The sequence below is a fragment of the Brevundimonas sp. genome (assembly GCF_036676055.1).
Lineage (GTDB): Bacteria > Pseudomonadota > Alphaproteobacteria > Caulobacterales > Caulobacteraceae > Brevundimonas.
Window position 1 is genome coordinate 1 of record NZ_JAKFDS010000017.1, and the last position, 90,787, is coordinate 90,787.

Here is a 90,787-nt window from a genome sequence, read left to right on the forward strand (position 1 = left end):
CGCGGCGCCGGATCGCCTTCGGAAACTGGCCGCACACGCGCTTCAGATCGGCGAAGACGCGGTAGCGCCCCTCGCTCTTGACCTGCTCGACGGCGGTCTGGAAGGCGGCCTTGTAGTCGTACATCAGGAGGAACCCCGGGGTGATCGGTCCTTCTCCTCCCACTGCGGTCCGCCCGCGTCACCTCCGGAAAACCCCTGACCGGAGGCGCCCTGACTCTTCCGGGGGCTGGTCTACCGGGCCAGAATGGTCATCCGGACCAGTTCCGAAAGGCTGCGAGCCTGCATCTTGGTCATGACGTTGGCGCGGTAGACCTCGACCGTGCGGGGACTGATTTCGAGATCGTAGGCGATCACCTTGTTGGCGCGGCCGGCGACCAGACCCTCGAGCACCTGCCGCTCGCGGGCCGACAGGGAGGCGAGACGCTCGACCACCTCGGCGTCCGGCCCTTCCCGCGCGGCGCTGCCGGCCTGGTCGGCGAGGGCCGAGCGGATCGAGGCGAGCAGGGCTTCGTCGTCGAACGGCTTTTCGATGAAGTCCTTGACCCCGGCCCGGACGGCCTCGATCGCCAGCGGCACGTCGGCGTGGCCGGTCATGACGATGACGGGATGGCGCACGCCCATTTCGGCCAGCCGCCGGACCATCTCCAGCCCGTTCATGTCGGGCATGCGCACGTCGGTGACGATACAGCCCGGGGCCAGGTTGTCGGCATGGGCCAGCAAGGCCGCGGCGGACTCATAGGTCCTCGAGACCAGATCCGCGGTGTCCAGAAGGAAGGCCAGTGAATCCCGGATCGCGGGATCGTCGTCGACCACGTGGACGATCGGCTCATTCGTCATCGTAGAGTTCCTCCTCGCCTACAGAACGCAGCGTAAAACAGAATCGGGTGCCGCCGCCGGGATTCGGCTCGACCCAGATGCGGCCGCCATGGGCCTCGATGATGGTGCGCGAGATCGACAGGCCGACGCCCATGCCCGTCCGTTTGGTGGTGACGAACGGCTGGAACAACTGGTCGGCGATGTCCGGGCTGATGCCGGAGCCGGTGTCCGCGACGGTGATCTGGGCATGGTCGTCGGCGACCGGGTCGAGGCGGACCTCGAGAATCTTGCGTTTGGATTCCTCCATCGCCTCGATCGCGTTGCGGATCAGGTTCAGCACGACCTGCTGGATCTGGACCTTGTCGGCCAGCACCAGGTCCACCTCGGGCGAGAACCGGAACAGCACCCGAACGCCGTGTTCCTTGGCCCCGACGAGCGCGAGGGCGCTCGCTTCCTCGATCAGCTTGGGCAGGCTTTCGACCCGCCGCTCCGCCTCGCCGCGGGCGACGAAATCGCGCAGGCGGCGGATGATGTCGCCAGCCCGCAGGGCCTGGTCGCCGGCCTTCTGAATCGCATCCTTCAGACGATCCCGGGCGATGGTCTCGGCGTCCAGCAGACGCAGCGAGCCCTTCAGGTAGTTGGCCATGGCCGACAGCGGCTGGTTCAGCTCGTGCGCCAGGGCGGAGGCCATCTCCCCCATGGCCGTCAGGCGCGAGATATGGACCAGTTCCGACTGCAGCTCCTGGAGCCGCTGTTCGGTCTGCTGCCGCTCGCTGAGGTCACGGACGAAGCCGGTGAAGAAGCGCTGGTCGCCGGAGATCATCTCGCCCACCGCCAGCTCCATCGGGAAGGTCGACCCGTCCTTGCGCTCGCCGACCACGACCCGGCCGACGCCGATGATGCGCCGCTCGCCGGTGGTCAGATAACGGTCGAGGTAGCCGTCATGCTGCTCACGGTAGGGTTCGGGCATCAGGACCCGCACGTTCTGGCCGATCACCTCTTCTGCGGCCCAGCCGAACAGGCGTTCGGCGGTGGGGCTGAAGGACTGGATGGTTCCCCGCTCGGCGATGACGACCATGGCGTCGGGCACGGTGGCGAGGATGGACTGCAGGTGCGCTTCGCGGGCCAGCAGGTCGCGGTGCACCGCCACCGAACGGGACCGCATGTTCTGGAAGGCTTCGCCCCCCGCCGTGATCACCCCGCCCAGCAGAAGGAAAACTCCCGCGCCGACCAGATCGCCGACCGCAAGAACGCCGGTCCACCAGGTGACATAAAGTCCGCAGGCGAGGCCCAGAACCGTCGCCAGGGCGCCGGGCGCTGCGCCCCCCAGGGCTGCGGCGGCGACGACGCCCGGCACGAAGAACAGCAGGGCCAGCCGGTCTTCCAGCAAGGGCGTCATCGCCAGCCGCGCGGCCAGCCCCGCCGCCGCGCCCAGCACCGCGACCGCAAGACCGTAGCCGGTATGGCGCGTGGCCAGCAGCCAGTCCCACGGCGTCCGGGTCTCGAGAGTCGTCCTGGGAATGATCGTCATCGCGCCTCCGCAACACCCCGTAGGTGAAACCCCCGAATTTCGCCAGTGGCGAGAGGTCGCTACTTCGTCGCCATCGGGCCGCTGGCCCCCCAGTTCAGTGTTTCAAGGACCCCGCCATGACCACCCCGCTCGTTGATCTGTCCGTCCACCACGCCCCGAAGGGCCTGTCCGACCGGACCGCCTGGGGCTTCGTCAAGGCGCTGCGTTTCTTCGCCGACACGTTTTTCGCGAAACGCTACGGCCACCGCGCCATCGTGCTGGAAACGGTCGCGGCGGTGCCCGGCATGGTCGGCGCGACGCTCAACCACCTAAAGGCGCTGCGCCGCATGAAGGACGACAACGGCTGGATCCGCACCCTGATGGACGAGGCCGAGAACGAGCGGATGCACCTGATGACCTTCATCGAGATCAGCCATCCGACCCTGTTCGAACGCTTCGTCGTGATCGCGGTGCAGTGGGTCTTCTACCTGTTCTTCTTCGGCCTCTACCTGATCTCGCCGAAGACGGCGCACCGGGTGGTCGGCTATTTCGAAGAAGAGGCGGTCGTCAGCTACACCCACTATCTGGCCGAGATCGACGAGGGCCGCAGCCCGAACGTCGCCGCCCCCGAGATCGCCAAACGCTACTGGAACCTGCCGGCCGACGCGACGCTGCGTGACGTGGTGCTGGTGGTGCGAGCGGACGAGGCCCACCACCGCGACGTCAACCACGGCTTCGCCAACGAACTGTGCGGCGCCGCGCCGATCGCCATCGCGCCGTGCCCGGAACACGTCGAACTGCAGCCCAACTGGAAGGCGGCGGCGTAACGACGAACACCAGACCGGATACCCGAATGTCGTCCCGCGCCCTCCCTGCCGCCTGGCGGACCCACGCCGAGCGCAACCTGCCTCGCTACACCAGCTATCCGACGGCGGTCGCCTTCGAGACCGCCGGGGGCGAGGCGGAGGCGCGGGCGTGGCTGGGGGCCACCCGCGCGGACCAGACCATCTCGGCCTATGTCCATGTGCCGTTCTGCAAGCGCCTGTGCTGGTATTGCGGCTGCCACACCAGCGTCTTCCACGAGTACGACCGGGTCCGGGCCTTCTTCCAGACCCTGATGCTTGAGGTCGATCTGTGGGCCGACGCGATCGGCCCGCACGCCGGCGCCGCCCATCTGCATTTCGGGGGCGGCAGTCCGAACGCCCTGTCGCCCGACGACTTTCGGGTCCTGGTGCGGCACATGGCCGACCGGTTCGCCCTGCGACCCGGCGCCGAGGTCGCGGCCGAGCTTGACCCCGGCATGCTGACCGAGGCCTTCATCGACGCCTGCGGCGAGGCCGGGGTGACCCGCGTCAGCCTCGGCGTCCAGACCTTCGACCCGGAGGTCCAGGCGAAGGTCAACCGCATCCAGCCCTTCGACATGGTCGCCGCCGCCAACGAGCGGCTGCGGAAGACCGGCGTGTCGGCGATCAATTTCGACCTGATGTACGGCCTGCCGGGCCAGACTCCGGAGAATGTGGCGGCGTCGACGGAGGCGGCCGTCACCCTGCGACCGGACCGGGTGGCGGTCTTCGGCTACGCCCACGTGCCGTGGATGAAGAAACACCAGGTGATGATCAAGGAGGCCGACCTCGCGGACGGGGACGGCCGCTGGGCCCAGGCCGAGGCGGCCGACGAAGCCCTCCGCGCGGCGGGCTACGTCCGTATCGGCCTGGATCACTACGCCCTGCCGGATGATCCATTGGCGGTCGCCGCGGCGTCCGGGACGCTGCGCCGCAACTTCCAGGGATACACCGACGATCCGGCGCCGGTGCTGGTCCCGATCGGCCCGTCGTCGATCGGGCGATTCGCCGAGGGTTTCGTTCAGAATGCGGGCGCGACCGATGTCTGGGGCCGCGAGGTCGAGGCGGGCCGGTTGCCGGTCGCACGCCGGCTGGCGGTCGACGCAGAGGACGAGCTGCGCGCGGCGGTGATCGAGCGGCTGATGTGCGACCTCACGGTCGATGTGGCCGAGGTCTGCCGGGCCCACGGCTTCGCCGATGCGACGCTGGACGCCTCGATTGTGGCCGCCGGGCGACTGCAGGCGGACGGGCTGTGCCGCGTCGAGGCCCGCCGCGTGACCATTCCGGCCGAGGCCCACCGCGTCATGCGCGTGGTCGCGGCCTGTTTCGACGCCCGCCTTCCCGTGGCCGCGAGCCGGCACGCCCGGGCTGTGTGACCCCCGGGACATCCCGCACTGGGGGAATCCCCGAGTTTGTCGGCGCACAACGTCCGGTCACCCTGAACCACGGATGGAAGCTTCAATTGGCCTGACCGGGGACACCCCGCGCGGCCGCAAGGATGACGCGAGATGACAACCAAGAGACTTTGGATCGTCCTCGCCCTGATCATGGCGACGTCGTTCGCCGTGTTGGGGATGATGGGACGGGAGATAAACCGGCAGGCGCCGCCCATACCGGCGCAGGTCGTGGACACCACCGGGGCGGTGCTGCTGACCCGGGAAGACATCCAGACCGGACAGCTGGCCTGGCAGTCGATGGGCGGCCAGCAGGTCGGCTCGATCTGGGGCCACGGCGGCTACGTCGCCCCGGACTGGTCCGCCGACCAGCTGCACCGCGAAACCATGGCCCTGCTGGAACTGTGGTCGCAGCGCGACTTCGGCCAGTCCTGGGCCAGCCTCGACGTCGAACGTCAGGCGGCGCTGAAGGCCCGGGTCAAGCGCGAGATGCGCACCAACACCTATGACCCGGCGACCGACACCATCACGGTCTCGACCGACCGGGCGGCCGCCATGCGCGAGGTGAAGGCGCACTATGTCGCCCTGCTGAGCGACGATCCCGCGCTGGAATCGCTGCGCGAGCAGTACGCCATCGCCAACAACGCCGTGCCGGACATCAGCCGCCGCAACCAGATCTCGGCCTTCTACTGGTGGGCCAGCTGGGGCGCGGGGACCGAACGTCCGAACGACGTCATCACCTACACCTCGAACTGGCCGCACGAGCCGCTGATCGACAACGTCCCGACCCCGGCCAATATCGTCTGGTCGGTGGCCAGCGTTCTGCTGCTGATCTTCGGCGTCGCCGCCCTGGTCTTCTGGCACGCGCGCCAGCCGAAGGAAGAGCACCTGGAGCCGCCCTCGGGCGATCCCCTGTTCGGCATGAAGCCGACGCCTTCGATGAAGGCCGCCGGCAAGTATTTCCTGACCGTGATCGCCCTGTTCCTGCTGCAGGTCGGGCTCGGCGCCGTCACCGCCCACTATTCGGTGGAGGGCCATGACTTCTACGGCATTCCGATCTCGGAATGGATTCCCTACGCCGTGACCCGCACCTGGCACACCCAGCTGGCGGTGTTCTGGATCGCCACGGCCTGGCTGGGCACGGGCCTCTACATCGCCCCGATCGTCTCCGGGAAGGAACCGCGGTTCCAGGCCCTCGGCGTCAACGTCCTGTGGGTCGCTCTCGTCGTCGTCGTGCTGGGCTCGATGGCCGGCGAATGGTTCGGCGTGCAGCAGATCTTCGACCTCGACACCAACTGGTGGTTTGGTCATCAGGGCTGGGAATACATCGACCTCGGCCGCTTCTGGCAGAGCCTGCTGTTCGTGGGCCTGATCCTGTGGCTGGTGCTGGTGACCCGCGCCCTGTGGCCGGCCCTGAGGGAGAAGTCCCAGGCCAAGCCGGTGCTGGTGATCCTGTTCCTGTCCACCGTCGCTATCGCCCTGTTCTATGCGGCCGGCTTCATGTGGGGCAAACACACCCACATCAGCATGGTCGAGTACTGGCGCTGGTGGGTGGTCCATCTGTGGGTCGAGGGCTTCTTCGAAGTGTTCGCCACCGCGGTGATCAGCCTGCTGTTCGTCCGCCTCGGACTGGTCCGGGCCCAGATCGCCAACGTCGCGGTCGTGTTCGGCACCATCGTCTTCATGACCGGCGGGGTGCTGGGCACGGCGCACCACTGGTATTTCGCCGGCACGCCCACCTCGGTGATGGCCATCGGCTCGGTGTTCTCGGCCCTTGAGGTCGTGCCGCTGGCCCTGGTCGGCTTCGAGGCCTTCGAGAACTGGCGGCATACGAAGGCCGCCCCGTGGGTCAAGGCCTACAAGTGGCCGATCCTGTTCTTCGTCTCGGTCGGCTTCTGGAACCTGCTCGGCGCCGGCGTCTTCGGCTTCATGATCAACCCGCCGCTGGCCCTCTATTACATCCAGGGCCTGAACACGACGGCGACCCACGCCCACGCGGCCCTGTTCGGGGTCTACGGGATGCTGGGGATCGGCCTGCTGCTGTTCTGCTTCCGCAGCCTGGCCCGCCGTGAGGCCTGGAGCGACAAGCTGCTGGCCTGGACGTTCTGGCTGCTGAACATCGGCCTGGCGATGATGCTGTTCCTGTCGCTGCTGCCGATCGGCGTGGTGCAGGCCTTCGCCAGCATCGAGCACGGCATGTGGTTCGCGCGGTCTCCGGCGGTGCTGCACTCGCCGCTGGTCCAGACCCTGGTGTGGATGCGTGTCCCGGGCGACGTGGTGTTCGGGGCGGGGGCCGTCACCTTGGCGATCTTCGCTGCGCGGCTGGTGATCGGGGGGCTCAAGCCGAGGCCCGTCGGGGAACCTGCGGCCGAGCCGGCGGTGCTGCCGGCGGAGTAGCCGGCCGCCAGCGTCGGGGGCGGGGAGGGGTTCGCCTCTCCCCGCCCTTTCTTTTTTCCAGAGGATAGTTCTTCCGTGGCCACGACCGCCCAGTCCATCCGGCAGTACGCCGGTCCGCCCCTGTTCAGCTTCGGCTTCAGGCCTTTCTTCCTGTTCTCGGCCGTGTGGGCCGCCGTCGCCGTGCCGGTCTGGGTGGCGTCCATGACGCTGGGCGACGGGACCGTCGGGAGCATGGACGGCCGGTTGTGGCACATCCACGAGATGCTGTTCGGCTACCTGGCGGGGGTTATCGCCGGCTTCCTGCTGACGGCCGTGCCCAACTGGACCGGCCGCCTGCCGGTGACGGGCGGCAAGCTGGTCGGCCTGTTCGCCCTTTGGCTCGCGGGCCGGGCGGCGGGCTTCCTGCCGGCGTCGATGGCCGTTCCCGCCGCGGTGATCGACAGCGCCTTTCTGGTGGTGTTCGCCGCCCTGGTCTGGCGCGAGGTGCTGGCGGCGAAGAACCGGCGCAACCTGCCGGTCTGCCTGATGGTGTCGGTGCTGGCGGCGGCCAACATCGCCTTCCATCTGCGGAACCAGATCCCGCTGTTCGGCCCGGGCGCCGAGCGGGCCGCGGTGGCGGTCATCACCGGCCTGATCGCCCTGATCGGCGGGCGGGTGACGCCCAGCTTCACCCAGAACTGGACCCAGGCCCACGGGATCGCCAGGGGACCGACCGCCTTCAATCGTTTCGACGCCGGGGTGCTCGCGCTCACCGCCGTGGCGCTGGTCGCCTGGGTGGCGGCGCCCTGGGCGTCGCTGACCGGCGCGGTCATGGTCCTCGCCGGGGCGGCCAATCTGCTCCGGCTGGCGCGCTGGCGCGGCTGGCTGGCGCGGCGGGAGGCGCTGGTCTGGATTCTCCACGCCGGCTACGCCTGGCTGGGCGTGGGGGTGGTCCTGCTCGGACTGGCCGCGCTGGCTCCCGACGCCGTACCGTTTACGGCCGGCGTCCACGCCCTGACCACCGGAGCCATGGGGGTCGAGACCCTCGCCATGATGACGCGGGCCACCCGGGGGCATACCGGGCGACCACGTGTCGCTGACCGTGCGACGACCGCCATCTATCTGCTGATCCTGTCGGCGGCGGTGGTCCGGGTGTCGGCGCCGTTCCTGACGGAATGGACTATCGCCCTGCTGACGGTGTCGGCGACGCTCTGGGCGCTGGCCTTCGCGGGCTTCGTGACTGTCTACGGGCCCATGCTGTGGAGGCGGTCGCTGTGACTTTGCGCGCGCGCAAGGCGGCCGTCGCGGGTTCATGGGACGACTCCGGCATGATCCATCCAGCGCTCCATGGCTGCGACGACCGGCCGTGTCCGACGGACCTCTGCTGCTACGGGGAGTGCCAATGCTCGCCCTCGCAGCCGGGCGACCGGCGGGGGGCGCTTCGGGCGCTGGGCCTCGCCGCGACGGCGCTGGGCATGGCGGGCGTGGTTTTGCCCATCGTGCCGGCCACTCCCTTCCTGCTGATCGCGGTCTGGGCCTTCGCCCGGTCTTCGCCGCGGCTTGAGACCTGGCTGCGCGCCCATCCCCGGCTCGGGCCGCCTCTGAGGGCTTGGGAGGAGCGTCGCGCCATCCCGCGCGGGGCCAAGGCGGTCGCCCTCGGCTCCCTGCCGCTCAGCGGCCTGATGATCCACGCCGCCGGGGCCGGTCTGGCCGTCACCGCCGCCGCCGGACTGGCGCTGGCCTGTGTGGGCGGCTGGATCCTGACCCGCCCGTCCTGAGCGCGCCCCGTCGATACTCCCCAGGAGATTCCATGAGCCTGTCCCCCGCCGCCGTGGTCGCCGGCGCCTATTTTCCCGGTCCCCGCTCGGAGAACGAGACCTGGGTTCGGGGCGAGTTCCAGGCGGTGCTGGATCAGTGGTTCGACTGGCGCAAACACCTGTTCGCCGACGACCCCTGCCTGGTCGGGCCCGCCGATCGGCTGTCGCCCGGACGGCTGGAGCGGAGGGAGATCCTGTCCCGCGAACTGGCCGAGCTATGCGAGGCCCTGACCGCCGAGACCCCGACCTATACGCCCCGCTACATCGGCCATATGAAGGCGGAGGTGTCGCTGCCGGCGCTGCTGGGCTGGCTGGCGGCGATGCTGCACAATCCGAACAACACCTCGCGTGAAGCCAGCAAGGTCGGCACGGTGATCGAGGCCGAGGCCATCGCCATGCTGGCGACCATGGTCGGCTACGACCCGGCGAAGGCCGAGGGGCATTTCACTTCCGGCGGCACGGTGGCCAATTTCGAGGCGGTGTGGCGCGCCCGCTATCGGCTCGACCACTGGCTCAGCCTCGGCCTGCACATCGCCGAGACGACCGGCGAACCCCTCGACGTCTTCGCCTCGGCCCATATGGGCTGGGACCGGTTCCGTGCGCTGTGGGCCGAACACGGTCTGACCGACGCGGTCCTGCGCCGCTGCAGCGCCGCGGTCGGCGTGCCCGCCGATGTCTGGCGCCGGATCAGCCGCGCCGCCGGACGGGACTATATGGGGCCGGTGATGCTGGTTCCCGGCAACAAGCATTATTCCTGGTCCAAGGCAGCCAACCTGTTCGGGCTGGGCGAGGAGTCGCTGTGGGCCGTGGGGCTGGACGCCGACGGGCGTCTCGACGTCGACGATCTTGAGCGACTGATGCAGCGGGCCGAGGCCGAGGGGCGGCCGGTGCTGATGGCGGTCGGCGTGGCCGGCACCACCGAGACGGGCGAGATCGACCCGATCGACGTCCTGCATGACCGTCTGGAACGTTGGGAAAGCGAACGGGGCCTGCATGTCTGGCGGCACGTCGACGCGGCCTATGGCGGCTTCCTGTGCGCGATTCTCGGCGGGCCGGACGAGGCTGTGCTGACACCCGCCAGCGCCGCGGCGCTGCGGGCGATCGGCCGGGCGGACTCGGTGACCATCGACCCGCACAAGCTGGGCTATGTGCCGTACGCTTGCGGGGCCTTCCTGACGCGGGACACGGCCCGCTATGCGGTTTCGGCTTTCGACGCCCCCTATCTGGACCGGCCCGAGCTGGGCGACGGCAAATGGTCGTCGACGCTGGAAGGGTCGCGATCGGCGGCCGGGGCGGCGGCGGTCTGGCTGAGCGGACGGACCATCGGTTTTGGCCCGGACGGCATGGGGGCGCTGCTGGCCGAGACGGTGCGGGCCCGCCAGGCGTTCGAGGCCGCGCTCGGCGAGGCCGTTCCGGAGGTTCGCTTCCTCGAACCTGCCGACGCCAACATCGTCTGCTTCTCCCTCGCCGCGCCGGGCGAGAGCCTGTCCAGCGCCAACAGGCGCACCGCGGCCCTGTTCGAGCGCATCCACCAGTCGCCGGAGTTCTCGGTCTCCAAGACCACCCTGGGAGCGGACTACGCCTCGGTCATCGCGCGCCACGTCAGTGGCTTCGGGGGCGCCATCGACGCCCCGGGCATGGTGCTGGTCCGCTGCGTCTTCATGAACCCCTACTGGGCCGCGCCCGAGTACCGGGCCGCCCTGATCCCGTCGTTCATCGCCCTGGTCCGTGAAGGTCTCGGCCGGGACCTCGAGGCGGCCTGAGGCCGCGCGGCGCGGGCCTCCGAGACCGAAACGACCGCCGGAGCCGGTCTTTCGGCCTACGTAGGAACCCTATGCGGGAATGCCCGGAGGCCGCGAGGTGAAGCCATGGAGGCGACTTATATAATTGAAATTGCACAAGATTGTTTCCCAGCTCGGTGGTCCGCCTGCGGCATGTCGGCCCGGGGTCCCGGAAGGTTGTGCCCGCGCAATGTCTCGCGCCAGGCGGGCTCCTAGACCCTTCCCATCGGGGCCGAGCAAGCGCCCACGGGGACTGAACATGAAACTGATCGCTCTTCTCACCAGCGCCGCCGTCCTGGCTATGGCCGCTACGGCTCCAGGAGTCGTTTTCGCCCAAGAGGCCGAAGCCGCCGCGCCGGCCGCGGCCGTCAACATCATCCGCAGCGCCACCGACCTGCCTGCCCCGCTGACCGCCAACAGCCCGCGCCACCATGTGGTCGGTCTGGAGACCACCGAGGTGATCGGCCAGCTGGAGGACGGCACCAGCTACACCTACTGGACCTACAACAATAAGGTCCCCGGGCCCTTCGTCCGGGTCCGTGTCGGCGACACGGTCGAGGTCAACATGACCAACGCCGCCAGCAGCGTGATGATGCACAACGTCGACTTCCACGCCGTGACCGGCCCCGGCGGAGGGGCGGCGGCGACCAACGCCAACCCTGGCGAATCCAAGTCCTTCACCTTCAGGGCGCTGCAACCCGGTCTGTACGTCTACCACTGCGCCACGCCGATGGTGGCCCAGCACATCGCCAACGGCATGTACGGCCTGATCCTGGTCGAGCCGGAGGGCGGACTGCCGGCGGTGGATCACGAATTCTATGTGATGCAGGGCGAACTCTACACCGAGGAAGAGCAGGGCACGCCGGGCCTGCTGACCGAGAGCGTCGAAAAGCTGCTCAATGAACAGCCGACCTATTACGTCATGAACGGCGCCTTCAAGGCCCTGACCGGGGACAACGCCCTCAAGGCCGAGGTCGGCGATACGGCCCGCATCTACTTCGGCGTCGGCGGCCCGAACAAGATCTCCAGCTTCCACGTCATCGGCGAGATTTTCGACAAGGTGTATCGCGACGCTTCGTTGACCAGCCCTCCGATCACCGATGTGCAGACGGTGCTGGTGCCTCCGGGCGGCGCGACGGTGGTGGACCTGAAGTTCGAGGTGCCCGGCAGCTACATCATGGTCGATCACGCCCTGAGCCGGGTCGACCGCGGCGCCGCCGGCATCATCGAGGTCACCGGACCGCAGAACCCGGACATCTTCCGCGGCGCTCCGGAAGCCCACAACCACATGGAACACTAGCCGCCAGTCTGGTGTGCGAACTGCGGCCGTCGGGGAGATCTCCGGCGGCCGCCTTTTTTTGAGCTGGAGAGATCCCATGCCCATCAAGCCCTCAGCGGCGCTGGCCCTGATGCTGGTTGCGACGCCGACCGCCGCCGCCGCGCAGACGGCCGAGGCCGACGCCCGCGTGCTGGTCGAGACCCGACTGCGCAGCGAGACGGTCGAACAGGCGGGCTTCATGGAGCGGGCTCACGCCCTGACCCTGAGGACGCGACTGGGCTGGCGTTCGCCCACGGCGCGTGGGCTGCAGCTGCTGGTCGAAGGGGAGGGCGTGGCGGTGCTGGATGACCGCTACTCCGCGCCGGTCGACCCGGTTCCCGGCCGTCCGGCTGTGGCGGACGGCGAGACCCTGGAGCTGAATCGCGCGCAGGTCCGCTGGACCGGCGCGCCGGGCACGGAGGTCACCGTCGGGCGGCAGCGGCTGATCGTAGGCAACGGCCGGTTCGTCGGAAATTCCGCATGGCGCCAGAACGAACAGACTTTCGACGCCGTTCGGGTCGTCAGCACGGCGCTGAAACCGGTGACCCTGACCTGGGTCTTCGCGGACCGGGTCCAGCGCCCGCTCGGCCACGAACACGTCCAGGGGGTCTGGCGGGGCGACATCCACCTGCTGCAGGTCGAGACGGATACGCCCGTCGGCCGGCTGAGCGGTTTCGGCCTCGCCATCGATCTGGACAATGCGCCCGCCGGGTCCTCGACCACGGTCGGGGCGCGGCTGGCCGGGTCGCGTCCGATAGCCGGCGACCTGTCGCTGACCTGGGCCGGCGAATATGCGGTGCAGTCCGACAATGGCGCCAACCCGGCAGATTATTCGCTGGATTTCCAGGCGATGGCCGTCGGGGTGCAGACGCCGCGCTGGTCCGCCGGTCTGGGCTATGAGCGGTTCGACGGGGACGGGGTCTCGGGCTTCCAGACGCCGCTGGGCACGGGTCACGGCTTCCTCGGCTGGTCAGACGTCATCACGACGACGCCGGCGTTCGGCGTCCGCGACCTGTTCCTGCGCGGCCATGTCGGGGTCCCGGCGTGGGGTCGCACGCTTCGCCTGACCGCCGAGGCGCATGCCTTCCACGACGCCGACGGCGCCTTCGACCTGGGCCGGGAGCTGGACCTGTCGGCCGCCCTGCCCATCGACGCCCATTGGTCGGTGGAACTAAAGGCGGCGCATTTTGACGGCGACCATCCCGCGTTCGGGGACGCCGACAAGGGCTGGCTGATCCTCGAATATCGCTACTGACGGAGGGGACGTGGCCGTCCCCTCCGGTTCAGCCTAGCCGCATTTCGAATAGCCGCACTCGAAACAGGTGTCGCAGCCTTCCTTGCGCACCAGGCCGGGCGTCCCGCAGCGCGGGCAGCAGGCTTTGGACCCCGCCGTGGCTGTCGCCGCGGGGGGCGGAGCGGCGCCCTCGGGCTCATGCTCAGCGCAGGCGGCTGCGTCCCGGGCCAGGTGGCGCTCGATCACCCCGCCGATCGCCGCCAGCAGGGACGGCACATAGCGGCCGTTCAGCCAGCCGCCGCCGCGCGGGTCGAATACCGCTTTCAACTCGTCCGCGACGAAGGAGACGTCGCCGCCGCGCCGGAACACGGCCGAGATCATCCGCGTCAGGCCCAGGGTCCAGGCGTAGTGCTCCATGTTCTTGGAGTTGACGAAGATTTCGAACGGGCGCGGGCCGTCCGGACCGTCGACGTCATTGAGGGTGACGTAGACGGCGTGCGGGCTGTCCGGCCATTTGATCTTGTAGGTCGAGCCGGTCAGGGCCTCGGGCCGCGGGCTCAGGCGGATTTCGGTGGGAGGCGGTGGGGCGGGCGTGGCGGCCGGCGTGGCCGACAGCACCGAGCCGGTGACCGCGTTGGGCCGATAGGTCGTCAGACCCTTGCAGCCCAGCCGCCAGCCCTCGACGTAGACGTCTGCGAAATCGTCGAAAGCGATGTCCTCGGGGCAGTTGACGGTCTTGGAGATCGAGCTGTCGACCATCTGCTGCGCCGCGGCCTGCATGCGCAGGTGCTGGGCCGGGGTCAGGGTCTGGGCGGTGACGAAGGAATCCGCGGGGGGCGGAGCGTCGCCATGCAGCCGCTTCCAGACGGTCAGGGCGTAGTCCTCGACCGCCTCCTCGCGCTTCGAGCCGTCGGGCTGCAGCACCTTGCGGGTGTAGGCGAAAGCGAACACCGGCTCGACGCCCGACGAGACGTTGCCGGCCATCAGCGAGGTGGTGCCGGTCGGGGCGATCGAGGTCAGGCAGCCGTTGCGCAGGCCGTGCCGGGCGATCAGGGCCCGGGTCTCCTCGTCGAGCTCCAGCAGGTTGGGCCGGTCCAGCACCGAGGGATCGTAGAGCGGGTAGGGGCCCTTCTCGCCCGCCAGTTCGGCCGAGGCGCGATAGGCCTCGCGCTTGATGACGCCCAGCCAGCGCCGGGTCAGGTCCGCCGCCTCCTCCTCGCCATAGGGGACGCCGCAGAACACAAGGGCGTCGGCGAGGCCGGTGACGCCGAGGCCCAGCCGTCGCTTGGCCCGCGCCTCCCCGGCCTGGGCCTCCAGCGGGAAGCGCGAGACGTCGATGACGTTGTCGAGGAAGCGGATGGCGACGCGCGTCAGCTCGCCCAGCCGCTCCTCGTCGAGGCTCGCCCCGGGCTCGAACGGATTGTTGACCAGCCGCGCCAGATTGATCGACCCCAGCAGGCAGGCGCCGTAGGGCGGCAGCATCTGTTCGCCGCACGGGTTGCTGGCGGAAATGGTCTCGACGCCGGCGAGGTTGTTTCGCTCGTTGACCCGGTCGATGAAGATCACGCCCGGTTCGGCGACGTCATAGGTGGCCTGCATCAGCCGGGCCCACAGGTCGCGCGCCGGCACGGTCCGGTACGTCTCGCCGGCAAACGTCAGCGGCCAGTCAGTCCCGGCTTCAAGGGCCCGCATGAAGGCGTCGGGGACCAGCACCGAGACATTGAAATTCCGCAGCCGGGCCGGGTCGCGCTTCGCGTCGATGAAGGCCTCGATGTCCGGGTGGTCGATGCGCAGACAGCCCATCATGGCGCCGCGACGCTGGCCGGCCGACAGGATGGTGCGGCACATGGAATCCCACACGTCCATGAAGCTGAGCGGGCCGGAGGCGTCGGCGCCGACGCCTTTCACCGGCGCGCCCGACGGACGGATGGTCGAGAAGTCCATGCCGACGCCGCCGCCCTGCTGCATGGTCACGGCGGCCTCGCGCACGGCCTCGAAGATGCCGTTCAGGTCGTCGGGCACCGTGCCCATGACAAAGCAGTTGAACAGGGTCACGGCGCGGCCGGTGCCGGCCCCGGCCATGATCCGCCCGGCGGGCAGGAACTGGAAGTCGGACAGGGTTTCGGCGAACCGCTCGCGCCAGTGACGCCTCAGCTTCGGCGTCTCGGCCTCGGCGATGGCCGCCGCCACCCGGGCCCAGGTCTGTTCGACCGTATCGTCGCCGACGCCCTCCGCCGGGCTGAAGCGATATTTGCTGGACCAGATGTCGGCCGCGAGCGGGTTGTCGAACGCCATGAGCAGTCTCCTTCCCGCCGGAGAGTCGCCGATTCCGCCGGCGCGCGGATTGTCCCGGCGCAACGACGGGAGGGAAGAGGCCGCTCATTCGGTGCGCGTCACGGAGAGATGAGTCCATGCGACCGCAGCCCGAGCGCCTCGATCTGATTCCCGCCGCCGATCCGGGCGCCCTGCGGCGCTGGGGCGTGTCGGATTGCGAGCGGATCGACCGTCGCGCCCTGTACGACAGTCTCGCGCGCCTGCAGCACGACGAAGCCGCACCGCCCTCCGACGCCACCCGGCTGGTTCGCCATATCCGGGACCGGTATCACCATGCCCTGGTGGACGTGATCGGGGATGCGATCGCCCTGGCGACGGCTTGCGAGACGGCGCACAGCGGCGACGACCTCTGGCCGCACGGCCTGTCCGATCACCTGATCGAGATTCTGGAGGCGGTCGAGCACCACCAGCAGCGCGAGGACGCCGTGGTCTTTCCGATGCTGCTGGCCGGCGGGCCGGGGGCGGCGGAGGCTGTGAGGATGATGGAAGCCGAGCACGCCGGGATTCATGCGAACCTCGACCGCGTGCTCGCCCTGACCCAGGGTTTTCAGGCTCCGCCCGAGGCCTGCGCCAGCTGGCGGGTGCTGTATGTCCTGTGCTGCAAGATCGACGTCGATATCCGGGAGCAGACGAGGCTGGAAGAACGCGAGCTCTTTTCGCGCAGCATCCGGGAATCTACGGAGGGTTGTGTTTGTTCGACCGCAACGTTCGCCTGAAGGCGAAGACTAGAACGAGGCCATGTCGCGAACCTCTCGCGCATCAACCTTGAAAGTCCAGGTCATGTTCCGGAAACTTCTCCCCATCGTCTGCGCCAGTGCGGCGCTGATCGCCGCAGGTCAGGCCGCGGCGGCCGAACATACGGTGCAGATGCTCAACCGCGGTCCCGGCGGGGCCATGGTCTTCTCTCCCGCCGTCGTGCAGGCCCGTCCCGGCGACACCATCCGCTTCGTGCCCACCGACCCGGGCCACAACGCCGAAACGATCGCCGGGATGATCCCCGCCGGTGCGACGGTCCAGCGGGGCCCGATGGGCCGTGAGTTCGTCCTGCGCGTGACCCAGCCGGGGGTCTATGGCGTGAAGTGCGCGCCGCACTACAGCATGGGCATGGTCGGACTGATCCAGGTCGGGCCCGCCGGATCGAACGTGGACGCTGTGCGCACCGCTGTCGCGCGGACCCCGCCGGTCGCCCGCCGGCGCTTCACCGAGATGCTGACGCGGATTCGCTGATCGGGTCCGATGAGGATGGGGGCCGGCCGTCACGGGCCGGCCTTCATGCGATGGATACAGGCCGCCGACGATCAGCCGACGCCGGTTTCCGCCAGTTGCGAGAGGGCGCGCGGGTCCCGCACGACGATCCGGCGGCGGGCGCTTCCCGTCACGCCGCGCTGGTCCAGCGCCGCCAGGGTGCGGCTGACCGTATGCAGGGTCGACCCGGCCATCTCGGCGAGATCCTGACGGGTGATGGGGAAGTCGATTTCGACGCCTGCACTGGTGGGGCGTCCGGCCTTCTCCATCAGCCGCAGCAGGGTGCGCGCGATGCGCTGCTCCACCCGCTCGCCCGTCAGTTCGCCCATCCGGCTCTGGAGATCCATCAGGCGCGCGCCGGCGGCCGCGGTCGAGCGCAGTCCGATCTCGGGGTGTTGCCGGATCAGCTGGCGCAGGGCGGGGATGGTCCACCAGATCTCCACGCTGTCGACGACGGCGACCGCGTCGGCGGGAAAGGCCTGGTTCATCAGGGCGGCGACGGTGCCGTACATCTCGCCCGGCCCGATGAAGCGCAGAACCGCCTGGGCGCCATCGGCCTTGGTCTGGACGATCTTGACCCGTCCCTCCAGCAGGCTGTGGCCGCTGACGCCGGGGTCGCCCTGGGCGAAGACGCGGGTCCCCGCCGACAGGCGCCGAACCGAGCCGGCGGCGACGACGGCCTGAAGCGCGTCGGGAGCCAGACCGGCGAACATCTCCGAACGCCTCAGGATCTCGATGTCAAAGGCGATGGGCATGGGGCGTGTCTTCGCGCCGACGGCAGCGACGGCCATCGAAGCAGAGACGCCCGCGCCGCCGCCGTCGACTCCGGAAAACCCCCTAGGGGGCACTCCCGAATATCGGCGGGGAGGGGGCGGGCTCTAGTGTGCCGGCTCAAGTTGACCGGACCCCTTTTCAATGCCCGCCCTCCGCATCTGCGAAATCACGGAACAGCCGATCGCCATCCCTCGTGCGGAGTCGGCGGACTGCCATTTGTGCGCCGTCTTCGCCAACGCGTCGGCGGCCCCCCGGTCGCCCTTCGCGCCGGGCGAGCAGCTGTTTCGCCAGGGGGATGCGGTTCGCCTGGTCTATCGCGTGCTGAAGGGGGCGGTGGTCAGCTACCGGCTTCTCAGCGACGGCCGTCGTCAGGTCACCGGCTTCCATCTGCCCGGGGATTTTGTCGGACTGGAAGCGGGCGTCGAGCATTCGAACACGGCGGAGGCCCTGAGCACGGTCCACGCCACGGCGATAGAGCGCGCGGAGCTTGCGGAGCGCGCCGCCACCGACATCGGTCTGGCGCGGGCCCTGTGGCAGGTCACGGTCCGGGCCGTCCAGCGGAGCGAGGATCACGCCCTGATCCTGGCCCGTCAGGCCGCCACCGAACGCGTCGTCGCCTTTCTGCTGGACTTCGCCGAACGGCTGGGACACCCGGAGTTCATCGATCTTCCGATGACGCGGCAGGACATCGCCGACCATGTCGGCCTCACCATACACACCGTTTCCAGGACCCTGTCCCAACTGCAGACCGACGGGCTGATCGAGGCCCGCTCAACCCGGCACGTGCGCCTGCTGCAGCGCGGCCGTCTGGAATCCATCTGCGCGTGACTCCGATGTCTGCCTCACCTGAATCGCGTCCGGCCGTTCTCCTTGTGGATGACGACCCCGCAGTCGCGCACGCGGTGCAGTTCTCCTTCGATCTCGAGGGCCTGGATGTGCGCAGCTACAGCGACGCCGAAAGCCTGCTGGCGTCCGACGACCTGCCGCAGAAAGGCTGCCTGATTCTGGACTACAACCTGCCCGGTGCGGACGGGCTGGAGTTGCTCGACCGGTTGCGGGCGAGGGGCGTGCGCATGCCGGCGGTCCTGATCACGACCAATCCCCGCACCCTTCTCAGGGCCCGCGCAGCGACGGCCGGGGTTCCGATCATCGAAAAACCCTTGCTGACGGACGCCCTGCTGACCGCAGTGCGAAGCGCGCTCGCCAACGAGGCCTGACTCCAGCAGCGAGGCATTTCCGCCCGGATTCAGCCGCGTGCGGCGACGGACGGGTCCAGTCGGACGCTGCGGCGCAGCATCACGCCGGCGCCGACCACGCCCAGGGACGCCAGCAGGCTCGCGGCGGAAACGACGCACAGAATGCAATGACTGGTTTCGGGCCCGCACAGGGCAGCCGCGCCTTCCATGTGGCTGATGGCGGCCAGGCCGCCGACGATCGCCGCCGCCGCCAGCATGGCGCCAGCCGTGATCAGGGCAGTGCCGAGCGCCATGGTTTGCCGGGTGTCGCTGTCGTGCATCAGAACTCTCCTGATGGGTTTTGGACACCACTTTTCAATCGCAGGCTTTGCGTTGGCGCAAAGCGGCGGACGGCGAGTCCGGGCACGCAGGGACCACTGTCACAGGGGCCCAGCCGAATGCCGACCATCGTTTCACGGGATACCGATACGCCAGGCGATGTCGTCGCCCTGTACCTGTTCGTGGGCGTCGCGGCGGTGGTTGCGCTGCTTGCGACCGCCTTCACCGATGACGCGTCCTTCCGCTTCCACGGCTATTTCCTGATGGCCGCTTCGGTCCTGGCGCTGGCCGCCATGACCATCGGCGTCGCTCACGGGCGCTTCCGCTCCGATCCGAATCGTTACGAGGACGGGGTCATCCGGGCCGGGGTCATCGCCACCATGTTCTGGGGCGTCGTCGGCATGACCGTCGGGGTGTTCATCGCCTCCCAGCTGGCCTGGCCGAACCTGTTCTATTTCCCCGAACACGGCTGGCTGAATTTCGGACGCCTGCGGCCGTTGCATACCTCGGGCGTGATCTTCGCCTTCGGCGGCAACGCCCTGATCGCGACCTCCTTCTGGGTCGTGCAGCGCACCTGCAAGGCGCGGCTGGCGGGCGGAATCTGGCCGTGGTTCGTGTTCTGGGGCTACCAGCTGTTCATCGTCCTGGCGGCCACCGGCTACGTCGCCGGCATCACCCAGTCGCGGGAATACGCCGAGCCGGAGTGGTACGTCGACCTGTGGCTGACCATCGTCTGGGTCGCCTATCTGCTGGTCTTCCTGGGCACGATCTGGAAGCGCAAGGAGCCGCATATCTATGTGGCCAACTGGTTCTACCTGGCCTTCATCGTCACCATCGCCCTGCTGCATCTGGTCAACAACGCGGCCGTGCCGGTGGGCCTGCTCGAGGCGCGCAGCTATTCGGCCTTCGGCGGCGTCCAGGACGCCCTGGTCCAGTGGTGGTACGGCCACAACGCCGTCGGCTTCTTCCTGACCGCCGGCTTCCTGGCGATGATGTATTATTTCGTGCCCAAGCGGGTCGAGCGGCCGGTCTATTCCTACCGCCTGTCGATCGTCCACTTCTGGTCGCTGATCTTCATCTACATCTGGGCCGGCCCGCACCACCTGCACTACACGGCCCTGCCGCAGTGGGCGCAAACGCTGGGCATGACCTTCTCGATCATGCTGTGGATGCCCTCCTGGGGCGGCATGATCAACGGCCTGATGACCCTGTCGGGGGCGTGGGACAAGCTGCGCACCGACCCGGTGGTCCGGATGATGGTCGTGGCCATCGCCTTCTACGGCATGGCGACCTTCGAGGGTCCGCTGATGTCGATCCGGACGGTCAACGCCCTGTCGCACTACACCGACTGGACCATCGGCCACGTCCACTCGGGCGCCCTGGGCTGGGTCGGCTTCATCAGCTTCGGCGCGATCTACTGCATGGTGCCGTGGCTGTGGAAGAAGGAGCGTCTGTACTCCAACGCCCTGGTCGAGTGGCACTTCTGGATCGCGACGACCGGCATCGTTCTCTACATCACCGCGATGTGGGTCTCCGGCATCATGGAAGGCCTGATGTGGCGCGAGTACACGCCCGACGGTTTCCTGGCCAACAGCTTCATCGAGACTGTCGCCGCCAAGCATATCGAGAACGTCATCCGCACCGTCGGCGGCCTGATGTTCCTGGCTGGCACGGTCATCATGTCCTACAACCTGTGGCGAACGATCCGCATGCCGTCAGCAGCCGCCAGCGCGGCGGTCCCGGCGACGACGATCGAGCCGCAACTCCTGCCGGCCGAGTGAGGATCGCCCCATGTGGAAGAAGCACGCAAAATTCGAGCGTCACTCGCTCTGGCTGGTGATCGGAATCACCATCGTGGTGTCGATCGGGGGCATCGTGGAGATCGCCCCGCTGTTCTGGGTCGAGAGCACGATCGAGGAGGTCGACGGCGTCCGCCCCTACACGCCGCTCGAGCTGGCCGGCCGTGATATCTACATCGGCGAAGGCTGCTACAGCTGCCACTCGCAGATGATCCGCCCCCTGCGCGACGAGGTCGAACGCTACGGCCACTACAGCCTCGCCGCGGAGAGCATGTATGACCACCCGTTCCAGTGGGGCTCCAAGCGCACCGGTCCGGATCTGGCGCGGGTCGGCGGCAAGTATTCGAACGAGTGGCATCGCGAACACCTGGGCGACCCGCGCGCCGTGGTGCCTGAGTCCAACATGCCTCCCTACGCCTTCCTGGCCGACCAGGACCTGGACCAGCATGCCATCCGCGCCAAGCTGCGGGCCATGGTGGCGGTCGGGGTGCCCTATACGGCCGAGCAGATCGAAAACGCCGAGGCGGATCTCCGGGCCCAGGTCGATCCCTTCGCCAGCGAGACCTCGGCCCTGCGCAGCCGCTACGGGCCGAAGGTGGTCCAGGGCGATTTCGATGGCGACCCGGCGCGCCTGACCAAGATGGACGCCCTGATCGCCTATCTGCAGCAACTCGGCACGATGGTGGATTTCCGCACCTACCAGGCCGAAGACCCGGACAACATGCGATGAGCAGCCTCGATTACGAAACCGTGGCGCGGTTCGCCCAGCAGGGCGGCACCCTCTATTTCGGCGCCATTTTCATCGCCGGGCTGATCTACGCCCTGTGGCCCAAGCATCGCGAGACCTTCCGCCGTCTCTCCCACCTGCCGCTCGAAAAGGACGAGGATGACCATGTCTGAACGCGAGCGCGACGAACACTCCGGCGTCGAGACGACCGGTCATGAATGGGACGGGATCCGCGAGCTGGACAATCCGCTGCCGCGCTGGTGGCTGTGGGTCTTCTACGGCTCGATCGTGGTGGCCATCGTCTACTGGGTGCTGATGCCGGCGTGGCCGGGGCTCAAGGGCTACACGCCCGGCCTGATGAAACAGTCCGACCGCGTCGACGTGGTCGAACAGCTGAACGCGCTGCAAGTCCAGCGGGGGCGGGGCGAAGCCCTGCTGATGACCGCCACCCTGGAGCAGATCGAGGCCGACCCGGACCTGCAGGCTCATGCCCTTGCGGTCGGTCAGTCGGTGTTCGGCGACAACTGCGCCACCTGCCACGGGGCGGGCGGAGGCGGAGCCAAGGGTTATCCGAACCTGCGCGACGATGTCTGGCTGTGGGGCGGCACCCTGCCCGAGATCGAGCATACGATCCGGGTCGGCGTCCGTTCGGCCCACCCGGACACGCGGATATCGCAAATGCCCGCATTCGGACGCGACGGCATGCTGAACAACGGGCAGGTCTCCGACCTCGCGGAATACGTCATGGCCCTGTCCGGACGTCAGGCGGACGCCGCGGCCGTGGGGCGCGCCCGGCAACTCTATGCCGACAACTGCGTGGCTTGCCACACCTCCACCGGCAAGGGCGACCAGACACTCGGCGCGCCGAATCTGACGGACCGCGAGTGGCTGTACGGGTCGGACCGCGAATCCATCCGCGCCCAGATCCACAACGGCCGCAACGGGGTCATGCCGACCTGGGAGGGCCGCTTCTCGCCCGCCGTGATCAAGGCCCTGGCCGTCTATGTCCACGTCAACGCCGGCGGCGGCGAGACCCCCACCACAGCCGCCGCCCCGACGGCCCCCGCCCCGACGGCCCCTGCCGCGAGTGAAGCCGCCGCGCCATGACCATCATCATCGACCGTACCCGCGAGCGGCCGGCGACGGCGGGTCCGGTCTCGGTCGCCGAGCGCCAGCGGGAGAAGGCGCGGCCCAAGGGCCTCTACAAGGCCCGCGTGCCGATCTATCCGAAGCTGGTCCACGGCCAGTGGCGCTGGATCAAATGGGCGCTGCTGATCGTCATGCTGGCGATCTACTACATCACGCCGTGGATCCGGTGGGACCGCCCGGGCGCCCTGCCGGATCAGGCGGTACTGGTCGATTTCGACGGCGGCCGGTTCTACTTCTTCATGATCCAGCTGTGGCCGCAGGAGGTGTATTTCATCACCGGCCTGCTGGTGATTTCGGCGCTGGCCCTGTTCCTCGTCACCGCTCTGTTCGGGCGGCTATGGTGCGGCTACGCCTGTCCGCAGACGGTCTGGACCGACCTCTACATCTACATCGAGCGGATGTTCGAGGGCGACCGCAACGCTCGCATGCGGCTGGACGCGGCCCCGATGTCGTTCAACAAGCTGTGGCGCAAGACCGGCAAGCACCTGGTCTGGATCGGCGTCGCCTTCGGCACCGGCGGGGCGTGGATCTTCTACTTCCATGACGCGCCCCAGCTGATCCGGACCTTCTGGGTCGGAACCGCGCCGATGACGGCCTATGTCTCGTGCGCCATCCTGACCTTCACCACCTATGTCTTCGCCGGCCACATGCGCGAGCAGGTCTGCACCTATATGTGCCCCTGGCCGCGGATCCAGGGGGCGATGCTGGACGACCAGTCGTTCCAGGTCACCTATCGCTATGACCGCGGCGAGCCGCGTGGACCGCACAAGAAGACGGAGTCCTGGGAAGGGCGCGGCGACTGCATCGACTGCAACCAGTGCGTCGTGGTCTGTCCGATGGGAATCGACATTCGCGACGGGGCGCAGCTGGAGTGCATCAACTGCGGTCTCTGCATCGACGCCTGCAACGAGGTCATGGACAAGGTCGGCCGCCCGCGGGGCCTGATCGCCTATGACACGGACGCGGCGGTGGCGGCGCGCAACGTCGGCCAGAAGCCCCAGCACCGGCTGATCCGGCCCCGCACCCTCTACTACGGCCTCGCCCTGGCGCTGGTTGGCGGGCTGATGATCTGGGGCTTCAGCAACCGCCAGCAGCTGGGGGTTCACGCGCTGCGGGACCGCAATCCGGCCTATGTGCGGCTCCACGACGGGGCCGTCCGCAACGGCTACACCCTGAAGATCGCCAACCATGGCTTCGAGACCGCGAGCGTCGAGATCCGGTACGCCGGCGTGCCCGGCGCGGTGCTGAGGATCCCCGGCCAGGCGCCGTCGGATCCCCTGCGGGTGGAGGTCGAGCCCAACCGGGTGACGTCGCTGCGCCTGTTCGTCACCGCCCCGGCCGATCAGGTCGCGACCGGCAGCCAGGACGCGGCTTTCGAAATCCGCTCCGGCGAGGAGACCCAGACCGTCCCCACCGCCTTTGACTATGGGAGCAAGGACCGATGACCCGGCCCGCTTCATCCGCCCGACCGCCCTTCACGATCAAGGGCTGGCATGTCGGCGCCGCCGTCGTCGCTTTCTTCGTGCTGGTGATCGGCGTGGACGCGGGCTTCCTGGTGATGGCCTACCGTTCGCACCCGGGCCAGGTCGCGGCGCGGCCCTATGAAGCCGGGTTGATCTACAACGCCGAATTGGAGCGGCTTCGCGCCCAGGAGGCGCTGGGCTGGCGCGCGGGCGCAGAAGCGCGTCCCGGGAAGCTGGAGGTCCTGTTCCAGGACCGGGACGCCCAGCCGCTGACGGGCCTGAAGGTGTCGGCGACGATGCAGCGGCCGGCGACCGAACAGGGGCGCACCGAACTGGTCCTGAGGGAGACGGCGCCGGGGGTCTACGTCGCCGACCACGGCCTGTCGGGGGCCTGGGACGCCCGTATCGAGGCCGCCGGCGCGGCGGGCGAGCAGTTCGTCGCCGAGCGGAGGCTGACATGGCCGTGACCTTCGACGCCGCGAGCCGGCCGGACATGTCCGCCTTCCTGCGCAAGCGGGACGACGGGCGGGCCAGCCTGGACCTGCTGGTGACGGGGGCGCGCTGCGCCGGCTGCATCTCCAAGATCGAACGCGAGGTGGCCGGCCTTGCCGGGGTCGAGACCGCGCGGCTCAATCTGTCGACCGGGCGGCTGTCGATCGGCCTCGCGAACGGCGGCGTTGATCCGGGCCGGATCATCTCGGCGCTCGACCGCCTTGGCTATCCGGCGACGCCGTTCGACCCGGGCGCGGCCTTGGTCCAGCGGGATCGCGAGGGACGGCGGCTGATCCTCGCCCTTGCCGTGGCCGGCTTCGGCGCGATGAACGCCATGATGTTCTCGGTGCCGATCTGGGCCGGGCTGTTCGATCAGGAACTGGGACCGGCCACCCGCACCATGATGATGTGGATGTCGGCGGCGGTGGGCGCGCCCTGCGCCGTCTTCGCCGGCATGCCCTTCTTCGAGTCGGCCTGGCGGTCCCTGCGCGCGGGCCGGGCGAACATGGATGTGCCCATCTCGCTGGGCGTCATTCTCACCCTGGCGATCAGTTTTTCCGAGACCATCCTGCACGGCCGCGACGCCTATTTCGACGCCGCCGTCTCCCTGCTGTTCCTGCTGCTGATCGGCCGGTGGCTGGACCATGTGCTCCGGGCCCGGGCGCGCAGTGCGGCGGGCGATCTGCTGGCGCTGCAGGCGCCGACGGCGTGCGTGGTTGATGGCCAGGGTCGCGAGCGGTCGATCCCGCTCGGCGACATCCGGCCGGGCGACGTGCTGCGGGTGCGGCCGGGCGACCGCATCCCGGTGGATGCGATCCTCGAGACCGGCGAGGCGGTGATCGACAACAGCCTGCTGACCGGCGAGAGCATCCCGGAACGGGTCGGTCCGGGACAGCTATGCCGCGCCGGCGCCCTGAACACCGCCGGCCTGCTGACCCTTCGCGCCAGCGCCCGGTCCGAGGACTCGGCCCTGGCCGCCATCGCCCGTCTCGTCGACGCAGGGGCCCAGTCGCGCTCGCGCTATGTCCGGCTCGCCGACCGCGCCGCCTCCCTCTATGTCCCGGTGGTGCACACGGCGGCGGCCGTGACCTTCGTCGGCGGCTGGGCGCTCGGCCTCGAGCCGCGGGAAGCCCTGATCCGGGCGGTGGCGGTCCTGATCGTCACCTGTCCCTGCGCGCTCGGCCTGGCCGTTCCGGCGGTTCAGGTGGTCGCCTCGGCGCGGCTGTTCCGCAAGGGCGTTCTGGTCAAGTCGGGCGCCGCACTGGAGCGGCTGGCCGAGGTCGATCACGTCGTCTTCGACAAGACCGGGGTGCTGACCGAGGGGCGGCCGGCCTTGGTCGACGCCTCGCCGGCGATCATCGCCATGGCGGCCCCGCTGGCCCGGGCCTCCGGTCATCCGATGGCTCGCGCCGTCGCACGCGCGGCAGGGGAGGGGCCCGTCGCGATCGACGTCGTCGAACACGCCGGGCTCGGGGTCGAGGGATGGGTCGACGGGCGACTGGCCCGCCTCGGCCGGGCGACGTTCGTGGGCGTCGCGGGCTCCCGATCCGCCGAGACGGAGCTGTGGTTCGCCTATGACGGCGAGGCCGGGGTGCGGCTCCAGTTCTCCGACGTTCCGCGGGCCGACGCCGGCCGCGCGATCGAGGCCCTGAAGGCGCGCGGGATCACCTGCGAGATTCTGTCCGGCGACCAGGACGCCGCGGTTCGGTCGGTCGCCGGGGCCGTCGGCGTTTCAGGGTGGCGCGCGGGGCTCCTGCCCCAGGAGAAGTCGGACGCCATCGACACCCTCGCGGCGGCAGGCCGCAAGGTGCTGATGGTCGGCGACGGGCTCAACGACGCCGCGGCCCTGGCGCGGGCCCATGCCGCTATGGCCCCCGGATCGGCTCTGGGGGCCAGCCAGAACGCCGCCGATCTGGTGTTCACCCGCGACACCCTGATGTCGGTGGTCGACGCGATCGACGTGGCGCGCTCGGCCCGCCTGCGGGCGCTCGAGAATTTCGGCTTCGCGGCGCTCTACAACCTGGTGGCGGCCCCGGCCGCAATGCTCGGCTTCGTCAATCCCTTCGTGGCCGCCCTGGCGATGTCCGGCTCCTCCCTGGTCGTCACGCTGAACGCGCTTCGGGCGAGGGGGCGGGGATGAACATCATCCTGCTGCTGGCGCCCTTCTCTGTGCTCCTCGGCCTGATGGCTGTCGGGGCTTTCCTCTGGACCCTGCGCTCGGGCCAGTACGACGACATTGAGGGTTCTGCGGCGCGCATCCTGATCGACGATGACGATGCGCCCGAGGAGGACGCGCCCGACGAGAGCACGCCCGGGGCCGCTGACCGGGAACCCTTCCGGGAGTGACGTCGGTCAGCCGGTCGACGGCGCGCGACAGGCCGCGACCTCGCTGGCGACGTTGGCCGGTTGGTCCAGGGCGCCGGGCCGATCGTGCTCCAGCGCCTGCGCCGGATGGCCTTCCATAGCGCGCTTCGACTCCCGCAGGCGCTTGTGAGCGCGGTCGGCGCGTTCCAATACTGACCGCGGTCGCTGCGTCGGACAGCGAACGAAAGTCGGAGCCTCCGGGCTCATGGGAGGTCGCTTGCTACAACCGGTGCCGGCCACGGGCGCGTCCGCCGCCCGTCCATTCTATCGCAGCCTGTATTTCATGGTTCTTCTGGCCATTCTGGCCGGCGGCGCCGTCGGCCATTTCTGGCCCGAGCTCGGCAAGGACCTCAAGCCGCTCGGAGACGCCTTCATCAAGTTGGTGAAGATGATCATCGCCCCGGTGATCTTCCTGACCATCGCCACCGGCATCGCCGGCATGCGCGACCTCGCCAGGGTCGGACGGGTCGCGGCCAAGGCCTTCGGCTATTTCTTCTTCTTCTCGACCCTCGCCCTGATCGTGGGTCTCGTCATCGCCAATGTCGTGCAGCCCGGGCGCGGGCTGAATATCGATCCGGCCACGCTCAACGCAGGAGCCGTGGCGCAGTACGCCTCCGCCGCCCACGAGACGACCATCGTCGGCTTCCTGACCGGCATCATTCCGACAACCCTCGTCAGCGCCTTCGCCGAGGGCAACATCCTGCAGACCCTGTTCGTGGCCATCCTGTTCGGCATCGCCATGGCCATCGTCGGCGACGCGGCCGCGCCCGTGCACCGGGCCCTCGAATCGCTCAGCCAGATCATGTTCAAACTGGTGGCCATCCTGATGAAGGCGGCGCCGGTGGGGGCTTTTGGGGCCTTCGCCTTCACCATCGGGGCCTATGGGCTGGGCGCGATCGCCAATCTCGCCGCCCTGATCGCCACCTTCTACCTGACCTCGCTGATCTTTGTGCTGGGGGTGCTGGGCGCGGTCTGCTGGGCCAACGGCTTCTCGATCTTCCGGCTGATCCGCTACCTGAAGGAAGAGCTGCTGCTGGTGCTCGGCACCTCCTCGTCGGAGGCGGCCCTGCCCAGTCTGATGCAGAAGCTGGAGCGCGCCGGCGCGCCCCGCTCGGTGGTCGGTCTGGTCGTGCCGACCGGCTATTCGTTCAATCTGGACGGCACCAACATCTATATGACCATGGCGGCGCTGTTCATCGCCCAGGCCATGAACATCGACCTCAGCCTGCAGGACCAGGTCCTGCTGCTGCTGGTCGCCATGCTCAGCTCCAAGGGCGCCGCCGGCATCACCGGGGCCGGCTTCATCACCCTGGCCGCGACGCTCGCCGTCGTACCGACCGTGCCGATCGCGGGGATGGCGCTGATCCTCGGCATCGACCGTTTCATGAGCGAGTGCCGGGCCCTGACCAATTTCGTCGGCAACGCCGTGGCCACCCTTGTGGTCGCCCGTTGGGAGGGGGAACTGGATCGCGAGGCGCTGCATGCCGCGCTCGGTTCGCCGCCGGGCAAGCTCGCCGCTGCTCCCGACCCCGCCGCGGGACCCGGGGACAAGGACGTCATAACGGCCGACTGAAACGACCGACTACGGACAGGCCCGGCTTCGGGACAACAGTCTCACTGGAGGGGAGGTTTCGGTCCGTTGGCCGGGGCCGGAGTGTCCGCGCTCACTGGCTCGATCACGAGGCGGCGCTCGCCGGCATGCTGCCCACTCGGCGTTCTCAGGGTCACGATCAGGGCGGCGCCCTTGTCTGTCCGGCGAACCGTGGTGCGGGTGCGCTTCATGACGAATCCGCCTCCTGGTCGTTCCGCGTGGTTTGCGATCGAGGGGTCAATAGTCCCTCGCCGGGACGGCGTCCGGCCGCGTGCCCCGAGCGGGGAATCGCCGGGGCGCCGACGAGCGAGCTATGGGCATGCGCGGCAGCGCGGAGAGTCTGCTCAAGGCCGCCATCCAGCAACTGGTTGAGGGCTTGCCGCGCCATACGCAAGGCGTCGTCCGCTGTCTCCTCGACTCCCGCGCCGATCTGGCGGGCTTCATGATCCAGGAGGCGCCAAGCCCATGGGCCGCCTTCGTCAGAGAGTTCGATCCTCAGACTATGCGCCATGGGCAGGCCCGGATTGCGTCGCATCGGGATGGGGGCTCCGCGGGTGCGAGGGCCGGCCTGATCCGCTCCAACCTTGGGAACGGGCGCCGGGCGCACGGGAGAGGGGCCTGCCTGTACGCATCAGGGCACCCGGAACTGCTGGACAGCGAACAGCAGCTCTTCCCGGCAACTCACCCCCATCTTGGCGTAGATGCGGCGAATATGGGTGCGGGTTGTTTCGATCGAGGTCCCTGCCGATCGCGTGATGCGCTCGGCCGGCTGTCCTGAACACAGCAGCTGCAGAATCCGGCCTTCTGTGGGCGTGAGTCCGTAAAGGGGCGATACATCCGGCTCCATGAACCGGGCCCGGTGGTCGGGCCCGTACACGACCAGCATGACCGCTCCCCGGCCTTCGTCGCCATCGACGGCAGCTTTTCTCACCAGCACGGCGGAGGAAGCGTCGGCCGAAGCCATAAGCCAGCACCCATCGGGCGCGCCATGGTTCAGGAATGCGTTGAAGGCCGGTTGCAGCGATCTGTCCGCTGCGGCGATCCGGCTGCTGGAGCGCACGAGCGCGCCGCCATCGACGAGGAAGTCTTCAGCCGCCTCATTGGCCCAGAGCAGCGTCGCGTCCGGCGTGTCGATCAGCAGGACCGGGTAGGCCATCCCGTACAGATAGGCGAGCGTGAGTGCCTCGATCCGGGGGGAATCGGTCGCCGACGCAGTCGGCTGCCGCCCCCACTGAAGCTCTACCTGATCGCTCGTCAAAACGCCTGCCCCGCGGCCCCCCGGTCACGGAGGGAAGCCCTCCATCATGTGACCCCAGCGGGACCGCCCCGACCATGCATGCCAGTGCCAATACGGTGCACAACCATACAATGTTTTTTCCGAATACGTTGGATGCCGGGCTCGCTACTGCTAAGCATGAAAAATGTCTCAGGATTTTCGGTCGGGCGGGGAGGCTCGCGCCGGGGCGCCAGTTGTCGGAGTGTCGGGAGCGATACTCGTTTTGCTGGCGCTCACCCACCTCGCCGGCGCCCTCGACCGGGCCCTGCCGTCAGTGGTGGCGTCACTCCTTCGCCAGGACATGGGGCTGAGCGACCAGGCCATCGGCGCCCTGCAAGGTCCTGCTTTTGTCGCCCTGTATGCCGTGAGCCTGCTCGGGGCGGGGCACTGGCTCCGGGTGCTTGACGCCCGCCGTTTCGCAGCCTGCGCCGTCGTCGTCTGGACAGCGGGCGGCCTGCTGTTCGCCTTGTCGGAGACCTATGCGGGGATGGTCTGCGGCCGGGCGCTGCTTGGCGCGGGCCAGGCGGCCTTCGTTCCGGCCGCCCTGCTGCTCATCGGACAGGAAACCCGGGACGCCCGGCGCGCCCGGGGCCTGTCCCTGTTCACCGCCGGGTCCGCCGCGGGCCGGAGTGTGGCTCTGCTGCTCGGCGGGGCGATCCTGTCCCTCCTTGGACCCCAACTGGCGATGGGACTGGAGTCATGGCGGGCCATGTGCGTCGTCATGATCGCGCCGAACCTGATCCTTTCGTTGCTTCTGCTCCGCGGCTTCCCGTCCGGGCAGGTCGCGCCGCGCCGTGGGACCGGCCTGCCCGAGGCGATCCGCGCCGTGCTGGCCGCCCCCCGCCGGCTGGTGAGCCTGGCCTTCGCCGGGGCGGGAACGGTGATGGTGGTCCAGACCGCGGGCGCCTGGGCCCCATCGATCCTGCACCGCGACCACGGCCTCGGCGTCCCCGAAAGCGCGCTGGTGTTTGGGGGCGTTGTCCTGCTGTTCGCCCCGACCGGCCACCTCCTGAGCGGCTGGCTGGCTGGCGGCCGGAGGCCGGTGAACCTTGGGTGGGTTCTGGTGATCGCCCTTCTGATCGCCGCGGGCTTCGCCGTCGCACTGGCTTTGGCGGGCGGCCTTGTCGCCGCGGTCATCGCCCTGATCGGCCTGACGCTGACGGGGGGAATGGCCGCCGCGATGAGCATGATCCTGTTCCAGGGGCAGATCGACACGCCCTATCGGGGTTCGGTCGGGGCGCTCTTTCTGGCGACGACGTCAACCATCGGCCTGGGGGTGGGCCCGTGGATCACCGGCGCGCTCAGCGACCGCCTCGGGCCGGAGCACGGCCTGTCCTTGGCCCTGGCCATCGTCGTAGGGATCGCGGCGGCGAGCGTGAGCGTTCTGGGAGTCATGTTTGGTCCAGACTGGTCTTCCGCCCTCGCTCCGCGTGGGGCGCCCGGCGTTGCGGGCGCCCCGTGAGCCCGCCTTTTGAGTTCGACAGCGCGACCCTCCCCGTGGGGGAGGGGTTCGACGCCTACCGCGCCCTCTACGCCGAGGGATCTGACGTGGAGCGGGTCGGCGATTTCCGCGCGCGGGTCCGGTCGTTCAGCCTGGAGGGAGTCGTTCTCTTCGAACGAAAGCTCGACGGTGTCGCCCACTCGCGTCTCAAGCGGGCCGGGCGCGACCAGTATCGCCACTTCGCCCTGCACCTGGTGCTGGACGGCGAGTTGAAGGGAGGAAGCGAAAGCGGCTTCGAAGTCGCGCGAAAGGGAGATCTGGTGATCGCCGACACCGCGCGTCCCTCCCGCACCGAGGCGGTCGGCCTGCGCATGGTCACCGCCAGCATGCCCCGCAGCGCCATCATCGCGGCGTCGGGAGGCTCCGACCGGCTTCACGGCCTCGTCGCCAAGGCGCCCGAGACTCATATCCTGGGCGAGTTCATGCTCACCTGCCTGACGCACGCCGAGACGATCCCGCTCGATCGGCGGCCAGCGCTGATCGCTGCGCTCGTAGAAGTCCTCGCGGCCACTTTGGGGCGCGATCCCGCCACGGCGGTCGCCGTCGACCGTCGTCGGACGGAGATGCTGCAGCGGGAGGCGGCCGTCCGGGTCATGAAGGAGCGACTGTCCGACCGCAGGCTCAACGCCGCTGACATTGCGGACGCCGTAGGCCTGTCGCGTCGAACCCTGTACCGGCTGTTCGAACGCAAGGGCGGGATCACCAAAGTCATCATGGAATGCCGGCTCGAGGCGGTCCGCAAGGCGATCGAGGAGGGCTCAGTCGACGCCTTGGGGCCTTTGGCCGCTGAATACGGTTTCAGCGACGAAAGCCATCTGTCGAGAAGATTCCGGGAGAGCTTCGGCGAGCCGATCAGCGAGTTCCGCAAACGTGTGGCGGCCGAACGTCCGACGGAACGCGCGTCACGGCAGCTGTCTGACTGGATCCGGTCGGTTCGCTGAGCGGGCGTGATCCATCCAGGTCCTGACCAGGCAGAGTCCTCGCTGCGAAACGTCCGAAGCCTCTGTCGATCCGGATCATGGCCTTTGTTGGGGACAAGCCTGGCGCGGGCGCAATATGCTTGCCGCCGACCCCGGAGGCGGCGGTAGGGTGCCATGTAGAGCAGGGCGACCGCCGGGCACGGGATCCATCATGGCGAGGCGTGAACGGTGACCCCGGACGGGGCCGAGAGAGGGCCGATGGGTCTGACCGACAGTTTCGGCCGGCGCTTTCGTTATCTCCGCCTGTCGATCACGGAAGCGTGCAATTTCCGCTGCGTCTATTGCCTGCCTAACGGTTACGCCCGGGACCCGGACGCGCAATTTCTGTCGGTGTCCGAGATTCGCAGGCTGGCTGCAGGCTTCGCCGCCCTCGGGGTGACCAAGGTGCGCCTGACGGGGGGCGAGCCCTCGGTGCGGGCCGACCTGCCCGCTGTGATCGCCGGTGTGGCCGACACGCCAGGGATCGCCCGGGTGGCCATGACCACCAACGGCTGGAAGCTGGCGGAACGGGTCGGGGCCTGGCGTGACGCCGGCCTGACGCATCTGAATGTCAGCGTGGATTCGCTGGATCAGAACACCTTCGGCCGGCTGACCGGTCACAATCGGCTTCCTGACATCCTTTCGGGAATCGACCAGGCGACCGCGCTGGAGCTCGGGGTGAAGGTGAATGCAGTGCTGCTCCGCGACGCCTTCGAGGCGGGCATCGAGGACTTCGCCGCCTGGCTGCGGGATCGGCCGACGACCGTCCGCTTCATCGAGCTGATGCGGACCCTCGATAACGTCGACGTCTTCGAGCGCCAGCACCTCGGCGGCGCCGCCGTCGAGCGCTGGCTCACCGAACGGGGCTGGGCCCCGCTGCCGCGTCGCCCCGAGGACGGTCCCGCCGTGGAGTACAGCCACCCCGACTACCTGGGGCGCTTCGGCCTGATCGCCCCCTACGCCGCCCATTTCTGCGACGGCTGCAATCGCCTGCGGGTGACCGCGCGGGGCAAGCTGCGGCTGTGCCTGTTCGGCGAGGGCGGGGTGCAGCTGCGCGACCTGCTGGATGAGGCGATCGAGCCGGGCCGACTGGAGGCGCGTATCCTTGAAGCCCTTCCGACGAAGGCCCGGGGCCACAGCCTGATGCTGGCCCAATCCGGAGATCTTCGCCGCATGGCCGACGTCGGCGGCTGACGGAGCGAGCGTGGACCCCTCGACGGTGACTCTGCTCGCCCTGCTGATGGCGGCCGCGGCGGCGCTCTACGCCTCCGTCGGCCATGGCGGCGCTTCGGCCTATCTCGGCTTGATGGCCCTGTTCGCCGTCCCCCTTGAGGTGATGCGCCCCACCGCTCTGGCGCTGAATCTCGTAGTGGCCGGCTATGCGGCCTTGTCGTACCTGCGCGCCGGCCAGTTCAACCCACGCCTGTTCCTGGTCTTCGCCGTCACAGCCATGCCTATGGCCTGGCTCGGCGGGCGCGTTCATCTGCCGCCCGAGCTGTATCGGCCCCTGCTCGGGGTGGTGCTGTGGTTCGCGGCGGCGCGGATGCTGTGGCGCCCCGTATGGAGCGCCGCCCGGCCCGTGCGCCCGCCACCGGCGCTGATCGCCTTGCCGGCCGGGGCCGGGCTCGGGTTCCTGGCCGGCCTCACCGGTACAGGCGGCGGCATCTTCCTCAGTCCCCTGATCCTGCTGTTCCGGTGGGAGGAGCCGCGACGGACCGCGGGGGTCGCCGCGGTCTTCATCGTGGTCAATTCCGTCGCCGGCCTGGCGGGCAATCTCAGCGTCCTGCCGGCCTTGCCGCCGGCGCTGCCGGTCTTCGTCGCCGCCGTCGCGGTCGGCGCGGTAGCGGGGACATGGCTGGGCCTGCACCGCCTGCCGCGACCCTGGCTGCTTGTCGTGCTGGGAGTGGTCCTGCTGCTGGCCGGCGCGAAGCTGATCTTCACATGACGTTCCCTCGACAACCTTACAGCGGATCTGGCTGAAGCCGGGGCCCGGCCGGGTTGATCAGAAGGCGAGGGTCTCGACCTCGTCGCCGGTCGCCGCCTCCGGCTCGCCCGGACGACGCCGGATCAGCAGGTCCGCCGCCGCCAGCGCCATCTGGGCGCCGGAATTCTGGTCGGCGAGCGGATGGGCCCGGCCCTCGCGCCACGCCGCCCGGTGAAAGGTCTCGCGATCGCCGCATGGGCCCAGCGCCGCGCCCAGCCGCGCCGGTCGCCAGTCGAGCGCGGCGCCAACAGCCTCTCCCGAAAGACCGGCGACCAGCGGCGCGAGGAACAACCGCCCCGTGACCATGGCCGAGGTCGGATTGCCGGGCAGGCCCAGCACCAGCTTTCCACCGGCCCGGCCCAGCCACACCGGCTTGCCCGGCTTGATCGCCACCCTGTCGATGATCAGCGCCAGACCCGCAGGCCTGAACATGGCCCGGGCGTGGTCCCTCTCGCCTACCGAGGCCCCGCCGGTGACGACCACCAGATCGGCCTCGTCCAGCGCGGCGCCGGCCGCCGCCTCCAGGCTCGCGGGATCGTCCGTCAGGCGTCGCCGTCCGATCACCTCGCCGCCGTACTGCACGATCAGGGCGGCGACGCCGAGCGAGACGCTGTCCGGGATCGAGCCCGGGGTGTGGGCCGCCGTTCCCGGCTCCGCCAGTTCGTCGCCGGTGCCAAGCACGATTACCCGGGGGCGCCGCCAGACCTCGACCGTCGCCCGGTCCGCCGCGGCCGCGGCGACCATGGCCCGGGCGTCCAGCCGGCGGCCTGGCTGCAGCAGGACGTCGCCGGCCCGGAAGTCGGATCCGATGGCCCGGACGAACCGCTCGCCGGCCGACGCCCGGCCGAACAGGGCCATATCGCCGTCCCGGCGCACGATCTCCTGGATAATCACCCGGTCCGCACCCTCCGGCACGGGCGCGCCGGTGAAGATGCGTACGCATTCGCCGGGCCCTATTCGCCCGTCGAAACCCCGGCCGGCGAAGGACTCGCCGACGACTCGCAGCCGGGCGGGCAGGGCGACCACCTCGGCCTCCCGCACCGCATAGCCATCCATGGCCGAGGTGTCAGAGGCCGGGGCGTCCAGCCCGGCGACAACCGGCGCCGCCAGCACCCGCCCATGGGCGTCGGCGAGGGCGACGGATTCGGCGCCCAGCGGCGACGCCGCCGCCTCGATCAGGGCGAAGGCCTTGTCGAAGCCGATCATGTCGCGGCGCCTTCCCCCCAGTCGCCGCTTCGGCCGCCGCTCTTGGCCGTCACCTGGATGGCGCCGATGACCATGGTGCGGTCGATCACCTTGAGCATGTCGAACAGGGTCAGCCCGGCCACGCTGACTGCGGTCAGGGCCTCCATCTCGACCCCGGTCTGTCCCCGCGTGCGAACCTCGGCGCGGATCCGGAAGCCGGGCAGGTCAGGGGCGGGCGTCACCGTCACCGCGACCCGGGTCAGGGGCAGGGGATGGCACAGCGGGATCAGCTCGGCGGTGCGCTTGGCGGCCATGACCCCGGCCAGCTCGGCGGTCGAGACGACGGCGCCCTTCGGCGTCTCCCCGGCGATGGCCCGTTCGACCGTTTCAGCAGCGCAGGTCAGCCTCCCCTCGGCCACGGCCGTCCGGTCGGTGACCGCCTTGTCGGTGACATCCACCATGCGAGCGCGGCCGTCGGCGTCGAGGTGGCTCAGCCCGCTCACGCGCAGACCTCCCGCAGGCGCGGAATCTGCCCCGCCAGCGAGCAGGGTCGGTAGCGGCTGTCCAGCTCCAGCCCCAGCACCAGGTCCCAGGCGTCGCGGCAGGCGCCGGTCGATCCCGGCAGGCAGAAGACGAAGCTGTCCCCGGCCTGACCGGCGAAGGCGCGAGACTGCAGCGTTGACACCCCGACGGTGCCAAGGCTGGCCTGATGGAAGACCACGGCGAACCCGTCCATCTCGCGCCGGAACAGCGGCTTGAGCGCCTCCGGCGTGACGTCGCGCGGGGCGAAGCCGGTGCCGCCGGTGGTCAGGACCACGTCCACGTCAGGATCGTCGACCCAGGCTTGGACCTGACCCCGGATCGCTTCGACGTCGTCGCGGACGAGGGCCCGGGCGGCCAGTCGATGTCCGGCCGCGGTGAGGCGCTCGACCAGCAGGCCGCCGGACGTGTCGGTCTCCATCGTACGAGTGTCCGACACCGTCAGCACCGCGATGCCCAGCGGATGAAATTCAAAGGTCTCGTCGATGCCGGGCATCAGTCGCTCCATCTTCGCCGGTCGGCGCGGTCCTGGTCGGTCGGTTCGATCCAACGCGAGCCGTCGGGGCCGTCCTCCCGCTTCCAGAACGCCGCCTCGGTCTTCAGTCGATCCATCAGATAGTCGGCGGCCTCGAAGGCGGCCCGGCGGTGGGGCGCCGCGACGGCCACGAAGACGATCGCCTCCCCGGGCGCCACGTCGCCGCAGCGATGGATCACATGGATGTCGCTGACGGCGAAATGCGCGCCGGCGTCCGCCGCGATGACCTCCAGCGACCGTTCGGTGAAACCGGCGTAGTGGTCGAGGTGAAGCCCGGTGACGACGCCGGCCCGGGAGCTGTCGCGGGCGAGGCCGACAAAGGCGACCACCGCCCCGTCCCCGGTGCGGCCCGCAAGAACGGCCTGAAGCTCGGTCTCCGCGACCAGCAGGTCTTCCGAGAGGCGCGCTGTGATCGCCATGTCAGCCGCCCGAGTAGATCGGCAGGATGGCGACCTCCTGGCCCGGCCCGGCGAACGCCGTGTCCGGGACAACGGTCAGATCGATCGCCAGCCGCGTGTCCGGCCGCGTCATGACGGCGGCGGCGCCGTCGATTTGTTCGCTGATCCGCCGACGAAGTTCCGCGACGGGCAGGGGGCCGGTGCAGTCCAGCGTGTGCTCGCGCCCGAAACGGACGCCGAACTCGCCCAGAAACAGGATTCGGATGTGCATGGGGATGTTGTCGAGGCCGGCGCCAGGCAAGTCAACGAACCGAGGCCTGTCGTCACCATATCCCGGAGCGATGGGGTCGTCTGTCGACCCGGACCCAAGGTCCAGGCGTGGGCTTGCAAGTCTGGGCCGGCGAGAACCGCGACGAGAGACTTCCGGTCAGGGCTCGCCGCGCCCTAATGCAGCGAGCATTGGGGCTCGTTCCCGGAGCCGGGTGAAATAGCGATCAAGGTGGGGAGTAGGGGGCCTCAGCATTGGCGTGTCGCGCCATCGATGGATCGATAATCCGATGACGATATCCGCGAGTGTAAAGCGGTCCAGGGCCAGATATTGGGTATTGGCGAGATGGGCATCGAGGACGAGGTTCAGAGCGTTCCAGCGCTTCTGACTGTGCTGAACCGCGCCGGGATCTGCGACGAACGCCGGATCACGCCGGACGAGCGCCATGAAACAAGCGACCCAGGCGGAGTTGAGATTGGTCGCCTGCCAATCCATCCACTTCTCAACTTCAGATCGGTCGCCGGGATTCGCGGGAAGCAGATCCGTACGATCGAACTTTCCGGCCAGATAGCGACAGATCGTGTTTGATTCCCACAGCAGGCGCTCGCCATCCTGTAGCACGGGGCTCAGGCCAATCGGGTTGAGAGACATTAGGTCCTGAGCGCCATTCGGATCCAGGGAAGGATCGAACAGCTCGAAGGGCTCGCCCAGTTCGCCGAGTGTCCAGACCACCTTGCGCACGTTGATGGACGTCGGCCTTCCGGCAAGTCGGAGCATGGACGCGATCCTCAGGACATGTGGGTTTGTCCCTCCGACTGTAATGCAGGCGTGACAAGTGCAACGCAGCGATCTGGCGAATTTGGATCGACTATTGTCAATGCACCCACCTTCAGGCCCATCGGTAAAGCATTGCGAGGTGGTGTCGGGGGCGCCCGGAGCCCCACTGCGTCTCAGCCCGCGGACGCGCCGGCGCTGTCCCGGGCCCGGTCCGGCTTCGCGAGACCACGGGCCCCAACTATCCGGGGTGCGGCTCCGTCCTGGCGAGAATGTCGTGGGTTTTGGCAAGAGCCCCGCTGGTGCGAGAGCGGGCCGCGGGGGAGCATGCTTCACCTGAAACGGCGTCGCACCGGACGCCGGATCCTCTTCGGTCGCTCGTGTTCAGCAGGCGTCGTGCCGGTTGTCCGCGGGGACTTCCCGGGTTGGCGAGAGAGTTTTGTCTCCGATGGAAAACAGCGCACCCAAAGCACCGCCAAGGGCGAGAGGCGTGGTGGCCGCCTTCTTCAGTCCAGAAGCTCTCAACGGGCCGGGCGTCCTGGCGCTCGCCGCCGCAGGTCATGTCGCTCTTGTCGCGAATGCCCGGCCGCAGACCCTCCCTGCGCTTTGGGAACTGGCCATGTCCAACCCGCTATCGGCGGTCGCCTGCGTGGTGGTGGTGGGCCTGGCTTCCTTTCAGGTCAGCCGCCTGCCCCAGGGGCGAATTCTGTTGGTCAGGCGAATGACGATCGGATTAATCGCCGCCTCTCTCTCGCTCATCGCGGGCGACATCTTGAACCTCATTGACGTGGACCAACAACCTTGGGCGGGCATCATCGCCGGGGCCACCGTCGTCGTCCTTGTCGGCGGACTGACTACGCTCATGGCTGACATGCGGGCCCTTACCGATCGCTAGTCAGGCGCCGAAACTCCGCAGCGATCGCGACCGCTGATCACGGCCGCGCCGGGCAATAGGCGCTGGCTCCTGTCCGAACGCCTCCTTCCCTCTGACACTTCGATATTTGGCCCAAACTGAAAGGAAGCCCATGTGGCGTGTTAAGTCGCTGGACGCGATCATGGCCACCGCGGAGCGCAAGTCGCTCACGCGGTCGTTGGGGCCCATACAACTGACGCTTCTCGGTGTGGGTGCGATCATCGGCACCGGGATTTTCGTGCTGACGGCCGCGGCGGCGCAGAAGGCTGGACCGGGCATGATGTGGAGCTTTGTTATCGCCGGGGCTGTCTGCGGCCTTGCGGCGCTCTGCTATTCGGAACTGGCTTCGATGGTTCCGGTGTCTGGTTCGGCCTACACCTATTCCTACGCCGTAGTGGGTGAGTTGCTCGCATGGATGGTGGGCTGGGCCCTGATCCTGGAATACGCTGTGGCGGCCGCTGCGGTGTCCGCCGGCTGGTCCGGCTATTTCCTCGGGCTGCTGGAAAACGCCCTGGGTTTTGAGTGGCCTGCCTTGTTCAAGAACGGGCCAGCCTGGTCCATGAACGGCTGGATGCCGGTCGCCGACTTCGGCGTCGGCATCGTGAACATCCCCGCCATCATTGTTGCTCTGTCCGTGACGATGTTGCTGATGGTGGGCACCACTGAGAGCGCGCGGGTAAACGCCTTCCTCGTCGCGATCAAGGTCGCCGCGCTGACCATCTTTGTCGCCTTCACCATCCCCGCCATGCAGGCCGGCAACTTCTCGCCCTTCACGCCGAACGGTTGGTTTGGACCAGAGGGATCTACTGGCATGGGCGTCGTCGGCGCCGCTGCCTCGATCTTCTTTGCCTACGTCGGCTTTGACGCCGTCTCAACGGCAGCGGAGGAAACGAAGAACCCGCAGCGAAACGTGCCGATCGGACTGATCGGGTCCTTGGGGGTCTGCACGATCTTTTACCTGCTGGTGGCGGCCGGAGCGATCGGGGCGCACGGCGGGCAGCCTGTTCTGGGCGCTGCTGGCGAAGCCGTTCAACCGGGTTCGCCAGCCTATGTCGCTGCTTGTCGGCTGGCCGAAAACGCCGACCGCCTCGTCTGCTCCAACGAGGCCCTGGCTCACGTCTTGCGCCAGATAAACTTCCCCCTGGTGGGCAACGCTGTCGGCATGGCAGCCATGTTGTCTTTGCGTCGGTCATCCTGATGATGATCTACGGGCAGACACGCATCTTCTTCGTCATGGCGCGGGACGGTCTGCTGCCGAAGAGCTTCGCCAGGATCCATTCCAAATGGAAAACGCCCTACATCGTGACGCTGTTCACCGGGAGCTGCGTCGCCATTGCAGGCGCCTTCTTCCCGGTCGGCCAGCTCGCGGACATTTCGAATTCGGGCACGCTGTTCGCCTTCCTCATGGTTTCGATTGCGGTGATGGTCCTGCGTGTGAAGGACCCCAACCGTCACCGGCCATTCCGCACCCCGTTCATCTGGGTCATCGCTCCGATCTCGGCGCTGGGATGCGTGTTCCTGTTCTGGAATCTGCCCCACGACGCCAAGATGGTTCTGCCGATCTGGGGCGGCCTGGGCCTCGTCGTCTACCTCCTCTATGGCTACCGAAACAGCCATCTGGGCCGGGGCATCACCCATCCGCTCGAACTCGCTGGCGAGCGGTCGCCAGGGCCCAAACCCCCCGACGCCGCCTGAGCGGCCGGTGGTCAGTTCCGGCTGTCCAAGGGACCTTACAGGCCTGCAATATCGACACTTCGGCGGGGCTGGTCTCAAAGCCTCAAGCCATCCGAGACCGCAATATGACTACAGGATTGAAGGATCGACGAGTGGCTGAACGAGCTCACAGAACCCCCACCACCACCTGCCGCGGACGGCGCCGGGCCTGCGGCGCGCTCATGGTGGCGCTCGCCTGGCCACTGTGCCTGTCAGCACCGAGCTACGCTCAGGTCGCGACCCAGGCTCCGGCCGCAAACGGCACACCGATCCACGCCGGGGTCTCCTATCTCCTTCACTCGAATGTCCTTGGCGATGACCGCCAAATCAATGTCTGGCTCCCGCCTGATTATTCGCGATCTGACGCTGACTACACAGTGCTTTACCTGCTGGATGGGGCCCTGGATCAGGACTTCCACCACATAGCCGGCCTGGCCCAGCTTGGCTCGTTGAGCTGGACATATGGCCCTCTCATCGTGGTGGGCGTTCAAACAGTGGACCGGCGGGCGGAACTTACCCCTCAGGCCTCGGATGCCCGCTATTTGCGGGCCTTTCCGCAGAGCGGGGGTGCGGCGCGCTTTCGGCGGTTTCTTGAGACCGAGGTCCTGCCTTTCGTGGAGGGACGCTTTCGGACAGGTCCCCGTCGGGCGCTTATGGGCGAATCCCTGGGCGGCCTTTTCGTGGTCGACACGCTGTTGGACCAGCCGTCGCTCTTCCATGACTACGTGGCGATAAGCCCGAGCCTGTGGTGGGACGACCGATTGCCGCTGCACGACGTCGCCAACCGACTGCGGGCCGCTAACGGCACAGGCCGCCGGCTCTACCTGGCTATGGCGGACGAGGGAGGGACCATGCAGCAAGGCGTCGACCTGCTGCGCGCGGCCCTGGGCGAATCCCGAACGGAGACGATCGAGTGGCTCTATGCCGATCGCAGCTCGGTCGCCACTCACTCCACGATCTATCACAGCTCCGCAGAGGAGGCGCTCCGCTGGCTTTACCCTGCTCCGCCCTACGATCCAGGGCCCACACCCTGGTACATGATCCCGGGCGCGGCGTCGCCTGAGGCGGGCGATCCGCCCTGACGCCGTATCGTGGACGGCGGCCAATCTCGCGCTCTGCGGCGAACCGTTCAGACCGGCAGGATGGCCGCGAGCGTGTCCCGATCCGCCGGGTTGAGCCCAAGCAGAGGGCGAGGGGGCTGTGCCTGGGTCAATCCTATGATGTTCGCCGCCGCGTACATCACCCGAACGCTGCCGATCGCCCGGCACAGTTCCCACAGCGGCTCGAAAGCTGCGTTGTGGGCGTCAGCCTCCGCCCGGTCCTTCGCCATCGCTGCGGATGTGAGGGCGGCGGCGCGCTCGGGGAAGAGGCCGCCGACTACGCTGAACCAGCAGTCTGCGCCGGCCAGTAGAGCGTCCTTGCATCCCCAGTCGCCGCTATAGCCGATCGACAGTCCAGGCGCTGCTCGGCGATAATCCCCCAGGTCCGAGGCAATATCACCGGTTGGGAGAGGTAGTTTAATCGCCGCGACGGCCGGGATAGCCGCCAGGCGGCCGACGAAGGCGGGGCTGAAGGTGAAGTTGGTCGTCCGCGGATTGCTGTAGATGCAGATCGGCAGCGAGGTCACCGACGCAACGGCCGCGAAATGCTGAAACACTTCTTCCTCGGAAAGCGGCGTGTAGCTCACCGGCGCCATCAAGAGGCCTGATGCGCCTTCTTCCGCTGCGTCTCTTGCATGCGCCTGGGCCTCATCCGTTCTCAATGCGCCGACGCTGACGATCACCGGAGTCGCGGTCGTGGTCGCGATCGCGGCGCCGACGGCGCGCCGACGCTCCTCCCGCGTCAGAAACATATAGGTCCCGGTGCTACCCAGAAGACCGATCGAGTCGGCGCCGCCCGCCTCGATCCGACGGATCAGACCCTGCAGATCAGGGACGATGACCTCGCCCGCACTTGTCATCGGTGTGATCGGGAAGGCCGAAAGGCCAGCGAACAGTTTCATTCCAGGCTCCGCAGGTCACCTCAATCAGTCTCGACCAAGGGCTGCCGCTCAACTCATGAATGGCTTCGATTTGTAACGGCCTTGCAGTGTCGTGTTCTTGCGACCGCGTCTGTCCACCAAGCGGCAGGCCATTTCGACCAAGGCGATACGGGCGGCCGCCTTAGCTGTTCGGATCAAATGATGATCGTACCCGGGCCGCTGCAGCAGGGTCCAACAGACGCGTCACCATCCAGGCGCACAGGTCCAGCGATGCGAGGCAACCGCCGGCCGTTGCGACATTGCCGTGGACCACCAGGGCCCGCATTTCAGGGCGAACGCCCATCGCTTCGAGTTCCGGCATCACCGGAGGATAGGTTGTCGCCGAAAGCCCATCCAACAAACCCAGGCCCACCAGTATGAGCGCGCCTGAACCGATCCCGCCAATCACCTGGCGAGAGGGGTCGAGCTGCAGGGCGGCCATGAAGTCTGGATCAGCAAGTTTTGCTCGGCTGCCGTCGCCACTGACCACAAATACCGCGTCTGCCGCTGCGGCTTCGGCAAGCTCGCCGTGCGCCTCGACGCTGACACCGGAATAGGAGGTTAGTCGCGGTTGATCCGACAGGATGCGGACCGTCCAGGCTCCTCCGTACCCTGCTCCGTAGGGTGTCTTCACGCGGTGGAAAAAGTCGAAAGGAAGGAAGAGGTCGACATCGGTGAAGCCGTCGTAGGCGATTACGGCGATGAGCAAGGTTTCAGTCCTTTGCCGAGGGGCGCGTCGGGGCGGGGAGGAGGTTCAGGGGCGGCAAGCGAACAGCCAGGATCAAGGGGTGCTGAGCCGTTGGTGAAAGAAGGCGATGATCTCGTCTCGAGCCCGCAGCGTTGGCTCTCCCTCCCGATCGACCAGGTCGACCGTCACCACGCTGTGCGGCGCCGGCACATGCTGCTGGAAGAAGGGCGGCCTCGGCTCATCAGCCGGCTCAGGATCAGGGAGCACCCGTCCGTCGAAGCGCGGGCCCAGCGCCTTGGAATAGGCGGCGAACCGTTCGGCCCGGCAGAAGGCGTCTCCGGAAAATCGGTAGGCCAGAACACTGAGGTCTTCCCGTTCCAGCCGCTCGGCGATCTTGCCCAGCTCCTGATCGGAGATCTCGAGGCCCGCGGGGTCGTTAAGCGGGAGGGACGGTTGGCAGACGACCGGCGCCAGCATCGACGGCTCCAGCATTATCGTGAGCGCGAAATTCCCGGTGAAACACATGCCGACGGCTCCAACGCCCGGTCCGCCGCACTCTCCATGAGCAGCACGGGCGAGGCCCCGAAGCCATAGGGTGACGGGGCTGGACGCGCCCGCCGCCAGGGCCCGGAACTCCGCACTGACGCAGGCGCGACGAAAGACGGCCGCCCCCTCATCAGCGGTCGGCACTCCGCCGTCTGTCCCGAACAGCGAGGGCATATAGACCGTGAAGCCCGCGTCACGGACCCACCGGGCGAACCTTGCGACATGAGGACTGATCCCGGGCATCTCCGCCAGGACGATGACGGCCGGACCCGCCCCGGCGCGGTAGACCAGCTTGGTCTCGCCCAGGATGGTCGTCGGCCGACGCTCGAAGTCGGCAAGATTGTCGGGCAGGAGCAGGTTCGTCGGCATGGTCTCTCCAATCGGGGAGAGGAAAATGCGGCGGCCTGGAACGGCGGCCCAGCGGCGAATTAGACATTGATCGCGGCGAACTCGCCATCGGCTTTCGCCACCCTGAATGCGCGCCGGGCGAAGCCTGGAGCTGGCGGTAAGCTGCAGCCGGTAGGTTTGGCTAGCGAGGACTCTCCGGACAATCGCCGCCTGACTCTGCCTCGCACTCAGGGGGGCGCCGACTGGCGTTCTTGCGATCCTTGCGCGCAAAGATCGCGAGGCCTGCCTGCATCAGGGGACCAATCGCGAGGGCGTGTAGAACAGTTCCAACGCCCACCGTCCCTCCCAGCATCCAGCCGCCTGCCAGCACGACCAGCTCAACCCCTAGCCTTGCCCGCTGGATCGAGAGCCCCGTGACCTTCACCAGTCCCATGGTGAGACCGTCCCGCGGTCCAGGACCGTAGCCCGCGGAGATGTAGGCGGCGGTCGCGAACCCGTTCAACGCGATGCCGCTCAGGAGAAATGCGGTGCGAGTCGGCAGGGCGGCGATCTCTGGAAGAAGCATCAGGGTAAGGTCTGTCGCAGTGCCGATAACCAGCACATTGCTGATCGTCCCCAAGCCTGGCCGCTGTCCAAGCGGGATCCAGACCAGCAGCACCAGCGCGCCCAGCAGGTTCGTCACAAGCCCAATGCTCAGGCCCGTTTGGCGAGACAGACCTTCATGAAGTACGGACCACGCCATGAGGCCGAGCCCGGACCGGACCATAAGCGCCGTCGAGACGCCGAAGAGGGCGAGCCCCACGTACAAGCGAACAAGACGTACAAGATGCCCGCCGGCGGGTTGCTCAAGTTGAAGATGCATATCTACGCCACGGTACAGCTTCGGAGCCGGGGTAGTTGGCCTTGCTGGCAGCGCGTGGAACAGCGGCGGCTTCGCCAATATGCGCGAGTAGAACGCCAGTTTCGTCACCCTTGGGGTCTCGGCAATCTTGCGGCTCGACCGCCCGACAGGAAGGGAAGCGCATTAGGCCGGGGTATCCCTTGTGGGCCCCATCCGGGGGCGAAGCATGTGGGGCAGTCCGATGCCGGTGATGATCAGCGCCGCGGACAGGATCTTCCAACCGGCCAGCTTTTCATCGAGCAGCACCACGGCAAGGGCGATGGTGATCACCGGGATCAGCAGGGTAAGCGGAGCGATCCTGCTTAAAGAATATCGTCTGACGAGCGCGTTCCACACCGCATAGCTGAATACCGTATTGGCGTAGGCCTGCCAGGCGATCAGAGCGACCAGACTCCAGTCGAAGCGGGTCATGGGGAGCGTCAGGGCTTCTGGCCCCTCCAGAGTGAGCGATAGGGCCGCGAGCGGCAGCGTGGCGAACAAGCTGCTCCAGACCATGAAGTTCAGCAGGTCGCCCCGGTAGTCGCATTTGCGCACGATCACATTGGAAACCGCCCATGAGAGAGCCGCAGTAAGCGTGAGCAGAACGCCAATCAGGGTGGCGGATGCGCCGCCGTAAAAGCCGATCACGACCAGCCCCGCGGCTGCCACCAAGCAGCCCAGGATCTGGGACGGTCTGATCCCCTCCCTCAACACCACCCCCGCCAGTGCGACGTTGAAGAAGGCCTGGGCCTGCACCACCACCGAGGCCATCGCCGGGCTAATGAAATGCTCCATAGCTATGAAAAGCAGCCCGAACTGTCCAAGCCCGGTCAGGATCCCAAAGGCCGCCACCAGGCGCATGTGGCCGCGGGGAGGGCGCAAGATCAGACAGGCGGGCGCAAAGGAAAACAAAAAGCGCCATGCACACAGCGCCAGCGGCTCCATGCGATCAAGGCCCCACTTCACCGCTATGAAATTCGAGCCCCAGATCAGGACTACGAGACCCGCTAACGCCAGATGATGAGCAGGGAGCCGCGGGGTCAAGCGCGCCGCCGAAGGATGCGCAATGGGGTTGAGGACGAATGCGAGGTGGACATCCGCCAGATGGTGAGCGTGGCTGCACAGGGTCGCCAGATGACGATCTGACAGGCGTTGTGGGCTTTTCGCCAGGTGCTGTGATGACCCGCGCGGCGGGGCCCTACTCGTGGGCCGCCGCTGCGTAACTTGGTCAGGCCCGCGAGAAGGCTAGGTCGGGGCGCCGGCGCCGTTGAGCGCACCTCGCGCGCGGGTTCGCAGGTCCCTCGGACCCATCCCCGAACACCGGCGGATGAGCGCGCGCAGGGTCGAAGGGTCCGAATAGCCGACGCGAAAGGCAATCTCTTCGAACGGCAGCATCGTGGTTTCGATCAGCTCGATCGCACGTTCCATTCGAAGCTGTTGCAGGAACTGAATGGGGGAAAGGCCCGTCGCCGCTGTCACCCGACGGGCGAAGGTCCGTGGCGACTGCCTTACGCTTGCCGCCAGATCGTTCACCCCGATCCGGTCCGCCAGTCGAGAGCGGGCCCAGGCGGCGGCGCGCGCCACCCCTTCGTTGGAAGCGGCCAACAGGCTCAAGGCCATGTAGGGAACCTGGGAGCGGCGCTCGTCCAGAACCATCCGGCGCGCACACCCTTCAGCGATCTCGGCGCCGGCATAGCGGGCCACGAGTCCCACCATCAGGTCCATCTGCGCCATGGCGGCGCCCGCTGTCGTGAGACGGCCGTCGGTCACCACAAGTTCGGTGGTGTCGAGAGAGACCTTGGGGAACAACTCTTTGAAGACAGGCGCCAGCCACCAGGCGGTCGTCGCCCGCTGGCCGTCGAGAAGACCTGAGCTCGCCAGCAGCAGGGTTCCGGTGCAGGAGCTGGCGATATGCGCGCCAGCGTGAAAAGCGGATTGGATCGCTTGTCGTCCTTCCGTCGCGTCCGGCTCAGCCAGTCGATCGGAGTAATTCTCAGCCTTGGACAGGCCTTGCGCCGGCAGGATGAAGAGGTCCGGTTCGTCATGGGTCGCTTCAGGAAAGGCCAGAAACGGGCGGAACAGCGCCGCTCCTGCGCCCTGGATCTTCACATGAAAAGGAGAGGGGCGTCCGAGAGAGTGGGACACCCGATTGGCCATCGCCAGAACGTCAATGGTGATGGCTACGCTTGAGGCCAGCGGCGCGCTCAAGGTGAAGATGGTGGTCGATGGCATGTCTCATCGTCCTCGCTGGGTGTCCAATCCGCCACTGGCGGCGACGCGACTGGAGCCTTCAGGATGGCTGTTCCCAAACGGCCCGAAAACGCGGTGTGCATGAGCGGCCCGATCTTTGTTGCCTGTGATCAGCCCGGCCGGTTCATCGCCCCGCCCGCCGCGCGCGGCCCCTGGACGGTGAGCCACTGGAGCGGCATCGCGGCCGATCTGTCCTTTCTGGACTGGACATATCCGTCGCTCGACTTGTCCGTGGGCTTCGTCCGACCGCCTGAAGGCGGATGGATACGGCTGGAATCGCACTGCCTGCCTCATGTCGGCGGGCGCACTGTGTGCGTGACCGCGCTCAGTGATTGCCTCGGCCCGTTCGCGCAGGCGACCCAAACCCTCATGATCGATCGCAGGGTCGCTCAAGCGTAGGGCTCGCCGTTCTTGCGGGTGTAGCGCCACCCCGTCTCTGTGCGGACCGGTACGAGATCGTCATCGGGGCATTCCGCCGTGTCGCCAGGCAGGCGATCTCCAATCTCAATGTAACTCGCGTCTGCGTTAGACCGGTTGATCAGGTGGTGAGCCGTTCCCCCGTGCCTGAAACCGGCGCAGGCTCCGGCGCGAAGGAGCGTCTCTCCTTCGTCGTGGACCAGGACCAGTTCGCCCGAGAGCACATAGACGAACTCGTCTTGCACCATATGCCTGTGGCGTGTGGCGGACTGGGTCGCCGGCGGCAGCGTGATGAGGTTCACCCCAAAGTTTTCCAGGCCAAACAGATCGCCGAGGCGCTGTTTGCGGCGGCCGGCGACCCTCTCGGCGAACTCAGGCGGATAACCGGTGCCAAGCTGCGTGGGCGCTTCGCTGGCGATAAGCGTGATCGGCCAGTTCTTCTCTGTCATCTGCGAGCCTCTTCGTCCTCTACGACCCAGCCACAGCCGCCTTGTCGTCCTGTCCGCAACAGGACCGCGCGGCGCCAACCATGGTCGCGTCAGAACCGGGAGCGAGCCAAGAGGCGAAAATGCACTGTTTCGAGGCTATCTCGCCAATCCAATACTGTCGATTGGTCGGCCTGGGGGACGAACGCGCCGCCGCGGCAAAAGGGATCGCTGTCGCGCCTGGAGCGGATCGGCGTCGCCCTTTAAGCCATAGCTCGCGTCGGCGCCGGGCGCCCGTCCGCTATCCCGAAACACAGCGCTGCTGCAGTCAGACCGAGCAAGAAGGTGGCGGTCCAGATGGTCACATACGAACCTGTAAGATCGAAGATGTAGCCGCCTGACCAGGCCCCCAGAAACGATCCAATCTGATGGGCGAGAAAACAGACGCCGAACAGCGCGCCCAAATGGCGGACGCCGAACATCCTGGCCACCAGTCCGCTTGTGAGAGGGACCGTTCCTAGCCAGGTCAGACCCATGACAGAGGCGAATGCGAGCACAGAGATCTCGGACTTCGGAAGCATGAAGAACGACAGGATCGCCACGCTCCGCATCAGATAGAGCCAGCCCAGGATCTGCTGCTGCGGAAACCGGGATCCCAGCCACCCGCATGCCCAGCTCCCCGCTATGTTGAACAAGCCGATCAGCGCCAGGGCCGCACCGGCAGAAGCCTGTGGGATGTGGCAGAGTGCCAGGTAGGCAGGCAGGTGCGTGGCGATGAAGGCCAGCTGGAAGCCGCAGGTGAAAAAGCTGAGGGTCAGTTGAACGAAGCCTCGGTTGCCGAGCGCCTGTCTTGAGACCTTCTTCAGGTCCCCTGCTTCCCGAGAATTCCGGGACACCGGTTCGGTGGGGCTCCTGAACAGGAAGAAGCCCAAGGGAGCGGCCGCGAAAATGCAGGCCGCGAGAAACAGGAGGGCGCCGCCGATTCCGCCCGCTTCCATGATGCGCTGGACCAAGGGTACCAGGGCGACCTGGCCGACGGATCCCCCCGCGCTTGCCAGGCCCAGCGCCATGCTGCGCTTCTCCGGAGGCGCAGCGCTCCCCACCGCCGCCGTTACGACTCCAAACGAGGAGCAGCTGATGCCAATGCCGACCAGGACGCCCATACCCACCACCAGCATCGGCCCACTCGGCATCAGGGCGGACAGGGTCAGGCCCAATCCATAGGTGATTGCGCCAAAGGCGATGACGGGGCCAGGGCCGAACCGGTCGCTCGCAGCGCCGGCCACGGGCTGGGCGAAGCCCCAGACGAGATTGTGAAGGGCGATCGCGAACGCCACCTCCGTCACCGGAAGTCCGCGGACGCTCGAAAAGGGTTCGACAAACAGGCCGAAAGTCTGCCGGGCTCCAGCCGCGGCGCTTACGATGATGCTGCCGACGACAATGCTGCGGATGAGGGGATCCCGCATCCAGCGCCCGATGGAAGCCGGCGAGGTCAACGCCGCTCGCCCTTGGGAGAATGAACTCCCGACGATCTTTCACCAGGCGCCGGGCACGACCGGAGGCAGCCGACGCGATCGATCCCTTCCGGGAGAGGAGCGGCAGGACGATCTCGCGCCATAGCTGCGTTCTCACCGTGAGTCATCGGGCCCTCCATCACCGGGATGATCGTGCGGCGCGCGAACCGCGCGCCCCAGTGTCAAATTCGACATTGGCCGAGCCGATTTTGCCAGGAACGAAGCCGGGTGCATCGGTCCAGGGCCCGCAGAGTTCAGCGAAGTCCACGCCGACTTGGCGGGGTGGGCTTTGCCGGGCGCATCACCAGTACGATCGGGACTCACCCGGTCCTGCAGGGAGACCAACCGCGTAAGACAGCGGGCGAGCGTCGGGTGCTCCCTCGTCATGACCAGCATCGGGGCCACATTGCCAGCGGCCTTGCTGTTCGGCGAACGCCGCCCGGAATTTGTCCGCCGCGCCTCCTGCGAGAGCAGGCTGAAACGCCGATCATCTGGCTCGATCAGGTCCGCTTGGGCGGTCGGTCATGCCTCAAAGGTGGAGCGTTTTCCGTGCGCCAGTGGACCGTCGATTCATTTACGCCAACGCTGTTTGGGGGAAATCCCGCCTGCGTCGTTGAACCCTTGGCGCGGTGGCCTGCTGATGCGCTGATGCAGTCCATCGCCCAGGAAAACAATGTTGGTGCGACGGCATTTCTCGTCGCTGACCCGGACGGCCGTTCATTCGGCTTGCGGTGGTTCACTCCCAGCGTCGAGGTGCCTCTGTGTGGACACGCGACCTTGGCTGCCGCCCATGTTCTGTTCACAGAGTTGCGATCAATTTCCTCCAGCGCAAACTTTGAGACCCACTCAGGCCCCTTGTCTGTTGAGCCGATTGCGGGCGGCTACGAGCTCTCCCTGCCCCTGCAACACGCCACCCGCATTCCAACGCCGCCAGGACTGGCTGGCGCTCTTGGCGTGAAGCCGCTGGAGGTCTGGGCTGGCGCCTATCTCATCGCCTTACTGACAACCGCCGATGAGGTCAGGACGCTGCGGCCGGACCTGGAAGCACTTCGCGATATCTCGCTGTCCTTGGGCGGGCAGGGGAACGTGGGAGTTGCCGCCCTGGACGCGCCGGGATCATCACACCAGGTCGTCGACCGCTTCTTCGCACCCGGATACGGGATTCCCGAGGATCCGGCGACGGGCTCGTTTCACGGCCTTCTTACCCCGATTATGTCGCCGCGGTTCGCGACGCCTTCCGTCCGCTTCGCTCAAGCATACCCGGGCCGCGGCGCAGAGTTCCGGGGGCGCGTGCAAGGCGATCGGGTGATGCTCAGCGGGAACGCGATCACCTATTCGGAGAGCCGCCTGCGTCTCTCGATCGAGGAGTGACCGGCTTTACGAGGCGCGGTGGTTCCCAACCGCGAACTCGGCCTCTCGAAAACATCTGATCCAGTTCCGCCCCATAACCGGGAAACTCACCCAGAGGCGGTTCGCGCAGGGACTGACCGGCCAACAGCGGCCGGATGGCGGCTCCGAAGGTGCGGAACAGCGGGGAGTACGGGAGCCGGCGGCGAATGAACCCGAGGTCGGGGCCCTGTCGGGCCACGGGTCAGATCAGAGACTGTTCCGGAGGGGGCGTGGCGGAGCGGGTAATCCAGGTCAAACTCTCCGCTCGAAAGATCACCCGCGGATACTCAGTGCGATCCGGACCAGCGCCGACAGACTGTCGGCCTGCATCTTCGTCATGACCTTTGCGCGAAAGATCTCGACCGTGCGCGGGCTGATGTTCAGGGCAAGGCCGATCTCCTTGTTCGACCTGCCCTCGACAAGCGCCTCGAACACCTGCCGCTCCCGGGGGGTCAGCTCAGCGAGCCGCAGTTCCGCCTGTCGGGCGGTCTTCTGCCGGGTGACCCTGTCCGTGAGCACGCCCAGGCATCCCATAAGGGATTCGAACAGACGGTTCGGGTCGAATGGTTTCTCGATGAAATCAACCACGCCCGACTTCATCAGCTGAACGGCCATCGGAACGTCGGCATGTCCGGTGATGACGATCACGGGCCAGGCGCCGGGCCGCAGTTCGTTCAGCCGACGGACGACTTCAGCGCCGTCCATGCCAGGCATCCGGATGTCCGTGACGACGCAGGCCGTCTCCGTCTCGGGCAGACGCGCGAAGAAGTCGTCGCCGCTGACAAAGCTACGCGCCGTAACGCCCTGTCCCCGCAACAGCGTCACGAGCGAGTCCCGTACCGCTTCGTCGTCGTCGATGATGAAGACTGAATGGCCCTTCATGCGTCCTCCAGTTCCCGCTCCCGCATGAGACCAAAAACGAACGCTGCTCCGCCGAGTTCGCTCCTTTCGACCGACAGCGTCCCGCCATGGCTCTCGACGATGGTCCGGGTTACGGACAGGCCGAGCCCCATGCCCGATCGCTTTGTGGTCGTCAGGGGCCGGAAGATCTTCTCAAGCTGCCTGGGGGCCACTCCGCCGCCGTTGTCCTCGACCCGGACCTCGAAGACCGAGTCCGACCTCGCCCGGCCGATCACCCGTATGCGGCCGTCAGGATGGTCTTCCAGCGCTTCAGCGGCGTTGCGCACGAGGTTGATGATGGCTTGCTGGAACTGGATCCGCTCGGCCCGGACGTGATCGTTCAGGTCGTCTATGTCCATTTCAATTTTCACCCGGCCGTCGGCCTGGATCATCAGCAGAACGCCATGCAGGTCCGCGACCATCGCGGCGACCCGCTCCACTTCCAGACTGCGGGTTTCATGGGCCAGCAGTTCCCGCATCCGTCGGATGATCCCTCCGGCCCGCAACAGTTGCGCCTTGGCCAGTTCGATCGTCCGACCAGCGCTCTGGCCCATCAGGCCGACCTTCTCCAGCGAGTCCTGGCTGGCGTGAAGGTAGGTGGTCGCGGCTGTGAGGGGCTGGTTCAGTTCGTGCGCGAGCGACGCCGCCATCTCGCCCAGGGAGTTCAGCCGCCAGACCCGGTTGAGCTGGGTGTGAAGCTCTCGCGCCCTGGCGTCGGCGGCATGGGCCAGGGTCAGGTCCGTCAGGCACAGGGTGGCGAGCACGCCATCCGGATTGTCGGGCATCAGGCCGACCTGGATGCTCAGGGGAAAGGTCTCGCCGTCCGGGCGCCGCCCTGTCCAGACTGCGTCCTCGCCGCTGTCCATCCAGTCTCCCTGAAGGGCCTGCACATAGTCGCCGAAGTCCCGGCCCATCGCCTCTTCCGAAGTGACGCCCAGCACGGTGCAGGCCCTCCGGGTGAGGAAGCTCACACGCCGCTCCCTGTCGATCGCTACGACCGGGGTGGAGGCGAGGATGGCGTCCAGCATTCGGTTGCGGTGGGTGAGACGCAGGGACAGCTCGTGCGCGCGTTCCTGCATGGCCCGCAGGCGCCAGCACATGACCGCGATGAACCATGAAACGGCGACAAAAAGCAGGGCGTTGGTCGCCGTATCCACCCAGCCCAGCCGAGCCACGAGCGCAACGTTGGCGATGATCGACAAGCTGACGGCGACGGCCGTCTGCCCCCGACCCGAAAGCATGGCCGTAGCCATCACGGCGGGCACGAACGGCAGGTAGTAAAATTGGCCGACCACCTCGAGAATCTGCCTGACCAAAAGACAGGCGGCGACCGCAACGACCGGGACGAGATAGCTTTGGGCCGTCGTCAGCGAGGGCCTGGAGCCGGAAATGTCGGGTCTTTTAAGCAAAAGCTACTGTACTTTTTACGGCGGTATTCACTGGACGGCTTCGGCCGCGGGGCCCCAACCGAATCGCATTTCACCTCAGAAGTGTATGGAAGGCGTCTAAGGTGTTCTACGTACCGCCGGGATTACCGCTTATTTTCGATCTGCGCTCACCGTCCGCAGGGTGAGGAGAGATCATGAAGCGGACCCTGACTGTGCTGGTTGTCGACGATTGCGCTGCGATGCGGACCCTGGTGGGAACCATTCTCGTCGCAGGGGGCCATATTGTTCTGCTGGCCGAGGATGTGGCCCGGGCGCTTGAGATCCTTGATAGGCGCCAGCCCGATCTGATTCTGACCGACTACTCCATGCCCGGGGGGAATGGCGCAGACCTCGTTCGTGAAATCCGGTCACGGGACGCCTTCGCGCATACGCCGGTGTTCGTCGTATCCAGCGAGCAGGCCCCGGAGACGCGCAACCGCATGGCCAGCGCCGGCGCCAATGGCTGGATATCCAAGCCCCTGTGCGTTGAGACATTGCTGGCCGCAGTAGACGCCGTCGCCGTCAGCTTCGTCCCGCCAGCCGAAGTGTTCCGGGCCAGCCGCATGCCGGCCGCCCTGGAAGTCGCGTAGGTATTCCTACGTATGTGACGGTTCATAGAAAATATCAGCGTGCGGCGGAGTTTGCGGGAACAACGTCCGAGAGAGTTTCATGTCCCGCAGAACGCGTTTTTCCACTTCCTTCCTCCTGCTCGCCGTCGGCGCCGCCTCCGCTCCGGCCGCCGCCCATGCCCAGGACTTCAGCGGCCAGATCGGCGTCGCGACCCAGTATGTCGGCAAGGGCATCGGCAAGAGCGCTGAAGACCCGAGCGTCTTTGGGTCCGTCGAGGTCAGCGCCGGTCAGTTCTACGGCAGCGTGTTCGCCTCGACCGCGGAGCTGAGCCAGGGCTCGGACTCGGAAATCGTTACAACGGTAGGTTACCGCCCGGAGTTCGCCGGTTTCGAGTTCGACCTGTCGGCGATGAACAAGGATCTTCCCGGCACCCGCTCCGGCGTCGACGCCAACTTCATGGAGTACCAGGCTGACATCTCACGGTCGCTCGGGCCCATCGGCGCCCGGCTGCGGGTGAACTATACGCCGGACGGTTTCGCCGGAACGCGCGAGGCATGGTGGGTCGAAGGGCAGGCGTCGATGGCGATCGACCGCCGTACCAAGGCCTCCGCGGCCTTGGGCGAGCGCACCGCCGAAGGCGGCGCGGAATACGTCGCCTGGAACGCCGGGGTGAAGCGCAAGCTCACCGATCGGCTGGCCCTGGATGTCCGCTGGTACGACACCGACGGACACAGCCGCGGCGAAGCCTATGAGGGCCGCCTCGTCGGCTCCCTGTCCCTCTCATTCTGATCCCTTTCCGCATCGTCCTCCAACGGCCTTCGAGGAAATCGCCCGTGTTCACCAACCTGCCCGTCAGCCGCAAGCTGCTCATCGCCTTCTCGGCGGTGCTGCTCGCCATCCTCGCCATGGGCGGGGTCATCCTCTTCAACCTCCAGGCCATGGAGCGTGCGGGCGTGACCCGCAGCGAGGCCAATGAGGCGGTGCGCGATACCGCCTTGGCGGAGCTGAAGCTGGCCCGTCAGGAGAACAGCCTCCGCGGGTTCCTGATTTCCAACGACCCCTATTACCTGCAGCGCCTCGACGCCCACCGGGCCGATTTCAAGCAGGCGGTGAAGGAGATCCGGGAGATTCCCGGTCTCGGCGTACAGGCGGAGACGGAAGCCCTTGAGGGCGCGGCGGACGAATGGTTCGAGAACGTCGTGACCGTTGCGCGCCGGCTGGCCGCCGACCCGTCGACCCGCGCCCAGGCCATCGCCATGGTGGGGCGCCAGGGATCCGCCGACACCTATATCGGCAAGGCCGAAGAAGCGATGGAGGCGATTGACGCCGCCAACGTGGCGCACCTCGAGGAGGCGGAGAACGCCCAGATCAACGCCGCACGAACGGCCCTCATCGCCCTGTTGGTCGGTCTGGTCGCCGCGGTGATCATGGCGATCGGCGCCGGCATTGTGATCACCCGCGCCCTGGTGGGCCCTATCAACAGCCTGATCTCTGACATGAGGCGGCTTATGCAGGGCGACACCTCCATTGAGGCGCCCATGTCGCGCCGCAAGGACGAGTTCGGCCAGTTCGGACAGGCCGTCCTCGCCTTCCGCGACGCCGCCGTCGAGAAACTGCGCCTCGAGGCCGAGACCGCGGCGGAGCGTGCGGCGGTCGAGGCGGAGCGGGCCCGGAACGAGGAAGAGAAGGCGCGCGAGGCCGAGTACGACCGGATCGCCATAACCGCCCTGGCCGAGGGTCTGGCGGCCATGGCCGACGGCGACCTGACGCACCGCTTCACCGCCGAAGTGGCTCCCAAGGCCGCCCGGCTGAAGGAAGACTTCAACCGCGCGGTGGTCCAGCTTGAGGAAGCCATGGCTGTGGTGGTGACCAATGTCTCGGCCATCCGCTCGGGAGCCGGAGAGATCAGCCAGGCCGCCGACGACCTGTCGCGCCGCACCGAACAACAGGCCGCCTCGCTGGAGGAGACCGCCGCGGCGCTGGACGAGATCACCGCCACGGTCAACCGCACCGCCTCGGGCGCCCGTCAGGCCTCCGAGACCGTCAAGGCCGCCAAGGGGGACGCCGAGACCTCCGGGGTAGTGGTGCGCGACGCCGTCGGGGCCATGGGCGCGATCGAGAAGTCGGCCCAGGAGATCAGCCAGATCATCGGCGTCATCGACGAGATCGCCTTCCAGACCAATCTGCTGGCGCTCAACGCAGGGGTCGAGGCGGCCCGGGCGGGCGACGCCGGCCGCGGCTTCGCGGTGGTGGCCTCCGAGGTGCGGGCCCTGGCCCAGCGCTCGGCCGAGGCGGCCAAGGAGATCAAGGTGCTGATCTCCGCCTCGACCAACCAAGTCAACTCCGGGGTCAGCCTGGTCGGGCAGACCGGAGAGGCGCTGCAGCGTATCGTCGGCCGCGTCGCCGAAATCGACGGTCTTGTCTCCGAGATCGCCGCCTCTGCTCAGGAGCAGGCGACCGGCCTCCAGCAGGTCAACACCGCCGTCAACCAGATGGACCAGGTGACCCAGCAGAACGCCGCCATGGTGGAACAGTCCACCGCCGCCAGCCACTCGCTTTCGCAGGAGGCGGAAAGCCTCGCCGGCTCGGTGTCCCGGTTCCGGATCGGCGCGACGCCTCCCGCGGCGCGTACCGCCGCACGGCCCGCCGCCCGATCGGTGACGGCTCTCAAGACCCTGGGCCGGGGCGGTGCGGCGCTGAAGCCCCAAGCGGTTGAAGACGGCTGGGAAGAATTCTGATGACCGCCGTCGTCGTCCTGCCTGCCGTGCTGGACATCCAGCAGGCGGCCCCCTTGCGGGAAGAACTGCTCGCCCTCCGTGGGCAGGCGGTGGTGGTCGATGGTTCGGCCGTAGATCGTCTCGGCGCCCTCTGCCTGCAGGTGCTGATCTCGGCCCAGCAGACCTGGGCGCGGGACGGGCTGAGCCTGATCATCGACCAGGTCTCCGAAGCCTTCGCCAGCCAGTGGAACGCCTTTGGAGCGCCGGACGCCGCGTCCGCCCGGGGAGAAGCCGCGTGACCAAGACTGTACTCACTGTCGACGACTCCCGGACCATGCGTGACATGCTGATGCTTGCCCTCGTCGAGGCGGGCTATCGGGTGATCCAGGCCGTCGACGGCGTCGACGGGCTGGAGACGCTGAGCGCGGAGGGCGCTGATGTCGTGATCACCGACATCAACATGCCCCGGATGGACGGCTTCGGCTTCATCGAAGGCGTGCGTGCAGACCCCCGTCACCGGGCGATCCCGGTTCTGGTTCTGACCACCGAGAGCGATGCCGCCAAGAAGCAGCGCGCCCGCGACGCTGGCGCGACGGGCTGGATCGTCAAGCCGTTCGACCCGGTCAAGCTGGTCGACGCCGTGCGCCGGGTGGCCGCCTGAGATGACCGACGCCGCTGATCCTTTCGAAGCGATCAAGGTCACCTTCTTCCAGGAGTGCGACGAGCTGCTGGGCGACCTCGAAACCGGTCTGCTCGCCATCGAGGCGGGCTCGGCCGATGACGAGACGATCAACGCTGTCTTCCGCGCTGTTCACTCGGTGAAGGGCGGCGCCGGCGCCTTCGGACTGGATGAACTGGTTCGTTTCGCCCACGTCTTCGAAACGCTGCTGGACGAGCTGCGCTCGGGCCGCAAGCCCTGCGATCCGCCGACGGTCAAGGCCCTGCTGCGGGCGTCGGACGTACTGGCGGACCATGTCTCGGCCGCTCGCGGTCAGGCCGCGCCGGTGGACGAGGCGCGATCGAGCGCCCTGGTCGCCGAGCTGGAGATGCTGATTCATGGCGGCGTCGTCCCGTCTGCGGCCGTGGTCTCGGAACCGGCGCAGCCCGAGGCGGATGAGTTCGGATTCCGGCCCGTCGCCTTCGACGTCTCCGCGCTGGGCGGCCCGGCGGCCAGTCCGGCCGGGTGGCGAGTGGTCTTCCGTCCCCACGCCCGCATGTACGCCAAGGCCAACGAGACGGGACTGCTGTTGCGCGAGTTGTCGCGGCTCGGTTCGCTGGATGTGGCGCTCGACGCCTCGGCCCTTCCGGATCTGGCCGCCCTTGTGCCCGAGGAGGCCTACCTCTGCTGGACGCTCGACCTGGTCGGCGCTGTCGACGAGGCCGCGGTGCGGGAGGTGTTCGACTTCGTCGAGACCGACTGCGACCTGACCGTCGACCCTCTGCCCGCGGCGACTCCCGACGAACAGCCGCCAGAATCCGCGCCGGATCTGGATATCGCCGCCCTGCTGGCCCGGGCCGCGGCCGAGGCGCCTGAACCGCAGGCGCTCGCGCCAGCGATTGAGGCCGCGCCCACCGAGCCGCTCCCGTCGTCCGTCGCTGCGGCGCCGGCCGGCCCCGTCAGCCCGGCCGCTCCCGCCGCCGTCACCATCCGGGTCGACCTCGACCGCGTCGATCGCCTGATCAACGTTGTCGGCGAACTGGTCATCCAGCAGGCGATGCTCGCCCAGCGGGTGATCGAGAGCGGCCTCGCCCGCTCATCGGGCATCTCGGTCGGGCTTGAGGATCTCGAGCTGCTGACCCGTGAGATCCAGGACAGCGTCATGGCCATCCGGGCCCAGCCGGTGAAGTCCGTGTTCCAGCGCATGCCGCGACTGGTGCGGGAAGTCGGCGAGATGACGGGCAAGCGCGTCCGTCTGGTCACCGAAGGCGAGGCCACCGAGGTCGACAAGACGGTGGTGGAGCGTCTGGCCGAACCCATCACCCACATGATCCGCAACGCCATCGACCACGGCCTTGAAACCCCCGAGGACCGCCTCGCCGCAGGCAAGAGCGGGGAGGGGACCGTCCGCCTCGCCGCCCTTCACCGGTCCGGTCGCATCGTCATCGAGATCAGCGACGACGGCCGCGGCATCAACCGGGAACGGGTGCGCGGCATCGCCGTCTCACGGGGCCTGATCCCCGAGGATGCGGTGCTGACGGACGACGAGATCGACAACCTGATCTTCCTGCCCGGCTTCTCAACCGCCGACGCGGTTTCCGACATCTCGGGCCGCGGCGTCGGGATGGACGTGGTGCGCCGGTCGATCCAGGCCCTGGGCGGGCGCATTTCGATCGCTTCGGCGCCCGGCAAGGGCTCCACCTTCACCCTCAGCCTGCCGCTGACGCTCGCGGTGCTGGACGGCATGGTGGTGTCAGCGGCCGACCAGACGCTCGTGGCGCCGCTGACGGCCATTGTCGAAAGCCTGACGCCGAGGCCGGAGGACGTGCACTACGTCGGCGGCCACGATGCGGTGATCCTGTTCAGGGAGCAGTTCACGCCGCTCGTCGATGTCGGACTGGTGATGGGATTCCGGGATGTCTCCCTCGTGCCTTCGGACGGAGTCGCGGTGGTCGTCGAAACCGAATCCGGCGCGCGCGCCGCCCTGCTGTTTGACGCCATCCAGGGCCAGCGCCAGGTGGTGATCAAGAGCCTCGAAACCAACTACCGCCAGGTCGAGGGCGTCGCCGCCGCGACCATTCTCGGAGACGGGCGGGTCGCCCTGATCCTCGACGTCGACGCCATCGTGGCCAATGCGCGTCGGCGCTCGGCGCGTCCCGAACTCAAGATCGCGAGTTGAATCATGTCCGACATCGTCCCGACGGCGCCCGTCCCCGCCCGTGAACTGATCGCCTTCCGGATCGGCCGGCAGGAATTCTGCGTCGACATCATGTCGGTGCGTGAAATCCGCGGCTGGACTCCGGCCACCCCGCTGCCGCGCGCGCCGGGGTACATGAAAGGCGTCATCAACCTCCGCGGCGCGGTCCTTCCGATCGTCGATCTCGGCGCCCGCCTGGGGCTCAACACCTCGGAGCCGACCGCCCGGCACGTCATCATGGTGGCCCACATCGGGGGGCGCACGGTCGGCCTTCTGGTCGACGCTGTCTCCGACATCATCCAGCTGACCGACGAGGCCGTTCAGCCCACGCCGGATGTCGCCAGCGACCAGGTGCGGACCTTCGTCAAGGGCATCTTCGCTGTCGACGGCCGGATGATCAGCCTGCTCGAGCTGGGGTGGATCCTGCCGGAATCCGAGGCCGAGGCAGCATGACCGACGCCGCCGGGCGGGAAGCGCTGGTCGAGGGCGAGTTCGTCTTCACGGCCGAGGATTTCCGCCACATCGCCCATATCCTGCACGCTCACGCCGGCATCGCGCTGAACGAGGGCAAGGCCGCGCTGGTCTACTCCCGGCTGGCCAAGCGGCTGCGCGCCCTCGGCCTGCGTACCTTCCGCGACTATTGCACCCTGATCCAGGGCGTCGACGGCGTCGACGAGCGCCAGGCGATGACGGCGGCCCTGACCACCAACGTCACCCGGTTCTTCCGCGAACCGCACCATTTCGACCACCTGCGCGACGTGGTGATGCCGACGCTGGCCGCGCGCGCGCGGGCGGGCGGGCGCGTCCGGCTGTGGTCCGCCGCCTGTTCGAACGGTCAGGAACCCTATTCGATGGCCATGACGGTGCTGTCTGTCCTGCCGGAAGCCGCCGATCTGGATGTCCGCATTCTGGCCACCGACATCGACCCGAACATGGTCGCCGAAGGGGTCGCCGGGGTCTATTCCGAAGAGACCCTGGCCGCCGCGCCCGCGCTGCTGCGCCATCGTTGGTTCGACAAGGCTCCGGCCCATGGCCCGGACCGGCTGAAGGCCAGCGACACCCTGCGCCGTCTCGTCAGCTTCCGTGAGCTGAACCTGATCGGAGACTGGCCGATGCGCGGACGGTTCGACGTCGTCTTCTGCCGCAACGTCGTGATCTATTTCGACGACGCGACCCAGGAGCGTGTGTGGAGCCGGTTCGTCCCCGCCATGGCGGCGGACGCCACCCTCTACATCGGCCACTCGGAACGGGTCAGCGGTCCCGCCGCCGCCCGGCTCATTCCCAACGGTCTGACGACCTACAGGTTGGCCGCATGACCGTCTCCGTGCTTGTCGTCGACGACAGCCCCACCATGCGCGGCCTGATCACGGCCGCCCTGCGGCGCGATCCCGAGATCGAGGTGGTCGGATCGGCCTGCGATCCGCTGGAGGCGCGAGACGCCATCAAACGCCTGAACCCCGACGTCATCACCCTGGACGTCGAGATGCCGAACATGAACGGCCTGGAGTTCCTCGAGAAGATCATGCGGCTGCGGCCGATGCCGGTGGTCATGGTCTCGACCCTGACCCAGGCCGGGGCCGAGGTGACCCTCGCCGCGCTGGAGCTGGGCGCCGTCGACGCGGTGGGCAAGCCGGGAGCCGGCGTCACGGCGATGGAGGCCTTCGCCGATTTGGCCGCCAAGGTGAAGGTCGCCGCCCGGTCCCGCGTCCGGGTGGGCGGAGGCGTCGCCCCGGCCCCGGCCGCCGCGTCTTCCACCTATCGCGCCGCCACGGACCATGTGCTCGCCATCGGCGCCTCCACCGGCGGCGTCGAGGCCTTGCTGACCATTCTCTCGACCTTTCCGGCGAATTGCCCCGCCACCGTCGTCACCCAGCACATGCCCGCCACCTTCACCGCCAACTTTGCGGCCCGACTGGACCGCGCCTCGGCCGCCCGCGTGAGCGAGGCCACCGACGGCGCGCCGCTTGAGCGGGGCTGCATCTACATAGCCCCCGGCGGCGAGACCCATCTCGAAGTCGGCGGCCTGACGCCCCGGTGTCGCCTGGTGCGATCCGACACGGTCAGCGGCCACCGCCCGTCCGTGGACGTCCTGTTCCGCTCGGTGGCGGCGCTGCGTCGGCCGATGACCGGCGTGATCCTCACCGGCATGGGCCGCGACGGAGCCCAGGGCCTGCTCGAGATGCGTCAGGCCGGGGCGTCCACCCTCGGCCAGGATGAAGGGAGCTGTGTCGTCTACGGCATGCCCCGCGCCGCCTTCGAACTGGGAGCGGTGGAGCGCCAGCTGCCGCTTTCCAGACTTCCCGCCGCCATTCTCGATCTGTGCGCCGATCCCGCCTGAGGTTCCAGTCATGCCCGCCGCGTCCGCCATCCACACCCTGATCGTCGACGACCAGCAGTCGATGCGCTCCCTGATCCGCACCAGCCTCCAGCAGATCGGCTTCCGCGAGTTCCGTGAGGCCGCGGACGGCGAGGCCGGCCTGCGCGAAATGATTGTCCGGCCGGCGCATCTGGTGATCTCCGACTTCAACATGCCGAAGCTGGATGGTCTCGGACTGCTCCGGGCCGTGCGCGCGCATCCGCCGACGGCGGGCTCCGCCTTCATCATGCTGACGGGCCGGGCCGACCGCGAGCTGGTGCAGCGCGCGGTGCAGTTCGGTGTCAACAACTACCTCGTGAAGCCCTTCACCGTCGCCCAGCTCAAGGACAAGCTTGAAGGCGTCTTCGGCCCCCTCGCGTGACGCGAATGGCTGTCGCTGCAGCGCCTCACCGCAGGATCAATGTCGGCCAGGGCGAGCATCTGGTCACCGACGACCCGTCGGTGCTGCTGACCACCATCCTGGGCAGTTGCGTCGCCATGTGCCTGCGCGATCCGGTCGCCGGCATTGGTGGAATGAACCACTTCCTCCTGCCGGAGGGCGAGGGGGACGGCGCCGGCGCCGCCCGCCGCTACGGCGCCTACGCCATGGAGGTTCTCGTCAATGATTGTCTGAAGGCGGGCGGGCGGCGGGAACGACTTGAGGCCAAGCTGTTCGGAGGAGGGCGGATGTTCGACGCCCTCCGGGACGTGGGCCAGGCCAACGCTGCCTTCGCCGAGCGCTTTCTGCGCGACGAGGGCATCGCCCATGTCGGGGGAAGCCTGAGAGGCCTCGGCGGACGGCGCATCCAGTACTGGCCGGTCTCCGGGCGCGCGATGCAGCGACCGGTCGCGGACGCGATGGCTGCGACGCCGGCCTTCCGCCAGCCCCCGCCCGTCGTGGACGCCGGCGCACTGGAGCTGTTCTGATGACGCCTTCGCAGACCGCCGCCCTGCTGTCGGCCCTGTCCCGGGAACTGGCGGGCATGACCCGGACCGTGCAGGGTCTTGAGGATTTGGTGATGGCTCACGCCCGGCTGGTCGCCCCGGCGGATCGCGCGGCCGTCCTTACACGCGCCCAGGACGTCGACTCTCTTGGCCAGCGGATGCACGCCCTGCGCCAGCTCACGGAATCCCTCGCCGAAGGTCGCCCGGTCGAGGCCGTCGTGGATGCGATCCCGCTCGCTGACGTCGCCGGCCTGCTGCGGCGCGCGATTCTGGCCCGGGACGCGGGAGAGGCCGCGCCCCGGGTCGCCGCGGGCGACCTCACGCTGTTCGACTGATCCGATGAGCCGTTCGCCCCGTTCCTCCACCCGCGTCAATCTGGAGCACGCGTCTGTCCTCCTGATCGACGACAACCCGCAGGCGCTGGATATCCTCAGTTCGGTGGTGCAGGGCTTCGGCGTGCGCGAGCAGATCCGCTGCGGGTCCGCGCTGGAGGCCAGCGGGATCCTCAAGCGCCGGATGGTCGATCTGATCCTGGTCGATTGCGCCATGCCCCAGATGGACGGCTATGACTTCATCCGCTGGCTGCGCCGCGAGACCTCCCAGCCGACCTGCCTGACCCCGGTGATCATGCTCACCGGCCACGCCGCGCCGTCCAATGTGCACAAGAGCCGCGACTGCGGCGCCAGCTTCGTCGTCGCCAAGCCGATCACGCCGGGCGTCCTGCTGCAGCGCATCCTCTGGCTCGCCAGCGACGAACGCGAGTTCGTCAAGTCGGAGTCCTATGTCGGCCCGGATCGACGCGTGCGGAATTTCGGTCCCCCGCTGGGAGTTCCGGGCCGCCGGGCCGGCGACCTCTCGGCCCACGTCGGCGCAGCGGTCGAGGCCAACATGGACCAGGCCTCGATCGACACCCTCATCAAGCCCCGCAGAGTCGCCCTATGACCGAGGCCAAGACCTTCCGGTACAAGACCAACCTTGCGCGCAAGATGTCGGCGCCGGGCGGCCGTTCGGCCGACGAGGCCCTTGCGGCGGCGGACCGCGCCCTGTCCAGCCACCGGGACGCGGCGATGCAGGCGCTCGCCGTGATCCTGACCCGGCTGGAGGCGGCCTGCGCGGCGCAACGGCGGCCGGATATCTACGAACAGGCCGCGGCCCTGCTGGATCTCTCGGGCTTCTTCGAGACCGGGCCCCTTCACCCGGCGATCTTCAGCCTCTGCGAGATCAGCGATCCGGGCGCCGGCGTCTGGGACTGGCCGTCCATCGAAGTGCATGTGCGCGCGATCCGGCGGATTCTGAACAGCGAATGCCGGGACACGGACGAGTCGCGGTTGCTCCTCGACGGCCTGGTCGCGGTGCGGCAGCGTTTGCAGAACCGGACGCGGCCGGGTTGAAGGCCATGGGCCCATCGCCACCGGACGGATGCGCTCTGCCTCGAGGTACCGCGCTCAAGCCTTCGCGAACGACACGAGAACAGGTGAGGCGAGGAGCCGCTTCTGGCGAGCGGCGGGCTCGTAACGGCCACTCACGGAGGTCCGCTGATGACTCAAGGCGGCGGTTGGCGACGTCCGGTCTCGGGCAGCGCGCCGATCAGCCGCCGAATGCCCCGGTCTGACTCAAAGCGGCGGTTGGGGACGTCCGCCCTCGGGCAGGGCGCTCAGCCGAGCGGTTCGGGCGCGAAGTCGCCGAACAATCTTTGCAGTGCTGCCGGGGCGCCTGCTGATCCGACAGCGACTGGTAGTCAGCCCTCCGGCACGACAGTCGGGCGATAGCAAGCCATCCCCTCTGAACGATGAGCGCCACCAGATGTACAAACGCGTCGACCCTTCGAGCGCCGGAAGCAGACCGCAAGCCTTGGACCTCGTTAGCGAGGGCCTTCCGGACAATTGCTGCCGGGCGTCACGCCCCACAGTCAGGGTTGGGTCGGTTGGCGTCGTTGCAGTCCTTTCGCGCGAAGGTCGCGAGGCCTGCCTGCATCAGGGGGCCGATTGCGAGGGCGTGCAGGACAGTTCCAACGCCGACCGTCCCCCCCAGGATCCAGCCGCTTCCAAGGACGACCAGTTCCACCGCGAGCCTGGCGCGCCGGATCGAGAGACCTGTAACCTTGACCAGTCCGGTAGTCAGGCCGTCCCGAGGCCCCGGGCCGTAGCCGGCCGAGAGGTAGGCGGAGGTCGCGAACCCGCTCAACGCGATACCGCTGAACAGTAGTGCGGTGCGCCCTGGCAGGGCGTTGGTCTCGGGAACGAGCGCCAGCGCGCAGTCCGTCGCGGCGCCGATTACGATGACGTTGCTGATCGTCCCCAGCCCCGGCCTTTGTCTGAGCGGGATCCAGACCAAAAGCACCAGGGCGCCGAGCAGGCCGGTAACCAACCCGATGCTCAAGCCCGTCCGGCGGGCCAGGCCTTCATGAAGAACCGTCCACGCCGTAAGGCCGAGCCGGGATCGGACCATGAGCGCCGTCGAAACGCCGAAGAGAACAAGTCCGACGTACAGCCGAACAAGGCGCGCAAGATGTCTGCCGTCCGGCATCTGGAATTGAAGGTTTATTTTCACTGAGCTGTGAGCCCGGCCGTCAAGCCCGATTGGGCCTCAGGGAGGTGACCCGATCCCGGTGTTCGTCGAGGGTCCTTGACGCGGTCTATCCTGTATTCTGTTCCCGGACGCCCGCTCCAGGGCAACCCGCCTGAAGGGCCCCCTGGAGCGGCCAGAATGCCCTCCTTGGCTGTGCGAAAAAATCGGTTCGTTTGCCGTCGCGCGTCACCGGGAATTTCGATCAAGCCATTTCGGTTCTGTTGACCAGCGGTCCATCCGTTGGATTGGTGAAAGTTCCCGAAGAGGCCCGGCTGTCAGGTGGCGACGATAAGGCGGCCGGTCATGCCGGGATGAAACCGGCAGATGTAGTCGACCGTCCCCGGGGTCCGCAGGATAGTTCGCCCGCTGGCGCGGGGGGCCAGATCCACATCGAAGGACCGGTTGCGCGCCGTGGCCGTGTGCCGGAACAGATCGCGGTTGACCCAGACGATCGTGTCGCCGACCCGCAGACCGGTCGGGGAGGGCCCGAACCTCATCTTCTCCATGACGATGGTGTGGGTTCTCGCCCGGGCCGCTGCGGGGAGGGCGCAGGCGGCGGCCGAGGCCGCAACAGTCAGTAAAGCAGCGCGGCGGGTGAACTCGGCGGTTTCCACGACGGGCCTACCGGACCGAAGACGCGAGGTGTTCGGCATGAGCCTGATGCGACTGGAACAGGCTCAGGCCGGTCTCCAGAAGCGCTTTCAGCTCGGCGTTGTCGGCGTGCGGGATCAGGGTTCCGGCCAGCGCCGTGTTGACGGTGCGGTGGAAGGCGACCTCGTTGGCGACGTAGGCGGCATCGAACGCCGCTCCCTCCAGCGTCTCCAGCCGGGCGTGCGTCGCCGCGGCGGCTTCGGTCAAGGCTGTGCTGGTCGGATTGGCCTCCGGCGACACCCCCAGGCGGGTGACCAGCGCGACGGCCTGGTCGTTCACCGCCGCGTGGTCGCGCGCCATCAGTTCGGCGAAGGCGCGGACCTCCGGATTGGTCGACTTCTTGAGCGCCTGCTGCGCCGCGGCGACATCCAGCTGACCGGCGGTATAGGCGATGTGGGCGATCTGCGCATCGCTGGGGCCTGCGTCATGGGCCGCGGCTGCGATCGGGGCCAAAGCCAGGGCTCCGGCGGCGATGAGGGTTCTGAACATGGCGTGATTCCTTGAAAGCCGGCCGGGGATCCGGCCGCTTCCGATTGGATGTCACACCGGCGTAGAGGTTCCCGACCACTCGACCAGACGGCCTTCGGCCGCCAGCCGGGCCAGGACGGCGTTGGTGATCCGGTTGCAGCGGGTGCCCATGAAGGGAAAGGCCTCGACCATGGTGGTGGCCAGCTTGGCGTCCAGCGCCGTGCGCAGCATCCGCCGGGCCCGATGAAGCCGGGTCTTCACCGTCTCGGGCTTCAGATGGAGGTTGGCCGCCGTCTCTTCGATGCTGCATTCCTCGATGTCGCGCATGATGAACACGATCCGGAAGGCTTCCGGCAAGTCATCGACGGCGTGCTCGATCAGGCCGCGAATCTGGGTCCGCGCCGCGTCCGCCTCGGGACTGGAGCTGCTCATTGCGTGAGGAAATGGAATCACCTGAGCGCCTTCCGTCTGCGCCTTTTCGATGTGGTCCAGCGGGACCATTGGACGCCGCCGCCGAAGCCGTCCGCGTGCTTCGTTGAGCACGATGCGCGTCAGCCAGGTCATGACGCCGGCTTCGCTCCGAAAGCCCCCGATAGCCGCAAACGCCCGGGCGTAGGACTCTTGCAGGACATCCTCGGCCTCGCCGTCGTCGCGGACCACGCCGCGCGCCACGCGGAACAGACGCTGGTTGGCGCGCTGCATGATGACCCGGAAGGCGTCGCCGTCGCCCGCCTGGGCCAGGCGCACCAGCTCGGCCTCGTCCATGCCGTCGTGATCGGCGCGTTTCAGGATCCGCATGGCGTCCTCCGGCTGGTTCAATTGTGGTTGGATGCGGCGGCCGAGGCAAGGTTCCCGCTGTCAGCCGGCGAGCGCGGCGAGGACCTCGCGGCGTCCCTGGCCGGACTCAAATACTCCGGTGAAGCGCCGGGTCATCAGCATGGCGCCATGCTTTCGCACCCCGCGCGACGACATGCATTCATGCGTCGCCTCGATGACCACCGCCACGCCGCGAGGCCGCAGCGTCCGCTCCAGTTCGTCGGCGATCTCCGCGGTCAGCCGCTCCTGGATCTGCAGCCGTCGTGCATAGGCGTCGACCAGCCGGGCCAGTTTGGAGATCCCCACGACCCGTTCGCGCGGCAGGTAGGCCACATGAGCCACCCCCCGGATCGCCGCCATATGATGCTCGCACACCGACTCGACCGGGATGTCCCGCAACAGCACCATTTCGTTGTAGCCGGCCACTTCGCCGAAGGTCCGCTCAAGGATGCCGGTCGGGTCCTGGTCGTAACCCGCGAACCATTCCTCATAGGCGCGTACAACCCGGTCCGGCGTGGCGCGAAGCCCCTCGCGGCGCGGGTCGTCCCCGGCCCAGCCGATCAGGGTCCGAACCGCCGCCTCAGCCTCGGACCGGGTGGGCCGCAGGTACGGCGAGCAGGTCGGTTCGGCCGGAGCTTCGGACGTTTCGGCGGCGGTCGGGCTGAGTGCGAGCATGCGGGGTCATCCTGGTGTCTGCGTCGCTCCTTTGATGCGATGGGACGCGCAGGGTTCCCGGGGCTTGTGGCCGGGAACGTTCGGGCGCTTCCCTCATCCAACCAGAAGACGACAAGGATCGCCGGCAACAGGAGGATGACGCCATGGGCGGCACACAAACCCAGCAATCGGGGCCCGACTTCGCTTCAGGACTGCCGCTGGCCGACCTGCCCGCGACGGGCGCCCGGTCTGGCCATGTCGGCGGCGAACCGGTTCTGCTGATGCGTCGCGCCGACGGTGTGTTCGCAGTCTCCGGCGCCTGCACGCATTATGGCGGGCCGCTCGGCGAAGGTCTTGTCGTGGGCGACACGGTGCTCTGCCCTTGGCACCATGCCTGTTTCGATCTGCGCAGCGGCGACGCGCTCGCCGCTCCCGCCTTCGCCGCCCTCGACCGGTGGCGGGTGGAGATCGATGGCGACCGCGTCTTCGTCCGCGAACGCATGGCCCCGGCGCCGACCCGCCATGCGGATGCGCCGTCCCATCCCGGGAGCATCGTCATCGTCGGCGGCGGCGCGGCCGGGTTCGCCGCCGCGGAGATGCTGCGCCGGCGAGGCTTCGCGGGGAGCCTGACCATGCTCAGCGCCGATGCCGCAGCGCCCTGCGACCGGCCCAATCTGTCAAAGGACTATCTGGCCGGAACCGCGCCGGAGGAGTGGATTCCGCTGAAGCCCGACGCCTTCTACGCCCACCACGCCATCGACCTGAGGCTTGGCGTGGAGGTGACGAAGCTCGATGTGGCCGGGCGGACGGTGGTTTCGAGCACGGGGGAACGGTTCGGCTATGACGCCCTTCTGCTGGCGACGGGGGCCGAGCCGATCCGGCTCAAGGGCAAGGGTTTCGATGGGCCGCAGGTCCATGTGCTGCGCTCCTTGGCTGACGCCCGCGCCTTGATCGCCGCGCTCTCTGGCGTTCGCGGGGTGGCTGTCATCGGAGCGAGTTTCATCGGCCTCGAGGTCGCCGCCAGCCTGCGCGGGCGTGGAATCCCGGTGGCGGTGATCGGCCCGGAGGCGGTGCCTCTGGAGAAAGTCATGGGGCCCGAGATCGGCGTTTTCCTGCGCAATCTGCATGAGGCCAACGGCGTCCGTTTTCATCTCGGGCAGACAGCAGAGGCCTTCGAGGACGGAGCGGTGATTCTGGCCGATGGTCAGCGGATCGCCGCTGATCTGGTCGTCCTTGGCGTGGGCGTCCGGCCGCGGCTGCAACTGGCTCTGGACGCCGGCCTGGCGGTTGATGGTGGCGTGATTGTCGATCGCGCCCTGCGCACCAGCACACCGGGAATCTGGGCGGCCGGCGACATCGCCTGCTATCCGGACCCCATATCCGGCGCTCTGACGAGGATCGAGCACTGGGTCGCCGCCCAGCGTCAAGGCCAGGTCGCGGCCCTGTCCATGCTGGGGGATGCTGCCGAACTGTCGGAGCCGCCGTTCTTCTGGACCCAACAATACGGCCAGTCGATCCGCTATGTAGGCCATGCCGAGCGCTGGGACGCGCTTCACATCGACGGGTCCGTGGCGGATGCTGACGCTACGGTTCGGTTCGAAATCGATGGTGGTCTCGTTGCAGCCGCCACTCTGGGCCGCGATGTCGAAAGCCTGAGGCTCGCTACCGAATTGAGCCGCTCCGATCGCTCAGACCCACAACACGGCTGCGCTTGGCTCGCTCAAAGCGAAGCTTCTCCGGCGCCCTCCGCCTGACGGGGAATCAGCACGTCACCGGCGAAGTCGGGGTAGATCGGTGTAGCCTGCCAGAGGTTGGTCTTCGTGGTGAGAAGCCACCTTTTGGCTCATGATGCCGTCGGTCGCGCGCACCCTTCGTGAGGGAAGCGCCCGCGCCGCGCGTAAAGAAGCAGAAGGCCGGGATCGGCCAAACGTCTGGAGACCCAGTATGCGTCACTTCAACCCCGCGCCCTTCATCGCCGTCGCGGCAGTCGTTGCGTTCGCCGCTGGACCCGCGGCTGCCCACGCTCGGCTGGTCAGCGCGACACCGGCGCCCAACGCGACTGTGGCTTCAACCCGGACGCTCAGCCTCACCTTTAGCGACCGCACGGTTCCCGCCTTTTCGGGCTTCGACGTCATCAATGCGGCGGGCGAGAAGGTCGCGATCGAGACTTCGGTCACGGAAGATGGCAAGACCCTGACGGGGACTTTGGCCCGCGCGCTGGCCGCCGGCGCTTACCGCGTGGACTGGCGCATCGCATCAAGCGACGGCCACCGTATGACGGGCACATACACCTTCACGGTGCGCTGACCGCATGCTCGAAGTCGCGGTCATCGCGCTTCGCTGGCTTCAATACAGCGGCGCCGTCGTCCTTCTCGGCGTGCCGTTGTTCCTGCTCTACAGCTTCAAGGGAGGCGACGGCCCGAACCTCGTCTGGGCTCGCCCCACATTGATCGTCGCCGCGATCGTCGTCGCGCTGGGCTCCCTCGCCGCCCTGGTGGCCCAGACGGCGGTGATGGCGGGGTCGCTGAGCGAAGCTCTCAAGCCCTCGTCGCTATCCTTCATGGTCACGGGCATGGCCCTCGGCATGGCCTTGGTAGCCCGGGCCATCGTCGCCGGGCTTGCACTTGTCGCGATCGTCGCCCTCCAGCCGGGCCGGGTGCTTTGGACCGTGCTGGCGACGCTTGGTGTCATCGTATCGGCCAGTTTCGCCTGGACCGGTCATGGGGCCGCGACGGAGGGGCCGGGTGGGCTGTGGCATCTGACCGCCGCCATCATCCACGCAGTCTCCGCCGCGCTGTGGCTGGGCGCTCTCGCGGCCTTGACGATGCTCTTGCTGCGTCGAACAGCCCCGGATGACCCGGCCATCCATCGCGCCCTTCGCGGCTTTGCGGGCTTGGGGACCCTGGCCGTCGTGCTCCTGGTCCTGAGTGGCTTGGGGAATAGCTGGTTCATGATCGGACCCGCGCGCGTAGCTGGTCTGGGAACCAGCCTCTATGGCCAGCTCCTGATCGCCAAACTCGTGTTGTTCGCGCTGATGCTGGTCCTCGCGGCAGGAAACCGTTTCCGCCTAACGCCGGCGTTGGGCTCGGTGCTGGCGGGTGGGGGAGATCCTCGACACGCGCTCCAGCGGCTTCGACGCAGCGTCGTCGCGGAGACGCTGATCGGAGCCATGCTGATAGCCGTCGTCGCGATCATGGGCACGCTCGCCCCACCGTCGGCAATGTGACGTAATGAACGCGCCTAGCTGGGCGCGCGCGACGACCAGTGGATGTGATGGATGCGCCAGCCGTCAGCATGCCGCTTGAGGACCATTGTCTCCGTCGTTAGGCGATCAATGGCGCGGCCGTTGAACTGGCCGGTGGTGCGGCCTTCGCTGGTGATCCACGCGATGTCGCCGTCGGCCCAGCCCGATCTGCGCGCCACCGTCGCTTCAGACGCAGCGGCGAAGGCGGCGTCGGAACGCAGATGATAAGAGGCATATTCGTCCCGCGATCGTTCGGCGCCGCCCTCTTCGAAGATCATGACGTCCGGCGCCAGGAACGTTAGCGCGGCGGCCGTGTCGCCCGCCTTGAGCGCGGCGTGGAAGGCGTCCACAGCCATGGCCGCGTCCGTTGCTTCGGCGGCGACCGAACCTGCAGCGTGGTCATGGCCGTGGACGTGGTCTTGGGCGAAGGCTGGCGTCGCCGAGAAGACGGCGATCGACAGGGCGAGGGCAAGGGCGTTGTGGGACATGCTGGGCTCCGGGTTATGGGGTCATATGAAGGGACTTCACGGGATCTTCGTCAGGCCGCCTGGTTGTGGCGAGCGAACACGCGGGTTGCCCCAGACCGGAGCACCAGCAAGGTGTCATAGGGCTGCTTGTGCCCCTGCGGTGTTTCCATCCCCGGTGAGCGCAGCGGCATCGCCGGCACCGCAAGACCGACCGCCGTCGGTCGCTCGGCCAGCAGGCGGATGACGTCCTGGGCTGGCACATGCCCCTCGACCAGGTAGCCGCCGATCAACCCGGTGTGACAGGAGGCCAGCGCGTCGGGCAATCCACGACTGCTGCGGATCGTCTGGAGATCGGGAACAACGGTGATGGTCGGGATGAAGCGCGCTTGGCGCATGTGGGCGATCCACCCGTCGCAGCATGGACAGGTCGGAGTCTGTCTTGAAGACCGCCAGGTTTCGCGGGGGCGCGGTCTGGGCGCAGGCGGTCCCGCCTACGCTCAAGAAGAAGCCTGCGCCGAGCAACAGATGGCGGTTCAGTTGCGATCGCATCCGGTGCGTCTCCCTCCGGGGCGCGGCTCATGCCGACGTCATGCTTCTATACGTTAGATGGCCTTCGCCCCCTCATGAGGGCTATGGCGAAAGGCTGCGTATGACAAATGGGGCGTGAGGCAGGTGCGCAATGCTGGATGACACTGACCTACTGATCGACGGCAACGCATACGATGGCGAGGCCCAACTCGTCGGCCTTGAGGAAAAGGTCTGGGCTCGAGTCGGTGAACGCCGCGACCGAACCCGCGTGGGACAGGTCCGGGTTGCAGCCGTTGCTCTTGCGCTGGTCGTCGGGGTCGCGAATGGCGGTTTCATGCTGCTGTATCCGCGCCCTGAACCGTCAGAGATGCGGGTGTTCACCGTGACGGCAGGTCTGTCGCCCCTCAGCGGTCTGGACAGCCGGGGATGAGCACCACCTGGAAGTCCATCGTCGTCACCGCGGTCCTGGCGGCGCTGGCCAGCGGTGCGGCGACCTGGGCGAGCGCCACCTGGGTAATGCGGGAGCGGCAGCCACCCAGCCTGCACAGCATCGTCCATGAGAAGCTCGATCTGAGCGCGGAGCAAGATCACCAGCTGGCTGTCATCGAAGCCCGCTTCGCGGCTCGTCGTCCGGCGCTTGAGGCCGAGGTCCGCGCCGCCAATCGCGAACTGGCCGCCGCCATCGCCGCCAGCGACGGCGACACCCCCCAGGTCCAGGCGGCGGTCGATCATTTCCACGCGGCCATGGGCGATCTCCAGAAGGCGACGATCACCCATGTGTTCGAGATGCGATCCGCATTGACCCCGGCCCAGGCCGAGGTGTTCGACGCCGCGGTTGTCGACGCCCTGCGCGCTGACGCCGGCTAAGCGCGGCACTGTGGGGGCGGAGGAAGGCATAGAGGTCCGTGCGGCGGCCGGAGACAGGGCCGCCTTCACCGTTCTGATGGGCGCCACCAAGGCCGATCTCTATCGGTTCGTGCGCCGCTATGTGGGCGACGGGGCGGAGGCGCACGACGTGCTACAGGAAGCCTATGCGTCCGCTTGGCTGGCCATTCGGCGATATGATCCGGCGCGGCCGTTCGATGTCTGGCTGCGCTCGATCGCCCTGAACAAGTGCCGCGACTGGAGTCGCAGGCGCGCGGTTCGCCGCGTCGTGCGCGGGGTCATCGGCCTCGATGCGCCCGAGGCGACGGCAGTGGGGGACGATGCCCCGACGCCTGAGGCCCGACTGGACGATCAGCGCAAGGCCGAGAGGCTCCAGCGCGCGCTGTTTGACCTGCCGGACGCCCTCAAGGCGCCGCTCCTGCTCGCCACACTCGAAGGACGGTCACACGCCGAGATCGCCTCCATCCTCCGTCTCACACCCAAGGCCGTCGAGACCCGGATCGCCCGTGCCCGCAAGCAGCTGGCGGAGCGCTTGGGCTGAACTCCAGACGATGACGCCTGACCTTGCCATGATGGGAAGGTGCACAAGGCCGCGATCCCGGCGGCTGTGGCGACCTGACGCAAGGGGTGCGCTGGCCGGATGCGTATCTGAACGAACGGCTGAATAGCCGGCCAAGGAACTTCTCGCCGATGTCTACCCCCCGCCTTGATCGTCGAACCCTCCTTCGCGGAGCCGCCGCCGGCGGCGGCCTGCTAGGCCTGCAGGGCCTGCTGCCCGCCTGGGCGCAGTCAGGGTCGCCCGGCCTGCGCGCTGATCTTCCGACGCTGACCGGTCCGAACATTGATCTGACCGTCGGCCACTCGCCGTTCACCGTGGGCGGCCGGACCGGCCATGCGGTGACCATCAACGGAGTCCTGCCCGCCCCGCTGCTGCGCCTGCGCGAAGGCCAGAACGTGCGGCTGTCGGTGACCAACACCCTGGACGAGGACACCTCGATCCACTGGCACGGGCTGCTGGTGCCGTTCCAGATGGATGGCGTGCCGGGCATCAGCTTCCCCGGCATCAAGCCCCGCGAGACCTTCGTTTACGAGTTCCCGATCAAGCAGTCGGGCACCTTCTGGTATCACAGCCACTCCAACCTGCAGGAGGCGATGGGCCACTACGGCCCCATCGTCATAGATCCCGCTGGCGCCGATCCGGTCGGCTACGACCGCGAACATGTGCTGGTGCTGTCGGACTGGAGCTTCATGCATCCGCACCAGATCCTCGACAAGCTGAAGAAGAGCCCCGGCTACTTCAACCGCCAGCGCACCACCCTGTCGGGCCTGATCTCGGGTGAGGACCGCATGAGCCTGGAGGAGCGCCGCACGTGGGGCGCCATGCGCATGGACCCGCGCGACATCCTCGACGTCAACGGCTCGACCTACACCTACCTGATCAACGGCCACGGTCCGGAGGAGAACTGGACCGGCCTGTTCCGGCCGGGCGAGCGGGTGCGGCTGCGCATCATCAACGCCTCGGCCATGTCGATCTTCAACATCCGCATTCCCGGCCTGCCGATGACGGTGGTCCAGGCCGACGGCGAGAATGTCCGCCCGGTCGAGACCGATGAATTCCAGATTTCGGTGGCCGAGACCTATGACGTCATCGTCCGGCCGACCGAGGACCGCGCCTACACGATCGTCTCGGAGGCCATCGACCGCTCCGGCATGGGGCGGGCGACCCTGGCTCCCCGCCTGGGCATGACCGCCGAGGTCCCGCCGCTCCGCGAGGTTCCCAACCTGACCATGCGCGACATGGGCATGGGAGGGGGTGGCGGCATGGACGGCATGGATCACGCGGCCATGGGGCACGCCGCGCCGGCGGACGGAGCCGCAATGGACCACGGCGGCATGGACATGCGCGATCCCGATAACGCCCCGCCCGACATGGCCGTCGCCGTCGGCGTCGACATGATCTCGATGGACCCGGCCAATCGCCTGGGCGAACGGCCGCTGGGGCTGGAGGACGTCCCGCACCGGGTGCTGGTCTACACCGACCTGGTCTCGCTGGCGCCGAACAAGGACCAGCGGCCGCCGTCGCGGACCATGGAAATCCACCTGACCGGCAATATGGAGCGCTTCATGTGGGGCTTCGACGGCCGCAAATTCAGCGAACTGGTCGAGCCGATCCGCTTCGAGCGCAACGAGCGGGTGCGGGTGACCCTGGTCAACGACACCATGATGGCCCACCCGATCCACCTGCACGGCCATTTCTTCGAACTGGTGACCGGCGGCCCCGCCGGGCATCAGCCCCTGAAGCACACCGTCAACGTCGCGCCCGGCGGCAAGGTGACCTTCGACCTGACCGCCGACGCCCCCGGCGACTGGGCCTTCCACTGCCACATGCTGATGCACATGCACGCCGGGATGTTCAACGTCGTGACGGTGCGGCCCCTGGACGGAGCCGCGTCATGAACCGCCTCGCTGTCGCCCTCGCGCCGCTGATCCTCGCCGCCAGCGCCTTCAGCGCCCAGGCCCAGGACCCTCACGCGGGCCACACGATGCCGCCGCCGCGGACGCAGCAAGCGACACCGGCGCCCGCCCCCCATGCGGGACATCAATCGCCGGCTCCGGCGGCGGCTCAAGACCCCCACGCCGGACACGTCACGCCCCCCCCGCAGACGCCGCCCGTCTCTGATCCGCACGCAGGCCACCAAGCGTCGGCTCAGCCCGCGACCGTCGATCCCCATGCGGGCCACGACATGCCGACGCCGTCGGCGGCCCAGGCTGATCCGCACGCGGGCCACGACATGTCCGCCATGAGTGCCGCCCAGGCCGACCCCCACGCGGGGCATGACATGTCGACGATGAGCATGGGTCCGCCCGATGTTCCGACCAGCGCCGACAACGCCGGCCGCCCTCCGGAGGAGCCGCTCCCGGCCGCCGCCCTGGGCGGCCCCGCCCACGCCGCCGACTTGGTCTTCGGCGCCGAGGCGATGGCCGCCGCCCGACAGACCGTGGTCCGCGAGAATGGCGACATCCGCACCACGGCGGTGATTATCGACCGCCTCGAGGCAGGTTTCGGGGACGAGGACGAGACCTGGCTCTGGGACCTCCAGGGCTGGACCGGCGGCGACATCAATCGCTTCTGGTGGAAGTCCGAGGGCGAAAGCGACTTCGACGGCGGCCTCGAAGAAGCCGAGCTCCAGGCCCTCTACAGCCGCGCCGTGACGCCCTTCTGGGACGTTCAGGCCGGAGTGCGCCAGGACTTCCGTCCCGACGGCGAGGACCCGACGCATCTGGTCCTCGGCCTCCAGGGACTCGCACCCTACTGGTGGGAAGTCGACGCCGCCGCCTTCCTGTCGACGGAGGGCGACCTGACCGCGCGCGTCGAGGCCGAATACGACCAGCGCATCACCCAACGCCTGATCCTTCAGCCCCGCCTCGAAATCGACGCCTCCGCCAGCGATACTCCCGAGCTGGAGATCGGCTCGGGTCTTTCTTCGGTCGAGGCAGGTCTGCGGTTGCGCTACGAATTCCGCAAGGAGTTCGCCCCCTATGTCGGCGTCGAATGGAGCCGCTCCTTCGGCGACACCGCCAACTACATCGAAGCCCGAGGCGGCGAGGCTCAAGACACCCGCTTCGTCGTCGGCCTCAAGGCCTGGTTCTAGTTGAAGGAGTCTATCCCATGATCCGCACCCTCGCCCTCACCACCGCACTGGCACTCGCCGGGACAGCGGCCGCCCAAGACCCGCATGCCGGCCACCACCCGCAGGCCCAGGCTGCGACGCCCCAGTCCAGCATCACCACCGTCCCATCGAACGGCGCCATGACCCAAGGTTCGCCCGAACGGTTCACCGCGACCTTCCCGCACCCGATGGTGCTCAAGACCGTGACCCTGACCACCGAAGGTCAGGCGCCCATCGTAGTGACCGCGCCTGCTGCGCCTGCCGCCGCTACTGTCGGCGTGGCGTTGCCGCGCCTCTCCCCCGGAACCTATGCTGCCGCCTGGACCGCCGAAGGAACCGACGGCCACAAGATGTCCGGCTCCATCAGCTTCATGGTTCACTAGAGGAGAACTACGATGAAACTTTCCAACGTGCTCGCCGTCGCCGGTGCCTCCCTCACGATGTCCGCCGGTGTCGCGCTAGCGGCCGAAGGCTGTGAGTGCTGCATGGATATGGCCGCAGACGCCGCGATGTCCTGCTGTGACAAGATGAAGGCCGAGCCGGTGCCTGCGCCGGATCCTGCTCCGACCCCAGCACCCCAGACACCTTCAGACTAACAGAACGGCTTAGGATCGCACCGATAGGTTCGCTCCAATGCCCGGATACGGCGAGTGCAATATCCGCGGGCCGCACGCAGCGCACGGGTGACCCTCCAGGGAGTCGCTGGAGTGGTTTTGTGCGGTTCGCTCGCTATGTGGCCGGAACAGCGGAGTTGCGCATCCAGCACCGGTTCAGAGCGATTGCAGACGACATGCTGAGCGCGTTGTTGCTCGATATGTGGTCAACAACGCCGACAGAGGGAGTAAATAGTCAATGTATTGATCCTTCTTGAACGAATGGTTCAAGAGGAGAGATACTATGTCAGAAGCTGGCCTTCCGCGCGTAAACTCCAAATCTGCCATGCCCTCGCCGTTATCGGAGTTTCTTGATGCACTTTGGGGAGCGACTGGTCTCACGAATGACCAAGCGGCGAGCAAGTTCGGGTTCCTCGCGTCGAACGTCGTATCGATGTGGAGGGTCGGGAGGACTGCGGTGCCGTTGGCACGTCTCCCGATGATCGCTGAACTTCTAAAGGTCGACTTGGTCTTGCTTTTTGCCTTGTGGCTCAAGCAATCCAGGCTTCGGAACGACGGGGTGCCCGCCCCCCTCGTCGAGGTCCTGAAGAGGCGACTGGTGACAGCCAACGAAGCCGAGGTGATCCGGACGCTCCGGCATGCGACGAGGAACGCTGATCCGGCGTTCTCAGCGGCCGTTCACAGTGCGATTGCCCTCGCGGTCACAAAATAATCGCGACCCAGGTGTGCGACACAAACTGCGACACAACTCATTCGGCCGGGGTTTTAGTTAGTTGATTTATAACGACAAACGCCGAATGGCGGAGAGGGTGGGATTCGAACCCACGGTACCCGTAAAGGCACGCCGCATTTCGAGTGCGGTACATTCGACCACTCTGCCACCTCTCCGCGGCGCCGGTACGCTTGGTCGAGCGAGCGGCTTCTCTAATGGGGCGCGAGCCGGGCCGCAAGCCCTTCCGCGCCTATCATTTCAAGGCCTGGCCGGCCGACGGTTCGTCAACGCTGGGCGGGGAGCGGGAGGCCGAGCGTGTCGGCGGCGGACAGATCGCCATCGACGGTGCGGAACAGCTCCGCCGGGCGGCCGCCCGTGGCTGCGGACAGGCGGCCGGTCGGCTGCACCAGCCCCGTGCGCTCGACGCCGCGGCGGAAATTCTGCTTGTGCAGCGACAGCCCGGCGACGGCCTCGGCGGCGGCCTGCAGTTCGGACAGGGTGAAGGTCGGCGGCATCAGGTCGAACAGCACCGGCCGGTATTTCAGCTTGCTGCGCAGCCGGCCCAGCCCTGTGGCGAGGATGCGGCGGTGGTCCGAGGCCATGGCTCGCCCCGGCGCATTGGGCGGGGGGGGACGATCACGGTCCCGAGCCGCCTCGGCCACCAGGCCGGCCTCATAGAGAAGCTCATAGCGCTCAAGCACCCGGCTCTCGTTCCAGCGGTGCGGAGGCGCCGGGGCGAACAGGGTGTCGACCCGGGCCTGACGACGAGGATCGTCGATGGCCCACGCCGCCAGTCCCTCCAGCAGCGGCGCGAGGCAGGCGGCGGCGCCGTCGCGGCGGTCTTCCCACGGAAAGATGTCCAGCACCGGCGTCCAGCGCGCCTCGGCCAGCGGCGCGTCCGCGGAGTCGGCCGTCAGGGCCAGATAGCCCACCGACACCTCGCGCCGCCGTTCGGGTCCGGGCGTGGCGCGGGGACTGGCGCGGCCGAGGTCGCCGAAGGTGTAGAGCTGCTCGACGAAGCCGAGGCGGAAGCCGGTCTGGGCGGTCACGAAGGCGCGCAGGGCCAGTTCGAAGGTGCGATCCCGCGCCGGATCGAACGGCCCGAAGGGCAGGGCCAGCGCGCCGTCGTCGCCCGGGGTGGTCAGGACGCAGGCCTTGCGGTCGCGAAGTGCGATGACGACCGCCGACAGGCCGATCCGCACCCCCTGTTCGGCTGGAAGCCCCATCTCTATTCCGTGTGCCAGGCGTCTGGCGCCGGCACCAGGCCGACCGCCTCGGCCAGCACCCTGTAGCGCTCCAGATAGCGCTGCTGGGCGAGCGGCGCGGGCAGGGGGTCGATGACCAGGTCGTATCCCGCCGGAGGCTTGCCGAAGAAGCCCAGCGCCTCCTGCCGCGTGAAGCCGGCCAGCTGGGTCGCCTCATAGAAGGCGCAGGCCTTGTCGGCCTCCTTGATCAGCTTCTTGATCGCCAGGGGCGTCTTCGCGGGCAGGCCGAAGCGGATGTGGATGGCGTGCTCGAGCCGGGCCTCGAAATCCTTGTAGCTGACGCCGAGCGCCGCCTTGAACGGCGAGATCATGTCGCCGATGACGTATTCCGAGGCGTCGTGGAGCAGGGCGGCCAGACGCCATTTCGGCTCCAGCCCCGGCCGGATGTGGGCGGCGATGTCCTCGACCACGCAGCTGTGCTGGGCCACCGAGAAGGCGTGCTCGCCGATGGTCTGGCCGTTCCAGCGCGCCACCCGGGCGAGGCCATGGGCGATGTCCTCGACCTCGATGTCGAACGGCGAGGGATCGAGCAGGTCCAGACGCCGCCCCGACAGCATACGCTGCCAGGCGCGGGGAGCTTTGTTCGACGGTGTTCGGGACGTGACGGCCAAGGCGGTATCCTGCAGGTGGCAGGTCAGGTGACGCATCCCGCCGCCGCGATCAACCCTGGCGGCGGTTATTCCCCGACGTTCAGGGCGACCAGATCCTTGGCGTCCTCGAACACCCCGCCGCGATCGCGGTCGCGTGCGCGCACGGTGGCGACGACGATCGGGCCGCCAGCCGGCCCGCGCGCCTCGTAGCCGACCAGCCGCCAGCCGGCCTCGGAGGGCCGGTTGTCGGTCAGGATCCAGTTGGCGCGGGTGGCTCCGCCGCCGGCGCTGGTGCGGATCTCGGCGGCGTCCTGGTTGGCCTGGACGCTGACGTTGTCTCCGCCCTCGGAGCCCTTGATGTCGACCCGGCCCTCGCCGTCGTTCGCGTCGATGTGGAAGCCGCCGATGCGCACGCTCGCCTCATCGCCCTTGGATTCGATGTGGAGGCCCGGCAGGCGCACCGAGGCGTCGTCGCCTTCCGCCTGGATGTCGACGCCGGGTGCGCGGACCGAGGCGCGGTCGCCCGCGGTCGACGTGGCGTCGGCGGACGCCTCAGCAGCCCCCGCCTTCTCGCTGGCGGGGGTCCTGAGCTGTGCGATCGCCTGGGGCATGGCCGCCGACAGCCGGTCTTCAAACGCCTTCAGCGCCTGGTCCGGCGAGACGCCGTCCAGCTTGACGAGGTGCAGGCTGACCTCGGCTCCCCGCGGCCCGGCATAGGTGCAAACGGCGCCCTCGGCGGTGGCCGCTCCCTTGCGGGTCAGCGATCCCATCGTCTGCGGGCACTGCAGCGTCTGGACCACCTTCAGCGCGCCCTTGGCGTCGGTGTCGACGGTCTGCGTCGACGAGATACGCACCGAATCGCCGTCGCAGGCCGCGGTCAGGGCCGCAACGCAAAGAACGGGGATCAGCATGGGACGCATGAGCATGGTGTGGGTCCTTGTCGCCTTCATCCTGCGCGCCGGGCCTCGGGAATCCAGTGAAATCGCGGTAATCGGGATGACGAAACCTGTTCACCGGTGTGTTCAGATCCCGGGGCGGGCGCCCTCGCGTCGGTTAAGAAAGGCCAGCCGTTCGAACAGGTGCACGTCCTGTTCGTTCTTCAACAGCGCCCCGTGCAGCGGGGGGATCAGCTTGCCGGGCGTCTTCTCGCGCAGGGTTGCGGGGTCGATGTCATCGACCAGCAGCAGTTTCAGCCAGTCCAGCAATTCCGACGTCGACGGCTTCTTCTTCAGCCCCGGGGTGTCCCGGATTTCGTAGAAGGTCTTCAGCGCCTCCGAGACCAGTCGCGGCTTGATGCCGGGGAAGTGGACCTCGACGATCGCCTTCATCGTCTCGTCGTCGGGGAAGCGGATGTAGTGGAAGAAGCAGCGGCGCAGGAAGGCGTCCGGCAACTCCTTCTCATTGTTCGAGGTGATGACGACGACCGGCCGGACGGCGGCGCGGATGGTTTCGCCCGTCTCGTGGACGAAGAACTCCATCCGGTCGAGTTCCTGCAGCAGGTCGTTCGGGAATTCGATGTCCGCCTTGTCGATCTCGTCGATCAGCAGCACCGGACGCCGCGGGGCGGTGAACGCCTCCCACAGTTTGCCGGGCTTCAGATAGTTGCGCACGTCATGGACGCGTTCCTCGCCCAGCTGGCTGTCGCGCAGGCGCGAGACGGCGTCGTACTCGTACAGGCCATTGTGGGCCTTGGTCGTCGACTTGACGTGCCAGGTGATCAGCGGCGCGTCGAGGGCGCGGGCGATCTCGTAGGCGAGCACGGTCTTGCCGGTCCCCGGTTCGCCCTTGATCAGCAGCGGCCGTTCGAGGGCGATGGCGGCGTTGACCGCGATCTTCAGGTCGTCGGTGGCGATATAGTTCGAGGTGCCCTCGAACCGGTCGCTCTGGCGGGTCATGGACGGCTCCGATGGTGACGCCGACCGGGTTAGCGAACCCGGTCCGGGTTAACAACGATCATGTCTCCGCGAGGCGTGGGCGGGGACCCGGAAACGAGGGGCGCCTCGGGCGGCGGAAACTGAACATTTTCTGCCGGGTCGCCCCATGAGGCGCTTCGCGTGGTCAATAAATTCAAATATTTAGGATGATTTCGTTCCGGCTCGATCCTTGCTTGGCCGCGCCCGAACCAGAACCGGTTCTCCGGCCAGAAGGCCGTTTCCCACCCGACCAGAATGGAAGGAACGCCGATGGTTATGTCGGTCAACACCAACGTGGGCGCTCAAGTGGCGCTCCAGAACCTCAATGCGACCAACGCCCAGTTGTCGGTCACGCAGAACCGGATCAGTACCGGCAAGTCTGTCGCGACCGCCAAGGACAACGGGGCCATCTGGGCGATCGCCCAGGGGCAACGCGCCGAAATCGGGGCGCTGAGCGCAGTGAAACAGTCTCTCGATCGTGGCGTCGCCGCGGTCGATGTGGCGCTTGCGGCGGGCGAGACGGTCTCTGACCTCTTGCTGCAGATGAAGGAGAAGGCACTCGCGGCTACTGACGCGTCGCTCACGACCACGGCCCGCGCCGCCCTGAACGAAGATTTCGTCGCCCTTCGCGACCAGATCGCCTCTGTCACCGCCAATGCCGAATTCAACGGGGTCAACCTGCTGAAGACGGGAGCGACGGGATTCCAGGCCCTGGCCAATGCGCAAGGCACGTCGACCTTGACGGTCGGCGCGGAGATCATGGCTCTGGGCAGCGCGAACGTCACGATCACGGCGGCGCAGGCGATCGCTACCCAGTCTGACGCGGCGACGGCTCTGACCGACGTCACGGACTCCATCGATCTGGTCTCGGGCGCGCTCGCGCGGCTGGGCACCAAGTCGAAGGCGCTCTCGACCCACATCACCTTCGTCGGCAAGTTGACGGATGCGCTGGAGGCGGGAGTGGGCAACCTGGTCGACGCCGATCTGGCGAAGGAAAGCGCCAGGCTCCAGGCTCTGCAGACCAAGCAGCAGTTGGGAGTTCAGGCGCTGGGCATCGCCAACCAGACGCCGCAACTCATCATGTCGCTGTTCCGCAGCTGACTGTTATCCGGTTCTCGCAGGCGCCGGGGGGTTCGCCCTCCGGCGTCTCGTGCGTTCAGCCCCCGAAGAGGCCCGTCAGCCAGCTCCACGCCTCCGACGGCAGGGCCTGCACCCACTCCCAGACCGGAAGCAGATAGGGCGACACCCAGGTCCAGGCCAGCCAGATGAACAGGCCCCCGAGGCAGAGCAGGCCGATAGCGCACCAGGCGATCAGTATCGCCAGCCCGTCCCGCTGCATCAGGCCGAAGCCGAAGGTCGAGATGATCAGGGCCGGGATCAGGTTGCCGCCCCAGATCGGCAGCATCAGGATGATCGCCAGCAACATGGTCGCCAACCCGATCAGCACCTCGGACAGTTCGCTGGTCAGCGCCGGGAGGCGGGCCCTCGACAGCCGCTCCATTCGCCGGACCCGCGGCAGGATGCTCTCGATGCCCGTGCGGTAGGCGGCGCGTTCGATCCGGCGCTTCAGCGCCCATTTGGGCAGCCACAACTGGTCCGTCCGGGTCGCCAGCTGCAGGCCCATCAGCAGCAGCGGGGCGCCCAGAATCGTTGTCGTACCGGGGATGATTCCTATGGCGATGTTCATCAGGCCGAACATCAGCATCAGCGCGCCGAAGCCCCGCTCGCCGAAGGCGTTGACGAGCTCGCCGAGATACAATTTGGGATCGCTCTTCTCTCCGATCTCCTCCAGCACCTGCGAGAAGGACCGGGTGTCGCTCTGATAGTCGTAGTCGGGCATCGATGCGGGACTCGCGCGACGGGGTTCTCCGATCTAGGCGTGACCGTCGCGCCGCGCCACTTAACAAACATCCATCCGTTTCAGTCAGCCGTCTCCGGCGCTTCAGTTGCGGACGTGCTCCGGCTTTCCCTTGCGACTGGTGTGGGCGAATTCCTCAAGCTGCTTCTCGGTCATCGACTCGGCCATGGATTTCGAGGCCCCCTTCAGCTTCGATTTCGGCGTGTCGCCACGCTTGGCGGACAGGGCGGCTCCGGCGGCCTTCTGCTGGGCGGCGGATTTGGCGGGCATGATCGCGTCTCCTCTGCTCGCTGACGAACCGCGAGCCTGTCCACCCGGTTCCCGCGTCGGACGTCGTTCTGCCAGTCCGTCAAATGTGCTAGGGATCGGGCCTTGGGTGGAGGATCGACATGCGCATCATCACACTGGCTTCCGGAATTGCGGCGCTTTCCCTCGCGGCCTGCGGCCAGGGCGGAGACGGTGCGCCGGCCGACAAGGCGGCGAAGGCGACCGCTACGGGGACGTCGGTCGGGACCGACATGCCGGCCGGTCCGACGCCCGGCCTGTGGCGCGTCACGACCCAGATGAGCGGAATGCCCGCCGGGATGGAGGCCCCCTCCGTCGAAACCTGCATCCGTGAAGCCAAATTCGAGGCTCCGACCGGCCCGGTCCCGCCGCAGTCACCCGGCATGACCTGCGATCAGCAGTCGTTCCGCCGCGAGGGCGACGCCATGGTGGGCCACATGGTCTGCACCTCCGGCGACGGCGTCCGCACCGTCACGGACACCCGGGTCACGGGCGACTACACGCGCAACTACACAATGGAGGTCAAGAGCTCGATGACCCCGGCTCCGAGCCCGTCGATGGCCGAGGTCACCATGGTGATGAACGCCGTCCGGCTGGGAGACTGCCCGGCGGATTCAGCTGCCCAGTAGCTCCCGCCCGATCAGGAAGCGCCGGATTTCGTTGGTTCCGGCGCCGATGTCGTAGAGCTTGGCGTCGCGGACCAGCCGTTCGACCGGCCACTCCTTCGTATAGCCGGCGCCGCCCAGCGCCTGCACGGCCTCGAGGCTGACCTTCACCGCGTTCTCCGAGGCCAGCAGGATGGCTCCCGCCGCATCGTAGCGGGTCGTCTTGCCGGCGTCGCAGGCGCGGGCGACGGCGTAGACATAGGCCCGGGCGGAGTTGAGGGCCACGTACATGTCGGCCACCTTGGCCTGCATCAGCTGGAAGCTGCCGATCGCCTTGCCGAACTGTTTGCGTTCGCGGACGTACGGCAGGACGACGTCCAGCGCCGCCTGCATGATGCCCAGCGGTCCCGCCGCCAGCACGGCGCGCTCGTAGTCCAGACCGCTCATCAGCACCCCGGCGCCGCCGCCGACCGGTCCCATGACGTTCTCTTCCGGGACCTCGCAGTCCTCGAACACCAGTTCCGCCGTGTCCGAGCCGCGCATGCCCATCTTGTCGAGCTTCTTCGAGACGCTGAAGCCCTTCATGCCGCGCTCGATCAGGAAGGCGGTGACGCCGCCGTTGCCTTCTCCGGTGCGGGCGTAGACGACGAGGGTGTCGGCCGAGGGCGCATTGGTGATCCAGAATTTGGTGCCGTTCAGGACGTAGCGGTCGCCCGTCTTGCGCGCCTGGGTCCGCATCGACATCACGTCAGAGCCCGAGCCGGCCTCCGACATGGCGAGGGAGCCGACGTGTTCGCCCGAGATCAGCTTCGGCAGGTATTTCCGCTTCTGCTCCTCGGTGCCCCAGCGACGGATCTGGTTGACGCAGAGGTTGGAGTGAGCCCCGTAGGACAGGCCGATCGAGGCCGAAGCGCGCGACACCTCTTCCATCGCCACCACATGCTCGAGGTAGCCGAGGCCGAGGCCGCCGTACTCTTCCTCGACCGTGATTCCGTGCAGGCCGAGTTCGCCCATCTCGGGCCACAGCTCGCGGCGGAACTCGTTCTTTTCGTCGATCTCGGCGGCCAGGGGCGCGAGGCGGTCGGCGGCCCAGCGGGCGGTGGTCTCACGGATCATGTCGGCGGTGTCGCCGAGGCCGAATTCCATGGATTGGGGGGCGTTGGGAATGCTCATGGCGGCGGGCGTAGCACTGCGCTGCGCGGCTGGCAAAGTCAGTCCCGGCGTCCCCACTGCACATACAGATTCCACGAGGAAACGCTGACGCAGATGACGCCGATCACGGCCAGCACCGCGCCGATCACCGTGTAGTCGTTCAACTGGGCGTCATCGACCAGGGCCTTGCGGAAGGCGGCGGCGGCGGCGGCGCAGGCGGCCAGCCCGGTCAGCCCCATGATCATCCAGGCGCCGGTCACGCTCCAGTCGAATCGCCGCGGCGCGGTCGGCGCGGCTTCGTGGCGCAGAACCGGCGCCGTCGGTTCTTCCTCGAACAGGGTGGTCCCGTCGTCGTGCGCCGCGGGTCCGGCGCCCTGCCCGGGGTTCCAGACGGGGCGATCAGCTTCGGCGAAATCGGCCTCTGTCGCCGGGGTCAACGCCAGGGGGTCCGCCGACGGAAATGGCGAGATGTCCGGCGCGGGCCCGTTCAGCGCAGTCGCCGGATCGGCGGGCGCCGGTGCGGGCAGGTCGGGGGAAGCGCCGGCCCCCGAAGTCTCTTCGCGTGACGGAGCGCCAGCGACCCCGGCGTCCGGCTCAACGGCGTCCTCGGAGTCGGCTGCGACGGTGGGGAAACCGGGCAGGGGTCCAACGATCGTGGCGGCATAGGGTGAATACCGCTGCAGGTGGATGGTGGCTGGCGCGGGCGCCTCGAACTGCGCCGGCTCGGGCTCGGCGGGACCTGGCCCTGGCGTCTCCTCCACGGGGAGGCTGGCGGGTTCGACAGTCTCGGGCGGGCCTTCGCCGAGAAGGGTGGCGACCGCTGCCGCCCTCGCGTCGGCCGGCGTCTCCTTCCGCGCGTCCGCGGGTTGTTCGTCCAGCGACGGCAGGGGGGAGACCAGAAGTCCGGCGAGATGCATTGGCGTCGCCGGATCGGCCACGAACAACGCCCGCTCGGCGAACCGGCGGCGCAGGCGGGCGTCCGCCGTCGCCTCGGGCCAGCCGATCAGGGCGTCCGCCGCCTCGACCGCATGGCCGTCGTTCAGCCGTTGCAGGACATCGGAAGCCAGGAAGCGTTCGACGCCCACGGAAATGGCGAAACTGGCCAGGGCGTCGAACTGGTGCTGGTTGAGCGGGGCGGTGACCTGCTGATTCAGGGCCTTCGCCACCGGCAGCAGGTCGTACTGCAGCAGCAGTTCCGCGTCGGCCTCACTGACGCTCAGGCCCTCGCGGGCGGAAGCCCTGTGCCCGTAGCCGATCACCCAGCGGCCGTCCCCGTCCCGCACGGCGCGCGGTCGGAAGCCCTCAAAGCTCTTGATGAGGACGACTCCCTCGCGGGAGACCTTCAGACGTGGGGTGGTCGCGTCGGACACCGGATTGACCCAAATCGAGACGGAAACGCTCGCTCAACGGGAGAACCAGCAAACCCTGGGCCGGTCCAGAGGATCAGAGCAGCACGATCGTGGCCAGACCGAGGAAGATCAGGAAGCCGAAGAAGTCGGTGGTCGCCGTCACGAACACCGCCGACGAAACGGCCGGGTCGAACTTCAGGCGCGACAGGGTCAGGGGGGTCAGCATGCCGACGGTCGCGGCGACCAGCAGGTTCAGCACCATGGCCGCCGCGATCACCGCCCCGATCTGCCAGTCCCGGAACCACAGGCCCGCCGCGGCGCCGATCAGCGGCGCCAGCACCAGGCCGTTGGCCAGGCCGACCACGAATTCGCGGCGGAAGGTGCGCGGGGCGTTGGAGCTGTTCAGTTCGCGGGTCGCCAGCGCCCGCACCGTGACGGTCATCGACTGGGTGCCGGCGTTGCCGCCGATGGCCGAGACGATCGGCAGCAGGATGACGAGCGCCACGATCTCCTCGACCGTAACCTTGAACCACGAGATGACCACGGCGCTCAGCACCGCCGTGGCGAGGTTGATGGCCAGCCACGGCACCCGGCCGCGCACGATCTCGGCCACCGAAGAGCCCCGGTCCTCGTCGGACACGCCGGCGAGACGGAGGATGTCCTCGCGGTTCTCCTCCTGGATGATGTTGACGATGTCGTCGACCGTGATCTGCCCCACCAGCCGCCCGGCGGAGTCGGTGACGGGGGCCGAGATCAGGTGGTATTTCTCGAAGATGTAGGCGACCTCTTCCTGGTCCTGGTCGACGGTGATCTCGTTGACCGGCTCCATGATGTCGGCCAGGGCCACCGAGCGCGGCGCGCGCAGGAGGCCGCTGACCGGCACGCTGCCGACCGGCCGGTTCAGCGGATCGACGACATAGATGTCGAAGAACAGCTCCGGCAGGTCCTCGCCCTGTTTGCGGACGTGGTCGATGGTGTCGCCGACGTTCCAGAACTGCGGCGCGGCCATGACTTCGCGCTGCATCAGGCGGCCGGCGGAGTCCTCGGCGTAACCCAGCGAGCTCTCGATCGCGGCGCGGTCGACGTCGGGCATGGCCGCCAGCACGCGCTCGCGCTGGTCGTCCTCGAGGTCCTCGACCACGGCGGCGGCGTCGTCGGAATCGAGCTCCTGCAGCGCCTCGGCCAGGGTCAGGTGCGGAACCCGCTCCAGCACCTCCTCGCGGATGCTGTCGTCCAGCTCGGGCAGGGTGTCGGCCAGCAGGTCCGCGGGCAGCCACAGCACCACGACGGCGCGGTGCTCGGCGGTCAGGAAGCCCATCAGGTCGGCGACATCGGCCGGGTGGAGGTCTTCCAGCAGGGCGCGGAGGCGAATCCCGTCGCCGGAATCGGATGCGTCGACGACCTTTTCGACAAAGGCGGCCGTCAGGACATAGTCCTCGTCGAGCGCGTCGTTCTCGATGTCGTCGGCGGGAGAGGGCGGCAGGGGGGCGGTTGCGGTGGTGATCACGCTCGGCCTCCCTGCTTTTATGTCAGCTCGATTCCAGCCGAGATTCGCCCTGTAGTTTCGATGGTGCGGTCGAGAAGACTCGAACTTCCACTCCGGTTAGGGAACAGCGACCTCAACGCTGCGCGTCTACCAATTCCGCCACGACCGCTCGCATCGGAGGGGGGCTGATAGCGGAGAGCTGCGCGGAAGGGAAGAGGGGTTGGCGAGGGATTAGGCAGTAGGCAGTAGGCAGTAGGAAAAAGGGTAAGTCAGCGGCCGGAATGGCTCTGCAGCTTGGTAATGAGGCCATGAAGCATGCGGCCGAGCTCATCCGCGTCGCTCAACAACCGATCGACTGAGCCCGCAGGCGTCGCGCCGATCCTTTCGGCCAGGATCAGGTGGGTCTCCAGCTCCTTCAAGGAGCCTTGGGCAATCCGCAGGAAGTTCAGATAGGCCGCCTTGGTTGACCTGCCATATCCTTCGGCGATGTTCGCAGCGATGGAGGCCGCGGCTCTTCGGCTCTGGGAGGTCAACCCGAAGAGTTCGTCACGGGGGTAGTTTCGGCTGAGGATGTAGGTCGCCTCGGCGAGATCCATCGCGCGCTGCCAGACCAGCAAGTCCCGGTAGCTGCGCACCTCCACAGGAGCCTCCGTTTCCGCGATACTCCTACTGCCTACTGCCTACTGCCTACTGCCTACTGCCTACTGCTCGCCTACGCCGCCCCCGCCATGAAGTCGTACACGTCCGCCGCCCGGGTCACGGTGATGGCGATGCGGTCCTCGCGGATCTCGATCTCGCCGCGGGCGACCGGGTGGTTGTTGGCGAGGATCCAGACCTCGTCGGTTTCCGAGGCGTCGAGCGGGATCACCGCCCCGCGGCCCATGCGCAGGAGCTGGCTCATCGGCAGAACAGAACGCCCCAGCACGACCGAGATCTCGACATCGACGGCTTCGATCTGGCTCATGGGGGACTCTGACGCTGACTGGAACTGGGCGGGTTGGTGTTGCATGGCGCTCCCAACCCCCACATTGGAGGCGACATGCTTTCCCAGTCCTTAAGCACAGCCGTATCGAAGCTGATCCGCGCCGACGCCGCCCCGGTCGAATGGGCGGTCTCTCCGGGCCTCGTCGACTACCCGGTTGCGGTCGCGGCCATGGAGGCGCGGGCGGCCGCGATCGCCGCCGGCGAGGCGCCCGAGCTGGTCTGGCTGCTGGAGCATCCGCCCCTGTACACGGCCGGGGTTTCGTCGAAGGACGCCGACCTGCTGGACGCCGGCCGATTCCCCGTCCACCGCACCGGCCGCGGGGGCCAGTTCACCTATCACGGCCCCGGCCAGCGGGTGGCCTATGTGATGCTGGACCTGAACCGTCGCGGCAAGGATGTGCGCGCCTTCGTGCGCGGTCTGGAGCAGTGGATCATCGGCGCCCTCGGCGAGTTCGGCGTCCCCGCCGACGTGCGCGACGGCCGGGTCGGCGTCTGGGTCGAACGCAAGGGGCCGGGCTGGTCCCGCGAGGACAAGATCGCCGCCATCGGCGTCAAGGTCCGCAAATGGGTCAGCTTCCATGGGATCAGCCTGAACGTGGAGCCCGACCTGACCCATTTCAGCGGCATCGTGCCCTGCGGCATCGCCGAACACGGCGTCACCAGCCTGGTCGACCTCGGCGTTCCGGCCACGATGGACGAGGCGGACGAGGCGCTGAGGACCAGCTTCCGGCGCGTGTTCGGGGCGGTCGTCGGGGCCGCGCCGCCCGCCTGAGGTCGGGCGCGAAAACGCCACGCCGGCGCAGGCCGACGGGGCGTTGTTCGGGTTTCGACGGCGATCAGCTGCGCGGTCGCGCCGAGCCGTTCGCGCTGGCCCCGGCGCTGACCGAGGCGCCGTTCCGGTCGGCCGAGGCCGAGCCGTTGGCCGAGGCGTCGGCGTCGACGCGACGATCGCGGCGCGCCCGACGGTCGCCGCGCTCTTCACGGCGGGATTCGGCCGACGCGGCGCCGGAGCCCGACCCATTGGCCGCGCCCGTGACGCCGCCCTGTCCCGCCTCGGCCGAGCCTTCCAGCACGCCGGAGGCCGAACCGTCGACCGAGCCGGCCGCGCCCTGGGCCGCGCCCCAGGCGCTCGAGGCCGCGCTGACGGCGGCGCCGCGCGCCTGACCGGTCAGCGCTTCTCCGCGAGCCC

97 protein-coding genes, 2 tRNA genes and 3 pseudogenes are annotated in these 90,787 nt (G+C 67.9%); 58 read left to right on the plus strand and 44 right to left on the minus strand.

Features of this window, described 5'->3' with window-relative positions:
* From V6M45_RS03060 to V6M45_RS03070, 3 genes and pseudogenes are all read right to left on the minus strand, one after another.
* Positions 1-124 (minus strand): annotated as a pseudogene (locus tag V6M45_RS03060) (5-aminolevulinate synthase); the annotation flags it as partial.
* Positions 125-231: 107 nt separating this feature from the next.
* Complete coding sequence (gene fixJ / locus V6M45_RS03065) at positions 232-837, minus strand: response regulator FixJ (RefSeq protein WP_332653928.1); 606 nt, start codon at positions 835-837, stop codon at positions 232-234.
* Entirely contained in the window at positions 827-2,347 is a 1,521-nt protein-coding gene (locus V6M45_RS03070) for a PAS domain-containing sensor histidine kinase (protein WP_442880526.1), read from the minus strand. The genes fixJ and V6M45_RS03070 overlap by 11 nt, the downstream gene beginning before the upstream one ends.
* A 116-nt stretch (positions 2,348-2,463) precedes the next feature.
* On the opposite strand from V6M45_RS03070, the gene V6M45_RS03075 reads away from it, so the two are divergent.
* The 8 genes from V6M45_RS03075 to V6M45_RS03110 all read left to right on the plus strand — a co-directional run bounded on the left by V6M45_RS03075 (position 2,464) and on the right by V6M45_RS03110 (position 13,109).
* Positions 2,464-3,153: an alternative oxidase gene (locus V6M45_RS03075; RefSeq protein ID WP_332653929.1), complete on the plus strand. Its 690-nt coding sequence runs from the start codon at positions 2,464-2,466 to the stop codon at positions 3,151-3,153.
* Between the two features lie 26 nt (positions 3,154-3,179).
* Positions 3,180-4,544 (plus strand): oxygen-independent coproporphyrinogen III oxidase, encoded by a 1,365-nt coding sequence (hemN, locus tag V6M45_RS03080; RefSeq protein ID WP_332653930.1) that lies wholly within the window; start codon positions 3,180-3,182, stop codon positions 4,542-4,544.
* A gap of 132 nt (positions 4,545-4,676) precedes the next feature.
* A complete protein-coding gene (locus tag V6M45_RS03085; RefSeq protein ID WP_332653931.1) occupies positions 4,677-6,959 on the plus strand; it encodes a nitric-oxide reductase large subunit in 2,283 nt (760 codons plus the stop codon).
* Between the two features lie 75 nt (positions 6,960-7,034).
* On the plus strand, positions 7,035-8,216 hold the full coding sequence (locus V6M45_RS03090) for an NnrS family protein (protein WP_332653932.1): 1,182 nt from the start codon (positions 7,035-7,037) through the stop codon (positions 8,214-8,216).
* Positions 8,217-8,266: 50 nt separating this feature from the next.
* Positions 8,267-8,716: a YbaN family protein gene (locus tag V6M45_RS03095; RefSeq protein ID WP_332653933.1), complete on the plus strand. Its 450-nt coding sequence runs from the start codon at positions 8,267-8,269 to the stop codon at positions 8,714-8,716.
* A gap of 32 nt (positions 8,717-8,748) precedes the next feature.
* Entirely contained in the window at positions 8,749-10,518 is a 1,770-nt protein-coding gene (locus V6M45_RS03100) for a pyridoxal phosphate-dependent decarboxylase family protein (RefSeq protein WP_332653935.1), read from the plus strand.
* Between the two features lie 277 nt (positions 10,519-10,795).
* Positions 10,796-11,836: a copper-containing nitrite reductase gene (nirK, locus tag V6M45_RS03105; RefSeq protein WP_332653936.1), complete on the plus strand. Its 1,041-nt coding sequence runs from the start codon at positions 10,796-10,798 to the stop codon at positions 11,834-11,836.
* Positions 11,837-11,912: 76 nt separating this feature from the next.
* The gene (locus V6M45_RS03110) at positions 11,913-13,109 is read left to right on the plus strand and encodes an alginate export family protein (protein WP_332653937.1); all 1,197 of its coding nucleotides are present in this window, start codon (positions 11,913-11,915) and stop codon (positions 13,107-13,109) included.
* Between the two features lie 33 nt (positions 13,110-13,142).
* Here the strand turns inward: V6M45_RS03110 and V6M45_RS03115 are convergent, their stop codons facing one another.
* Entirely contained in the window at positions 13,143-15,383 is a 2,241-nt protein-coding gene (locus V6M45_RS03115) for an adenosylcobalamin-dependent ribonucleoside-diphosphate reductase (protein ID WP_332653938.1), read from the minus strand.
* A gap of 116 nt (positions 15,384-15,499) precedes the next feature.
* On the opposite strand from V6M45_RS03115, the gene V6M45_RS03120 reads away from it, so the two are divergent.
* Both V6M45_RS03120 and V6M45_RS03125 read left to right on the plus strand, forming a co-directional pair.
* Positions 15,500-16,138 (plus strand): hemerythrin domain-containing protein, encoded by a 639-nt coding sequence (locus tag V6M45_RS03120; protein WP_332653940.1) that lies wholly within the window; start codon positions 15,500-15,502, stop codon positions 16,136-16,138.
* A gap of 64 nt (positions 16,139-16,202) precedes the next feature.
* Positions 16,203-16,649 carry a pseudoazurin gene (locus V6M45_RS03125; RefSeq protein WP_332653942.1) on the plus strand — a complete coding sequence of 149 codons (447 nt, stop codon included), beginning with the start codon at positions 16,203-16,205 and terminating at the stop codon, positions 16,647-16,649.
* A 71-nt stretch (positions 16,650-16,720) separates the two neighbouring features.
* On the opposite strand, the gene V6M45_RS03130 is transcribed toward V6M45_RS03125, so the two are convergent.
* Positions 16,721-17,422 carry a Crp/Fnr family transcriptional regulator gene (locus V6M45_RS03130; RefSeq protein ID WP_332653944.1) on the minus strand — a complete coding sequence of 234 codons (702 nt, stop codon included), beginning with the start codon at positions 17,420-17,422 and terminating at the stop codon, positions 16,721-16,723.
* 160 nt (positions 17,423-17,582) lie between these two features.
* Here V6M45_RS03130 and V6M45_RS03135 point away from each other — a divergent pair, with 160 nt between their 5' ends.
* Together V6M45_RS03135 and V6M45_RS03140 are read left to right on the plus strand one after the other, a co-directional pair.
* Positions 17,583-18,269: a helix-turn-helix domain-containing protein gene (locus tag V6M45_RS03135; RefSeq protein WP_332653945.1), complete on the plus strand. Its 687-nt coding sequence runs from the start codon at positions 17,583-17,585 to the stop codon at positions 18,267-18,269.
* 5 nt (positions 18,270-18,274) lie between these two features.
* Complete coding sequence (locus V6M45_RS03140) at positions 18,275-18,658, plus strand: response regulator transcription factor (protein ID WP_332653946.1); 384 nt, start codon at positions 18,275-18,277, stop codon at positions 18,656-18,658.
* 29 nt (positions 18,659-18,687) lie between these two features.
* Here the strand turns inward: V6M45_RS03140 and V6M45_RS03145 are convergent, their stop codons facing one another.
* On the minus strand, positions 18,688-18,957 hold the full coding sequence (locus V6M45_RS03145) for a hypothetical protein (RefSeq protein ID WP_332653947.1): 270 nt from the start codon (positions 18,955-18,957) through the stop codon (positions 18,688-18,690).
* A 291-nt stretch (positions 18,958-19,248) separates the two neighbouring features.
* On the opposite strand from V6M45_RS03145, the gene ccoN reads away from it, so the two are divergent.
* From ccoN to V6M45_RS03190, 9 genes are all read left to right on the plus strand, one after another.
* On the plus strand, positions 19,249-20,736 hold the full coding sequence (ccoN, locus tag V6M45_RS03150; RefSeq protein WP_442880529.1) for a cytochrome-c oxidase, cbb3-type subunit I: 1,488 nt from the start codon (positions 19,249-19,251) through the stop codon (positions 20,734-20,736).
* Positions 20,737-20,746: 10 nt separating this feature from the next.
* Positions 20,747-21,484: a cytochrome-c oxidase, cbb3-type subunit II gene (gene ccoO, locus V6M45_RS03155; protein WP_332653948.1), complete on the plus strand. Its 738-nt coding sequence runs from the start codon at positions 20,747-20,749 to the stop codon at positions 21,482-21,484.
* Positions 21,481-21,654, plus strand: a complete 174-nt coding sequence (locus tag V6M45_RS03160) for a cbb3-type cytochrome c oxidase subunit 3 (protein ID WP_332653949.1) — start codon at positions 21,481-21,483, stop codon at positions 21,652-21,654. The genes ccoO and V6M45_RS03160 overlap by 4 nt, the downstream gene beginning before the upstream one ends.
* On the plus strand, positions 21,647-22,588 hold the full coding sequence (ccoP, locus tag V6M45_RS03165) for a cytochrome-c oxidase, cbb3-type subunit III (RefSeq protein WP_332654051.1): 942 nt from the start codon (positions 21,647-21,649) through the stop codon (positions 22,586-22,588). The genes V6M45_RS03160 and ccoP overlap by 8 nt, the downstream gene beginning before the upstream one ends.
* Positions 22,585-24,075, plus strand: coding sequence for a cytochrome c oxidase accessory protein CcoG (gene ccoG, locus V6M45_RS03170; RefSeq protein ID WP_332653950.1), 1,491 nt, complete (start codon positions 22,585-22,587; stop codon positions 24,073-24,075). The genes ccoP and ccoG overlap by 4 nt, the downstream gene beginning before the upstream one ends.
* The gene (locus tag V6M45_RS03175; protein ID WP_332653951.1) at positions 24,072-24,560 is read left to right on the plus strand and encodes a FixH family protein; all 489 of its coding nucleotides are present in this window, start codon (positions 24,072-24,074) and stop codon (positions 24,558-24,560) included. The genes ccoG and V6M45_RS03175 overlap by 4 nt, the downstream gene beginning before the upstream one ends.
* Complete coding sequence (locus V6M45_RS03180; protein ID WP_332653952.1) at positions 24,551-26,725, plus strand: heavy metal translocating P-type ATPase; 2,175 nt, start codon at positions 24,551-24,553, stop codon at positions 26,723-26,725. Before V6M45_RS03175 ends, V6M45_RS03180 begins: the two co-directional genes overlap by 10 nt.
* Positions 26,722-26,931 (plus strand): cbb3-type cytochrome oxidase assembly protein CcoS, encoded by a 210-nt coding sequence (ccoS, locus tag V6M45_RS03185; protein WP_332653954.1) that lies wholly within the window; start codon positions 26,722-26,724, stop codon positions 26,929-26,931. Before V6M45_RS03180 ends, ccoS begins: the two co-directional genes overlap by 4 nt.
* A 235-nt stretch (positions 26,932-27,166) precedes the next feature.
* Positions 27,167-28,522: a dicarboxylate/amino acid:cation symporter gene (locus V6M45_RS03190; RefSeq protein WP_332653955.1), complete on the plus strand. Its 1,356-nt coding sequence runs from the start codon at positions 27,167-27,169 to the stop codon at positions 28,520-28,522.
* 649 nt (positions 28,523-29,171) lie between these two features.
* On the opposite strand, the gene V6M45_RS03195 is transcribed toward V6M45_RS03190, so the two are convergent.
* Positions 29,172-29,798, minus strand: coding sequence for a helix-turn-helix transcriptional regulator (locus tag V6M45_RS03195; protein WP_332653956.1), 627 nt, complete (start codon positions 29,796-29,798; stop codon positions 29,172-29,174).
* Positions 29,799-30,039: 241 nt separating this feature from the next.
* Here V6M45_RS03195 and V6M45_RS03200 point away from each other — a divergent pair, with 241 nt between their 5' ends.
* The 4 genes from V6M45_RS03200 to V6M45_RS03215 all read left to right on the plus strand — a co-directional run bounded on the left by V6M45_RS03200 (position 30,040) and on the right by V6M45_RS03215 (position 34,221).
* Positions 30,040-31,278 (plus strand): MFS transporter, encoded by a 1,239-nt coding sequence (locus V6M45_RS03200; RefSeq protein ID WP_332653957.1) that lies wholly within the window; start codon positions 30,040-30,042, stop codon positions 31,276-31,278.
* Positions 31,275-32,258: a helix-turn-helix transcriptional regulator gene (locus V6M45_RS03205; RefSeq protein WP_332653958.1), complete on the plus strand. Its 984-nt coding sequence runs from the start codon at positions 31,275-31,277 to the stop codon at positions 32,256-32,258. The genes V6M45_RS03200 and V6M45_RS03205 overlap by 4 nt, the downstream gene beginning before the upstream one ends.
* Positions 32,259-32,495: 237 nt before the next feature.
* Complete coding sequence (gene moaA, locus V6M45_RS03210) at positions 32,496-33,470, plus strand: GTP 3',8-cyclase MoaA (protein ID WP_332653960.1); 975 nt, start codon at positions 32,496-32,498, stop codon at positions 33,468-33,470.
* Positions 33,471-33,495: 25 nt separating this feature from the next.
* Entirely contained in the window at positions 33,496-34,221 is a 726-nt protein-coding gene (locus tag V6M45_RS03215) for a sulfite exporter TauE/SafE family protein (protein ID WP_332653962.1), read from the plus strand.
* A gap of 57 nt (positions 34,222-34,278) precedes the next feature.
* On the opposite strand, the gene V6M45_RS03220 is transcribed toward V6M45_RS03215, so the two are convergent.
* The 6 genes from V6M45_RS03220 to V6M45_RS03245 form a co-directional block, all read right to left on the minus strand.
* Positions 34,279-35,466 (minus strand): molybdopterin molybdotransferase MoeA, encoded by a 1,188-nt coding sequence (locus V6M45_RS03220; RefSeq protein ID WP_332653964.1) that lies wholly within the window; start codon positions 35,464-35,466, stop codon positions 34,279-34,281.
* Positions 35,463-35,948, minus strand: coding sequence for a cyclic pyranopterin monophosphate synthase MoaC (gene moaC, locus V6M45_RS03225; protein WP_332653965.1), 486 nt, complete (start codon positions 35,946-35,948; stop codon positions 35,463-35,465). Before moaC ends, V6M45_RS03220 begins: the two co-directional genes overlap by 4 nt.
* Positions 35,945-36,481 carry a molybdenum cofactor biosynthesis protein B gene (gene moaB, locus V6M45_RS03230; RefSeq protein ID WP_332653967.1) on the minus strand — a complete coding sequence of 179 codons (537 nt, stop codon included), beginning with the start codon at positions 36,479-36,481 and terminating at the stop codon, positions 35,945-35,947. The genes moaC and moaB overlap by 4 nt, the downstream gene beginning before the upstream one ends.
* Complete coding sequence (locus V6M45_RS03235) at positions 36,481-36,939, minus strand: molybdenum cofactor biosynthesis protein MoaE (RefSeq protein WP_332653969.1); 459 nt, start codon at positions 36,937-36,939, stop codon at positions 36,481-36,483. Before V6M45_RS03235 ends, moaB begins: the two co-directional genes overlap by 1 nt.
* A gap of 1 nt (position 36,940) precedes the next feature.
* Positions 36,941-37,189 (minus strand): MoaD/ThiS family protein, encoded by a 249-nt coding sequence (locus V6M45_RS03240; protein WP_332653971.1) that lies wholly within the window; start codon positions 37,187-37,189, stop codon positions 36,941-36,943.
* 156 nt (positions 37,190-37,345) lie between these two features.
* On the minus strand, positions 37,346-37,963 hold the full coding sequence (locus V6M45_RS03245; RefSeq protein WP_332653972.1) for a glutathione S-transferase family protein: 618 nt from the start codon (positions 37,961-37,963) through the stop codon (positions 37,346-37,348).
* A 490-nt stretch (positions 37,964-38,453) separates the two neighbouring features.
* Between V6M45_RS03245 and V6M45_RS03250 the strand changes: the two genes are divergently transcribed.
* The 3 genes and pseudogenes from V6M45_RS03250 (at position 38,454) to V6M45_RS03260 (ending at position 41,668) form a co-directional block, all read left to right on the plus strand.
* Positions 38,454-38,855, plus strand: coding sequence for a hypothetical protein (locus V6M45_RS03250; RefSeq protein ID WP_332653973.1), 402 nt, complete (start codon positions 38,454-38,456; stop codon positions 38,853-38,855).
* Between the two features lie 130 nt (positions 38,856-38,985).
* Positions 38,986-40,568 (plus strand): annotated as a pseudogene (locus V6M45_RS03255) (amino acid permease).
* A gap of 200 nt (positions 40,569-40,768) precedes the next feature.
* The gene (locus V6M45_RS03260; protein ID WP_332653974.1) at positions 40,769-41,668 is read left to right on the plus strand and encodes an alpha/beta hydrolase; all 900 of its coding nucleotides are present in this window, start codon (positions 40,769-40,771) and stop codon (positions 41,666-41,668) included.
* A gap of 47 nt (positions 41,669-41,715) precedes the next feature.
* Here V6M45_RS03260 and V6M45_RS03265 read toward each other — a convergent pair whose 3' ends face one another.
* From V6M45_RS03265 to V6M45_RS03290, 6 genes are all read right to left on the minus strand, one after another.
* A complete protein-coding gene (locus tag V6M45_RS03265) occupies positions 41,716-42,588 on the minus strand; it encodes a dihydrodipicolinate synthase family protein (RefSeq protein ID WP_332653975.1) in 873 nt (290 codons plus the stop codon).
* Positions 42,589-42,748: 160 nt separating this feature from the next.
* The gene (locus V6M45_RS03270) at positions 42,749-43,315 is read right to left on the minus strand and encodes a DJ-1/PfpI family protein (RefSeq protein ID WP_332653977.1); all 567 of its coding nucleotides are present in this window, start codon (positions 43,313-43,315) and stop codon (positions 42,749-42,751) included.
* Between the two features lie 72 nt (positions 43,316-43,387).
* Positions 43,388-44,209 (minus strand): dienelactone hydrolase family protein, encoded by an 822-nt coding sequence (locus V6M45_RS03275; RefSeq protein ID WP_332653979.1) that lies wholly within the window; start codon positions 44,207-44,209, stop codon positions 43,388-43,390.
* A 160-nt stretch (positions 44,210-44,369) separates the two neighbouring features.
* A complete protein-coding gene (gene yczE, locus V6M45_RS03280; protein WP_332653980.1) occupies positions 44,370-45,158 on the minus strand; it encodes a membrane protein YczE in 789 nt (262 codons plus the stop codon).
* A gap of 54 nt (positions 45,159-45,212) precedes the next feature.
* The gene (locus V6M45_RS03285; protein ID WP_332653981.1) at positions 45,213-46,112 is read right to left on the minus strand and encodes an EamA family transporter; all 900 of its coding nucleotides are present in this window, start codon (positions 46,110-46,112) and stop codon (positions 45,213-45,215) included.
* Between the two features lie 201 nt (positions 46,113-46,313).
* Positions 46,314-47,300, minus strand: coding sequence for a GlxA family transcriptional regulator (locus V6M45_RS03290; protein WP_332653982.1), 987 nt, complete (start codon positions 47,298-47,300; stop codon positions 46,314-46,316).
* 63 nt (positions 47,301-47,363) lie between these two features.
* Here V6M45_RS03290 and V6M45_RS03295 point away from each other — a divergent pair, with 63 nt between their 5' ends.
* Positions 47,364-47,717, plus strand: coding sequence for a hypothetical protein (locus tag V6M45_RS03295; RefSeq protein WP_332653983.1), 354 nt, complete (start codon positions 47,364-47,366; stop codon positions 47,715-47,717).
* Here V6M45_RS03295 and V6M45_RS03300 read toward each other — a convergent pair.
* On the minus strand, positions 47,708-48,184 hold the full coding sequence (locus V6M45_RS03300; RefSeq protein ID WP_332653984.1) for a cupin domain-containing protein: 477 nt from the start codon (positions 48,182-48,184) through the stop codon (positions 47,708-47,710). The two genes, V6M45_RS03295 and V6M45_RS03300, sit on opposite strands and share 10 nt — an antisense overlap.
* Positions 48,185-48,423: 239 nt before the next feature.
* A complete protein-coding gene (locus V6M45_RS03305; RefSeq protein WP_332653986.1) occupies positions 48,424-49,656 on the minus strand; it encodes an MFS transporter in 1,233 nt (410 codons plus the stop codon).
* Positions 49,657-50,223: 567 nt separating this feature from the next.
* On the opposite strand from V6M45_RS03305, the gene V6M45_RS03310 reads away from it, so the two are divergent.
* Positions 50,224-51,045, plus strand: a complete 822-nt coding sequence (locus tag V6M45_RS03310) for a PhzF family phenazine biosynthesis protein (RefSeq protein ID WP_332653987.1) — start codon at positions 50,224-50,226, stop codon at positions 51,043-51,045.
* Positions 51,046-51,336: 291 nt separating this feature from the next.
* Here V6M45_RS03310 and V6M45_RS03315 read toward each other — a convergent pair whose 3' ends face one another.
* The gene (locus V6M45_RS03315) at positions 51,337-51,945 is read right to left on the minus strand and encodes a response regulator transcription factor (protein WP_332653988.1); all 609 of its coding nucleotides are present in this window, start codon (positions 51,943-51,945) and stop codon (positions 51,337-51,339) included.
* Positions 51,942-53,258, minus strand: coding sequence for a two-component system sensor histidine kinase NtrB (locus V6M45_RS03320; RefSeq protein ID WP_332653989.1), 1,317 nt, complete (start codon positions 53,256-53,258; stop codon positions 51,942-51,944). Before V6M45_RS03320 ends, V6M45_RS03315 begins: the two co-directional genes overlap by 4 nt.
* Positions 53,259-53,545: 287 nt before the next feature.
* Between V6M45_RS03320 and V6M45_RS03325 the strand changes: the two genes are divergently transcribed.
* From V6M45_RS03325 to V6M45_RS03390, 14 genes are all read left to right on the plus strand, one after another.
* A complete protein-coding gene (locus V6M45_RS03325; RefSeq protein WP_332653990.1) occupies positions 53,546-53,980 on the plus strand; it encodes a response regulator in 435 nt (144 codons plus the stop codon).
* A gap of 79 nt (positions 53,981-54,059) precedes the next feature.
* The gene (locus V6M45_RS03330; RefSeq protein ID WP_332653991.1) at positions 54,060-54,749 is read left to right on the plus strand and encodes a TorF family putative porin; all 690 of its coding nucleotides are present in this window, start codon (positions 54,060-54,062) and stop codon (positions 54,747-54,749) included.
* 44 nt (positions 54,750-54,793) lie between these two features.
* Positions 54,794-56,698, plus strand: a complete 1,905-nt coding sequence (locus V6M45_RS03335; RefSeq protein WP_332653992.1) for a methyl-accepting chemotaxis protein — start codon at positions 54,794-54,796, stop codon at positions 56,696-56,698.
* Entirely contained in the window at positions 56,698-56,976 is a 279-nt protein-coding gene (locus tag V6M45_RS03340; RefSeq protein WP_332653993.1) for an STAS domain-containing protein, read from the plus strand. The genes V6M45_RS03335 and V6M45_RS03340 overlap by 1 nt, the downstream gene beginning before the upstream one ends.
* On the plus strand, positions 56,973-57,338 hold the full coding sequence (locus V6M45_RS03345) for a response regulator (protein ID WP_332653995.1): 366 nt from the start codon (positions 56,973-56,975) through the stop codon (positions 57,336-57,338). Before V6M45_RS03340 ends, V6M45_RS03345 begins: the two co-directional genes overlap by 4 nt.
* Before the next feature lies 1 nt (position 57,339).
* A complete protein-coding gene (locus V6M45_RS03350) occupies positions 57,340-59,514 on the plus strand; it encodes a chemotaxis protein CheA (RefSeq protein ID WP_332653996.1) in 2,175 nt (724 codons plus the stop codon).
* Positions 59,515-59,517: 3 nt separating this feature from the next.
* A complete protein-coding gene (locus tag V6M45_RS03355; RefSeq protein WP_332653997.1) occupies positions 59,518-59,985 on the plus strand; it encodes a chemotaxis protein CheW in 468 nt (155 codons plus the stop codon).
* Complete coding sequence (locus tag V6M45_RS03360) at positions 59,982-60,848, plus strand: CheR family methyltransferase (RefSeq protein WP_332653998.1); 867 nt, start codon at positions 59,982-59,984, stop codon at positions 60,846-60,848. Before V6M45_RS03355 ends, V6M45_RS03360 begins: the two co-directional genes overlap by 4 nt.
* A complete protein-coding gene (locus V6M45_RS03365; RefSeq protein WP_332653999.1) occupies positions 60,845-61,870 on the plus strand; it encodes a protein-glutamate methylesterase/protein-glutamine glutaminase in 1,026 nt (341 codons plus the stop codon). Before V6M45_RS03360 ends, V6M45_RS03365 begins: the two co-directional genes overlap by 4 nt.
* Before the next feature lie 10 nt (positions 61,871-61,880).
* Entirely contained in the window at positions 61,881-62,270 is a 390-nt protein-coding gene (locus V6M45_RS03370) for a response regulator (protein ID WP_332654000.1), read from the plus strand.
* Positions 62,271-62,275: 5 nt separating this feature from the next.
* A complete protein-coding gene (locus V6M45_RS03375; protein ID WP_332654001.1) occupies positions 62,276-62,815 on the plus strand; it encodes a chemotaxis protein CheD in 540 nt (179 codons plus the stop codon).
* The gene (locus tag V6M45_RS03380) at positions 62,815-63,168 is read left to right on the plus strand and encodes a hypothetical protein (protein ID WP_332654003.1); all 354 of its coding nucleotides are present in this window, start codon (positions 62,815-62,817) and stop codon (positions 63,166-63,168) included. The genes V6M45_RS03375 and V6M45_RS03380 overlap by 1 nt, the downstream gene beginning before the upstream one ends.
* 4 nt (positions 63,169-63,172) lie before the next feature.
* Entirely contained in the window at positions 63,173-63,775 is a 603-nt protein-coding gene (locus tag V6M45_RS03385) for a response regulator (protein ID WP_332654004.1), read from the plus strand.
* Positions 63,772-64,224 carry a chemotaxis protein CheE gene (locus V6M45_RS03390; RefSeq protein WP_332654006.1) on the plus strand — a complete coding sequence of 151 codons (453 nt, stop codon included), beginning with the start codon at positions 63,772-63,774 and terminating at the stop codon, positions 64,222-64,224. Before V6M45_RS03385 ends, V6M45_RS03390 begins: the two co-directional genes overlap by 4 nt.
* A gap of 505 nt (positions 64,225-64,729) precedes the next feature.
* On the opposite strand, the gene yczE (V6M45_RS03395) is transcribed toward V6M45_RS03390, so the two are convergent.
* The 5 genes from yczE (V6M45_RS03395) to folE form a co-directional block, all read right to left on the minus strand.
* Positions 64,730-65,383, minus strand: a complete 654-nt coding sequence (gene yczE / locus V6M45_RS03395) for a membrane protein YczE (protein WP_332654007.1) — start codon at positions 65,381-65,383, stop codon at positions 64,730-64,732.
* Between the two features lie 293 nt (positions 65,384-65,676).
* Positions 65,677-66,015 carry a cupredoxin domain-containing protein gene (locus V6M45_RS03400; protein WP_332654008.1) on the minus strand — a complete coding sequence of 113 codons (339 nt, stop codon included), beginning with the start codon at positions 66,013-66,015 and terminating at the stop codon, positions 65,677-65,679.
* Between the two features lie 7 nt (positions 66,016-66,022).
* Positions 66,023-66,541 (minus strand): DUF4142 domain-containing protein, encoded by a 519-nt coding sequence (locus V6M45_RS03405; RefSeq protein ID WP_332654009.1) that lies wholly within the window; start codon positions 66,539-66,541, stop codon positions 66,023-66,025.
* A gap of 51 nt (positions 66,542-66,592) precedes the next feature.
* On the minus strand, positions 66,593-67,318 hold the full coding sequence (locus tag V6M45_RS03410; RefSeq protein ID WP_332654010.1) for an RNA polymerase sigma factor: 726 nt from the start codon (positions 67,316-67,318) through the stop codon (positions 66,593-66,595).
* Between the two features lie 60 nt (positions 67,319-67,378).
* Positions 67,379-68,011: a GTP cyclohydrolase I FolE gene (gene folE / locus V6M45_RS03415; RefSeq protein ID WP_332654011.1), complete on the minus strand. Its 633-nt coding sequence runs from the start codon at positions 68,009-68,011 to the stop codon at positions 67,379-67,381.
* 143 nt (positions 68,012-68,154) lie between these two features.
* Here folE and V6M45_RS03420 point away from each other — a divergent pair, with 143 nt between their 5' ends.
* The 3 genes from V6M45_RS03420 (at position 68,155) to copD (ending at position 71,216) form a co-directional block, all read left to right on the plus strand.
* Positions 68,155-69,744, plus strand: coding sequence for an FAD-dependent oxidoreductase (locus tag V6M45_RS03420; RefSeq protein ID WP_332654013.1), 1,590 nt, complete (start codon positions 68,155-68,157; stop codon positions 69,742-69,744).
* Between the two features lie 190 nt (positions 69,745-69,934).
* The gene (gene copC / locus V6M45_RS03425) at positions 69,935-70,297 is read left to right on the plus strand and encodes a copper homeostasis periplasmic binding protein CopC (RefSeq protein WP_332654014.1); all 363 of its coding nucleotides are present in this window, start codon (positions 69,935-69,937) and stop codon (positions 70,295-70,297) included.
* A gap of 4 nt (positions 70,298-70,301) precedes the next feature.
* Positions 70,302-71,216: a copper homeostasis membrane protein CopD gene (gene copD, locus V6M45_RS03430; protein ID WP_332654015.1), complete on the plus strand. Its 915-nt coding sequence runs from the start codon at positions 70,302-70,304 to the stop codon at positions 71,214-71,216.
* 14 nt (positions 71,217-71,230) lie between these two features.
* On the opposite strand, the gene V6M45_RS03435 is transcribed toward copD, so the two are convergent.
* Both V6M45_RS03435 and V6M45_RS03440 read right to left on the minus strand, forming a co-directional pair.
* Complete coding sequence (locus V6M45_RS03435) at positions 71,231-71,722, minus strand: YybH family protein (RefSeq protein ID WP_332654016.1); 492 nt, start codon at positions 71,720-71,722, stop codon at positions 71,231-71,233.
* Between the two features lie 50 nt (positions 71,723-71,772).
* Positions 71,773-72,096, minus strand: coding sequence for a DUF411 domain-containing protein (locus V6M45_RS03440; protein ID WP_332654018.1), 324 nt, complete (start codon positions 72,094-72,096; stop codon positions 71,773-71,775).
* A gap of 284 nt (positions 72,097-72,380) precedes the next feature.
* Here V6M45_RS03440 and V6M45_RS03445 point away from each other — a divergent pair, with 284 nt between their 5' ends.
* The 8 genes from V6M45_RS03445 to V6M45_RS03480 all read left to right on the plus strand — a co-directional run bounded on the left by V6M45_RS03445 (position 72,381) and on the right by V6M45_RS03480 (position 78,111).
* Positions 72,381-72,659, plus strand: a complete 279-nt coding sequence (locus V6M45_RS03445; protein ID WP_332654019.1) for a hypothetical protein — start codon at positions 72,381-72,383, stop codon at positions 72,657-72,659.
* The gene (locus V6M45_RS03450) at positions 72,656-73,096 is read left to right on the plus strand and encodes a Spy/CpxP family protein refolding chaperone (protein WP_332654020.1); all 441 of its coding nucleotides are present in this window, start codon (positions 72,656-72,658) and stop codon (positions 73,094-73,096) included. The genes V6M45_RS03445 and V6M45_RS03450 overlap by 4 nt, the downstream gene beginning before the upstream one ends.
* A 76-nt stretch (positions 73,097-73,172) precedes the next feature.
* A complete protein-coding gene (locus tag V6M45_RS03455) occupies positions 73,173-73,655 on the plus strand; it encodes an RNA polymerase sigma factor (protein ID WP_442880528.1) in 483 nt (160 codons plus the stop codon).
* Between the two features lie 149 nt (positions 73,656-73,804).
* Positions 73,805-75,571 carry a copper resistance system multicopper oxidase gene (locus tag V6M45_RS03460; protein WP_332654021.1) on the plus strand — a complete coding sequence of 589 codons (1,767 nt, stop codon included), beginning with the start codon at positions 73,805-73,807 and terminating at the stop codon, positions 75,569-75,571.
* Positions 75,568-76,767: a copper resistance protein B gene (locus V6M45_RS03465; protein WP_332654022.1), complete on the plus strand. Its 1,200-nt coding sequence runs from the start codon at positions 75,568-75,570 to the stop codon at positions 76,765-76,767. Before V6M45_RS03460 ends, V6M45_RS03465 begins: the two co-directional genes overlap by 4 nt.
* Positions 76,768-76,784: 17 nt before the next feature.
* Complete coding sequence (locus V6M45_RS03470; protein ID WP_332654024.1) at positions 76,785-77,168, plus strand: copper resistance protein CopC; 384 nt, start codon at positions 76,785-76,787, stop codon at positions 77,166-77,168.
* Positions 77,169-77,180: 12 nt separating this feature from the next.
* Positions 77,181-77,381, plus strand: coding sequence for an ammonium transporter family protein (locus V6M45_RS03475; protein ID WP_332654026.1), 201 nt, complete (start codon positions 77,181-77,183; stop codon positions 77,379-77,381).
* A gap of 271 nt (positions 77,382-77,652) precedes the next feature.
* Positions 77,653-78,111 carry a hypothetical protein gene (locus tag V6M45_RS03480; protein WP_332654027.1) on the plus strand — a complete coding sequence of 153 codons (459 nt, stop codon included), beginning with the start codon at positions 77,653-77,655 and terminating at the stop codon, positions 78,109-78,111.
* A gap of 86 nt (positions 78,112-78,197) precedes the next feature.
* On the opposite strand, the gene V6M45_RS03485 is transcribed toward V6M45_RS03480, so the two are convergent.
* From V6M45_RS03485 to V6M45_RS03505, 5 genes are all read right to left on the minus strand, one after another.
* Positions 78,198-78,287 (minus strand) — tRNA-Ser (locus V6M45_RS03485).
* A 108-nt stretch (positions 78,288-78,395) separates the two neighbouring features.
* A complete protein-coding gene (locus V6M45_RS03490; protein WP_332654029.1) occupies positions 78,396-79,337 on the minus strand; it encodes an NUDIX hydrolase in 942 nt (313 codons plus the stop codon).
* Positions 79,338-79,339: 2 nt separating this feature from the next.
* Positions 79,340-79,933 (minus strand): HD family hydrolase, encoded by a 594-nt coding sequence (locus V6M45_RS03495; RefSeq protein WP_332654053.1) that lies wholly within the window; start codon positions 79,931-79,933, stop codon positions 79,340-79,342.
* Positions 79,934-80,052: 119 nt separating this feature from the next.
* On the minus strand, positions 80,053-80,892 hold the full coding sequence (locus V6M45_RS03500) for a methyltransferase type 11 (RefSeq protein WP_332654031.1): 840 nt from the start codon (positions 80,890-80,892) through the stop codon (positions 80,053-80,055).
* Positions 80,893-80,988: 96 nt separating this feature from the next.
* Positions 80,989-81,861, minus strand: coding sequence for an AAA family ATPase (locus V6M45_RS03505; protein ID WP_332654033.1), 873 nt, complete (start codon positions 81,859-81,861; stop codon positions 80,989-80,991).
* A 288-nt stretch (positions 81,862-82,149) separates the two neighbouring features.
* Here V6M45_RS03505 and V6M45_RS03510 point away from each other — a divergent pair, with 288 nt between their 5' ends.
* On the plus strand, positions 82,150-82,980 hold the full coding sequence (locus tag V6M45_RS03510; RefSeq protein WP_332654034.1) for a flagellin: 831 nt from the start codon (positions 82,150-82,152) through the stop codon (positions 82,978-82,980).
* Positions 82,981-83,035: 55 nt separating this feature from the next.
* Here V6M45_RS03510 and V6M45_RS03515 read toward each other — a convergent pair whose 3' ends face one another.
* A complete protein-coding gene (locus V6M45_RS03515; RefSeq protein ID WP_332654036.1) occupies positions 83,036-83,719 on the minus strand; it encodes an exopolysaccharide biosynthesis protein in 684 nt (227 codons plus the stop codon).
* 102 nt (positions 83,720-83,821) lie between these two features.
* Positions 83,822-84,007 (minus strand): DUF3008 family protein, encoded by a 186-nt coding sequence (locus V6M45_RS03520; protein WP_332654038.1) that lies wholly within the window; start codon positions 84,005-84,007, stop codon positions 83,822-83,824.
* 119 nt (positions 84,008-84,126) lie between these two features.
* Between V6M45_RS03520 and V6M45_RS03525 the strand changes: the two genes are divergently transcribed.
* Positions 84,127-84,651, plus strand: coding sequence for a DUF3617 domain-containing protein (locus V6M45_RS03525; protein ID WP_332654039.1), 525 nt, complete (start codon positions 84,127-84,129; stop codon positions 84,649-84,651).
* Here V6M45_RS03525 and V6M45_RS03530 read toward each other — a convergent pair.
* The 6 genes from V6M45_RS03530 to V6M45_RS03555 form a co-directional block, all read right to left on the minus strand.
* Positions 84,637-85,800 carry an isovaleryl-CoA dehydrogenase gene (locus V6M45_RS03530; protein ID WP_332654040.1) on the minus strand — a complete coding sequence of 388 codons (1,164 nt, stop codon included), beginning with the start codon at positions 85,798-85,800 and terminating at the stop codon, positions 84,637-84,639. The genes V6M45_RS03525 and V6M45_RS03530 overlap by 15 nt on opposite strands.
* 38 nt (positions 85,801-85,838) lie before the next feature.
* Positions 85,839-87,149: a lysozyme gene (locus V6M45_RS03535; RefSeq protein WP_332654041.1), complete on the minus strand. Its 1,311-nt coding sequence runs from the start codon at positions 87,147-87,149 to the stop codon at positions 85,839-85,841.
* 73 nt (positions 87,150-87,222) lie between these two features.
* On the minus strand, positions 87,223-88,632 hold the full coding sequence (mgtE, locus tag V6M45_RS03540) for a magnesium transporter (RefSeq protein ID WP_442880530.1): 1,410 nt from the start codon (positions 88,630-88,632) through the stop codon (positions 87,223-87,225).
* A 64-nt stretch (positions 88,633-88,696) separates the two neighbouring features.
* A tRNA-Leu gene (locus V6M45_RS03545) sits at positions 88,697-88,783 on the minus strand.
* Between the two features lie 100 nt (positions 88,784-88,883).
* Positions 88,884-89,255, minus strand: coding sequence for a four helix bundle protein (locus V6M45_RS03550; RefSeq protein WP_332654044.1), 372 nt, complete (start codon positions 89,253-89,255; stop codon positions 88,884-88,886).
* Between the two features lie 71 nt (positions 89,256-89,326).
* Positions 89,327-89,578 carry a FliM/FliN family flagellar motor switch protein gene (locus tag V6M45_RS03555; protein WP_298744034.1) on the minus strand — a complete coding sequence of 84 codons (252 nt, stop codon included), beginning with the start codon at positions 89,576-89,578 and terminating at the stop codon, positions 89,327-89,329.
* Positions 89,579-89,653: 75 nt separating this feature from the next.
* Here V6M45_RS03555 and lipB point away from each other — a divergent pair, with 75 nt between their 5' ends.
* Positions 89,654-90,370: a lipoyl(octanoyl) transferase LipB gene (gene lipB / locus V6M45_RS03560; RefSeq protein ID WP_332654047.1), complete on the plus strand. Its 717-nt coding sequence runs from the start codon at positions 89,654-89,656 to the stop codon at positions 90,368-90,370.
* A gap of 64 nt (positions 90,371-90,434) precedes the next feature.
* Here the strand turns inward: lipB and V6M45_RS03565 are convergent.
* Positions 90,435-90,787 (minus strand): annotated as a pseudogene (locus V6M45_RS03565) (hypothetical protein); the annotation flags it as partial.

What these genes read in the sequence shown, in the direction of transcription:
- moaB (WP_332653967.1), bottom strand. Translation starts at nt 36,481, where the DNA reads ATGCCCGGCATCGACGAGACCTTTGAATTTCATCCGCTGGGCATCGCG.
- V6M45_RS03220 (WP_332653964.1), bottom strand. Translation starts at nt 35,466, where the DNA reads ATGATCGGCTTCGACAAGGCCTTCGCCCTGATCGAGGCGGCGGCGTCG.
- V6M45_RS03555 (WP_298744034.1), bottom strand. Translation starts at nt 89,578, where the DNA reads ATGAGCCAGATCGAAGCCGTCGATGTCGAGATCTCGGTCGTGCTGGGG.
- V6M45_RS03465 (WP_332654022.1), top strand. Translation starts at nt 75,568, where the DNA reads ATGAACCGCCTCGCTGTCGCCCTCGCGCCGCTGATCCTCGCCGCCAGC.
- V6M45_RS03125 (WP_332653942.1), top strand. Translation starts at nt 16,203, where the DNA reads ATGTTCCGGAAACTTCTCCCCATCGTCTGCGCCAGTGCGGCGCTGATC.
- V6M45_RS03325 (WP_332653990.1), top strand. Translation starts at nt 53,546, where the DNA reads ATGAAGCGGACCCTGACTGTGCTGGTTGTCGACGATTGCGCTGCGATG.
- copD (WP_332654015.1), top strand. Translation starts at nt 70,302, where the DNA reads ATGCTCGAAGTCGCGGTCATCGCGCTTCGCTGGCTTCAATACAGCGGC.
- V6M45_RS03445 (WP_332654019.1), top strand. Translation starts at nt 72,381, where the DNA reads ATGCTGGATGACACTGACCTACTGATCGACGGCAACGCATACGATGGC.
- V6M45_RS03160 (WP_332653949.1), top strand. Translation starts at nt 21,481, where the DNA reads ATGAGCAGCCTCGATTACGAAACCGTGGCGCGGTTCGCCCAGCAGGGC.
- V6M45_RS03110 (WP_332653937.1), top strand. Translation starts at nt 11,913, where the DNA reads ATGCCCATCAAGCCCTCAGCGGCGCTGGCCCTGATGCTGGTTGCGACG.
- V6M45_RS03525 (WP_332654039.1), top strand. Translation starts at nt 84,127, where the DNA reads ATGCGCATCATCACACTGGCTTCCGGAATTGCGGCGCTTTCCCTCGCG.
- nirK (WP_332653936.1), top strand. Translation starts at nt 10,796, where the DNA reads ATGAAACTGATCGCTCTTCTCACCAGCGCCGCCGTCCTGGCTATGGCC.
- V6M45_RS03095 (WP_332653933.1), top strand. Translation starts at nt 8,267, where the DNA reads ATGATCCATCCAGCGCTCCATGGCTGCGACGACCGGCCGTGTCCGACG.
- V6M45_RS03130 (WP_332653944.1), bottom strand. Translation starts at nt 17,422, where the DNA reads ATGCCCATCGCCTTTGACATCGAGATCCTGAGGCGTTCGGAGATGTTC.
- V6M45_RS03450 (WP_332654020.1), top strand. Translation starts at nt 72,656, where the DNA reads ATGAGCACCACCTGGAAGTCCATCGTCGTCACCGCGGTCCTGGCGGCG.
- V6M45_RS03235 (WP_332653969.1), bottom strand. Translation starts at nt 36,939, where the DNA reads ATGGCGATCACAGCGCGCCTCTCGGAAGACCTGCTGGTCGCGGAGACC.
- V6M45_RS03460 (WP_332654021.1), top strand. Translation starts at nt 73,805, where the DNA reads ATGTCTACCCCCCGCCTTGATCGTCGAACCCTCCTTCGCGGAGCCGCC.
- V6M45_RS03275 (WP_332653979.1), bottom strand. Translation starts at nt 44,209, where the DNA reads ATGCCGACGAACCTGCTCCTGCCCGACAATCTTGCCGACTTCGAGCGT.
- V6M45_RS03330 (WP_332653991.1), top strand. Translation starts at nt 54,060, where the DNA reads ATGTCCCGCAGAACGCGTTTTTCCACTTCCTTCCTCCTGCTCGCCGTC.
- V6M45_RS03530 (WP_332654040.1), bottom strand. Translation starts at nt 85,800, where the DNA reads ATGAGCATTCCCAACGCCCCCCAATCCATGGAATTCGGCCTCGGCGAC.
- V6M45_RS03145 (WP_332653947.1), bottom strand. Translation starts at nt 18,957, where the DNA reads ATGCACGACAGCGACACCCGGCAAACCATGGCGCTCGGCACTGCCCTG.
- V6M45_RS03120 (WP_332653940.1), top strand. Translation starts at nt 15,500, where the DNA reads ATGCGACCGCAGCCCGAGCGCCTCGATCTGATTCCCGCCGCCGATCCG.
- V6M45_RS03375 (WP_332654001.1), top strand. Translation starts at nt 62,276, where the DNA reads ATGGCTGTCGCTGCAGCGCCTCACCGCAGGATCAATGTCGGCCAGGGC.
- V6M45_RS03410 (WP_332654010.1), bottom strand. Translation starts at nt 67,318, where the DNA reads ATGCGGATCCTGAAACGCGCCGATCACGACGGCATGGACGAGGCCGAG.
- V6M45_RS03290 (WP_332653982.1), bottom strand. Translation starts at nt 47,300, where the DNA reads ATGCCATCGACCACCATCTTCACCTTGAGCGCGCCGCTGGCCTCAAGC.
- ccoO (WP_332653948.1), top strand. Translation starts at nt 20,747, where the DNA reads ATGTGGAAGAAGCACGCAAAATTCGAGCGTCACTCGCTCTGGCTGGTG.
- ccoP (WP_332654051.1), top strand. Translation starts at nt 21,647, where the DNA reads ATGTCTGAACGCGAGCGCGACGAACACTCCGGCGTCGAGACGACCGGT.
- V6M45_RS03180 (WP_332653952.1), top strand. Translation starts at nt 24,551, where the DNA reads ATGGCCGTGACCTTCGACGCCGCGAGCCGGCCGGACATGTCCGCCTTC.
- V6M45_RS03085 (WP_332653931.1), top strand. Translation starts at nt 4,677, where the DNA reads ATGACAACCAAGAGACTTTGGATCGTCCTCGCCCTGATCATGGCGACG.
- V6M45_RS03075 (WP_332653929.1), top strand. Translation starts at nt 2,464, where the DNA reads ATGACCACCCCGCTCGTTGATCTGTCCGTCCACCACGCCCCGAAGGGC.
- V6M45_RS03470 (WP_332654024.1), top strand. Translation starts at nt 76,785, where the DNA reads ATGATCCGCACCCTCGCCCTCACCACCGCACTGGCACTCGCCGGGACA.
- fixJ (WP_332653928.1), bottom strand. Translation starts at nt 837, where the DNA reads ATGACGAATGAGCCGATCGTCCACGTGGTCGACGACGATCCCGCGATC.
- V6M45_RS03300 (WP_332653984.1), bottom strand. Translation starts at nt 48,184, where the DNA reads ATGACAGAGAAGAACTGGCCGATCACGCTTATCGCCAGCGAAGCGCCC.
- V6M45_RS03475 (WP_332654026.1), top strand. Translation starts at nt 77,181, where the DNA reads ATGAAACTTTCCAACGTGCTCGCCGTCGCCGGTGCCTCCCTCACGATG.
- V6M45_RS03245 (WP_332653972.1), bottom strand. Translation starts at nt 37,963, where the DNA reads ATGCTCCGACTTGCCGGAAGGCCGACGTCCATCAACGTGCGCAAGGTG.
- V6M45_RS03175 (WP_332653951.1), top strand. Translation starts at nt 24,072, where the DNA reads ATGACCCGGCCCGCTTCATCCGCCCGACCGCCCTTCACGATCAAGGGC.
- V6M45_RS03495 (WP_332654053.1), bottom strand. Translation starts at nt 79,933, where the DNA reads ATGCTGTCGGGGCGGCGTCTGGACCTGCTCGATCCCTCGCCGTTCGAC.
- hemN (WP_332653930.1), top strand. Translation starts at nt 3,180, where the DNA reads ATGTCGTCCCGCGCCCTCCCTGCCGCCTGGCGGACCCACGCCGAGCGC.
- folE (WP_332654011.1), bottom strand. Translation starts at nt 68,011, where the DNA reads ATGCTCGCACTCAGCCCGACCGCCGCCGAAACGTCCGAAGCTCCGGCC.
- V6M45_RS03505 (WP_332654033.1), bottom strand. Translation starts at nt 81,861, where the DNA reads ATGACCCGCCAGAGCGACCGGTTCGAGGGCACCTCGAACTATATCGCC.
- V6M45_RS03315 (WP_332653988.1), bottom strand. Translation starts at nt 51,945, where the DNA reads ATGAAGGGCCATTCAGTCTTCATCATCGACGACGACGAAGCGGTACGG.
- V6M45_RS03380 (WP_332654003.1), top strand. Translation starts at nt 62,815, where the DNA reads ATGACGCCTTCGCAGACCGCCGCCCTGCTGTCGGCCCTGTCCCGGGAA.
- V6M45_RS03390 (WP_332654006.1), top strand. Translation starts at nt 63,772, where the DNA reads ATGACCGAGGCCAAGACCTTCCGGTACAAGACCAACCTTGCGCGCAAG.
- V6M45_RS03510 (WP_332654034.1), top strand. Translation starts at nt 82,150, where the DNA reads ATGGTTATGTCGGTCAACACCAACGTGGGCGCTCAAGTGGCGCTCCAG.
- lipB (WP_332654047.1), top strand. Translation starts at nt 89,654, where the DNA reads ATGCTTTCCCAGTCCTTAAGCACAGCCGTATCGAAGCTGATCCGCGCC.
- V6M45_RS03140 (WP_332653946.1), top strand. Translation starts at nt 18,275, where the DNA reads ATGTCTGCCTCACCTGAATCGCGTCCGGCCGTTCTCCTTGTGGATGAC.
- V6M45_RS03295 (WP_332653983.1), top strand. Translation starts at nt 47,364, where the DNA reads ATGGCTGTTCCCAAACGGCCCGAAAACGCGGTGTGCATGAGCGGCCCG.
- V6M45_RS03360 (WP_332653998.1), top strand. Translation starts at nt 59,982, where the DNA reads ATGACCGACGCCGCCGGGCGGGAAGCGCTGGTCGAGGGCGAGTTCGTC.
- V6M45_RS03365 (WP_332653999.1), top strand. Translation starts at nt 60,845, where the DNA reads ATGACCGTCTCCGTGCTTGTCGTCGACGACAGCCCCACCATGCGCGGC.
- V6M45_RS03240 (WP_332653971.1), bottom strand. Translation starts at nt 37,189, where the DNA reads ATGCACATCCGAATCCTGTTTCTGGGCGAGTTCGGCGTCCGTTTCGGG.
- V6M45_RS03385 (WP_332654004.1), top strand. Translation starts at nt 63,173, where the DNA reads ATGAGCCGTTCGCCCCGTTCCTCCACCCGCGTCAATCTGGAGCACGCG.
- ccoG (WP_332653950.1), top strand. Translation starts at nt 22,585, where the DNA reads ATGACCATCATCATCGACCGTACCCGCGAGCGGCCGGCGACGGCGGGT.
- ccoN (WP_442880529.1), top strand. Translation starts at nt 19,249, where the DNA reads ATGACCATCGGCGTCGCTCACGGGCGCTTCCGCTCCGATCCGAATCGT.
- copC (WP_332654014.1), top strand. Translation starts at nt 69,935, where the DNA reads ATGCGTCACTTCAACCCCGCGCCCTTCATCGCCGTCGCGGCAGTCGTT.
- V6M45_RS03115 (WP_332653938.1), bottom strand. Translation starts at nt 15,383, where the DNA reads ATGGCGTTCGACAACCCGCTCGCGGCCGACATCTGGTCCAGCAAATAT.
- V6M45_RS03405 (WP_332654009.1), bottom strand. Translation starts at nt 66,541, where the DNA reads ATGTTCAGAACCCTCATCGCCGCCGGAGCCCTGGCTTTGGCCCCGATC.
- V6M45_RS03350 (WP_332653996.1), top strand. Translation starts at nt 57,340, where the DNA reads ATGACCGACGCCGCTGATCCTTTCGAAGCGATCAAGGTCACCTTCTTC.
- V6M45_RS03260 (WP_332653974.1), top strand. Translation starts at nt 40,769, where the DNA reads ATGGTGGCGCTCGCCTGGCCACTGTGCCTGTCAGCACCGAGCTACGCT.
- V6M45_RS03340 (WP_332653993.1), top strand. Translation starts at nt 56,698, where the DNA reads ATGACCGCCGTCGTCGTCCTGCCTGCCGTGCTGGACATCCAGCAGGCG.
- V6M45_RS03500 (WP_332654031.1), bottom strand. Translation starts at nt 80,892, where the DNA reads ATGCTCATGCGTCCCATGCTGATCCCCGTTCTTTGCGTTGCGGCCCTG.
- V6M45_RS03520 (WP_332654038.1), bottom strand. Translation starts at nt 84,007, where the DNA reads ATGCCCGCCAAATCCGCCGCCCAGCAGAAGGCCGCCGGAGCCGCCCTG.
- ccoS (WP_332653954.1), top strand. Translation starts at nt 26,722, where the DNA reads ATGAACATCATCCTGCTGCTGGCGCCCTTCTCTGTGCTCCTCGGCCTG.
- V6M45_RS03100 (WP_332653935.1), top strand. Translation starts at nt 8,749, where the DNA reads ATGAGCCTGTCCCCCGCCGCCGTGGTCGCCGGCGCCTATTTTCCCGGT.
- moaA (WP_332653960.1), top strand. Translation starts at nt 32,496, where the DNA reads ATGGGTCTGACCGACAGTTTCGGCCGGCGCTTTCGTTATCTCCGCCTG.
- V6M45_RS03420 (WP_332654013.1), top strand. Translation starts at nt 68,155, where the DNA reads ATGGGCGGCACACAAACCCAGCAATCGGGGCCCGACTTCGCTTCAGGA.
- V6M45_RS03355 (WP_332653997.1), top strand. Translation starts at nt 59,518, where the DNA reads ATGTCCGACATCGTCCCGACGGCGCCCGTCCCCGCCCGTGAACTGATC.
- V6M45_RS03265 (WP_332653975.1), bottom strand. Translation starts at nt 42,588, where the DNA reads ATGAAACTGTTCGCTGGCCTTTCGGCCTTCCCGATCACACCGATGACA.
- V6M45_RS03440 (WP_332654018.1), bottom strand. Translation starts at nt 72,096, where the DNA reads ATGCGCCAAGCGCGCTTCATCCCGACCATCACCGTTGTTCCCGATCTC.
- V6M45_RS03515 (WP_332654036.1), bottom strand. Translation starts at nt 83,719, where the DNA reads ATGCCCGACTACGACTATCAGAGCGACACCCGGTCCTTCTCGCAGGTG.
- V6M45_RS03435 (WP_332654016.1), bottom strand. Translation starts at nt 71,722, where the DNA reads ATGTCCCACAACGCCCTTGCCCTCGCCCTGTCGATCGCCGTCTTCTCG.
- V6M45_RS03070 (WP_442880526.1), bottom strand. Translation starts at nt 2,347, where the DNA reads ATGACGATCATTCCCAGGACGACTCTCGAGACCCGGACGCCGTGGGAC.
- V6M45_RS03455 (WP_442880528.1), top strand. Translation starts at nt 73,173, where the DNA reads ATGGGCGCCACCAAGGCCGATCTCTATCGGTTCGTGCGCCGCTATGTG.
- V6M45_RS03135 (WP_332653945.1), top strand. Translation starts at nt 17,583, where the DNA reads ATGCCCGCCCTCCGCATCTGCGAAATCACGGAACAGCCGATCGCCATC.
- V6M45_RS03490 (WP_332654029.1), bottom strand. Translation starts at nt 79,337, where the DNA reads ATGGGGCTTCCAGCCGAACAGGGGGTGCGGATCGGCCTGTCGGCGGTC.
- V6M45_RS03370 (WP_332654000.1), top strand. Translation starts at nt 61,881, where the DNA reads ATGCCCGCCGCGTCCGCCATCCACACCCTGATCGTCGACGACCAGCAG.